Source organism: Leifsonia naganoensis (assembly GCF_013410615.1).
Classification (GTDB): Bacteria; Actinomycetota; Actinomycetes; order Actinomycetales; family Microbacteriaceae; genus Leifsonia; species Leifsonia aquatica.
This window is the reverse complement of record NZ_JACCHJ010000001.1, coordinates 960805-1072373: the sequence shown is the minus strand read 5'-3', so window position 1 is coordinate 1072373 and position 111569 is coordinate 960805. Positions and strand designations below refer to the sequence as shown.

Here is a 111569-nt window from a genome sequence, read left to right as displayed (position 1 = left end):
GGCGTCGAGGCCACCGCCTCCGTCGCCCCCGGCGACAGCATCTCGCACGCCGTCGCCTCCCTCGACTGGCAGCCCGGCGAGGTCGTCGTCGTCGGCTCCAGCCGTCTCGCCCAGCAGAGCCGTCTGTTCCTGGGCACCACCGCGGCCACGATGCTGCGCGAACTCCCCGTCCCGATGATCGTCGTGCCCCGCGCGGGCCACTAGGAGCACCACCGAATGAGCACCCGCAGCGCCGCGGAATCCACCGAGACCAGCTCGACCCGCACCGCCAAGGGTCTGAGTGCCGGGTCGGTCGGCCTGATCGGCGCCGTCGTCATCGGCATCTCCTGCATCGCGCCCGCGTACACGCTGACCGGTGCGCTCGGCCCGACCGTCTCGGAGGTCGGCGTCCACCTGCCCGCGATCTTCCTGGTCGGCTTCCTCCCGATGCTGCTGGTCGCATTCGGTTACCGCGAGCTCAACAACGCGATGCCCGACTCCGGCACCTCGTTCACCTGGGCGACTCGCGCCTTCGGCCCGTATCTCGGCTGGATGGGCGGCTGGGGCCTCATCGCCGCGACGGTGGTGGTGCTCTCGAACCTGGCGGGCATCGCGGTCGACTTCCTCTACCTCCTGCTGTCGCAGGTATTCCACAACCCGGCGATCGCCCACCTCTCCGACAACCCGTTCATCAACGTCGCGACGTGTCTGGCGTTCATGGCCGTCGCCACGCTCATCTCCTATCGCGACATGCAGACGACGCAGAAGGTGCAGTACGTGCTGGTCGGCTTCCAGCTGCTGGTGCTCGTGCTGTTCGGGGTCGTCGCATTCGTCCACGTGGCGAACGGCACCGCCTTCGACGCGACCCCGCCGAGCCTCGACTGGTTCAACCCCTTCGGCGTCCCCTCGTTCTCGGCCTTCGCCGCCGGGCTCTCGCTCTCGATCTTCATCTTCTGGGGCTGGGATGTGACCCTCACGATGTCCGAGGAGACCAAGGGCTCCCGGTCGACGCCCGGCCGCGCCGCGACGCTCACCGTCGTGATCATCGTGGTCGCGTACCTGTTCGTGTCCATGGCGGCGATCTCGTTCGCCGGCACGGGGGAGGGCGGTATCGGCCTCGGCAACCCCGACATCCAGGAGAACGTCTTCTTCGCGCTCGCCGGGCCCGTGCTCGGCCCGCTCGCCATCCTGATGTCGATCGCCGTGCTCTCCAGCTCGGCGGCGTCTCTGCAGTCGACGGCGGTCTCGCCCGCGCGCACTCTGCTCGCCATGGGGCACTACGGCGCACTCCCGGCGCGGTTCGCCCGGGTGAGCCCGCGGTTCATGACCCCCGGCTACTCCACCGTCGTCTCAGCCGTGGTCGCGAGCGTGTTCTACGCCGTCATGCGCTTCATCAGCGAGGACGTGCTGTGGGACACCATCACCACGCTCGGGATGATGATCTGCTTCTACTACGGCATCACCGCGTTCGCGTGCGTGTGGTTCTTCCGTGCGAAGTGGTTCACCTCGGTGCGCAACGCCTTCTTCACGCTCGTGTGCCCGCTCATCGGCGGCGGCATCCTGAGCGTGCTGTTCGTCACCACGCTGGTCGACAGCATGGACCCGTCCTACGGCAGCGGCTCGAACGTCGCCGGCGTCGGGCTGGTGTTCATCCTGGGGATGGTCATCCTGCTGTCCGGCGTCGTGGTGATGCTCGTGATGCGCCGCCGGCTCCCGGCCTTCTTCCGCGGGGAGACCCTCCCGCGCGCGCAGGCCTGAGCCCGGCCGTCACGGACGCGTGACCCGTGGCGGATGCAAGTCGTGCTGCATCCGCCACGTCGCTTCACCGGGTCAGTGCGCACCCATCGGGGCCTGCGCGTGCGCCGTCGTGGTCGCCGCGCGGCTGCGTGGTCCGCGGATGAGCGCGACCGCGATCGCCGCGGCGAGCACCATCCCGACCGCGGCGGCGACGAACACGACCGAGTAGCCGTCCGTGAGGTCGACCGGCTTGCCGCCGCCGGTCGGGAGGGCCGCGGCGTAGAGCGCGGTGAAGACCGAGAGGCCGACCGAGCCGCCGATCTGCATGGCCGAGTTCGCAGTGGCGGAGGCCGCGCCCGCGTCGTGCGGCTCGACCCCGCTGAGTGCGAGGTTCTGCAGGGGCACGAACACGCAGGCCATGCCGACGCCCATGATCACGAGGGCGGGGAGCACCTGCACGAAGTACGAGCCGTCGGCCGTGATTCTGCTCAGGTACAGGAGGCCGACCGCGACGATCAGCGGACCGGCGATCATCAGCGGCCGCGCGCCGACGCGGCCGAGCAGGCGGGTCGCCACCGGAGCGGTCGCCATGATCGCCAGGGTAAGGGGGAGGCTCGCCAGGCCGGCCTCGAGCGGCGGCATCCCGAGCACGAGCTGCAGGTGCAGCGTCAGGTAGAGCGTCGCGCCGATCATGACGCTGCCGGCGACGGCCTGGATGAGGAAGGCGCCGCCGCGCACGCGGTCGAGCACGACCCGCAGCGGGAGGAGCGGCTGGGCGACCCGGCGCTCGATCAGCACGAAGGCGACGAGAAGCAGCACGCCCGCGACGAGGAAGCCGATGGTGTCGACGCGGCCCCAGCCGTTCTCGGCGAGGCTGAAGCCGTACACCAGCGAGCCGAGCCCGAGCGTGACGGTGCCGACGCCCCACCAGTCGTAGCGGTTGCGGCCCTCGGCGCGGCTCTCGCCCAGCACGAACACTCCACCGACCAGGCCGACCGCCACGAAGAAGAGGTTCACGAGCAGGCACCAACGCCAGTCGGCGAACTCGGTGAGCGCTCCACCGAGGAGCAGACCCACCGCCGCGCCGGCTCCGGCGATCGTGCCGAACACGGCGAAGGCGGTGTTGCGCTCCCGCCCGCTCGGGAAGGTCACCGTGAGCAGCGCGAGGGCGGCGGGGGCGAGCAACGCGGCGAAGACGCCCTGGAGGGCGCGGGCCCCGATCAGCTCGATGCCGTTCTGGGCGAGGCCGCCGATGGCCGAGGCGATGCCGAAGCCGATCATGCCGACAAGATAGGTGCGCTTGCGGCCCCAGTAGTCGGCCACGCGGCCGCCGAGCAGGAGGAGGGCGCCGAACGCCAACGCATAGGCGGTGACCACCCACTGCCGCTCGGTGTCGCTGAGACCGAGGGCGAGCTGCGCCTGCGGCAACGCGATGGTGACGATGGTGCCGTCGAGCACGACGACGAGCTGGGTGAGGGAGAGGACGGCGAGGGCGAGCCACTTGTGCGGCTGGCGGACGGCGCGGGACATGGAGGGACCTCCGGAGTCTTGTGAGGGATGCCGGAGGTTTCGAGCCTCGGACCGGCGGGGCGATGCCCGGCGACCGCATCGGCCGCGTGGCCGATCAGGCTTCTAGTCTACCGGGGACCCTCCGACACGACCGCGGTCCCCCGGAACGTCTGCGGTGCGGCGAGCGCCCGCAGACGTCCCGCCGCAGCGCAGTCGCGTCGGTAGCATCGACGGGTGCGTCTCCTCCTGCTCTCGTCCGGCGTCGGTGCGGTCCCCGCGTTCCTGGAGGAGGCGACCGGGAGGCCGGGCGCCCTCCGGATCGGCTACGTTCCGGATGCGGCCCTGCCGTATCCCGATGCGCCGTTCGTCAGCGCCGAGCAGGAGCGGATCGTCGCACTCGGCCACGACGTGGAGATCGTCCGCGTCGGTGGGACGCCGCTGGATGAGACCGAGCGCGCCCTCGACCGCGTTAATGCGCTCTACGTCGCCGGCGGCAACACCTTCGCCCTCCTGCACGCGCTGCGCTCGACCGGCGCCGACCGCGCGATCGTCGACCGCGTGCGCGCCGGGCTGCCCTACATCGGCCTGAGCGCGGGGTCGGTCGTCGCCGGACCCACCATCGAGCCGATCACCCCGATGGACGATCCGGCGGAGGCGCCCGAGCTCGCCGACCATGCCGGTCTCGGCCTGGTCGACGTGGTCGTGGTGCCACACGCCGACGGGCTGTCGTATCCCGCCGCCGTGATCGAGCGCGTCGTCGCGGAGTACGGCGCGACGCATCCACTGCGACTGCTGAACGACGACCAGGCGTTCCTCGTGACCGACGAGCGCGGCGATGCCGGCAGCGGCCGGCGGCTCGTCCCGTCACCCTGACGGTCCGCTCCGAATCCCGGCGCGGACCGCGCCTACGCTGAAGGCATGAACGCCTGCGCCGACCTCGTCAGCACCGCCGCCCGCCTCGCCGCCGGGTCGACCAGCTCCCGCAGGTTCTTCATCGATCTCGGGGCGGAGGTCGGAGGGGTCGGCCGCGGCCCCTTCTGGTTCCTGGATGCCGCACGCGGCGGCCGCAACCGGCTGCGCGGGCGCGGCTTCCAGCCGCATGTCGACGACGGCACCGACGGCCAGGCGCGGCACTTCGCCGGCATCGCGGCCGTGGCGGCGCGCATCGGCGCCCGCCCCACCCGCTGGTTCGCCCTCCACGTGCTGCGGGACCCGGCGGACTCCGCCGACGGTCGGCTCACCGACCACGCGCTCGACCTCGTGCGCCTCACCCGCACCGGCGAGGTGAACCGGGGTTCCGTCGCCGAATGGATACGCACCACGATCTGCGAGCCCCCTCGGTAGTCCCCGGCAGCGCTACGGAGCCGCTCGGGGTTCCCCGGCGAGTCCTCTCGTCCACCTCGGAGAAACCCCTCCACCGGCACTGCACCTCTCGCGCGCCGCCTCGGTGACCGCACGGCGGTCTGGTCGGCTGGAGGCGTGCGATGCGGCGCCGCTCGGGCTGCCGCACCGGGATGAAGGATGAGGTCTCTGATGAAGGTTCCCCTATCTCTTTCTCTGATCGCCGCCTTGGTCGGCGGGGTCCTCGGAGTGGCGGGGGCGGTGGTCGTCTCGCCGGTCTCAGCCGCCGAGACGGGCGGCATCGACCCGGCCTCCATCGAGATCACCCGCGACCCGGCCGGAACTGCTGGGCAGCCGCTGACCGTGGGCGATGCGGTCCGCGTCACCGCGGCGTGGTCGGTGCCGGACGGCACTGTGGCGGGGCACCGGTTCACCCTCCAGCTCCCTGATATCTTCTCGACCGTCACCGTCACGCCCTTCGCGTTGGAGACGGCGTCGGGGGAGTCGATGGGCGACTGCACGGTCACCGGCGCGCCACCGCTGCTCGCGTGCACGCTGAACTCTTCGGTCGAGGGCAAGAGCAACGTGCGCGGCACCCTGTGGGCGGCGGTCCGGGCGACCAAGACGACGGATTCAACGTCGGTCGACGTCGTCATCGACGGTGGGCGGACGCGGTCCATTCCCCTTCCCGGCGGCGGCGGGATCGTGCCGCGCGACACCGGCACGGAGCCGTCGACCCCGCCCGAGCCGACGCCGCCGATCGAGCGGTTCCAGAAGTGGGGAGAGAACTACCTGGCGAAGGGAGAGGGATTCTGGTGGAAGGTCGCTGTGCCCTCCGCTGAGTGGCCGGACGACGGGACGTCCCCGCTGACGATCGTCGATCGCATCGGCGAAGGCTCGCCGCACCGGTTCCTCGACCCTGCCGCCTACCCCGGGCCGCAGTGGGCTCCCTACCTGGAGCAGAGCTGCGACGCGGATGCCGACCGGTATCCGCGCGTCGTGGGCGATCGGTCGCTCGCGCGCTGGACGGTCTCGCCCGACGGCGGGACGATGACGGTGGAGGTGGACCGGGCGCTCGCCCAGAAGGCGGGCGTGGACGGCGCCTGCGCCATCCGCGTCAACTACATCACCCGGCCTAGCGGTGAGGTGCGCGCGGGGGACACCTTCCGCAACAGCGCGAGCGTCGGCGCGCTGGTCACGTCGAGCAGGATCGTCCTGTCCGGCTCGGGTGGAGGCGCGGCCGACGGTGACGCGGTCGGACGCTTCTCGGTCGCCAAGTCGGTGACGGGTGCGGCGGCCGCGCTCGTCGAGCCGGGCACCGAGTTCCACGCGCGCTACTCCGCGAGCGGGTACGACGACGGGACTCTGAACGTGGCGGACGACGGCTCGGAGGTGGTGTCGCCGTGGTTCCGCGCCGGGACCCGCGTGGTCGTCGGCGAGGTCGACCTCCCGTCCATCCCGGGACTGGTCTGGGGCGACGTGCAGATCCTCGTGGACGGCGTCGCGCATGGGCCGGGCGCCGAGTTCGTGATCGCGAGCGGTCAGAGCGTGCGCGTGGTGATGGTGAACACGGCCGATCCGGTGGCGGAGCCCGAGGTACCGGTCGAGCCGGAGGTGCCGGTCGAGCCGGAGCTCGGACCGGAGCCGGAGCCGGAGGTGGACGTCCCGGCCGAGCCGGAGGTCCCGGCCGCGCCGGAACCCGAGCCGGAGGTCCCGACGGAGCCGGAGCTCGAGACCGAGGTGCCGGTCGTTCCGGAGCCCGAGCAGCCGGACGGCGAGACTCCGGAACCTCCGTCTCCGCTCGATCCGCACAGTGAGCCGGACCCGGGCGTGCCGGTGGTCCCGGCCGTTCCGACGGTTCCCGAGCCGACCCCGCCTGCCCCTGGTGCACGCGACGGCGACCTGATCCGTCCGGCGGCCACGAACCGGTTGGCAGCGACGGGCGCGGGGATCGCCATCCCCGCGACCGCCGGGCTCGCACTGCTGGCTCTCGGGTCCCTCCCGCTCGCCGTCGAACTGCGCCGGCGCCGCGCCGCAGCGCGGGCCGACGGGTAGTCGGGCATGAGAACGGCGAATGCGCCGGATCGCGATGATCCGGCGCATTCGCCGTGGCCGGTGGGTGGGTGCGCGGGGCTCAGAGCCCGTTTGCGCGGGCCACGCCGCCGAGCCAGCCGAGGCTGGGCTTCGGGGTGCGCACGAAGGTCTCGCGGTCGACCGCGATCAGGCCGAACGTCGGCCGGAAGCCGCTGGCCCACTCGTAGTTGTCGAGCGCGCTCCAGTGCAGGTAGCCCTCGATCCGCACGCCGTCCTCGATGGCCGCGTGCAGCTCGCGCAGCGCGCCGTCGGTGTACGCGATCCGGCGCTCGTCGTCGGCCGTGGCGATGCCGTTCTCGGTGATCATCACCGGCACGCCGCCGGAGAGCTCCCAGGCGCTCCGCGCACCCTCGGCCGCCGCCGGCGGGTAGAACTCCCAGCCGGTGAGCGTCGTCTCGACGTCCTCCGAGACCGGCAGCGGACCCTCCGGACCGATGAAGGTGCGGGTGTACGCCTGCACGCCGACGAAGTCGTCGCCGGCGGAGTTCTCGAGGTACCAGTCGTCGCGCGGGTACCCGTACTCGCGCAGCTTCTCCTCCGAACCGGGCTCGCCGGTGGCGCGGAACGCCTGCGTGGCGATGGTCCAGCCCGACTTCAGGCCGCCCACCTGCGACAGCACCTCGCGCGAGCGGTGGTGGGAGTCGAGCAGCGCATCCGCGACACCGAGGTCCGGGTTGGGGAGGCCGTAGGCGACCAGGTTCGAGGCGTCTTCGCCGCCCGCGAGCATGGCGGCGATGTTGGGCTCGTTGATCGTGCAGACGTACTCGACGCCGTCGGAGACGATCGGGAGGGCGAGCTCGGTGTACCGGGCGAACAGGTCGGCGGCATCCGCGGCGCGCCAGAAGCCGTCGCGCTCGAACCAGCGCGGCACGGTGAAGTGCATGAGCGTGACGACCGGCTTGAGGCCGAACTCGTGGCAGGCCTCCACCATGCGGCGGTAGTGGTCGATCTCGGCGCGCGAGACGAAGCCGCGCTCGGGCTCGATGCGCGCCCACTCGACGCTGAACCGGTAGCTGTCGAGACCGGCGTCGGCGAGCAGCTTCATGTCCTCGCGGTACCGGTGGTAGCTGTCCATCGCGTCGCCGGAGGGCTCGACGATGCTCGTGCCGGGGGTGTGCTCGTGCACCCACCAGTTGCTGTTGATGTTGTTGCCCTCGATCTGGTGGGCGGCGGTGGAGGCGCCCCAGAGGAAGCCGTCGGGAAAGGTGAGCACAGTTCTCCTTGTCGTGCGGATGGATGGGGAGGTTCGGGAGGTCAGGGTCCGGGCGCGGCGAAGAAGCCGTCGAGGGCGTCGAGGGTCGCCGCTGGCGCCTCGAGCTGCGGCGAGTGCGCCCCGCCCGGGATCACGGCGTAGCGGGCGCGGAGGCGCTCGGCCATGTCGTGCTGGTCGGCGATCGGCCATTTGTCGTCGTGCTCGCCGTGCGCCACGAGCACCGGGACGCCGGTCGCGCGCAGTTCGTCGGTCGTGTCGGACTCGGAGCGCAGGATCTCGGCGCCGGCGAGCAGGTTGTCGCTCGACGTGTGCGCCGCCCGCAGCCGCAGGAACGCCATCTCGGGTTCCAGTGCGTCGTCCGGGAGCCCGCGGGTGTGCGGGTTGTCCCGGTACCAGAGCCCGATCGAGCCGGACTCCTCGACCGTGTCGGACGTCTCCTGGTGGCGTCCGGGCCAGCCGTGCGGGCCGGAGCACAGCATCGTCAGCGAGGCGAACGACGCGGGGGACGCGATGACCGCCGCCCGCGCGACGACCCCGCCGAAGCTGTGGCCGACGAGGTGCACCGTCGAGCCATCGCCGACGAGGCCGGCGGCCTCCACCGCGTCCGCGGCGAACGCGTCGAGCGTGTACGCCTCGACCCCCGCGGGAGCGGCCGAGTCGGCCTGGCCGCGCTGGCTGTACGCCCACACGTCCCAGCTCCGCTCGGCGAGCAACGGGAGGAATGCGCGGAAGTCCTCCTTCGACCCGGTGAAGCCGGGGACGATCAGCACCGTGCCCCGGCTGTCGCCGGCCGGCGCCGCGTGGAACGCCGTCAGCGTCCCGACCCGCGCCGGGAGGCCGACGATGTCGACCCCCGGCGGCACGGGCAGCGCACCGAACGGCGGCAGCGGAGCGAAGGTCACGCGAGCGCCTCCCGGGTCTTCGCCGGGTTGGGAACGGCATCGAGCAGCGCGATCGTGTACGGGTCGGTGGGATGGCGCAGCACGTCGGCGGTCCGCCCGCGCTCGACCACGCGGCCGCTGTTCAGCACCATGATGTCGTCGGTGACGAGCCGGGCCGAGAGCAGGTCGTGCGTGATGTAGAGCAGCGAGACGCCCCAGCGCTCGCGCAGCTCCTCGAGCAGCGCGAGCACGCCGGCGCGCAGCGTCACGTCGAGCATCGAGACCGGTTCGTCCGCGATCAGCACCTGCGGATCGCTGGCGAGCGCGCGGGCGATCACGACGCGCTGCCGCTGCCCGCCCGAGAGCTGGTGCGGCAGCTTCTGCGCGAACTGCTCCACGGGCGTCAGGCCCACCGTCTCCAGCAGCTCGAGCACCCGGCGACGGGCGTCCTTGCCGCGGAGACCGGTGTAGTTGACCACCGGCCGGGTGAGCGCGTACTCCACGGTGTGCAGCGGGTTGAGCGCCGCGTACGGGTCCTGGAAGACCATCTGCACGTTCTTGTGGAGCTGGTGGATGCCGCGGCGCCCGAGCGACGCCACGTCGGTGTCGCCGAAGCGGACGGTGCCCGAGGTCGGCGCCTCCACTCCCGTGAGGAGCTTCGCGATCGTCGACTTGCCCGATCCCGACGCGCCCACGAGGGCGAGCGACTGGCCCGGCTCGAGCGTGAAGGTCACGTCGTCGACGGCCGTCACCGGGCTCTCGCCGCGGCGCGGGGCCGGGTAGACCTTGCTGACGCCCTCGACCGTGATCGCGGAGCTGGCTGCGCGGCCCTCCCGCTGCTGCACGTCCGAGGTACGGGCCGAGCGGTCCGCCGGCAGACCCGGCAGCTCGACGACCTCGCCGCGCGGGTCGGCGTAGTGGCTCAGAAGCATCTGGGTGTACTCGTGCTGCGGGCGCTCCAGGATGTCGCGGCTGGTGGCGTCCTCCACGATGCGCCCGTCGTGCATGACGAGCACGCGCTGCGTGGCCTCCAGCACGACCCCGAGGTCGTGACTGATGAGCACGGCCGTGAAGCCCTCCGACGCCTGCAGCTCGGTGATGGTGTCCATGATCGCGTGCTGCACGAGCACGTCGAGCGCCGTGGTCGGCTCGTCGAACACCATCAGGCGCGGTTCGAGCGACAGCGCGAGCGCGATCGAGACGCGCTGGCGCATGCCGCCGGACAGCTCGCCGGGGAAGCGCGCGAGCACCTGCTCCGGGAGTCCGACCTTGCCGACGAGCTCGCGCATCCGGTCGTCCCAGCGGCTGCGCTCGACGTGCCCGTGGGCGCGGAAGATGTCGGCGAAGTGCTTGCGGATGGTGCGCACCGGGTTCAGCGCGTTCATGCCGGACTGCAGCACCATGGCGAAGCCGCCCTGGCGCTGGCGGCGCAGGGACTCGTCGTCCAGCTCGCGGATGTCGTGCCCGTCGAAGCGGATGCTGCCGCCGTTGGTGCGCGCCGGCGGCTTCTGCAGCCGGGTGAGGGCGAAGCCGAGCGTCGACTTGCCCGACCCGGACTCGCCGACCAGGCCGACGAACTCGCCGGCGCCGATGTCGAACGACACGTGGTCGACCGCCTGCACCGGGACCTGCCCGGCCGACTCGTAGACGACGGAGAGGTCGCGGACCTCCAGCAGTGCGGTCATCGCTCGCTTCCTTCCTCGGTGCGGGCTGAAGGCGCGGTCCGGGTGGCCTTGGCCGACCCCTCCCGCAGGCGCGGGTTGCTGATCGCATCCACGCCGAAGTTGATCAGGGTCAGGCTCATCGCCAGCAGGGCGATGCACAGACCCGGGGCGAACAGGAGGATCCACTGCCCGGTCAGCAGGGCGTTCGAGTTCTGCGCCCAGTAGAGGATGGTGCCCCAGCTGACGATCGACGAGTCGCCGAGCCCGAGGAACTCCAGGCCCGCCTCGGCGAGGATCGCGGCGGTCGCGGCGCCGAAGAACGAGCCCGCGATGAGCGACGTCATGTTCGGCAGGATCTCGTGGAACACCACGCGGAACGAGCTGTCGCCCGAGAACCGTGCGGCGGTCACGAAGTCGCGCGACCGGAGGGACTGCGTCTGGCTGCGCAGCACGCGCGCGCCCCACGCCCATCCCGTGATCACGATGACCGTGATGATCATCGCCAGGCCGCCGTTCTGCAGGTAGGCGGCGATGACGATCATCAGGGGGAGGCCCGGGATCACCAGGAACAGGTTGACGATGAAGTTGACCACCTCGGCGCCGAACCCGCGAATGTAGCCCCAGCTGAGGCCGATCAGCACGGCCACCAGCGTGGACAGCGCTCCGGCGATGAAGCCGACGGTGACGCTGATGCGGGTGCCGTAGATGAGCTGGCTGAGCACGTCCTCGCCGGCGGCGGTGGTGCCGAACCAGTGCGCCCAGCTGGCGTCCGCATTGCGCGGGAAGCCGTCCTGGGTGGCGCCGTACGGCGCGAGCCACGGGGCGAAGATCGCGACGAGCACGAACAGGCCGAGGATGATCAGGCCGAGGCGCGACTTCCAGTTGGCCCAGAGGGTCGCGAACGCCCGGCCGATGAAGGCCAGCCGGTGCGGCGGACGCGCCACCTCTTCGGTGCTGATGGACTTGAAACTCTGCGTTGTGGTCATCGGCGGGTCCTTGGGTCGAGTACGCCGTACAGGATGTCGACGAGGAAGTTGGCGACGAGAACGCTCACCGTGATGAGCAGGAAGAGCGCCTGCATCAGCGGGTAGTCCTGCCCGATCACCGCGTTGAAGAGCAGGAAGCCGATGCCGGGGTAGCCGAACACCTGCTCCACGAGGATGGAGCCGCCGACCACGCCGCCGAGCGCGAGCCCGAATCCGGTGAGGTTCGGCAGGATCGCGTTGCGCGCCGCGTACTTCATCGCGACGGTGCGGCCCTTGAGGCCGTTCGCCTGCGCGAACGTCACGTAGTCGTCACCGAGGGTGTTGATCATCGCGTTGCGCATCCCGAGGATCCAGCCGCCGACCGAGGTGATGAGGATCGTCACCGCCGGGAGCACCGCGTGGTACGCCGCGTCGACGATGAAGTCCCAGCTGAACATCGGCGTGGCCGTCGGACCGTAGGCGCCCGAGGTCGGGAACCAGTGCAGAACGTAGCCCAGGAAGAACAGCAGGAGCAGCGCGGTCCAGAAGTACGGGAACGTGCTGGCGAAGGTGCCGGTCAGGGTGGGCAGGGAGTCGAGCCAGGTGTTGCGGCGCCAGGCGGCCAGCACACCGGTCAGGGTGCCCAGCACGAACGCCACGATGGTGACGATGCCGACCAGCATGATCGTGTACGGGAACGCCTGGCCGATCAGTTCGCCGACGCTCTGCGGATAGAACGTGTACGAGACGCCGAAGTCGAACGTGACCACCTGGTGCAGGTAGCTCACGTACTGGTCCCAGAGGTTGCCGCCCGGAACGCCGAGCTGCGCCTCGATCGCGTCGCGGGTGGCCTGGGTGACCGGGCCGTTCTGCGACAGCTTCGCGATGGCGGCGTCGGTCGGGGAGCCCGGCATCAGGCGGGGCAGGAGGAAGTTCAGCGTGATCGCGGCCCACAGGGTGAGCACGAACAGGCCGAGTTTGCGAAGGGCGTACTTCACGGCCTACTCACCGTCCTTCCGGAGCTTGAGATGCGTGAACACGAGCAGCGGGGTCTGGTCGTACGTCTGCGGCGGCGCGTACGGGTCGTCCGCGTCGGGCCAGCCCGTGAACTTCGCGTCGTTGTAGAGGCCCCACAGACCGCCGTAGTACATGGAGATCACCGGGAGGTCGTCGTAGACGATCCGCTGCAGCTGGTGGCTGAGCTCGAGGCGCTTCGCGGGGTCGACCGTCGTCTTGTACTCGGCGAGGAGCTTGTCCGCCTCCGGGTTGGTGTAGCGGCCGAAGTTGCTCGCGGTCGCCTTGCCGATCGGGGTGGCGAACTCGCTGGAGAGCGTCGCGTTGAACGCCTGGAAGACGACGCCCGCGCCCATGCCGCCCATGGCGACCTGGAAGTCGCCGTTCTGGATGGCCTGCTGGTACCCCGGCGGCTGCGGCTGCTTGATCTGCACGTCGATGCCGAGGGCCGTCAGCTCCTTGCGCACCTCCTGCACCGCGCGCAGCCAGTCGGTGTAGCCGTTGGCGGTCGTGATGGAGAACGAGAACTGCTTACCGTCGCGGCCGACGAGCTTGCCGCCCTGCTGGGTGTAGCCGGCCGCGGCGAAGGCGGCGAGGGCGCCCGCCGTGTCCTGCGTGATCAGGCCGCCGTCGGGGATGCTCGGGTCGAGCTCCTTCTCCTGGTTGGGGAGGATGAGCCCGGTCTGGCCGGCGGGCTTCATGTAGCCCTCGGTGGCCGAGTCGGCGATCTTGTCGCGGTCGAGCGCGAGGGCGATGCCACGGCGCACATTGATGTCGTTGAACGGTGCGACCGTGAAGTTCGGCATGAGGCCGATGATGCCGCCCGGCGGGAACCAGTACTTGTTGTTCGGATTGGCTTCGACCCAGGTGCCCTGCACGTCGCTCATGAAGGCATACGCCCAGTCGAAGCCCTTGGTGGCGATGTCGAGCTCGCTGGTCGCGGCGGGGAGCACGAGGTGCTTCACCTCGACCTTGTCCGCCTGCCAGTAGTCCTCGTACTTGTCCATCGTGTACTGCTGCGAGGTGAAGCTCGCGAGGGTGTACGGGCCGGTGCCGACGGGTTTCGGGTCGCGCCAGGTGTCCGGGCTCTTCTGGTCCTTCCAGATGTGCTCCGGAACGATCAGCGTCTGCGAGATGATGTCCTGCGCGGGGGCGTCGTCCTCCTTGAGGTGGATGACGAGGTGGTCGCCCTTCGTCTCGAGGGAGGCGATGTGCTGCCACGCGCCCTTGAGGTCGAGCGTCGGGAACTTCTTGATGAGGTTCAGCGTGAAGACGACGTCATCGACGGTGAACGGCTTGCCGTCGGACCACGTCACGCCGTCGCGGATCGTGTAGTCGATGGTGCGGGCGTCGGGCTGCGCGACCTTCGAGGCCAGCCACGGCGTCCCGGTGCCGTCGAGCACGTTGATGACGACGAGCGGCTCGTAGATGTACGACGAGGCCGCGCGCTTGTTCACCAGGTACGGGTTGAAGTTGCGCTCCATCATCGGAGTGCCCTTGTCTGCAGCCAGGAGCATCGTGTCCGCCGGGATGGACGGGTCCTGCTTGCTCTGGATCTTGATGCTGCAGCCGGAGAGCGCGAGGGCTGCGGCTGCGATCACGGCGAGCGCTCCGAGTCTCCGTCGGCGTCGCCCACCAGGGGGTCGTGAGTGCGTCATTGCCACCTTCTCTAGGTCGTTGCCCTCTGACTGTATGCGCATACATTTCCTTTTTCAACCCCGCGCACCTGAAGCGCCCGCGCTGTGCGCGGAAGCCGGCTACGCGGGCTCGGAGGACTCGCGGAGGTAGACCCGCACCGGGAGGCGCACGGATGCGGCCGGTCGCTCCGGGTCCGTGAGGCGGCGCACGAGGGTCTGCACGGCTGCACGGCCGACCTCCTCCATCGGCTGCTCGACCGTCGTCAGGCGCGGGGTCGAGAGCCGGCCCGCGTCGATCCCGTCGAAGCCGGTCACGATGAGCTCGCCCGGCACGTCCACCCCGCCGATGCGGGCCGCGTCGATCACGCCGAGGGCCATCTGGTCGTTCGCACACACGACGGCGCGGGGGAGGCGGTCGCGCGAGACCAGCTCGCGGCCCGCGCGCCGACCGCCCTCGCGGGTGAACTCGCCGCGGTGGTCCGGGGCGTCCGGCGCCGGGAGCCCGCGCTCGGTCAGCGCCTCGCGGAACCCCTGCCAGCGCTCGTCGTCGTCGGGGGAGCCGATGCTGCCGGCCACGTAGGCGAGCTCGTGCACGCCGAGGTCGTCGATCAGGTGGCCGACGAGCGCGCGCATCCCCTCGGCGTTGCTCACCGAGACATGGTCGACCTCGTCGCCGTGGCGGCGGCCCGCCATCACGACCACCGGCAGCCTCCGGGCGAGCCGGCCGATCTCGTCCTCCGGAACGCTCCCGGCGAGCACGATGATCCCGTCGACGCGTCCGGCCATGTCGACGAACGTCTCGTGGGCCGTCGCCCCGCGGCCGACGCCCACCATCAAGACGAAGCCGGAGCGCCAGGCCTCCACCTCGCTGCCGCGCAGCACCTCGTCGAAGTACAGGTCTCCGCCGCGGGTGTCGACGGAGCCGCCGACGTCGCGGACGATCGTCGCCGCACCGTCGTCGCCCTCGTCGAGGCGACGGCCGGCGTCGGCATCCATCGCGTCGAGACCGGGGAAGAACAGGCCGATCACGCCGGTGCGCCGGGCGGCCAGACCGCGCGCGGCGCCGCTCGGCACGTAGCCGAGCGCGTCCACCGAAGCGAGCACGCGCTCGCGCGTCGCCTCCTTGACCGTGTCCGGCTGCCGGAACACCCGGGAGACCGTGGCGATCGAGACGCCGGCGTGCGTGGCGACGTCGTAGACGGTCGGGACTCGGGTCATCGGTGGAGGCTCCTGGAGGTCGGGCACACCCATGATAGGCGCGTGCTCGTGCGCATCCGGGCGGTGGGCCGCGCGGCGGCGCGGCCGATCGCCTGGCCCGGGGCCTGATTCAGGCGGAGGCCCCGCCCGACTCCGATGCGAGCTGCCGCTTGACGTCGTGCTCCACCAGCACCGGCACGAAGTCGCGCACCGGCGCGCCGGAGAACTCCTCGTGGCGCTCCTTGACGAGCTCCTCGATGCGGTCCTTCGGGATGTGGGGGAACCGCTCCGACAGGCGGGTGGCGGCGTGCTCGACAGCGACGAGTTCTTCGTCAGGGCTCTGATCGTGACCGGTCATGCACGCATTATGCGCCTCGGGGGTGAACCGTGGCTGGATCATCTGTCAGGCTGGGGTCATGGACGAGTCGATCGAGGTAGTGGTTGTCCGCGTGTTCACCGACGAGCGCGGAGCGAACGGCAACGAACTGGGGATCGTGCGCAGTTCGCCGGAGACGGCGCAGCGCGAGCAGGCGATCGCCACGGCGCTCGGCTTCAGCGAGACGGTCTTCCTCGACGCGGTCGACGAGGGCGCACGCGCGGCCGATCTGAGGATCTTCACCCCGGCCCGCGAGCTCCCGTTCGCCGGTCACCCGAGCGTGGGCACCGCGTGGTGGCTGGCCGACCGCCGCACCCCGGTCGACGTGCTGCGCGAGAAGGCGGGGGATGTCGCGGTCTCGGTCGACGAGGACCAGGACACCGCGTGGATCACCGCACGCGCCGAGTGGACCCCGGACTTCACCTGGCTGCCCCTCCAGTCGCCGGAGGACGTCGACGCGCTCGACCCCTCCGCCTTCACGAGCGGCCACCACTACGCCTACGCGTGGATCGACGAGGCCGAGGGCCGCCTCCGCGCGCGGATGTTCGCGCCCGACATGGGCATCGTCGAAGACGAGGCGACCGGCGCCGCCGCCGTCTCGATCACGGCGAAGCTGGGGCGCGCGCTGCGCATCTCGCAGGGTGAGGGATCCGAGCTGACGACGGAGCCGTTGGCCGACGGGCTCATCCGCGTCGGCGGCCGCACCGTGTACGACCGCACCATCGACGTCACCCTGTGACCGCGCGGGACGACCTCGGCGGCGACGTCGGCATCCTCCCCGTCGGCGAGCCCGGCGAGGGACCGTACGCGGTCGCCGCGACCGAGGACGGCGCCGTCTGGTTCACGCTCGTGCACGGCGGCCGGGTGGGGCGCAGGGACGCGGACGGCTCGCTGACGTACCTCGCGCTCGGCGACGGTGCGCAGCCCTCGGGGATCGCCGCGGCCACCGAGTCCACGGTCTGGATCGCCGACACCACCGGCGACCGGCTGGTGCTCGTCGGCCCCGGCCCTCGCATCCTCTCGGAGATCGCGGTTCCGACCGCGGGTTCGCAGCCCTTCGGCGTCGTCGCCCTCGATGATGGCACCGCCTGGTTCACCGAGCTGGGCGGCAACGCGCTCGGCCGGGTGGGCATCCTGGGCGGCGTGGACGAGTTCCCCGTGACGCCTCCGGACGCCATGGTCTCGATGATCGCCGCATCGGGAGACTCGATCTGGTTCTCGATGAACGCCGCGGACGCGCTGGGCCACGTGCGAGGCGGGGATGCGGCGATCGCCGTCACGGACCTCCCCGCGGGTTCCGGGCCGGTCGGCATCGCTGTGGCCGAGGACGGGGCGGTCTGGTCGGCGCTCATCCGCGCCGATGCCCTCGCGCGGGTCGCGAAGGACGGCGCGGTCCGAGTGATCGACCTCGACACCGGCGCCAAGCCGCACGCCGTCGCAACGGATCACGATGGCGGGGTCTGGGCGAGTCTGTGGGGCGCGAACGCGCTGGCCCATGCGTCTGCGGCGGGCGAGGTCAGCCTCCACCCGCTCCCGGGCGACGCCTCCGAACCGCACGGCCTGGCCGTCGCGCCCGACGGCACGGTCTGGACCGCCCTCGAGTCCGGCGCCCTGGTCTCTCTGCACACTCCCGAGAGGTGAGTCGTCGCGGGTCACGGAGGCCCGCGACCCGCAACGACTCACGCTTCGCGGGGAGTTACTCTCCGACGCCCACGAACTCGGCGGCCTGGTCCGCGTCCTCCGTGGGGGAGGCCAGACGGGCGCGGAGCGCCAGGCCGAGGCCCGCGTCCACGTTCGTCCAGTACTGGATGGCGCGCTCGCGGATGTCGTCGCGCTTCACGCCGCCGACGGCTCCCGCGATCGTGTCGAGGAAGCGCGCGCGGGCGTCGTCGTCGAACACCTCGCGGTAGAGCGTGCCCGGCTGGCCGAAGTCGTCGTCCTCGGCGCGCAGCGTGGCGGCGGCGCGGACGAGCTCGCCGTCCGACTCCCACGAGCCCTCGCCGGCGCGCGCGGCGTCGGCGGTCGGGCCGCCGAACGAGTTCGGCGCGTACACCGGGGCGTCGGCCGGCTTGAACCCGTGGCGGGCGGCGCCGTCCTGCGAGTAGTTGTGCACCGGCGCGAGCGGGCGGTTGACCGGCAGCTCGTTGTAGTTGGTACCGACGCGGTACCGCTGCGCGTCCGGGTACGAGAAGACGCGCGCCATCAGCATCTTGTCCGGGCTGATGTCGATGCCCGGGACGGTGTTGGCGGGGGAGAAGGCGGCCTGCTCGATCTGCGCGAAGAAGTTCTCCGGGTTCTCGTTGAGCGTGTGCACGCCGACCTCGATCAGCGGGTAGTCCGCGTGCGGCCACACCTTGGTGAGGTCGAACGGGTTGAACCGGTAGGTCTTCGCGTCCTCGTACGGCATGACCTGCACGGAGACCTTCCACGCCGGGAACTCGCCGCGCTCGATGGCCTCGTAGAGGTCGCGGCGGTAGTAGTCCGCGTCGGCTCCGGCGATGGCCTCCGCCTCGGCGCCCGCCATCTCCTCGTTGCCCTGCAGGGCCTCGAAGTGGTACTTGACCCAGAAGCGCTCGCCCGCGGCGTTGATCCACTGGTAGGTGTGCGAGCCGAAGCCGGGCATGTGCCGCCACGAGCGGGGGATGCCGCGGTCGCCCATCAGGTACGTGACCTGGTGCGCCGACTCGGGGGAGAGGGTCCAGAAGTCCCACTGCATGTCGGCGTCGCGCAGGCCGGAGCCCGGCAGGCGCTTCTGCGAGTGGATGAAGTCGGGGAACTTGATGCCGTCGCGGATGAAGAACACCGGGGTGTTGTTGCCGACGATGTCGTAGTTGCCCTCGGTCGTGTAGAACTTCACCGAGAAGCCGCGCACGTCGCGCCAGGTGTCGGGGGAGCCCTGCTCGCCGGCGACCGACGAGAACCGCTGAACGGTGCGGGTGCTGGTGCCCGGCTGGAAGACCGCGGCCTTCGTGTACGCCGAGACGTCACCGGTGACGACGAACTCGCCGAAGGCGCCGCCGCCCTTCGCGTGCACGATCCGCTCCGGGATGCGCTCCCGGTTGAACTGCGCGAGCTTCTCGACGAGGTAGCGGTCGTGCAGGGCGGTGACGCCGTCCGCGCCCGAGGTCAGCGAGTGCGAATCGCTGCCGACCGGGGTGCCGGTCTGGGTGGTCGTGTTGTTGTCGGTCATGGTTCTCCTTACCTATCCGGTGTGCGTCGCGGGATCGTCCGCGCGCTCCTGACAGGACGGGCACAGTCCCCAGAACGTCACTTCGGCGGTGTTCACCGTGAATCCCGACGCATCGCCGGGGTGCAGGCAGGGGGCGTGCCCCACGACGCAGTCGACGTCGGCCACGGCGCCGCACGAGGTGCAGACGACATGGTGGTGGTTGTCACCGGTGCGGCGCTCGTACCGCGCGGGGGATCCCGCCGGTTCGATGCGCCGCAGCAGCCCGACGGCCGTGAGGTCGCCGAGCACGTTGTGGACGTTCTGGATCGACGTGCCGGGCAGAGCGGGAAGCACCGCGCGGAACACCGAGTCGGCGTCCGCGTGCGGCAGCCGGGTCAGCGCGCCGAGGACGGCGAGGCGCCCCTGCGTGACGCGCAACCCGCCGGCGCGCAGTGCGCCTTCGAGCTGTGCCGTGTCCATCCTCCGACCGTAGCCGCTTGTTTTGAATAGATCAAAACAATGCGTGCATTCGGGCGCGTCGGCGCACGGATGGGATACGGTGTGCGGGACGACCGGGAGGATCGGATGACGGACCAGCCGCAGGCGCCCCAGGGCCAGAACCAGGGTCAGCCTCAGCCCCCGCAGCAGCCGCAGTACCCGCCGCTGCCGCAGGGATACCGGCAGCCGGCCTACCCGACACAGCCTCCGGCCCCGTACCAGCAGCCCGGCCACTACCCTCAGCCCGACTACTACCAGCAGCCCGCTCCGTACCAGCAGCCCGGCTACGTCCAGGCGTACGGAGTCGCCGTCTACCCGGTCGTACCGCCGCAGCCCAAGGGTCTCTCGGTCACCTCGATGGTCCTCGGCCTCGTCTCGCTCGTCGCGGGGTTCACCTTCGTCGTCCCGCTCATCGGCCTCATCCTCGGGATCCTCGGCGTGCGCCGGGAGCCGGCCGGTCGCGGGATGGCGATCGCCGGCATCATCATCAGCGCGTTGATCCTGCTGGTCTGGGTCGTCATCATCGGCCTCATCGTGTTCGCCGGGATCGTCGCGGCGGGCAGCGCCGCGACGTACCGCTCGGCGTGACGTCGAGCGCGGCCGGCGATCAGGCCGCGGACACGACGTCGAGCACGTGGGCCGCGTCGGCCGACACGGCCGCCCTGGCCGCCGCCAGATAGGCCCGCGGGTCGATCAGCCCGGGAGACGCGGCGAGGGTCTCACGAACGCTCGCGGTGAGCACCGCGTTGAACCGCGTCCCGAAGTTCACCTTGCGGATCCCGGCGGCGCACGCCGCCCGGACGAGGTCGTCGCCGACTCCCGATGATCCGTGCAGCACCAGCGGAACCGCGACGCGTCCGCCGATGGCCCGGATGAGGTCGAGGTCGATGACCGCCGATTGGTCGCGCATCGCGTGCGAGCTGCCGACCGCGACCGCGAGGCCGTCGACCCCGGTGCTCGCGACGAACGCCGCTGCGTCGTCGGGGTCGGTCCTCGCCGTGGCCGAGTGCACGCCGTCCTTGCCGCCGATCTCGCCGAGCTCCGCCTCCACCCAGATCCCCGCGCGATGCAGCTCGGCCGCGAGGGTCGCCGTGGTCTCGACGTTCCGGTCGTAGGCGAGCTTCGAGCCGTCGTACATCACGGAGGTGAAGCCGAGGGCGGCCGCCTCCCGGATCAGTGCGGGGTCGTCGGCGTGGTCGAGCTGAACGGCGATCGGCACCGTCGACCGGCGTGCGGCCTCGAGCACGGCGACTCCGATGGGAGCCAGGGAGCCGTGATAGGCGACGGCGTTCTGCGACAGCTGCAGGATGAGCCCCGTGCGCCGGCTCTCGGCCGCCAGGACGAACGCCTCCAGATGCTCGGTCAGGATGACGTTGACGGCCGCGACGCCCGTGCCGGGGGCGGCGGCGGCGAACAGCTCCGCGGGGCTGACGAGGCTCATGAGAGAGGAGCCGGCCGCGCCGGGCCGGTGCCGGCGCCGGATGCCTCGATGGCGCGGGCGATCGTGTCCAGCTCGTCGGCGGAGAGCTCGAGGGAGGCCGCGTCGATCCAATCCGCGATCTGCCCCGGCGTGCGCGCTCCGACGATGGCGCCGGTGAGCCCGTCGAAGGAGAGCGTCCAGGCCACGGCGATGGCGCTGGTGGTCACTCCGCGCGCAGCCGCGACGGCGCTGAGCGCGTCGACGACCATGAGGTTGCGCCGCAGACCCTCGCCGCTGAAGGCCGGGTCGCTCTTGCGCCAATCCGTCTCGGAGAGCGAGCCGGCGCGCTCCGGGGTGAAGGTCCCGGTGAGCAGCCCCGACTCCATCGGGGCGTATGCCAGGACGGCCGTTCCCTGCGCACGGGACGCGGGGATCACGTCGGCCGCGGCGTCGCGGTTCAGCGCGGAGAACGGAGGCTGCATCGAGTCGACGTGGGTGATCCGCTCCGCCGCGGCGAGCTCCTCGACGGTGTGGTTGGAGAGTCCGATGGCGCGCACCTTGCCCTGGTCCCGGAGCTCGGCGAAGACGGGCCAGTAGTCCTCGACCCGGTAGTCGTCCAGAGGCGGCCAGTGCATCTGGTACAGGTCGATGCGCTCGACGCCGAGGCGGCGCAGCGAGTCGTCCACCTCGCGGCGGATGCGATCGGGGGAACCGGTGCGCGTCGGCTCGCCGCGCGGGTCGTCGTCGTCCCACGCGAGGCCGGCCTTCGTGAAGATCAGCGGCCGGTCGGCGGCGGGGAAGTCGCGGACCACTCGGCCGACGAGCTCCTCTGCGAGGCCCCGCCCGTAGACGGGAGCGGTGTCGATCCAGTTGATCCCCGCCTCGATCGCTGCCCGGGCGCTCGCCACCGAGTCGTCGTCCGTCTGCTCGCCGCGGCCGGACACCCACTGGGCGCCGCCCATCGCCAGCGAGCCGAAGCCGATCCGGCTGATGTCCATCGAGGTGGTGCCGAGAGGCCGGGTGGGAAGAGGGGTCGCCATACGGGTGTCCTTCTGCGTCGGGGGTGGATGAGGGGGCGTGGATCAGGGGAGGAGGTCAGCGGGTCGCGCGAGCGGCCTCGTAGCGCGCGAAGACGGCACGGTAGGCGTCGCTCCGCTGCGGGTCGGGAACGACCGGGATGGTGGGCGGCCGCTCCACGTCCCGGCCCGTCGTGCTCCGCTGGACGATCAAGGCGGCGCCGAGCGCCGGCGCCTCCTCTTCGTCGCTCACGGTGAGCGGTGCCGCGCTGAGCTGGCCCCGCAACTCTTGCCAGAACGGGCTGCGGCAGGGCACGCCCGATGCGACGATCGCCGTGATGGGACGCTGCGAGATCCGCTCGAGATCGCGGTCGGTCTCCAGGGCGGCGCACGCCAGCCCCTCCAGAAGGGCGCGGAGGAGCGTTGCAGCGCCCGCATCCGGGTCGACGGCGAGGAAGGAGCTGCGCGCGTCGGTCCCGGTGCCGGGGACGACCGTCGCGCCGCGCGATCCGATGGGCTGCGCCGCGAGCAGTTCGGCCTCCTCCATCTGTGTCAGCCCGGCGAGGCCGAGCAGACCGCGCCACTGCTGATAGAGATGACCGGACGGCAGTTGCCGGTGCAGGTAGAAGCGCTGCCCGTCGACGTAGCGGCCGAGGCCGACCCCGTCGGGGAGCGGGCCGGTGGGAGCGTCGTCGACGATCAGACAGTGCGCCTCCGACGTGCCGGCGGAGAGGTAGACCTCGCCCTCGCCGCGGACGCCGACGGCGAAGGCTCCGCAGAAGTGGTCGTGGCCCGCGAGGGCGACCGCGCCCGTCGCCGGGACTCCCCAGCGTTGGGAGAAGGTCGCGTCGAGCGTGCCGACGATCGCTCCGGTGGGAACGAGCTCGGGGAGGGCGGAGGCCGGCCAGCCCGTGCCGGTGAAGGCGTCCGGTTCCCACGTCGCGGTGCGGACGTCGAAGAACCCGGTGCGGGAGGCGTGGGAGTGGTCGATGACGAAGCGGCCGGCGGCGGCGAGCCGGTCGGCGATGTAGCCGCTCAGCGTGGTCACGCCGGTGACGTCATCCGATCGCGTGCCGGGGAAGCGGGCGGAGCCGCCATCGGCGAGATCGTCGAACGCCCAGCGCAGCTTCGCCCACGAGAAGGAGGAGTCGATGCCCCGCTCGCGTGCGGCCGCCGTGCCCGCCTCCCGGTTGTACCAGGTGGGCATCGCGCCGATGGACGACCCGTCCTCGTCGAGGAGGACGACCTCCTCGCTGAGGGCGGTTACGCCGATCCCCGCCAGCGCGGCGCGCTCCTCGACGGTCGCCGACTCGAGCAGCTCGTCGAGACAGGCGACGACGGCGTCGAGCACGGCGTCCGCATCGCGGAGGTCGCCGATGGCGGAGCTCGTCACCGGCGTCCGCCGTTCGGTCAGCCGGCGCTCCGGCGACGCGGGGTCGTAGAGGAGGGCCTTGATCCGGGTGGTCCCGATGTCGATCCCGATGAACGTCATCGCGGCGCCACCGACGGTTCTGCGGCGGAGGCCAGCCGGCGGACCCGCGTGCGCCGGAGCAGCGGATCGAGCCGCGGCTCCGGGCCGATGTCGGGGACCAGCACCGCTGCGTTCGCGCTCGCGGCCGCGGCGCCGTGCTGCAGCGCCTGTGGGAGGGAGGAGCCCGCCGCGCACGCGGAGACGAACCCCGCGAGGAAGGTGTCCCCGGATCCCGTCGCGTTCTTGGTCTCGACCGCGGCGGCGACGACCTCGTAGGCGTGGCTCTTCGTGACCGCGACCAGTCCGTCGGCTCCCAGGGTGACGATGACGAGTTGGATGCCCCAGCGCGCGACGGACTGCATGGAGGTGACGAGGCGGCGCCGGTCGTCCTCGGTGACGATGCGCTCGGGTGCGTCCGGGGCGATGGCCAGGAACTCCTCGAGATTGCACTTGACGGCCCAGGGGAGGGCGGCGGCGGCCCGCACGAGGGTCTCGCCCTCCGCGTCCACGATCGAGAGCGCGCCGCGCTGGGAGGCGAGCACGACCAGGTCGGCGTAGAGGGTGTCGTCGGCGCCGCGCGGGAGGCTGCCGGTCAGCACCAGCAGGTCTCCGCTCCGGATGTCGGTGGCGAGGGCGGTGGTGAGTCCCCGAAGCTCGGCGGGTGACACCTGCGGTCCGGGCTCGTTGATCACCGTGGACAGGCGCGTGCGCTCGTCGACCAGGATGGTGTTGATCCGGGTGTCGTCCGCGATCGCGGTGTGGCGGTCGCGGATCCCGAGCCGGGCGCACTCGTCCCGCAGGTAGCTTCCGGTCGCTCCGCCGAGGAAGCCGTAGAGCGTGACGTCGTCGCCCAGGCGACGGAGCGCCCGGGCGACGATGAAGCTCTTGCCGCCCGCCCGCGGGCTGCTCACCGCCGCACGGTTGACCTCGTGCGGCCGGAAGTGCTCGATCTCCTCGGTGCGGTCCATGGCGGGGTTCGGCCCGACGACGGCGATGGTCCGTGTCGCGCCCGGTCCGGACGGCCAGCCGGTGGGCAGCTCGTCCCGCTCAGATTCCGTCATGACCCGACCCTCCACGACTTCACATCGTTCCGTTGCAAACCCAAAGTAAACAAAGCAAAGCACAGAGATATCGAACCAGTCAAGGGAGAAACAAAACCGTACAATGTGGAACGCAGGCGGCGAGCCCGCGACACCGAACCCGCAGAAGAGGGAGAAGCGATGACTGACGACGATGCCGACGAGCGGCTCTCCGGGCCCGAACGCCAGCGGTTCCTGCTCGAAGCCGCCCGCCAGCACGGGCGGGTGCGGGTGACGCAGGCGGCGAAGTCCCTGGCCGTCACGCCCGAGACCGTGCGCAAGGACCTGGCCGCACTGCAGGAGGACGGCCTCATCGTCCGCGTCCACGGCGGCGGACTCCCGGTGGAGACGTTGGCGTACGAGCCGGGCGTGACCGTGCGCACCGAGTGGGCGGCCGAGAAGGAGCGCATCGGGCGCGCGGCTCTCGAGGAGATCCCCACGGGCGGTGTCATCTTCATCGAGGCCGGCTCGACGACGGCACGCTTCGCCGAGCTCATCCCCGCCGATCTGCCGGTCACGGTGGTCACCAACTCGCTGCCGATCGCGCTGCAGCTGACCTCGCGGAGCACCGCCGCGACGGTCGTCATCCTGGGCGGCCGCGTCCGGGCGCTGACCCTGGGGAGCGTGGACGCCCTCGCCATCCGCAACCTGCAGGACCTGTACGTGGACGTCGCCTTCCTCGGCACCAACGGGCTGACCGTGGACCGGGGGCTGACCACTCCCGACATCGCCGAGGCCGAGACCAAGCGCGCCGCGCTGAACTGCTCGAACCGCCGCGTGCTGCTGGCGGACCACAGCAAGGTGGGCAAGGTCTCGTTCTGCCGCTACGGCGAGCTGGGCGACATCGACCTCCTGATCACGGACACGGCCCTGAGCGCTCACCAAGCCGACGAGTTGGGTTCCGTCATCGGCCAGGTCGTCCGCGTCTGAGCCCCGAAACTTCTGGTTTTGTTACGTTCTGATTAACTCGCTTTTCCGCTTGACTGCATTTGCTTTTCTGTGATTGACTGCCGTTACTTCGCGGCCGAGGCCTCCGATCGGAGGTTCCGGTGAGCGAAGGAACCAAGGTCGTTTTCAGTGAGGAGCGAAGTGGACGCGGAAGTTGGCGTAATCGGGCTAGGAGCGGCTGGAAGCGCCGCGCTCTGGCGTCTGGCGGACCGCGGGGCGGACGTCATCGGTTTCGAGCAGTTCGGCGCCGGACACGACCGGGGCTCCTCGCACGGGTACTCGCGGGTCTTCAAGTCGGTCACTCCGCAGGGCCCGCAGGAGTCGGCGCTCGCACAGCGGGCCGCCACACTGTGGCGCGACCTGGAGGAGGAGAGCGGCGAGTCCGTCCTCCACATGACCGGCGGCCTCTCCATCGGCCGCCCCGACGGCCCGCTCATCGCCGGCCTCGAGCAGGTCAGCGCCGACACCGGCCTCCCGCTCGAATACCTCGACAACGCGCAACTGCGACGCCGCTTCCCCCAGCACGTCGTCTCCGACGGCGACATCGGGGTCATCGACCCCGCGAGCGGCTACCTCCAGCCCGAGCTCGCGATCCGCACCGAGTGGCGGCTCGCGCAGGCGCACGGCGCCGGCGTCGTCGAGAGCGCGGTGCTCGAAGTCATCCCGCGGGAGGACTCGGTCCTCATCGTGACGGCCGACCGCACCTTCGAGGTCCGGACGGCCGTCGTCGCGGCGGGCGCCTGGCAGCGCACCCTGCTGCCGTACCTGCCGCTCGAGCTGACTCCCCGGCGCGCGACCCTCTCGTGGTTCCGGCCGCGAGCGGGCTCGGAGTCCCTTTTCACCGCGGAACGGTTCCCGGCGTTCACGCACGAGGGATTCGGCGAGACGGGATGGGGCCTGCCGGAGTTCGACGAGTTCGGCGTGAAGATCGGTCTCGACTTCACCGAGGGCTACGAGGTCGTCGACCCGTCCCTCAACCGCAAGGAGGTCGAGGAGTGGGAGCTCGCCCGGGTGCGCGCCTTCGTCGCGGAGGCGCTGCCCCACCTCGATCCCGTCCCGGTCCACTCGGCCGGCTGCATGATCACGATGACGCCCGACGAGGAGTTCTCCATCGGCATCCCGGCGGAGCACCCCCGGCTCGTCGTCCTCTCGGCCTGCTCGGGCCGAGGTTTCAAGATGTCCGCCGCGGTGGGCGATGCGGGTGCCGACCTGGCACTCGGCGGAACGACGGCGCTGGATCTCAGCACCTTCTCTCCCGATCGATTCACGACAACACCAGCATTGGAGCAGTGAAATGAAGAGATGGACCAAGGCATCCGTCGGAGCCGCAGTTCTCGCCGCGTCGCTCGTCGCCCTCACGGCGTGCTCGAGCGGTGCCGGCTCGGACTCGTCCGCGACGGCCGACAGCAAGACGGCGAAGTACGAGACCATCAAACCGGGCGTGCTCACGATCGTCACGAGCAGCGACCTGACGCCGTTCGCCTACATCAAGGACAAGGAGTGGCAGGGCGTCGACGTGGCCCTCGTCACCGAGGCCGCCAAGAAGCTCGGGCTGACGGTCGAGATCACCGCGCACGACTTCGACACCCTCATCCCCCTGGTCGCGGGCGGCCAGGCCGACCTCACGATGGGCTCCATCGCGGACACCGACGTCCGCCGGAAGACGGTTGACTTCACCCTCCCCGACATCATCGGCAACAACGCCCTGGTCGTGCCCGACGGGTCGGGCATCAAGAACGAGGACGACGTCGCCGGCAAGAAGATCGGCATCCTGCAGTCCAGCCAGGCCCTCGAGTACGCGCAGAAGTACTGGACGAAGTCGGACATCGTGACGTTCCCATCGAACAACGCGGCCCGGCTCGCGCTCTCGGGCGGCGGTCTCGACGGCATCCTCGTCGACCCGCAGTCGGCGAAGCTCTACACCGACCAGTACCCGATGAAGATCGCGCTCTCGGCGGTGAACCCCGAGGACCGCGGTGGGGCCTGGATCCTCAACAAGAAGGCCACGAACCTCCGCGAGGCGCTCAACGAGCAGCTGCGCGACGCCCTCAAGGACGGCACGACGCAGAAGATCCTCGAGAAGTGGAACCCGGCCGACCCCTCGCAGCCCGTCATCGACTGGCTGACGAAGTACTACGCCGCCCACCCATCCAACAAGTACTCGGCGGAGTAGCCCGCACCGGCACCCGGGCCAGGCAAGGAATCGACGATGAACATTATCGACAGCTTCTTCAATTGGGATCAGATCAGCACGATCCTCCCCGACCTCTTCCTCGTGGGGCTCCCGAACACCCTGATCCTCGCGATCGGAGCGATGGTGCTCGGCTCGATCATCGGCATCCTGATCGCGCTGGCGAGCATGTCGAAGCGCGCGATCCTGCGGATTCCGGCCCGGGTGTACGTGGACCTGCTCCGCGGTCTGCCCGTCATCCTGACGATCTTCCTGCTCGGGCAGGGGCTGCCGCTGATGGGCGTGCACATCTTCGGCAACAGCTCGTACCCGTACGGCGTGCTCACCCTCGGACTGATCGCCGGCGCCTACATCGCCGAGATCTTCCGTTCGGGCATCCAGGCTCTGCCGCCCGGCCAGCTGGAGGCGGCCCGGGCGCTCGGGATGTCGCACGGGATGGCGATGCGGCTGATCGTCATCCCGCAGGGGGTGCGCAACGTGCTCCCCGCCCTGACGAACCAGTTCATCGCGACGATCAAGGACTCGAGCCTGGTGTACCTGCTCGGCTTCACGATCTCGGAGCGCGAGCTCTACCGCATCGGTCAGGACGCCGCTCAGCAGACGGGCAACCTGTCGCCGCTGGTCGCCGCGGGGATCATGTACCTGATCATCACCATCCCGCTGACCTACGTCGTCAACTACATGGACAAGCGGTTCAAGACCGGTCGCCGGCCCGAGAACGTCATGACGGGCGAGGCGGACGCGGCGAACCTGACGCCGACGCCGGACGCCGGAGCCGACCTGGCGGGAGCCCGGAAATGACCCAGATCGAGACACGAGGACCGAGCGTGACGGACGAGACGATGACACCTCTGGATGCAGCACCCGCCGGCGTGACGGCGGCCCCGGCGAAAGCCGGACGGGTCGCGGTCGAAGGGATCCACAAGCGGTTCGGCTCGGTGGAGGTGCTCAAGGGCATCGACCTCACCGTCGAGCCGGGCGAGGTGGTGTGCATCATCGGCCCCTCCGGCTCGGGCAAGTCGACCCTCCTCCGTGTGATCAACCGGCTGGAGGAGCCGAGCTCCGGCCGGGTCCTGATCGACGACGACGTGATCACGTCGCCCAAGACGGACATCAACGCGGTGCGCAGCCGGATGGGGATGGTGTTCCAGAACTTCAACCTCTTCCCGCATATGACGGTCCTGTCGAATGTGACGGTGGCTCTGCGCAAGGTGAAGAAGACGCCGAAGGCGCAGGCCGAGCGGATCGCTCTGGACCGCCTGCGCGACGTGGGGCTGGAGCACAAGGCGCAATCGCGTCCCGCTCAGCTCTCCGGCGGCCAGCAGCAGCGCGTGGCGATGGCGCGGGCCCTCGCGATGGACCCCGAGCTGATGCTGTTCGACGAGGTCACCTCTGCCCTCGACCCGGAGCTCGTCAAGGGCGTGCTGGATGTGATGACCGGGCTCGCGAAGGCCGGCATGACGATGGTGGTGGTCACGCACGAGATGGGGTTCGCGCGCCGCGTGGCCGACCGGGTCGTCTTCATGGATCAGGGCGTCGTCGTCGAGCAGGGGGCTCCGGCCGACCTCTTCGACCGCCCGCAGTCCGAGCGTCTGCGGCGCTTCCTGTCGCAGGTGCTCTAGGGCCGCACGCGCGGGCGCCGTCTCCGACCTGTGCAGGAGGCGGCGCCCGCGCTGCGTGCTGTCACGGCACGGCCGCTCAGCGCGAGCGCGACCGCAGCCGCGTCTCCTCGAGGTCGAGCATCGATTGCGCCTCCGAGAGGATGCGAGACGGGTAGAGCCCGCGCGAGCGTTCCAGCAGCAGGCGGTCGCGCTCGGCGTCCACCACAGCGAGCCGGAGCGTGCGGTACAGGTGGTGGGGTCGGCCCTCGGCCGGTGTGTCCGAGAGCAGGATGCGCTCCCACGCCGACTCCGCCTGCAGATACGACGATTGGCGCACCCGCTCCACGATCTCCGGATCGATGGGGGCGGTGCTCCCCGCGACCACCTCCGGCTCGTCGAGCACCTTCAGGCCGGTCTCGCTCAGGTCGTCGAGCAGCTGGGCGAGCAGGCGGCGGTCGTCCTTCACGTCGACGCCCTGGAGCCCGAGCGCCCGGATGAGCCACGGCAGGGTGCCGCCCTGCACGACCAGGCTGACGACCGCGACAGTGAACGCGATCAGGATGAGCTGCGGGCGGTACGGGATGTCGGTCGGCAGCGACTGCGCGGCCGCCAGGGTCACGACACCGCGCATCCCGGACCAGCCGAGAACGACGCCGCCCTTCCAGTCGATCGCCTCCTGCCGGAACTCCTCGAGGTCGCTCCGGTGCCGCTGGTACCGCGTCTCGGCGCGCTGCTTGCGTATCGATTGCCAGCGGTACTTGACCGGATGGTCGCGGAAGTAGCTGATCAGGAGCCACTCCTTCAGCACCGCCTTCTCGGCGTGCTGGGCGCGTCTTCGCAAGGAGTAGATGAGCGGCACGATGAGCACGAAGCGGATGACGACGAGGGACACCATCGCGATGAGACCGAGGAGCACGGAGTCCCACACGCTCAGCACCTCGGGGTGGTCGACGTCGGCGACGAGGGTACGGATCTCGAGCCCGATCAGCAGGAAGACGCCGTTCTCGAGCAGGAACTGGATGGTGCGCCAGTTGATCGTGTCGCTGATGCGCGCCTGAGCGGTGAAGTGCCGCGGCGCCGCGTGCCCCGTGTAGAGCCCCGCGATCACGACGGCGAGCACACCTGAGCCGTGCAGGGCCTCCGTCGGCGCGAAGGCCGCGAACGGGACGATCACCGAGAGGGCCGTGTCGAGCACGGGGTCGTGGAGCTTCGAGCGCACCCACACGGAGACGAAGCCGACGATGAGCCCGATGATCGCGGCGAGGGCGACCGCCGTGAGGAAGTCGGCGACGCCGGCGAGCGGCGTGCTGAGCGAGCCGACCGCGGCCGCGAGGGCGGTGCGGAGCAGCACCAGGGCCGTCGCGTCGTTGACGAGGCCCTCGCCCTCCAGCACCGTCAGGACGCGGGGCGGGAGGCCGAGCTTGCGGCCGATGGAGGTCGCAGCGACCGCGTCGGGCGGGCTGATGATCGCACCGAGGGCGATGGCCGCGGCCAGATTGAGGTCGGGAAGCATCGTGTACAGCACGAAGCCCGAGGCGAATGCCGTGATGATCACGAGTACGACCGAGAGCCCGGCGATCGGCGCCAGGTTGCGGCGGAAGTCGGTGAGGGGGACGCTGATCGCGGCCGCATAGAGGATGGGTGGCAGCAGCCCGTCGAGGATGATCTCGGGCGGCACGTCGATCTCGGGCACGCCCGGCAGGAACGAGAGCATGACGCCGACGATCACCAGGATGATCGGCGCCGCGACGCCGAGCTTGCGCGCGAACGCGGCCACGGCGACGATGACCGCCACCGCGATCACCGCGTATACGCCGAGCTCCATGAATCCGTAGGCAGTGCGGTCCGGGGCCCTAGCGGGCGCGCAATCCGTCGATGGCCATGGCGATCACGCGGTCCCGCTGCTCGTCGTCGTCGAACGCGACGCCGGCGATCCCGGAGACCATGCGGATGACGTCGCCGATCGTCGCGTCCTCGCGCAGCTCGCCGGCCTCCTGGGCGCGTTCGAGCAGCGGCTCGCCGGCGTCGTAGAGGGAGGTGCGACAGCTGAGGAGCACGGGGGAGTCCTTGTTGAGACCCTCCAGCAGCGCCTTCTTGGTGCCGATGTAGGTGACGAACCGGCGCAGCCACGCCTCGACGCCGACCCAGGGGTCTTCGAGGTCCGCGGCATCCTCCGCGGCGTGGACCACGGCCTCCACCTCGTCGACGTAGACCGCCTCGACGAGCGCGTCGCGCGTGGGGAAGTTGCGGTAGAGCGTGCCGATGCCGACCCCGGCGCGCCGGGCGATGTCTTCGAGGGACGCGCTGGTGCCGTCCGACGCGAACGCCTCGCGGGCGGCCGAGAGCAGCGCGTCGAAATTGCGGCGCGCGTCCGCCCGCTGGGGGCGCACGACGCCGACATGGGCGGTCTGTGTGCCGGTCACAGCGGGTCCTTCCGAACGGGTCGTCGAAACAAGTATGCCAGAAAGGGTTGCGAAGCGGAGGCGGCCTCCGGTAATGTCGTTGACGTAACCGGAGGCTCCCTCCGAACGGAGCCTGCCTCCAATTGTAGCCGCTCTCGCGGCATCTCCTCGAGAAACGGAAGAAAAACCGACATGTCTCGATCTCGACCCGGCATCACCTTCGCCATCCTGGCCCTCAGCGTGGCCTCCTTCGCCCTCCTGCAGTCCCTCGTCGTCCCCGTCCTGCCCGTGATCCAGTCCGATCTCGGCACGACGACCTCCGGCGTGACCTGGACCATGACCGCCTGGCTCATCGCCGCCGCGGTCGCCACCCCCGTGCTCGGCCGCGTCGGCGACATCGTCGGCAAGCGCCGGGTGTTCGTTCTCTCCTTGCTCGCGGTGGCGCTCGGCAGCGTCATCGCTGCAGTCGCGCCGTCCATCGGCGTGTTGATCGCCGGCCGCGTCGTCCAGGGCATCGGCGGGGCGATGTTCCCGCTCGCCTTCGGCATCATCCGCGACGAGTTCCCGGCCCGTCGCCTCCCGTCGGCCATCGGCGCCATCGCGTCGGTCATCGCGATCGGCAGCGGTCTCGGGACCGTGCTCGCGGGCCCGCTGGCCGAGGTGCTCAGCTGGCGCGGTCTGTTCCTCGTGCCCGTCGCGCTGACCGTCACCGGCGCCGTCCTGACGCTGATCTTCATCCCGGAGTCCCGCGAGCGCGCTGCCGGCGGGGTCAACCCGTGGTCGGCCGTGCTGCTCTCGGGCTGGCTGATCGCGCTGCTCCTGCCGCTCAGCACGGGCGCGCAGTGGGGCTGGGCCTCTCCGCAGGTGATCGGTCTGTTCGTCGCCGCGGCTGTCCTGCTGGCCGCCTGGGTGGTCGTCGAGCTGCGCTCGCGGCACCCGCTGGTCGACATGCGGCTGATGCGCGAGCCCGGCGTCTGGTCCATGAACGCCGCGGCGATCTTCATCGGCGCCGCCATGTTCGCAGTGTTCGCGTACTTCCCGCGGTTCGTGCAGACGCCGACCGCCAGCGGATACGGCCTCGGCGCCTCGGTGGCGGAGTCCGGGATGCTCATGCTCCCGATGCTCGTGACCATGGCCGTGACCGGCTTCGCCAGCGGACCGCTCGCCCGCTGGGTCGGGTTCCGCGCGCAGATCGTCATCGCAGCCGTGCTCATGTCGGCGGCGAGCCTGTCGCTCGCGTTCCTGCACAGCTCGCTGTTCGACGTGGCCGCCGCCTCCGGCGTCTTCGGGATCGGCCTCGGCCTCATCTACGCCGCCATTACGAGCGTCGTCGTGCAGAGCGTCCCTGCCACCCAGACCGGGGTCGCCAGCGGGATGAACGCCAACCTCCGCACCGTCGGCTCGGCCATCGGCGCGGCCGTCATGACCGCGCTCGTGACCGGCGCGACGGCCGCGAACGGCCTCCCGGCCGAGTCCGGCTACACCGCGGGCTTCACGACCGCCGGCCTGCTGGCGCTCGGCGCCGGCGTCGTCACGGTGCTCGCCGCGGTGGTCATGCGCTCGCGCAGCCGTCGCTCCGCGGCGGACGCCGAGCTGGCCGCGGTCGCCGGGCTCGCCCGGCTGCAGGAGCGCGAGCCCGCCGCGATTTCGCAGCCGCAGCCCGCGTCGTCGCAGCCAGCACTCTCCCTGGCCGAGGTCGAGTCGCTCGCTGTGCCGGTGATGCTCGCCGAGCTCGCGGAGGCCGCAGAGTTCGACCGTCTCGCCGCGAAGGTCGAGGAGAGCGTGGCGGCGGAGACCCCGATCGCCGAGCCGCTCACGCACCCCGCCCGCTCGGCCCGAACGGAGCAGCTCGAGGTCGCCTGACCGCACCCCCACCTCCACCTCCCGCCAGACGTGACGAGTCGCGGGTGTCCAAGACCGGACACCCGCGACTAGTCACGTCTCGCGGAACGCTCAGGAGTGGGCGCGCACCGTCATCAGGGTGGTGGAGACGAGGTTGAAGAACACGTGCGTCCAGATGCCGGGGCCGAGGCGGCCGGTGCGGGCGGCGTAGATTCCGTTGACCAGGCCGAGGCAGAAAGTGACGACGCCGAGGTTGGTCATGGTGACCGGGCTGCCGATGCCCTCGTGCAGGTGCAGCGCGGCGAAGAGCAGCGAGCTGCCCAGCACGGCCACGACGACCGCGGTGCGCTGGGCGCCCCGGGTCGGCTCGCCGGTGGACCGGCGGAGGATGCTGTTGCGGATGCCGCGCAGCACCAGTCCGCGCAGCAGCAGCTCCTCGCAGAACGGCGCGACGACCGCAACCGCGATGAAGCCGTTGACGACGAGCCACACGCCGTCGGAGGAGGCCGCCTGGTCGTTGGACGTGCTCACCTTGCCGTAGAGCGCTTCGATGATCGCGCTGATCGGCGCGGTGACGTACACGAGTCCCACTCCGGTGCCGAGGCCGATGAAGACGTCGTACCAGCGGAACGCCAGACCGTAGTCGACGCGCAGCGAGCCGGAGCCCCGGTTCTTCGCGATGAGGACCGCGGCCACGATGACCGCGGCGTACGTCACGACCCAGACGATCAGGCTCGCCAGGTTCTCGTCGAGGGCGGCCGCCTTGACGATCGCGACGAGCACCATCCAGACGACCGCGACGGCGACGACCGCGAGCAGGGCCGCGGGGAGTCCCCAGCGCACCCGCGGGTCGGGCGCGTACGGCACCCGCTTCTTCGCGGGGGTGGGTGCCGGAGCCGCCGGCTCGGTCTGCGCCGCGGTCATGCGCGGCGGAAGTGGGATCGGGCGGAGGGCAGCCACATCAGCACAGCCGCCACGATGACCGCGATGCCGCTGAGCAGGCCGATCAGGTCCCCGGTGAGGATGGTGGCCACGAGGCCGAGCAGCACGATCACGCCGATGATCGTGAGCACGATGCGCGACCAGTTCGCGCCGCGCAGCAGGAACAGGCCGAGGAAGACGCGGATCAGCGCGCCGATGACCGCGCCGGCGATGCTGCCGATGACGATGCCCGGCCCGGTTGCGGTGTGCACCGCGGGGTTGTCGAGCAGGGCGGGGAGGCCGAGGAAGAACGACAGCAGACCGAGGGCGGCGCTGGCGATCCAGATCCAGAACGAGGCGACGACGATGCGGGGCACGCCCACGGTGGTGAAGGGCTGGGACACGAGAGTTCCTTCGGGTAGAGGAGGGACGGATGGCGTGGACAGGGTCGTCCACTCCCTCCGTTATCGGCACCTCTGCGCGATCCGTCATGGGCGACGTATGAGCCGTACCGCCCCGGGATTCCGCACCGGGAATGCGGTATCAGGACCGCGCCGCCCGCTCGCTGCGCCACCGCGCGAGGAGTGCCCACGGGTCACCCGCGGCGGCTCGCAGACCGGCGACGTGCCGCAGCAGCCGCGCGTCGGTCTCGAACCATTCGGTGCCCGGGATGCGCAGATCGGCGAACTCCGCGTGCCGCCGCTGCTCCCGTGTCCGGTCGCCGCGCTCGAACGCGAGCACCTCGTCGTGGGGGAGGGAGGCGAACCGCTGCGCGGGGTTCGCCGTGGTGCCGATCTTGATCCGGTCGCGGAACCGCAGGTAGTAGACGACGTCGACCCGGGAGGCGGCCGCGCCCTCGGGCGGGAGCTCGCCGGCACGCCACTCGCACACCGCGCAGAGCCAACCGGACGGCCAGCGCACACCGAGCCGCGATCCGCAGAACGCGCACGGCGACGGCAGCAGATCGGTCACCCCGAACTCTCCAGCGGCCCAGTCGTGCGCCTCGAGCAGATGCGCCAGGCACAGGGGGAGCGGCGCGCCGGGATGCCTGGCGCCCGCGCACACGGCGCAGGAGCCCGGCGGAGTCGTGGTCATGCGGGGACGCTACCGCGGCCTCCCGACAGTCTCACTCCGAGTCGGTGCGCGAGTACGACGATCCGGACGCGGTGCGAATGACCAGCCCGCTGTCGACCAGGTGTCGCCGCAGTGCCGCCGTGTCGTCGCCGAAGCGCTGCAGCCGCTCGCCCAACCGGGCTTCGTCGACGACCTCGCCCGGGGCGAGCACCGCCCCGGCGATGTGGCGGAACAGCTCGGCGCGATCGGCCGCCGACGACGGATACCGGTCGATCCGTCCCGCTGCATCGAGGAAGCGGTCGACTCCGGTGCGCGGCGGCCGCGCGGGGGCGTCGCGGAGCGCGCGGGTGAACCGATCGGCGGCGACGGAGGCGGTGCCCTCCTCGATCGTGATGAGCCCGGCCCGCGTCGCGGCATCCAGCGCGCGCTGACGACGGGACGGGCTCAGCCCCGCACCGACCTCGTCGAGCGGCCGCCCCAGCTCCACCTCCGCGAACACCCGACGCGTGTCGGCGTTGGCGAGCGCGGCGACGAGCGGGCGCCAGTCGGCCGATTCCGTGCGACTGGTGGAGTGCATGGTTCGAGCGTATCCGCTGACGCCGAGACCAGGGTGGGAGGGCCGGCTCCTCGAGAACGGCTTCCCCTGACGGGGTCCGCCGCGTCAGCGTCGGGCGCGTCCCGGCGGGGGAGTGTCGATGCGGTCCACCGCATCCCGGAGCCGGTCGATGAAGGCGACCACGGTGTCCGCCTCGGCGTCCGACAGTGAGGCGGCGACCTCCACGAGCTCTTCGCGCACGTCGCCGAGGATGGCCTTCTGGGCGTCGTCGGTCGGGATGGTGGGCTCGATGATCAGGGCCCGCCGGTCGAACGGGCTCGGGATGCGGCGCACGTGGCCCGCCTTCTCGAGTCGGTCGAGCAAGACGGTGATGGAGGAGCTCTGCACGCCCAGATACTCGCCGAGTTCGCGCGGCCCGACGCTCACCCCGCGTTCGCGCGCGCGCAACAGGTAGCGCAGTGCGGAGATGTCGTTCTCACTCAGGCGCATCGCGTGTTCGGAGCGTCGCTGAAGGGCCGTCTCGGCCGCGCTGTAGGCGCGGATGGCCTCGAGCACGGCGACGGCACGCTCCCGATCCGCCTCCGAGTCGTAGCCGTGGTGAGGCGTCGAACTGCGCTCGCCCGTCGTCATGGCAACGATGATAGACCAGCCGACGAGGCCGTCCGGCTAACCGGGCAGCACCACTCCGCTGGCCCGCGTGGTCATGTCCATGAGCTCGTCGAGCCAGGCCTGATCGAGCCGGCCGACGTGTTCGGCGCCCACTTCATACCGCAACGGGATGGCGTTGTCGATCCACACGGAGGTGCGCGTGTCCTTCTCGCCGCGGGTCGGCCAGCTCAGAAGGAAGGGTTCGCGGCGCCGCAGTTTCACCGTGACGACGGCCAGGATGTGCGCGACGGTGCGGTCGTCGAACTCGTATGACTCCCCGTCGTAGACGAGCGCGCCCATCGCTGTCCTCTCTCTCGATAACTAGCCGATCTAGCTTTCCATGGGATGGAAAACATTGTGGCCGACATAAGTAAATACCATTCGGAATCGGGCCGATCAACCCCTCCGGTGAAAGTTGCCTCGGCGCCTGTTTATCTCGATGATCTAGTTACTTGTCCAGTGAGAAGGAGAGCCCGATGAGCAGCGCAGTCGAGGAGACGTCCCGCGTCGCATGGCGCACGCCCGTCGACGGGCTCTGGGTCGCAGAGACTCCCGACGACTACCTCGGCATGGTGGACCGCTCGAACGACGGTTTCGTCGCGACGGGTGCCACCGGCCAGGACCTCGGCGTCTTCCCGACGCTGCAGGGCGCGCAGGTGGCCGTCTACACGCGGTGGTTCCGGGGCGACGACTCGTCCTCGTCCGGTCGCTGGGCTCTCCCGGTGGCCTCGGCGACCGCGGTCGCCGTCGCGATCCCCGCGCTCATCGTCGGAGTCGCCGCGGCGGCCACTCTCATCTGACCGTCCGCGTCAGACCCTCACGCATCAGACCCCCGAAGAAAGAAGGCACACCCATGCTCGCACTCATCATCGTCCTCCTCGTGATCTGGGCCGTCCTCGCCGTCCTCGGCTTCGCGGTCAAGGGTCTTCTCTGGCTCGCGATCCTCGGCCTCGTGTTCTTCGTGATCACCGCGATCGTCGGCTGGCTCCGCCGCGGGAGCAAGGCCTGACACCACCTCGAGCCTGATCCGACGAGGGCGCCGCGGGAGACCGTGGCGCCCTCGTCATGTGTCAGGAGACGCGCACGGGTGCTCCCAGGATGCGGCTGCTCCCCGTCACCGCGCCGGCCGTCACGGTCCACGTGGTGTCCGGCACGAAGTAGCCCTGCGCCGCCTCCGCCGCGGTGACCGTGTGGAGGGGGGTCGAGCACACATAGGACGCTCCCGCCGCGAGAGCGGTGTACCGGCAGTTCCCGGTGCCGCTCGGCACGAAGGGCGCGAAGTTGCCCGCCGTCGGCACGACGCTCGCGGTGGACGTTCCCGTGTTCGTCACCCGGAACGTGTACGCGACCTGGTCGCCGACCGCGTACGGGGAGGTCGCGACGTTCCGCTCACCGTCGGAGTCGGCGCCCGCGATGACCACGGAGGCGAGAGTCGTCGTCCCCGAGGAGACACCGCCGGTCAGTGCCAGCGGCAGCCCGAGTACGCGGGTGGCGCCAACGGAGTCGCCGGTGCTCGTCCAGGTGGTGTCCGGCACGACGTACCCCTGGGATGCCTCGGCAGCCGTCACCGTGTGGCGCGGGGTCGAGCAGGTGTAGGACGCGCCTGCGGCGAGGCCGGTGTAGCGGCAGTTCCCGGCGCCGGCCGGGACGAGCGGGGTGAAGTTCCCGCTGGTCGGGGTGACGGTCGACGCTCCTCCGCCCTGGTTGCGCACGGTGAACGCGTACGGGACGACGTCGCCGGCCGCGTAGGGCGAGGCGCTCAGGTCGCGGGAGGTGTCGGTCCGGCCGCCCGAGATCGTCAGCGACGCCAACCCTGTCACGCCGTCGCAGGCCGCGCCGAGCCAGGCGTCGTCGAAGCGTGCGAGGGTCATCGCGGTGAAGGAGCTGTTCTCGTAGAGCACGCCGAACCATCCCGGGGCCATGCGGGTCGCCGTCGAGTATCCGGAGTACCCGGCGTTGATCTGCCGCGCGTACGGCCAGGTCGCACCGTCGTCGCACGAGACCCGGGCCGTCAGATTCGAGCGGGCCGATTGCGAGGCCGTGTTGGTGAAGAGCAGCACCTTCGCCTCGGGAGAGCCGGCGGGTGCGTCCGGGTAGACGCGGGTGATCGACGCATTGTTCGTGGGGTCGGGTAGCTCGGTGTCCTGGCTGACCGGGCCATAGGTCTGGCCGCCGTCCGACGAGATCGCGACCTTGCGATAGCCGCCTCCGGCGTTGTCGCGCGAGTTCAGGAGCACTCGGCCGTCCGAGAGCTCGACCACCTTGTTCTCGTCCATCCGGGTGCCGACGAACGCGCCCCGCTGCCAGGTGGCGCCGTGGTCGTCGGAGTAGACGCTGTAGGCCTGGATGGCGTTCGTGCCGTCGGCCTGCCGCACATCTCCGGCGAACTGCTGGATGAGCCGGCCGGCGTGGGCGCCGTACCGCAACTGGATGCCCTCACCCGAGGTCGCGAACATGCTGCGCACGTCGCCGGCGACCGGGGCCGTGCTGCTCGCGCCCGGCTTCACGACCGTGGTGATCAGCCGCGGGGCGCCCCACGTCACGCCCGCATCCGATGACTCGGACACCTGCGCGCTGATGACCTGGCGGTTCGCGTCGTCGTTGCCGAACGCGCTGCCGCCGAACCCTTGGTCCTTGGAGTAGACGGAGAAGAGGAAGACCTTCCCGGCGACGGCGTCGTAGACCAGGCTCGGGTCGCTGTACCCGCTCTTCGGGGACGACGTCACCCCGGCGCGCACGGTGGTCAGTGCTCCCCAGGTCTGGCCACCGTCCGTGCTGCGCCGTAGGACGATCGAGTTGGGGTTGGGGGAGTCGGCGGCACTGCCGGGCCGGCCGTCCCAGGCGGCGAGGACGACACCGCCGCCGAGGGAGGCGAGGGCCGGGATGCGGTAGTTGGCGTACGGCGACGCGGGGGCGCCGGAGATGTCCACGGTGCTGAATGAGCCGGGCGGGTCGGCGGGCGCCGCGGTTGCCGGCGCCGCCGGTGCGGCGAGAGCGGCCGCGGTGATGAGTGCGATCAGGCCGGCGGCGACGGTCGCCGCTCGGGATCGTCGACGGAGAGGGGCTCCGGTGGTGGGGCGTGGTGACATGACGTTCCTTCCTTCCAGTGGTGCACGACGGTGTGTCCGGGTGGGGTGCTAGGCGTGTCGGTGCCGCGTGAGCGGATCAGGGGAGCGGCAGCTCCGCGGGGGATGCGGCGAGAAGTGCGGCCGCGCGCCGGTCGGTGCGGAGATCGTGCAGGGCGGCGACACCGGCCGCCGCGAAGTAGAGCGCGACCATCGGCACGGCGAGCACGAACATCGAGAGCACGTCGGCGGCGGGAGTCGCGATGGCCGTGAAGAGGGCGATCGCGATGATCGCCACGCGCCAGGAGCGCAGGATCGTCTTCGCGCGCAGCACGCCGACGAAATTGAGGAGCACCACGGCGACGGGGAGCACGAAGGCGATCCCGACCGCCAGGACGAGCTTGAGCACGAAGTCGAAGTAGGTCTTCGCCTGCACGATCGCCGCATCCTGCTCCGGCGCGAAGCCGGTCAGGACGCCGACCATGTGCGGCAGCACGAACCACCCGGCGGCGCACCCGACGAGGAAGAGCGGCACCGCGGTGAAGAAGAACCCGAACCCGTAGAGGCGCTCGCGGCGGGACAGCGCCGGGACGAGGAAGGCCCAGATCTGGAAGAGCCAGACCGGGCTCGAGACGATCACCCCGACGGTGATCGCAACCTGCATGCGCAGGTCGAACGCTCCGGTGATCGTGTCGTAGTTGAGCTCGGCCATCCGGTGCTGCGTGTCGGCGATCTGCTCGATCGGCACGCGCAGCGCGTCGAGCACGGGCGCGGCCAGGAACCAGCCGGCGACCGCGCCGGCCAGCAGCGCGGCCGCGGAGCGGAAGAGTCGGCGGCGCAGCTCGGCGAGGTGGCCGGCGATCGGCATGCGCCCCTCGGGCGCTCGGCGACGCCGCCGGGTGGGAGCGGATGCCGCGCCGGCCGTCATCACCGCTCCGAGGCGGCCGGTGCCGGCGTCTCGGGAGACTCGTCGCGGCCACCCAGCTCCGGCTTCACCTCGTTCTTGAAGATGCGCATCGACTGGCCGAGGCTCTTCGCCAGGGCGGGGATCTTCGGGGCGCCGAACAGCAGAAGGATGATGGCGACGATGATCAGGGCATGCCACCCGTTGAGGTTCGCGAACATCGGAAGAGGCCTTTCTCTGCGTGGTCCACGGCGACTGCCGTGCGGCACACTCAAGCACATATGACGTCTGATGTCCAATGGATTCTGTGCTACGGTCGCTCCCATGCTCGGTCTCACGTTCGACAAGATCGTCGTCGTGGGCGTCATCGCCGCCTTCGTCGTCGGGCCAACGCGCCTTCCCGGATACGCCGCCTCCCTCGCCGCCTTCGCGCGCCGATTGCGACAGACGGCGGCCGGTCTGAAAGCGCGCGTCGACGACGAGATCGGCGAGGAGATCGACTGGCAGAAGCTCGACCCGCGCCGGTTCGACCCGAGGTCCATCGTGCGCAGCGCCCTGCTGGACGACCCTCCCGCAGCAGGAGAGCAGGCCGGCGGGCAAGCAGGTGGCCGAGCCGAGACCGACTGACGCGACGAACCCCTGGAGCCCCGTGTTCACCGACCTTCCTGAGTCCGCACTGCGCGATTACCGCAGCGCGGTTGCCGACCCGCACGACTTCGACGCGTTCTGGGAGCGCACGCTCGCCGGAAGCCGCGAGCACCCCCTCCTGACGCGCCTCGAGCCCGTCGACACCGGACTGACGACGATCGACGTCTACGACGTGCGGTTCGCCGGCTATGCGGGGGAGCAGGTCGCGGCCTGGCTGCGCGTCCCGCGGGGCGCCGGCGGACCGCTGCCGGCCGTCGTGCAGTTCCATGGCTACGGGCGTGGTCGAGGGGAGGCCGTGGAGAACTTGCTCTGGGCATCCGCCGGATATGCGCACCTGGAGATGGACACCCGCGGGCAGGGCTGGAGCGGCTCGCGCGGCGTCACGCCCGACTCCGGTCCGGGAGCGGGTCAGGTGCCGGGCTTCCTCACGCGCGGCATCGGCGATCCCGAGACCTACTACTACCGCAGGGTGTTCGCCGATGCGGTCCGCGCGGTCGAGGTCGCGCGCTCCCTGGACACTGTCGACCCGCTCCGCGTCTCGGTGTTCGGCGTGAGCCAGGGCGGCGGCATCGCGCTCGCCGTGGCGGGGCTGGTGCCAGGGCTGTCGCGGGTCGTGGCGCGCGTGCCCTTCCTCTGCGACATCCCCCGCGGCATCGTCGCCTCCGACCGCACGCCGTTCCGCGAGATCACCGATCATCTGGCCCACTACCGCGATCGCACGGACGACGTGCTGCGCACGCTCTCGTATTTCGACGGGGTGAACTTCGCCGCGCGCGCGAGCGCACCCGCCACCTTCACGGTCGCGCTGATGGATCCGATCTGCCCGCCGTCCACCGTCTACGCCGCCTACAACGCGTACGCCGGTCCCAAGACGCTGCACACGTGGCGCTACAACGGCCACGAGGGCGGGGGGATCGACGACGACCTGCTGACGCTGCGCGCGCTCAGCGGGACGTGAGCCGGGAGGGGCCGGATGAGCACCGGGGGAATGTGCTCATCCGGCCCGATGCGCGAGCTTCCCGAAGCCGCGCATCCTCGCGGCCCTGGCAGCCGCGATCCGGAACATCCGGAGAGCTGCAAGTCTTGAGCATTCCCGGGTGGGGCCGGGTGGCACCCACCGCCATCTGGGCGGCGATCAGGGCGGAATTGCGACGTCGGAGCCACCCGTTAGGGGGACGAAGGGCCCGGCCTCAGTCCCGTTCGAACACCTCTTTCGCCATCGCCATGGCCGACATCGCCTTCGGCCAGCCGGCATAGAAGGCGAGGTGGGTGATCGCCTCGATCAGCTCCTCCTGCGTCGCACCGTTGTCGCGGGCGAACGCGAGGTGGAAGCGGAGCTGCTCGATGTTGCCGCCGGTCAGCAGGGCCGCCACCGTCACCAGGCTGCGGTCGCGCTTCGAGAGCTCGGGACGCTCCCAGACCTCGTCGAAGAGCACGCGGTCCGTGTAGTGGACGAGGCCGGGGGCGAAATCGCCGAAGGCCTGCTGTCCGCCGGTCCAGCCGGTCGTCTCGTCGCTCATGCGCGGCGCCCCTCGTACTCGGCGTCGGTGATGTGCTCTTTCCACGTGGTGGTCGCGGCGGGGTCGTCCGCGGCCTCCAGGATCGCGAGATGCTGCATGAAGCAGTCCGGGGCCGCAGCGTGCCAGTGGTCCTGGCCGGGCGGTGTGTAGAGCGTCTCGCCGGGATGCACCTCGAAGACGTTGCCGTCGCGGTCACCGAAGCGGGCCACGCCCTCGGTGACCCGCAGGTACTGGCCGCGCGCATGGCTGTGCCAGGCGGTGCGGGCGCCCGGCGCGAAGCGGACGAGCGCGACGGTCGTACGCTGGTCGGCGTCGTGCGGGGCGACGATGCCGTCGACCCAGACGTCGCCGGCGAACTGCTCCGGCGGGTTCTTCGCCGTCGGGGTGCGGGGTTCGATGTTCATGGCGGTTCCTTTCGTGGTGGAGAGGCTCAGAAGGTGAGGAGCACTTTCGTCGCGGTCCGTCGATCCATAGCGTCGTACCCTTCGGCCGCGCGGTCGAGGGGCAGCGTCAGGTCGAAGACGCGGCCCGGGTCGATCTCGCGGTCCCAGATGAGCCGGATGAGCTCGGGCAGGAACCGCCGGACGGGCGCAGGGCCGCCGAGCAGGTGCACCTCGGCGAAGAAGAGCTCGTCGGCCGGCAGAGTCACGCCGTCGTGGGCGACGCCGACGAAGCCGACGTGGCCGCCGGGCCGCGCGGACCGGATCGCCTGCAACAGGGACTCCTGGGTGCCGACGGCCTCGATCACGGAGTGGGCGCCGAGCCCGCCGGTGAGTTCCTTGACCTTCGCGACGCCCGCGTCGCCACGCTCCTCGACGATGTCGGTGGCGCCGAACTCGCGAGCGAGCGCCTGGCGGTCCGCGTGACGCGACATCGCGATGACGCGCTCGGCGCCGAGCTGCTTGGCGGCGAGGACGCCCATGAGGCCGACCGCCCCGTCACCCACCACGACGACGGTCTTGCCCGGGCCGGCCTCGGCGGCGACGGCGGCGAACCAGCCCGTCCCGAGCACGTCCGACGCGGCCAGCAGTGACGGGATGAGGTCGGCATCGGGCTGTCCGGGCGTCGCCACGAGGGTGCCGTCGGCCAGCGGAATGCGCGCCTTCTCGGCCTGGGTGCCGATCCCGCCCATCATCACGTTGTGCACACACCGCGACTGGTATCCGGCGCGGCAGATCTCGCAGGTGTTGTCGGAGGCGACGAACGATCCGACCACGAAGTCGCCGGGCTTCACGGTCGTGACGTCGGCTCCGACCTCCTCGACCACGCCGACGTACTCGTGCCCCATGGGGGCGTGGTCGGCGTGCTCGGTGCCGCGGTACGGCCAGAGGTCCGAGCCGCAGATGCAGGTCGCGGTCAGGCGGATGATCGCGTCGGTCGGCTCGACGATCACCGGGTCGGGCCGCTCCGCGACGACGACATCGCCCGGGGCGTTCATGATGACTCCACGCACGGCTGCGCTCCTTCGATCTCGGGGTGTGCGTCCAGTCCACCCCGTCCCGAGCTCGCGTGGGAGCCCCTGACGAGCCGTGTACTGACAGGGCACCCCTCGTGGGAGGCCACGGCTCAGGAGGCCGGCGTCCCCGATTCGAACCGCTCCACGAAGCCGACGATCCGCCGCGCGGCCTCCCGCGGATCGCGGATCATCGTCTCGTGCCGGTGACCCGGCACCTCGGAGTACTCCGCGACCGGGATGCTGTCCACCACGAACCGGCACCACCGGGGCGGGCACACGTGGTCGTCCGCTCCGCGCAGGACCAGCGTCGGCACCGCGATTCTCGGATACGCGAGTTCGGGCCGGTGGCTCAGCATCGCGTGAGCCTTACCGCGCAGGTTCGGGCCCGCCCGCAGGTACTCGCGCCCGCCGCGGTAGAGCACGAGCGGGTTCTCACCCGCGAGGTCGCGGATGAGCCGCCCCAGCTGCGGCCCCAGGCGGCGGGCCCGCCGGTCGACCGTGGGCGCGACCAGGATCAGCAGTTCGACCAGCGCCGGATGTCGCGCGGCCAGCTCGGAAGCGACCTGCGTCCCCATCGAATGACCGATGACGACGACAGGCCCGAGCCGTGCGTCGCGGAGGAACGCTGCCACGAGGTCGGCGGTGCGCTCCATGGTGAGGATGCGCTCCGGTTCGGGTGCTGAACCGTACCCCGGCAGATCAACGGCGATGACCCGCCCCTGGCCGGCGAGGATCTCGGCCAGGCCGTCGAACACCTTCCTGCCCATCCCGATGCCGTGGAGGAGCAGGAAGACGGTCCGGCCGGCACCTCTCTCTTCTGCCACGAGCGTCGCGCCCGCGTGCGAGAACGACGTGACGACGGGATCGGCGCTGAGATCGGCGCCGGGCATCAGCCCTCGGGACGGTCGGTCGACAGGTGCTCGAGGAGCTCGTCGAGGCTCCCGAACGTGAGCGTCTCGACGCCGTCGTCGTCGCGCTCGTCGATCTCTACGTCGTCGTAAGCGAGGTCCTCGTCGAGCAGCACACGGACCACACTGTCGGGGAACTGCCGGGGCGCGTCGAAGGAGAGCAGCACCGCGTCGACGAACACCACGACCGACTTCAGGGCGAGGTCGTCGCGCAGGTCCGCCTCCTCGGCGACGGGAGCGGGTCCGACGGACTCCTCGATCTCCGATACTGCCGCCTCGAGGATCTCGCGCCATGTGGTCGAGGACAGGCTCAGGAAGCGCTCGACCCGGTCAGCGAGGGGTCCGGCCTCGAGCGAACCGCGCTCCTCGATCTCTGGATCGACGTTGACCATCACGTCACCGTCGATCGCAGCGAACCGGGCCGGCCCATAGACGAAGGAGTCCTCGATCTCGGGAGACGGCATGAGGCCGCGGCGCGCGAGTTCGTCCTTCAGGGAGTCGAGGGATGCGTTCATGCCGCCCACGCTACCGGGATCCGTCGCGCGTCAGGTCAGGACGCGGACCCGAGACCGCGACGCAGCGGGATGTAGTGGGTCACGACGGCCTCCCGGAAGGCGGCGACATCCCCGGCTTCGGCAGCGCGCAGCATGTCCCCGTGCGCCCGGGCGGTCTCGTCGAGGTCGGTCGCGGGCGGGAGCCCGAGACGCGGGTACACGACGGTGTTGACCTCCCAGAACGCGGTGACCAGCTGGCCGACGAGCGCGTTGTCGAGGTGGGCGAGCAGCTCCGAGTGGAAGGCGCGGTCCTCTTCGGCGAAGGGTTCGCCGAGGCCGCTCTTCTCCTCCATGGTCTGGACGAGCTCGTGGAGGCGGGGGTTGCTGGTGCCGACCATGGCGGCGCAGATCTGCTCGGCCATGGCGAGGTCGAGGGCTTCGCGCACCTCCACCACCTCGCGCAGCGCGGCGAAGTCGTCCTCGGGCCGGAGCACGCCGCGGAAGACGAGTCCCTCCACCAGCGGGGCGAGAGACAGCTGGCCCACGTAGGTGCCGTACCCGTGGCGAACCTCGACGATGTCGAGGGCGGCGAGGGTACGCATCGCCTCACGTACGCTGGAACGGCTCACCCCGAGCTCGGCGCAGAGTTCGGCCTCCGTCGGGAGCAGTTCGCCCGGCTTGAGACGGTGGATGAGGATGTAGTCCTTGATCTGGTCCGTCACCGACGTGCGGCGTTGACTGGGCGCAGAGGAGAACATTCCGGAGGGTGTGGGCTCAGGCGCCATCGTCGACTTGACCTTTCCGCGGGACGTGCATTACGTTCACTATACCCAAGTAGGACATCAGACGTCCGACATCACGAGAGGCACTTCAATGTTGAAAGAATCGCTCCACAAGGAGGCGAGCCGGCGGACGTTCCTCGCCGCCACCGGCGCCGCCGGGATCGTTGCAGCTCTCGCCGCGTGCAGCGGCCCTCCCAGCACCACCGGCAAGGCCGCCACCTCGGGTGCGACCGGTGTCGTCGACAAGAACGGCACCATCACGGCGGGGATGTCGTACACCCTCGGCACCGGGTTCGACCCGATGACCACCACCGGCGCTCTCACGATGGCGGCGAACTGGCACACCCTCGAAGGCCTCGTCGAGCTCGACCCTGTCACCCGCAAGGCCTACGCGGCGCTCGGCTCGGCCCTCCCGAAGCAGGTCGACGACACCACCTACACGGTCTCCCTGCGCAAGGGCGCCACCTTCCACGACGGCAGCAGCGTGACGGTGGACGACGTCCTCTTCTCCTTCCAGCGGGTGCTCGACCCGGCCAACGCCTCCCTCTACGCCGGCTTCCTGCCCTTCCTCACCGCCGACAGTGTCACCACGGTCGACGACTCGACCGTCCAGTTCAAGGCGGCCTACCCCTTCTCCCTCTTCGCCGAGCGCATCTCCGTCGTCAAGATCGTGCCGAAGGCCGTCGTGCAGGCCGACCCGAAAGCGTTCGACGCCCTCCCGACCGGCACCGGCCCCTACAAGATCACCGCGGCCACCGCGAACGACAAGCTCACCTTCGAGCGCTACGACGCCTACAACGGCTCGCGCCCGGCGCTCGCCGCCGGCATGACCTGGAACCTGCTCGCCGACCCGTCCGCCCGGGTCAGTGCCATGCAGTCCAAGCGCGTCAACGCCATCGAGGACGTCCCATACCTCAACATCGACGGGCTCTCCCGCGTCGTGAAGACCGAGTCGGTGCAGTCCTTCGGCCTCCTCTTCATGATGTTCAACACGTCGATGAAGCCGTTCGACGACAAGCGGGTGCGCCAGGCCTTCTTCTACGCGATCGACATCGACAAGCTCGTCGCGAACGGCATGCTCGGCAACGCCGAGGCCGCCTCCAGCTACGTGCAGAAGACCCACCCCGACTACGTCAAGGCCAAGACGGTCTACAAGCACGACGCGGCCAAGGCGAAGGCGCTCCTCAAGGAGGCCGGCGTCTCGAACCTGTCGATCACCCTCCTCACCACCGACACCGGCTGGGTGAAGGATGTCGCCCCGCTGATCAAGGAGGACCTCGACGCCGCCGGCATCGCGACCACCCTCGACATCGGCCAGTCGGCCGGGCAGTACAAGAAGGTCGACAACGACCAGTTCGAGGTCATGATCGCCCCCGGCGACCCGTCGGTCTTCGGCAACGACGCGGACCTGCTGCTGCGCTGGTTCTACGGGGACAACCTCTGGTCGCAGAAGCGCTACCGGTGGAACTCCGGCGCCGACTTCGAGAAGCTCCAGTCCCTCCTCGACCAGGGCGCCCAGGAGACGGACCGCAAGAAGCAGCTCGCCACGTGGGGCCAGATCTACGACCTGGTCTCCGACGAGGTGCCGCTCTACCCCCTGCTGCACCGCAAGCTGCCCACGGCGTGGAACCCGGATGCGCTCACGGACTTCAAGCCGATCTCGATGACCGGCCTGTCGTTCCTCGGCGTCGGCCCGACGAAGTAGCGCCCACGGGCGGGGCCGGCCACGAGCCGGCCCCGCCTCCCGACCCGTCCCCTTAGGAGCACCGCATGGCCCAACTCGTGCGTCTCGCCGGCCGCCGCCTCATCGCGCTGCCGTTCATGATCCTCGGCATCACCCTGCTGGTCTTCCTCGTCCTGCAGCTCGCCCCCACCGACCCGGCGACGAACGCCCTCGGCGAGAGCGCGAGCGACGCGGCGAAGGCGGCGTGGCGTCAGGACAACGGCTACAACGACCCCCTGATCGTCCGCTACCTCGGCTTCCTCGGCCACCTGTTCCAGGGCAACCTCGGCAACACGGTCCCGCCCGCACAGCCGGTCGGCAGCCTCATCGCGACCGCCTTCCCCCTCACCCTGCAGCTGACGTTCCTCGGCCTGATCATCGCCGTGGTCGTCGCCGCGATCCTCGGCGTCGTCGCCGCGCTCTACCGCGACCGGTGGCCCGACCAGGTCATTCGCGTCGTCTCGATCGCGGGCATCGCGGTGCCGTCGTTCTGGCTGGCCATCCTGCTCATCCAGCAGTTCGCGCTCACCTGGCCGATCTTCCCGACCGGCGGGTACACGTCCCCGCAGGACTCGTTCACCGGCTGGCTGCAGTCGATGTTCCTCCCCGCCGTCGCGCTCGCCGTCCCGGTCGCGGCCTCCCTCACCCGCGTCGTCCGCACGTCCATGGTCGAGGAGCTCGACCGCGACTACGTGCGCACCGCCATCGGGAGCGGGCTGCCGCGCGCGGTCGTGATCGGCCGCAATGTCTTCCGCAACGCGCTCATCACCCCGATCACCGTGCTCGGGCTGCGCGTCGGCTACCTCCTCGGCGGCGCCATCGTCATCGAGGTCATCTTCGATCTGCCCGGGATGGGACAGCTCATCCTCGGGGGCGTGACCGCGGGCGACACGAACCTCGTCCAGGGCGTCACCATCACGATCGCGCTCACCTTCGTGATCGTGAACACGATCGTCGATCTGCTCTACCTGGTCGTCAACCCCAGAATCAGGACGGTGTAACGATGAGACGCACCCTTGCCGAGCGGCTCTCCGCTCCAGGACTGCGCTTCCGGGCGCTCCCGATCTCCTCCAAGATCGCGCTGGTCTTCTTCGTGATCGTCGTCCTGGCGGCCGTCTTCGCGCCGCTCGTCGCGCCGCACGACCCCCTGAAGTCGGGCATCCCGGCCCAACCGCCGTCGCTCGACAACTGGTTCGGGACGGACCGCAGCGGCCGCGACATCTTCTCGCGTCTCGTCTACGGTGCGCGCTCGTCGCTGGCGATCGGCGTGGGCGCCACCGCGCTCGCCCTCATCGTCGGCGGCACGATCGGCGCCATCGCCGCGACCGCGCACCGCTGGGTCAACGAGGGCATCATGCGCGTGCTCGACGTGATCATGTCGTTCCCCGGCATCGCGCTCGCGATCGTCTTCGTCGCCGTGTTCGGCAAGAGCCTCCCCGTGCTCATCGCGATCATCGCCTTCCTCTACGTGCCCCAGCTGGCGCGCATCGTGCGGGCGAACGTGCTCAGCCAGTTCGGCGAGGACTACGTGGCAGCGGAGCGGGTGCTCGGCGCGAAGACCGCGTACATCCTGCTCAAGCACGTCTTCCGCAACTGCGCCGCCCCGATCCTCGTCTTCGCGACGATCCTGGTCGCCGACGCCATCGTCTTCGAGGCCAGCCTCTCCTTCATCGGGGCGGGCGTGCAGGAGCCGGCGCCGTCCTGGGGCAACGTGATCTCCAGCGGCAAGAACCTGCTGCTCGCGGGCGGCTGGTGGGCGACGCTCTTCCCCGGCCTGCTCATCCTGATCACGGTGCTGGCGCTCAACGTGCTCGCCGAGGGACTGACGGACGCCATGGTACGGCCGAGCGTCCGCAAGCGCGCCGTGGCCCCGGAGGAGCTGCCGAACGATGCCGGCACCGCCTCCCTCGTCGCCGCCGAGCCGCTCGACGCCGCGGGTGCGCAGGAGGAGGAGGAGTTCGAAGCCCTCGCCGATGCAGACCCGGTGGTCGACCGCCGGCCCGACCCCGCCCTGGCGCAGCACCTGCAGCGTCTCGGCGACGTGGAGGCGCGGCGCACCGACCGGCTCGTCTTCGACGGAGACGTGCCGCCCCTCCTGCAGGTGGAGGACCTCTCCATCCGCTTCCCGGAGCGGCACGGAGACGTCGCGGTCGTCGACCGGCTCGGGTTCGCCGTCCGGCCGGGGGAGACCATGGCGCTCGTGGGCGAGTCCGGCTCGGGCAAGAGCCTCTCCAGCCTCGCGATCATGGGCCTGCTGCCCGCCAACGCCGAGGTCACCGGCCGCGTCCTCTTCGAAGGCCGCGACCTCCTCACGATGACGGAGAAGCAGCGCAACACCCTCCGCGGCCACGAGATGTCGATGGTCTACCAGGACGCGCTCAGCTCCCTGAACCCGTCGATGCTCATCCGCGCCCAGCTCAATCAGCTGCTCAAGCGCGGCGGCACACGCTCGGCCGAGGAACTCCTCGAGCTCGTCGGGCTCGACCCGAAGCGCACGCTCACGAGCTACCCGCACGAGCTCTCGGGAGGTCAGCGCCAGCGCGTGCTGATCGCCATGGCCCTGACCCGCAGCCCGAAGCTCGTGGTCGCGGACGAGCCGACGACGGCTCTGGACGTCACCGTGCAGGCGCAGATCATCGACCTGCTCAACGACCTGCGCGCCCAGCTGGGCTTCGCACTCGTGTTCGTCAGCCACGACCTCGCCCTCGTGGCGGAGGTCGCCCACCGGATCACGGTCATGTACGCCGGTCAGGTGGTCGAGAGCGCCCCCACCGTCGAGTTGCTGCGCAACCCGCAGCACGAGTACACCCGCGGGCTCCTCGGCTCGGTGCTGTCGATCGAGTCGGGCGCGTCCCGCCTCCACCAGATCCCCGGCACGGTGCCGACTCCGCGCGAGTTCGCGACGGGCGACCGGTTCGCCTCGCGATCGGTCGAGCGCCCCGGCGTCGGCCGCGACGTGCGGCCCGAGCTGCGACTCGTCGACGGGACGAGCGACCACTATGTCGCCATGGCCGAGCCGTCCGTGCTCGCGGAGACGTTCGCACAGAAGGGAGCGGCCTCATGACCGGAGACGACATCCTCACCCTGGACCACGTCCACGTCGTCCACACCGCCCGCACCGGGAAGCTGTTCCGTCCGGACAAGGTGCACGCCGTCAACGACGTGAGCCTCTCCATCCGGCGCGGCGAGACCATCGGCATCGTCGGCGAGTCGGGATGCGGCAAGTCGACACTGGCGCGGGTGATCGTCGGGCTGCAGCAGCCGACCGAAGGCGACGTGCTCTACCAGGGACGCAGCGTCCTCAGCCGCGATCGCGCCACCCGCCGGCAGCTCGGCCGCGCCGTGTCGATCGTGTTCCAGGACCCGTCGACCGCCCTCAACGCCCGGTTGAGCATCCACGACATCCTGCGCGACCCGCTCGACGTGCACGGAATCGGCACGGGGCCTCAGCGCGAGCGGCGCATCCTCGAGCTGCTCGACCTGGTCGGGCTTCCGCGCTCGGCGGCCGAGGTGCTGCCGAGCCATGTCTCCGGAGGCCAGCGGCAGCGCGTCGCGATCGCCCGGGCACTGGCGCTGGAGCCCGACCTCATCGTCGCCGACGAGCCGACCAGCGCGCTCGACGTCTCGGTGCGCGCGCAGATCCTCAACCTGCTCGGCGACCTCAAGCAGCAGCTGAACCTCGCGATGGTCTTCATCTCCCACGACATCCAGACCGTCCGCTATGTCTCCGATCGCATCGTCGTCATGTACTACGGCCGGATCGTGGAGGAGGGGACGGCTGCCGAGGTCTTCGACCACCCGTCCGACGACTACACGCGCACGCTGCTCGGGGCCGCGCCGACGCTGCTCTGAACCGCCGGCCGGCGCCTGAACCGCCGGCCGGCACCGCACCACCTGCACCGCCATCACGCACCACCATTGGAGAGAATTGTGAGCACTTCCCGTTTCGCCGGCGTCGTCCCGCCGCTCGTCACCCCGTTCGCACCGGACGGCGCGCTCGATGTGGCCTCGTTCGAGCGCCTGATCGAGTCGCAGATCGCGGCGGGCGTCGACGGGCTGTTCGTCCTCGGGTCCTCGGGCGAGGTCGGCTTCCTGACCGACGCCGTCCGCAGCGAGGTGCTGCGCGAGGCCGTGCGCATCGCCGCCGGTCGCGTGCCCGTGCTCGCCGGTGTCAACGACATGTCCACCTCCCGCGTCGTCGAGCAGGTCCGCCTGGCCGAGTTCGCCGGGGTGGACGCCGTGGTCGCGACGGTGCCCTTCTACGTCCGCCCCAGCCTCGAGGAGATCGAGGCGCACTTCCGCACCGTGGCCGCGTCGACGGCCCTTCCGCTGTTCGCCTACGACGTGCCCGTCCGTGTGCACGTCAAGCTCGGCCACGAACTACTCGTGCGCCTCGGCGTCGAGGGCGTGCTCGCCGGCGTCAAGGACTCCAGCGGCGACGACGTCGGCTTCCGCCGGCTGGTCGCGGCGAACCGCGCCGCCGGCAGCCCGCTGGTGCTCTTCACCGGGCACGAGATCGTCGTCGACGGCGCCCTGCTCGCCGGCGCGGACGGCGTCGTGCCGGGCCTCGGCAACGTGGACCCCGCCTCGTACGTGCGGCTCGTGGCCGCCGCGCGCGCCGGGGACTGGGCCGAGGCCAAGCGCATCCAGGACGGTCTGGCCTCCCTGTTCGAGATCGTGTTCCAGGCGCAGGGGGTGAGCGGGGAGGCGGCCGGGCTGGGCGCCTTCAAGACCGCCCTCCAGACGCTCGGTGTGATCGAGAGCAACCGGATGGCCCACCCTGTGCCCGCACTCGAGGGCGAGACCGTCGAGCGCATCCGGGCGATCGTCGAGGAGTCGGGGCTCCTCGTCCGATGAATCTCGGGCCGATCGGGTACGCCGTCGGTGTCGACCTCGGCGGCACCAAGACAGCGGCCGGTCTGATCGCAGCGGACGGTGCGGTGCTGCTCCGAAAGGAGGCGCCCACCCCCGCCGCCGACGGCCCGGGCGCCGTGCTGGCCACGGTCATCGGCCTCGCCGCCGAGGTGATCGCCGCGGCCCCGTCCGCGCTCACCGGCGACGCTCCACTGATCGGGGTCGGCATCGGCGCGGCGGGTGTCGTCGACCCGCGCACGCGCAGCGTCCTCTCCGCGACCGACACCCTCCCCGGATGGGCGGGCACGAGGATCGGCGAGGAGGCGGAGCGGGTGCTCGGCGTTCCCGTCGCGGTCGACAACGACGTGCGCGCCCACGCCATCGGCGAGGCGCGGTTCGGAGCCGGCCGTGGGCGATCGAGTGTGCTGCTCGTCGCGGCCGGAACCGGTGTCGGCGGGGCCCTCATCGTCGGCGGCGCTCCGCTCGTGGGTGCGACGAGCGCCGCCGGCCATTTCGGCCACGTGCCCGCGGTGGAGGCCCAGGGCCTGCCCTGCACGTGCGGCCGGCAGGGCCATGTCGAGACCATCGCGGCCGGCCCCGCGATCCACGCCGCCTATCTGCGCCGCGGCGGGACGGCGCCCGTGCCGGACGCGCGAGCGGTCTTCGCCCTCGCTGAGGCAGGCGACCCCTTGGCGATCTCCGTGGTCGAGATCGCAGGACGCGCGCTCGGCCGCGCGATCGGCGGCCTCCTCAACGCCCTCGACCCCGACGTCGTCGTGGTCGGCGGTGGTCTGTCCCAGACATCCGAGCTCTGGTGGGGCCCGCTCCGCGAGGGAGTCGCGGCCGAGGCGATCGACCTCGTGCGCGACCGCCCTGTCGTGCCCGCCGCCCTCGGCACGGCCGCAGCCCTCGCCGGTGCCGGGGCCCTGGCCTTCGACGCCGCGGTCGCCGCTGCGCCACCCTCATCCGACCCTCTCCACTTCTCTCCGACCGGAGCCCGCGCATGACCTCTCACCCTCTCTCCGTCCCGGCGCCGCTTGCGGCGATCCACGGCGGCCTCGTCGTCTCCTGCCAGGCCTACCCGGGGGAGCCGATGCGCAGCCCGGAGACGATGGCTCAGATCGCCGCGTCGGCGCTCACCGGCCATGCCGTCGGCATCCGCGCCCAGGGGCTCGGCGACATCGCCCTCATCCGCGACCGGGTCGACCTGCCGCTGATCGGCCTCTGGAAGGACGGGCACGACGGCGTCTTCATCACCCCCACGCTGCGACATGCCGTCGCGGTCTCCGCCTCGGGAGCGGACATCGTCGCGCTCGACGGCACCCGACGGCCACGGCCGGACGGGCTCGACCTGGCCGAGACCATCCGCCGGCTGAAGGACCAGACCGGCACGCTCGTCATGGCGGACACCGGATCGCTCGCCGACGCGCTCGCCGCTGTCGAAGCCGGCGCGGACTGCGTGGGGACGACGCTCGCCGGCTACACGTCCGAGCGGCCGAAGCTCGACGGGCCCGACCTGGACCTGGTGGCCGAGATCGCCGCCGCGGTGGAGGTCCCGGTGATCGCCGAAGGCCGCATCCACACGCCGGAGCAGGCGCGCGCCGCGATCGACGCGGGCGCCCACTCCGTCGTCGTCGGCACCGCGATCACCCATCCGGCCACCATCACCCGGTGGTTCGCGGACGCCGTCGCCCGATGAGCGTCCTCGTCGGGGCCTATGCGGCGTCTCCCGCGCACGCGCAATGGGCAGCGGACGCCGAGGAGGAGTACTTCGACGGCCTCGCCGCGCTCACCACGGTGCGGGGGCTGGAGCTGCCCTGGATCGACGGCCTCCACCCGCACGACGACGCATGGCTGCTGCGCCGGTTCCCGCGCCGGTTCGACGCCGTGTTGACCGGGATCCCCGGCACGATGCGCCGGCTCGGGCGCGACCCGCGGTTCGGTCTGGCCTCGCCCGACGCCGACGGTCGTGCTGCCGCCGTCGCCGAGGCGACCCGGATGTTGGAGGCTGCGGAGCGCCTCAACGACGCCTGCGGCCGCCGCGCGGTGATCGCGGTCGAGCTGCACAGCGCGCCCGTCGCCTCCGTCGACCCCGCGGCCGTGCAGGCGGCGATCGCCGCGTTGCGCGAGTCGCTGGAGACCCTCGCAGCGAGCGGCGTCGGTGACGACGCGGCCCTCGTGGTCGAGCACTGCGACGCGTTCGTGCCGGGCAGGGCGCCCGAGAAAGGCTTCCTCGCCGTCGCCGACGAGCTCGCCGCCCTCGACGGACTACCCGATCGGTTCGGGATGAGCGTCAACTGGGGGCGCTCGGCGATCGAGGTGCGCGACGGGGACGCCGTCGCCGCTCAGATCGCGGCGATCGCGTCCTCCGGTCGCCTCCGCGGGCTCATGCTCTCGGGCGCCGCCGATCAGGTCACTCCGTTCGGGCCGGCGTGGGTCGACGCGCACCATCCGATGGTCCCGGCGCCCGGGTTCCCCTTCGGCGAGCCCGCGTCGCTCCTCACCGCGGATCGTCTCGACGCTGCAGTGGCGGCTGCCGGCCCGCTCGAGTGGGCAGGAGTGAAGTTCGGCTGGGCGGATCCCTCTGCCGAGGTCGCTCCGCGCATTGCGATGGTCGACGCCGCCGCGGCCCTGCTCGCGCGCACTCTGGCCTCACATTCGGGCCCAATGTCGCGTTAGGCGACGCGAAACGCGACATTCGGGCCAAATGCTGGCGTTGCCTACCCAACAGCCCGGTCGGCACTACTGAAATCCGGAGGCGGCCTACCTCTCGGCGTTCTCGCGCGCTCTAACATCGGCGCATCCCGCGTGCCCGCGCGCGGACTCCGAGCGTCGAAGGAGATGGCCGTGCACGCCGAGATCTTCACAAGCCAGTTGTCGGGCGAACCGATCCGGGTCGGCTGCCTGTGCGGCGAACGTCACGATCACGAACCTCGCCTCGGCTCATCCTGCCGCAGCACGGACGATGCCGTGACTCCGTGGAGGACGGACCGATGACCCGCGTTCAGCGACTCTTCGTCGGCGCCGTCGGAGTGGCATTCAGCGCGGTGGGGCTCTTCTGCCTCGCGGCTCTGACACTGGTCGTGCTCGAAGCCCTGGTGCTTCCCGAAGCGGGAGAAGCGGGAGGCGGCGTCGTGCTCACCGCGGGAGCGGGCCTGGCGGCGGCCGCGGGCGGGTGCTGCTGCGCGGTTGTCCTGCACCGGCGCCAGGGGCCGCCGCCGCGTCGAGCGTCCTTCATCGATCCGGCGACCGGGAAGGGCCGGCACGCGACGGGCGGCTGACCCGCGGGCTCAGGCGGCCCGACGCTCCGCGTGCGGGCTGCCGACGAGGGTCCGGATCTCCCGCGCGACGCGCACGGAGGCGGTGCCGTCACCGTACGGGCTCGGGAGGCGCTCCAGCTCTGCGTGGAGAGTGTCGAGCTCGCCGATCCAGCGCTCGACGATCTCCGAGATCTGGGGCCCCGGCAGCACGCGGTCGGCGAACGACCCCATCACCTCGGGACGCTCGGTGGACGCGCGGACCACCAGCAGGGGGCGCTTGATCACGCTGCACTCCTCCTGCACACCGCCGGAGTCGGAGACCAGCACGGCCGCGGAGGACGCCAGCGCCAGGAACTCCGGGGGAGTCACGGGATCGATCACCTGCAGGCCCTGGAGCAACGGATCGAGTCCGAATGCGTGGATGCGAGCGCGGGTGCGCGGGTGCAGGGGCAGGACGACCGGAAGGCTCACGGAGCCGAGCTCCGACAGGATCGTCGAGAGAGCCTCCCGATCGTCCGTGTTCTCGGGGCGGTGGATGGTCGCCAGCACGTAGCCGTCGACGGAGAGCCGCAGGCCGGCGAGCACGGCGGCAGCCGCGTGCCGGGGCAGGAGCTGCGCCTGGACCGCCTCGACGACGGTGTTGCCGGTGCGCACGATGCGCTCGGCCGGGATCTGCTCGGCGAGCAGGTTCTCGACGTTCACGGCGGTCGGCGCGCAGAGGAGGTCGGCGATGTGGTCGACCATCACCCGGTTGTGCTCCTCGGGCATGGCGCGGTCGAAACTGCGGAGCCCTGCCTCGACGTGCACCAGCGGGATGCCCAGCGCGTTCGCGGCGAGCGCTCCGGCGAGGGTCGCGTTGGTGTCGCCCTGAACGACGACGGCCTTCGGGGGCCGGGCGCTGAAGATCGTGTCGAGCTGCTTCAGCGTCGATGCGATCTGCGCTGCGCGGCCGCTGCCGCCAACGGAGAGGACCGCTTCGGGCTCCGGGAGGCCGAGGGCCTCCCAGACCGACCCGGAGAGGGCCTGGTCGTAGTGCTGGCCGGTGTGGATCACGCGGCTCTCGGGGCCGAGCTCGTGGATGATCCCGGCGAGTTTGACCATCTCGGGGCGGGTTCCGAGGACGATGGCGATGCCGTGGGGGGTGGCGGGCATGAGGGTTCCTCTCAGTCGGGTGCGCGGGAGGGGCGGGTGTCGGGTCTGCGCATCGGCCGTCGGGTACGGATCGGGCCGGGAGGTACGGGTGGCGGGTGTTGGGTTTGGGGAGTGGAGAGGCCGGCCGCCCAAGGGAGGGACGGCCGACCTCTCAAGCGCATGGACCACCCGTTAGTCCAGATACGCAACGCCGCCGCCAGAGGTAGGCGAACGAGATGCAGATGACGACGGAGGCGGCGACGGCGAAGATGGGGACCATGGTCTACCCCTAACGGGTGGGTATCGGCGTTGCTGTGGAGCCTTCGGCGGGTGGTCCGAAACGGGCGGCTCCTGGGAAGAGTGGGACGGGGAGTGACGGTGGGCGCGCGCAGGGCGCGCCCACCGGAGTGCTGGTGGGCTGGTACTGACTCGGCCGGTTTCAGGCCTGGGCGGCGCGGCGGCCTTTGGCCGGGCGGCGACCGTCGGATGCGGGGCGTTTGAAGGCGACGATGGTCATCAGGACGAGCGCGGCGGCCATCCCGACGAGCATCAGGACCGTGCCGACGGGGCCGTGGACCCAGCGGAACGCTTCGATGCCCCACGTGCTCCAGGCGAAGATCAGGAGGCCGAGGCGGAGCAGGTTGAGGAGCATCATCCCGATGATCCCCGCTGCTGCGGAGAGCAGCACCCGGTGGAGGCGCACGCCCCGTCGAAGGGCGAGCACACCGGCGAGGAAGGCGATGGGGCCGAGGTAGAGCGCGACCGCGCACTGGATCGTGATGACGATGAGGACCCAGCTGCTGTCGGCGGGGAAGGCGACGCCCGGGTTGCCGTCCTTGCGGGCGAGAACGGCGTCGGACCCGAACAGGTCGTTTGCGATCGTCACGAGCATGCGGGCTTCGACGTCGCGCACCACGCCCTCATTGAGCATCAGCAGCACGCCGGTCGTGACCAGTGCGATGGCGGTCAGCCATGCGACGATCCGGCGGAGCGGTACGCCGGGGCGAGCACGACGACGGGTGAGGGGGCGGGGGACGGGGATCGCGGTGGTGAGGTCAGCCGACATGACGGCCTCCTGCCGTGTGACGCACCCCCGCCAGGGACGCACTGCCGGCCTTCTCGCGACGGCGAAGAGTCGCCGCGCGGAGGAGCAGAAGTCCGCCGAGCAGGAGGAAGAGGGTGACGATGGTGACGCCGATGACGGTCATCATCGAACCGCTGCCGGTGGCGGCGAGAACGCCGCCGACGGTCAGCCCACCGCCGATTGGTCCGGCCTGGTACATGGGGAAACCTCGCTTCATCTGGAGTCGGGTGCGTTGGAGATCCCTCGAGCGCCGACGCGACGGAGCGTGCGCCACCCCGGCGCTAGGACGCCGGGTGCAGCTGCAACGGATGCGGTTCGGGTGGGGAGATCCTGATCGGGTGGGATCGGATTCCAGTGTGCGCTGGCATTACATGCATATCGGTAGTGCCTCCGACCGCTCAGTAGTCGGTGCACTGGGATTCCGTAGGCGCACGCCGTCGGATGACGTATGCGGACCCCTGCGTAACGGTGGAATACCTCAACTCCGTTCGTGTTGCCGCATGCATGAGACGTGCCCCATTGATGAGCCGGTTCGTGCAGCACGAGGAGTTCGGCGGCACCGAGGTGCTGCGCGTCGTCGAGAGGTCGGCACCCGAGCCCGCCAGAGCCGAGGTGCGCGTGCGCGTGACGGTGGCCGGACTGAACCCGGTGGACTGGCAGATCCTCGAATCGCCGCGGGTCGCGGCGGAATTCGGTGTGATCCTGCCGACCGGGTACGGCAACGATTTCGCGGGCATCATCGACGCCGTCGGACCCGACTCGACGCGCTGGGCGGTGGGCGACCGCGTGTACGGCGGCGCCCGCGGCCGCGCGCTCGCCGACCACGTCGTGCTCGCCGAGCACGATCGTCGCATCCACCGCACGCCGAACGGGATCGACGACCTGACGGCGGGGGTCCTCGACGTCGCCGGACGGACGGCGAGTGCGGTTGCGGACGCGCTCGCCGCGGGTGTCGGAGACGTGGTGCTCGTCGGCGCGGCCGGAGGCGGGGTGGGCGCGATCCTGACTCAGCTGCTCGTGCGCTCCGGCGCGCGGGTGCTCGGCACCGGATCCGAGGCCTCGGCGGACCACGTCCGCTCGCTCGGGGCAGAGCCCGTGCGCTACGGACCGGGGCTGGAGACGCGGGTCCTGGCGCTCTCGCCGAGGGGAGTGACCGCGGCGGCGGACCTCTTCGCGACAGAGACGGCGGTCGCCGCCCTCGCGCTCGGCGCGCGGCCCGGCCGCGTCGTCACGATCGAGGCGGACGACCCCCCTGCCGGCGCCCGAGCGGTCAACGGGTCGAACGCGCGGCCCGGGGCACTGGAGGAATTGCTGCGGCTGGTGCGCGCCGACGGCCTCCGGATTCCTGTGGAGGCTGTGTATCCCTTCGCCGAATTCCGCGACGCGATCGCCCATCAGCGGTCGCGGCACGCGCGCGGAAAGATCGCTGTCGCGCTCGACTGATCCGGTCGCGTCCGGTCACCACCGCAGCCCGACGGGATGCCGCTCGTCGCCGAACGGCGCGCCCAGCGGTTGCTCGGGGTCGGGCAGGTCGATGGCTGCACCACTGCGCTCCGCGATCGCGACCGCGTCGTCCTGCGGGAAGTAGCCGATCGCCTCGCCCTCCTCCAGCGGGAACCAGGCGGGACGGTTCGCGGAGACGCCCCACACGATCCGGTGGCCCGGCTCCGTGAGCGTCGCCACGGCCTCCACGAGACGCGTCGCGTCGCCCGGCGAGAGCCAGGTCGCCAGCGAACGCGACGCCTCGGGATGCTCGGCGAAGGTGCAGATCCTGGCCGACACCACGGCCATCCCGAACTGGTCGGCGTACAGGCTGCCGAGCGCCTCCATCGCGACCTTGCTCACGCCGTAGTAGGTGTCGGGTCGTGGAGGGAGGATGCCGGAGTCCCGTGCGGAGGAGGCCGGGGCCTGGCCGACCGCGTGGATCGAGCTCGCCAGCATCACCCGGGGCACCCCGGCGACGTACGCGGCCTGGAGGGCGTTCCGGGTGCCGTCGATGTTCTCCTCGACGATCTCGTTCCACGGCCGTTCCGAGGCGACCCCGGCGAGGTGGATCAGGGTGCCGGCGCCTTTCACCGCTTTCGCCAGCGCGTCCCTGTCGGCGATCGACGCCTGGACGTGTTCCCACGTGGCGTCGTCGGGAGCCTCGGTGATGTCGATCGAGCGGACCTGGTGGCCGTGGCCGATCAGGCGCGGGATGATCGAACGGCCGATGCGACCGTTGCCGCCGGTGATCGCGAACTGTGCCATTGCTGCCTCCATCGTCCGCACCATCAGTACACCGATCCGGGCCGATGGTCAGCGGTCGGCGGCCGATGGTCAGCGGTCGGCGCCCAGGGCGGCGACCTCGCGGACGGCGGCAGCGACCGCCGCGTGATCCTTGCGGAGGATCGCGCCGTGGTTGCTCGGGACCTTTGCGCTGATCGCGATGTTGGGGTTGCGGGCGATCACGTCGGCGAGGCCGGCGCGGATGACCTCCTGCTCGTCGCCGCGGCTGCCGAGCGATGTGCCGGAGGCGACGACGTGCCGGGTGGGCACCACGATGCCGTCCAGCACCGGGCCCAGCTCGCCGGTGCTCCCGAGACGGCCGAGCTCGATGTTGCTCTCGGCCTGCTGGGCGGCGCTCATCCGGGGCGTGAGTCCGGTGGGCCGCAGGAGCGGCGTGAACCAGCCCATCCGCCGGAAGAGCGTCCGGATGCGGGCCTCCATCGCGTCGTCCAGCCAGTCGTAGGGCTGCGCGCCGTCGACCAGCACAGCGCCGATCGTGCGTGCGGGGTTGAGGTTGGCCCAGTGCGCCGCGACGTAGGCGCCGTACGACCAGCCCACCACCACGGCGCGGTCGACGCCGCGTGCCGCGAGCACGGCGTCGACATCGCGCACGGCGGCCGCGAACGAGTAGTCGGCCGAGCGGCCCGACTTCCGGCCGCGGGCGCGCTCGTCGTACGTGATGTGCCGCCAGGTGGGGCCGAGGTCGGCGATCACCCGGCGCCAGTAGCCCTGCGTGGCGAACTGGCCGTTCAGATAGACGATGGGGGTGCCCGAACCGCCGGTGTCGGTGGTGGCGAGGGCTGTGTCGTCGACCGGCACCATGCCGGTCCAAGCTGCGCTGGTCGAGGTCGTGCTGCGGTTCGTCATGATGTTCTCCTGAGGGCTGGTGGGCTGCGCGGTCACAGGGTGTGCGCGTCGATGTCGCCGGAGGCGGTGGTGGCGCGGATCCGCACGGTCGCCGATCCATCGGTGTTCCGGAGGGCGTTGCTGATGCGCCCGTGCGGCGTGCCGGCGTCGAGGACGGCGGTGGTGCCCGCCGGGACCCCGACGGAGACGTCGCCGAACTGCGTGCTGACGACCACGTCGCCCCGGCGCGCCTCGGCGATCCGGATGTCGCCGCGCGCGGTGCTGATCTCGGCCGGGCCGGTGAGGCGACCGACGGCGATTCCGCCGTCGAGGGCGCTGAGGCGGACGGTCTCCGCTTCGTCGAGCGCGATCGGGCCGACCGACCCCTCGACGACCACGTCGCCGAGGCTCCCGGCCCCGCGCAATTCCGCGCTTCCGGTCGCCCGCACGCTGGAGCCGGCGGGCAGCTGGACCGTCACCTCGACGGAGCCGCTCGGTCCGAACGCGGCGGACGGCTCGGTCGTGCCGATGGTGAGCGTTCCGGCGGCGAACGCCGCGGTGGTGCGCTCCGCCGCTTTCACGTCGCGCGCCTTCGTGGCGTCGACGGGGCGGATGTCCACGCGGACGTCCGTCCGCTCGGCGGCGATGAACCGGAGACGCCCGGCGGGCACGTCGACGACGGTGGTGACGGGGGACGGGGTGTCGAAGGTCTGCATGGTGCTCAACTCCTTGATCGGTGACGCTGGTGGATGTTTCTGATACAAGAAACGCTACGTTGCGTTCACTTACTGGGCAATACCAGCGTTGCGTTGTAAGTATAAAAATCCAGATCAAAGGATATATATCGTTGCGATAGGTCAGAAAGTAATGCAATCACCACGAGTGATTCTGTTGCGTTAGTGAGCGACTGAACGCTACGCTCGACTCGACGAAGGAGGTGACGGATGGCCGCAGGCAGGCTCACCAGACAGGAGCGCCATCGGATCGCGCTCGGCCTGGCCGACGATCTCGCATACGCGGAGATCGCCCGGCAACTGGAGCGGCCGACGTCGACGATCACGCGCGAGGTGCTGCGCAACGGCGGCCCCGGGGCGTACCGGGCAGACCTCGCCCAGCGGGCCACCGAGCAGCGCGCGCACAAGCGTCGCGGCACCGTCTCGGGAGCCGCCCGCGAACCGCAGGCGGACGGACGCGATTCGCCGGCCGTCCGCGCCTACGAGGAGTCCTTCACCACGCTCTTCATGCAGTCCGGTCTTCCGCGCGTGGCGGCCGGCATCCTCACCAGCCTTTACACCACCGACGCGGGCAGCCTCACGGCGGCCGAGCTGGTGCGGCGTCTCGAGGTGAGCCCCGCCTCCATCTCCAAAGCCATCAGCTTGCTCGAGGGACAGGGCCTCGTCATCCGCGAGCGTGGGGAGGGAAGGCGCGAGCGCTACATCGCCGACGCCGACGTCTGGTATCAGTCGATGATCGCGGCGGCGCGCTCCAATGCCCAGATCGCCGAGACCGCCCGCGAGGGCGTGCGCCTGCTCGGCGACGACACCTCGGCCGGCGTCCGGCTCGAGAACATGGCGCGCTTCATGGACTTCGTCGGCGAGAGCATCGCCCGCGCCGCCGAGCAGGCGCGCGGGCTGCTCGGCACCGGCGAGGAGGGTTCGCCCTCCTCGCCGGCCGACGGCGCCTGATCCGGAGCGAACGTCAGACGGTCTCGATCACGGAGTCTGCCGCTTCGGACGGTGCGTTCTCGGCACGCTGGGCGGCATCCCGGGCCCGGCGGGTGGCCGGGACGAGGAAGGCCAGGACGAGCGGCACCGCGCTCAGCGCCAGCACCCACCAGAACGTCGCGTTGAAGGCGCCGAGCGCCTGGTTCGCCGTGGTCGCTCCCGCGAGGTACTGCTGCAGGACGACGGCGATGACCGTGACGCCGAACGGGGCGCCCACCTGCTTCACCAGGTTGAAGGCGGCGCTTCCGCGGGGCGTCTCCGCGTGGCTGAGGCTGGCGAAGGCGAGCGTCATCACCGGGAGCGAGACGGCGGCCATCCCGAATCCCTGCAGGAACTGCCCGGCCAGGAGCAGCACGTCTCCGCCGGACGCGCCGGCCAGCGCGAACGGCAGCGTTCCGATCATGGCGAGCACCACGCCGCCCGCGATGACGAAGCGGGTGTCGATCCGGTCGCCGAGCCGTCGGTTGACGAGGATGAAGCACATCGTCCCGAGACCCTGGGGGATCAGCAGGAGGCCGGTCGTGAAGACGGAGTCGCCACGGATCTGCTGGTAGAAGAGCGGCAGCAGGAACATGAGCGCGTAGATCGAGAAGCCGCTCAGGAATGTGATGACACTGCCGATCCCGAAGCTGCGCCGCGCGAAGACGCGCACGTCGAGCAGGGCCGGCCGCTTCGAGCGCAACGACCAGGCGGTGAAGCCGGCGAGGAGGGCGACGCCGATCGCGAGGGGGAGCCACGCGTCGAGGGCGGCGAAACCGTCGGGGGTCGCACCGCGGCTGATCCCGAAGGCGAGCGCGACGACACCCGGTGTCAGGAGGACGAAGCCGAACAGATCGAAACGGTGCGCCGAATCCTTCGCGCCGACCGGCAGGAAGAGCGGTGCGAGCACGAGTGCGGTCAGGCAGATCGGCACGTTGACGAAGAACAGCCAGCGCCAGCCGACCGAGTCGATGAGCGAGCCGCCGATCAGTGGGCCGAGGATGGGTCCCAGCTGGGCGACCAGGCCGATCGTCGCGATCGCCCGGCCGATCCGTTCCTTGCCGGCCGCCCTGGTGAGGATCGTGATGGTGATGGGGAGCACCATCCCACCGCCGACGCCCTGCAGCACGCGGAAGCCGATGAGGCTCGGCAGGTTCCAGGCGAGGCCGCAGAGCACCGATCCGAGCAGGAAGGTGGCGACGGCGAACATCCACATGCGCCGCGCGCCGAATCGCTCGGACGCCCAGCCGGAGACCGGGACGACGGCGACGTAGGCGAGGAGGTAGCCGGTCACGACCCACTGCGTCTGGGCGACGGTGGCGTGGAACACGGTGTGGAAGTGGTCGAGCGCGATGTTCACGATCGTCGAGTCGAGGATCGTCGTGATCGCGCCGAGGATCAGCACGAGGCTGATCAGGTTGAGCCGACGCGAGCTCACGGCGGCGGGTGGGGTCATGGTCATGAGAGGTAAACTACACCGTGCAGTGTAGTAAGTAAACCGGTGAGTAAGATCGTGGAGGAATCAGGGAGGTCCGATGCAGACGACGACGCCGGCGAAGGGCGTTCGAGAGGGGTCGGCGCAGAAGCGGGAGGCCATCCTCGCGGCCGCGCGCGAGCTGTTCCTCGCGGATGGGGTCGAACGCACCAGTGTGGACGCGATCGCCGCGAGTGCCGGAGTCTCCAAGCGCACTGTTTACGACTACTACGGCGACAAGCGGAATCTGCTCCTGGCCGTCGTCGAGCAGGCCGTCGACGCGCTCGGCACGGCTGTGACCGCGGCCATCGACGCCAACCTCCGGGGCGAGATCGAGATCGAGGCCGCGCTGACGCGGTTCGCCCAGGACATCACGTCCACCGCGCTCGGGTCCTCCGACTACATCGCGCTGATGCGTCTGCTCTCCACCGAGTCGGTGAACCTGCCCGAGCTCTGGGACAAACACTGGAGTGTCGGCGAGCCCGAGGATGCCGTGGCCGAGCGCTTCGCCGAGTTCGACCGGCGCGGGCTGCTCGTCGCTCCGGACCCGCGTCTCGCGGCCGACCACTTCGTGGCCCTCACCGTCTCGTCGTTCGCCAACACCCTCGGGCGCCCGATCGAACGCGACGAGCAGCAGACGCAGCACCTGATCGTCGAGGGCGTTCGCGCGTTCCTGCGGGCGTACGGGTCCTGACGCACCGCGGCTGCTCCGGGCCGCTGCGGATCGTTTCCACTACGCCCCGCTCTCCTTGCGCGCGCGGAACGCGATCATGTTGACGCGGTTGCCGCAGCGCACGCTGCAGAAGCGCTTGGAGCCGTTGCGGGAGAGGTCGAGCAGCAGTGCGGTGCAGTCGTCGGCGGCGCACACCCGCAGGCGGTCCGTCTCACGCGCGCGGATCACGTCCACGAGGGCCAGTGCGACCTCCACCCGGATGCGCTCGGCGAGCGGCGCGTCCTGCGAGGTCGCGTGCAGGTGCCAGTCGAAGCCGTCGTGGCGCAGCAGATAGGGAAGGGCGTGCGCGTCGGCGAGGATGCCGTTGACGGCCAGGGCCGCATCGTCGCGGTCGAGTGACCAGACGCGCCGCAGCAGATCGCGGGTCGCGTGCACGTCGGCCAGTTCGGCTTCGGTCTCCTCCTTCCGGCCGGAGTACCGGTTGCGGGCGAGCAGCTGTGCCAGTTCAGCCGGGGTGGGGAGCTCGTCGTCTCCGCTGCGGGAGGCGCCGGGCGCCGTGTTGCCCAGCTCGACGGCGAACTCGAGCGCGTCCACCGTGTCAGGGGCAAAATGCAAGTTGACTCCTTACTCGGCACAAGACTAGCGTCAGGCCCATCATCCCTTTCGATCCTGACAGGTGACTCTCATGTCGCACCGCCACCCGACGACGCTCGGCCTCCTCATCGCGCTGCTCGCGGCGGCGACCTTCGGGATGTCGGGAGCGTTCATCAAGCCCCTGCTCGAGAGCGGATGGTCGCCCGTCGCCGCCGTCACGCTGCGGGCGCTGATCGGCGGTCTCGTGCTCCTGCCGTTCGCCCTCGTCTCGCTGCGTGGGCGCTGGGCGGCCGTCTGGCGGGGCCGCTGGCGGCTCCTCGGGATGGCGCTGGTCGGCGTCGCGGGGACGCAGGTCCTGTACTTCTCGGCCATCCAGCGCATCCCCGTGAGCACGGGCATCCTGATCGAGTACCTGGCTCCCGTGCTGCTCGTCGCGGTGGCGTGGGCCCGTACCCGCCGTGCGCCGCACGCGGTCGTGCTCGTCGGATCGGCCGTCGCCGTCGTCGGACTCGTGCTGGTCGTGTCGCCCGGCGGCGCCGGTCGCCTGGATCCGCTCGGGATCGTGCTCGCGACGGTCGCGATGGTCGGATGCGCCGCCTTCTATGTGATCGCCGCCCGCCCGAGCGACGGCCTGCCCCCGGTCGCGCTGGCGTCGGGCGGCCTGCTCGTCGGAGGACTCGCCCTCGCCGCCGTCGGTGCGACCGGTCTGCTGCCCTTCGCGGTGCGGTTCACGGACGTCGAGCTGTTCGGCCGGCCGACGGCCTGGTGGGTGCCGCTCGCGGTGGTCGGCGTGCTCGCGACGGCAGTGGCCTACGCCTCCAGCATCACCGCCACCGAGCTGCTCGGGTCGCGCCTGGCCTCCTTCGTCGGACTGCTGGAGGTCGTGGCGGCGAGCCTCTACGCCTGGCTGCTCCTCGGAGAGCGCTTGAGCGTCCTGCAGCTCCTCGGCGGCGTGCTCATCCTGGGCGGCATCATCCTCGTCCGCGCTGATCGGGGCGCGGATCCGGAGGTCGTGGTGTCGGTGCCCGCGACAGAGGGCGCGACACGCCGACCTGACACCGCGACACGCCGGTGAGACAGGAGTCGCGAGCGGCGGAATGTCGGTGGTCCGCCGTAATCTCGGGGGAGAGCTGTCCGCTCTCATGCCGGACGACATAAATCGCGTTCTTGACACCAGCATTTCATTGGCCATCGCAGCGCCAGGCCGCGTTCAGACACGCACAAAAGATGACACTGCTTCCGTCCCAAGTTCCCCACGGCACCAGGACGCGCACCCAATACCCGTCGCGAGCTTGAAGTGGTTTCGTTCGGCGGCGTCGGCTGGTCGCGCATAGCCTGTAAGCGTGATCGATTTCGACGTCAGCAGGTTGCCGACGCGTGTAGCCGAGTGGTCGGAGCTTCTCGCTGCCATCTTCGAAGCCACACCGAACGACGAGGCGTATTGGGTCGAGTGGAAGTCGACGTACTCGTGGGAAAACAGAGCCCACCTTGGAGCGGTAGCTCGAGCAATCATCGCGATGGCGAATCGTGATCCTGATGAGGCCGCCACGCATCTCGGCGGGAACGCGATCGTTGTGGTCGGGCTTGAGCCAGGAGTGGCGCATGGCGTCAACGCGATCGATTCGACTGTGCTCGAGAACAAGCTTGATGCTTTCACCGGTGGGCGGGAAGGACCTCGGTGGATTCCCCATTGGCTGCGTTTCCGGGAGCTCGTCGTGTTGGTGATCCAGGTGATGCCTCCGCGCCGCGGGCAGCCGCCTTTTGTCTTGACTAGCTCTGTCGACAAGCTGAGGGTCGGCCAGGTTTTCACTCGTGTCGGTTCGAAGTCGGAGCCAGCGACTCCCGCGGATTTGCGACGTCTCGCAGCACGGTTCCTCCCGGCCGATCCGGAACCGATTCTCCCTATAAGGATCAGAGCTGTCGGTGTTGATCGTTATCCGACGTACTGGTGGGACAAAGAAGGTATCGAAGCCTTTATCGAATCTGAGCGACGATCGATGTTGGAGAGTTTGAACGCTGACCGTCTCTCTCGGGTGCTCACGGCTGGTGCAGCCATTCCGCCAGCCTTCCCGTCGCTTCTGCATCGGCCGGAGGACCGGACTGAGGAGCAGTATCTCCGACATGTTGAGAGTCATCTTGCGAGGATTCGTGAGATGCTACCGGACACGCTTCGTAGCGTCGCCGCGTCGGTGTTCCCGGCCGTGGAGATCGTCGCTGACAATCTGGGCAGTACGAATCTAAAGGACATCCATGTCACCCTCAGTGTGAGTGGGGACGCGCACGCCGAGGACTCGAATGAGGACCGCAGGCTTCTCGCCTTCCGTCTTCCTGATCGACCGCGGTCTTTCGGCCCTTACCTGCCTGACCCTACATTCCGGGTTGCGATCCCGCCCGTCGTCGGCTCGTTTGGTCGTCGGGAGATCCGGAACGGCGGCAGCTTCGTTGTCGAACTTGATGCCTTCGACCTTCGCCCTTCCGACCACGGAAAGTTGGTCGATGTTCGGACGGTGGTGCTCATCCCCAAAGCGCGCACTGGCCCGGTAACGATGACGTGGAGGGCGACCGCGTCGAACGTCGACGCGGAAGCTGGGGGCGAGTTTGAGCTCGACTTCTCCGGCCCGTCGATTGATGTGCTTACTCTGAGTCAGAGACAAGCTTCTGAGGACGATGGTGTTTGACCGAGGTTTGCGCCTACGGTCAGGGGACGCTCGGGCTGTTCGTGAGCTTTGGGTGAGCTGTGTCCGTTCTGCCGGTTGCACCAGAGGCGGGCGCGTGTAGACCGAAGCGGAAGTCGGGGTGGTCCGTTTCGTGGCCGACACGTACGTTGAGCCCGAACGCGGCAGCGATTGAGATCGTTGAGCGTCGCTTGCTCGTGCCGTAGCTACTTGAGACCAAGGTGCGGCGACCGAAGTTTGTCGAATGTTCGGGTTGCCGGGTCGCATCCGATAGCGAAGTCAGCTTCGGCTAGCGTCGCTCGTCGTCGGCGCGATAGCCAATCCGGCGCTCCTTTGGGCAGTCTGGGCAGCCTCTCGAGTCGACTCGCCTATGAACGTGGGTCTCTCGCTCATGGCCATACGCACAAAGCCAAACGTACGTCTGCGCTGACCGAATCCTGACCTTATCAACACTGTTCTTCGTCGGGTGGAACTCGCTTGTGATGAGAGGGTACTGCTTCACCAGATAGTTTGATTGGCGCATCAGAGCGGGGTCATTACTTGCGCGACCACGGGCTCCGGCCGTCCATTCGTTGCTTTCGTAGGCGATTCGATCCGGCCTCGGGCAAGCCGAGCATCCGCGCGAGTTGATCCGCGTGTGGAGAGTCGCACTCCGTACATGGCCTGCCGCGCAGATCCAGAGATAGTTGTCCGATGCGTTCATCTGCAATTTGCTTACTTGATTCGCGGTCGGATGGAACTCGCTCGTTATGAGCGGATACTTTTCGAGAAGAATGTTGCAGTCCGGCGTCTTCACGTGGCCTGAGCAGCGTCCACAGCCCAATTTCGCCCTGATGAAGGCTTCCCGCGAAATCTCGTGGCCCCGACTGCAGCGCCACACGTGCTTCAAGGAGATACCGCGTGCCTCTCCGAATCGGACGCCGTCGTTGAGTTCGGGGACCCATTGGGTTGCGAGTTCCGGGTAGCGTTCACTGATGAGCTGCTGGCCCTTGTGCGCGCCAAGAGCATGCCCGCACTTGCGACAGCCGGTTCCGTTGGCGCGAGATCTGATCATCGTTTCGTATGGCTGGTGTCCCTTCGGGCAGATGAACCAGGCTCGCTCGTTCCCTCTCAACGTGACTTCTGACGGCGACTTCGTGTTTAGCGTCGGATGCCACTCGCGTGCGATATCCGGCCGGAGATCCTGAAGTGTGTTGAAACCGGGGCGTGCGATGCTGCCGTTGCACACAAGACACGGCTCTTCACCTATGCACTGGCCCTGAACGCTTCGTTCATACGTGTGTCCTAGAGGGCAGACCCAAGCGACTTTCGTTGGGAGGTTCGAGTGCAGATCGATGGGTAGAAGAGGGGAGTTGGCGGCGAAGTCGAAATAGCTCGCTCGCGCGGGATGAGTTGACGCGATGTCTGTTTCGCCGGGGATTACTCGTCGCCCGCTGCAATAAGCGCAGAGGAACGATGTGCGCTTTCCCACCTCGCGGACCGGTTCGACAGGTACTCGGTGACCGGCAGGACACACGCCGCCTCTGCGTTTCAGGTTCTCACGGAGGTGGTCTACTGGCTGACCGGCGCTGCGGTGGGTGAGAACCTCCCGCCAGTTTGTGGCCGTGATCGTCTGACTGTTTGACGCTTGCAAATAGCGCTCGAAGCGTTCGAGTGGACGTGTCGGTAGCGTGAAACTCTCCAGGACGGCAGGCTCCAGCCAGAGGTCGTGGTCCCATCGTGGGCGAAACGGTGCGTTCGACCCGAGTGCCCTTTGGTCGAGCCATTCGCGCACGCCCAGAGCCGTGAACCGGAGGTAGTGCCAGACGCGTGTCGTCAAGCCTTGGTCGCCGAGCCCGGAGTTCTTGAGCGCGGTATTGAGCATGTTCAGCGACTGCTTGTACGTCGAGGAGGGGTCGAAGAACGCCTTTTGGAATTCCGTGCTCGCCAGTATTGTCCAGAGCCGGATGGCGTGAGGGAATGGGCGAGCCGGAAGGAGGTGGTGTGCAGCTTCATCGGTGAGCGATGGATCGATCGTATGAATGAGCTCCCAGAGCGTGGTCGCGTCCGCCACGCCTCGCTGCCGGAGCGACTGAAATTGACGCTCGGCTTCGATGAAGTCATCGCTTACCTCAAACTGATTGTCGGGGTCAGCTCCGGAACCCACCCAACGCCGATGAGGAACGCACACAAGGGTCTCGAGATGTGGTCGGAGGCGCACTGGCTTGACGCCGGCGCAATCGCGGCACATCCACTGCGCGCCTGTTCCCGCCTTGCAGGCGAGGCAAGTCGTTCCGTCGTGATGACGGAGTTCGGGCGTTGCAGGCTCACCGAGGGAGTCCAATGGTACTTGTGCTTTGGCGGCGAGGATTTCGATCCACAGGTCTTCCTTTGACATTTCCGGCCGAAGGCGGGAGGCTGCCCTGACAAGTCGCGTACGGTGTGCGAAGGTCTCCCCGTTTGACGAGAGCAGTCGCTCGGAGAAGCTGTCGATGGTCTCGAGATGGCGAGGCCATACGCGAATCGGGTAGGTGCGACAGACCATGTCCCACGTCTCCAAACCGCCGACGTAGGTACGAGGTGCCGCGCTATGCTTACGCAACTTTCGCAAGCTCTCTCTGCTGCTTTGCGGCCTGCTTCTTGGCGCGCGCCTTCTCTATTTCAGCTTCTGCGTCGGCGATCAGCTCTGCTTCCTCGGAAGCGATGTCCAGTGACATCGAGATGATGTGATCCGCGGTGAGCGCTTCTCGCGCCGGGTGGTCCGCCCAGATCAGGTCGACAGCTATCCGAGTGAGTAGCTTGTGAAGAGCGCCGATGTTGCCGCTGGTCCTCTTCATAAGGAGAGTTTGAAATTGGAGGATCGAATTCCTCTGCTGGGCGAGTAGTGGGAGCTCGCGTTCGAAGCCGAGCAGTAGCTGCTGCCACTGCCTCTGCTGGGTTGCATCGCCGAGCCTGTATGGCTTGATGCCGTGCTTTGTGAACCTGCTTCGGAGCTGCCTTCCGCGGGGGGTGTCCGTGAGTACCTTGCTTTTGTTGACTTCGATGCCAGAGATCACGAAAGTCGCCTCAACTTCGTTGTGCAAGCTCTTGATGTAATCGACTGTTTGTCCGTTACCGACGTTGTTTGCGGCGATGTTGTGAAACTCATCGATGCATACGAGGTGGGTGCCAGCGTCTCGCATGAGCCCGATCACTCGGTTGATGATGGTTGGAGTATTGTCGCGTGCGTATGGGGTCCCGCCAAAGAACGCCAGGAGCGCTGTCGCGAGTGCTTTGCCGGATGTGTCCGGCTGAGCCTCGACGTAGACGATCGGGACATGGCCGCGATACTCGGCTTGCGGGAAGTCAGCACGATACCGTTGATGCGTCCACTCCATCAGCGCACGCAGGAGGGTGGTCTTGCCCATGTGGGGCTCGGCGTCGATCATCATCCCGCTCCGGTTGGGGGCGTGGACGTTCGCTCGCATGAGGTTCTCGAGCAGCTTGTGGCCCTGGTCGCCGTTTTCAGTTGGGAGGCGGATAGCCCCGGACGTGTACGCGGACCGTGCGATGTTGTAGTCGAGACGATCACTTTCCCTGAGGTTCCGATAGTCGTCGATCGTCATCAGCTGAGGCCGCTCCCACCTCTTTTCAAGAGCCTGAGTGAGGCCCTCCTTCGTGGTCATGCGCAGCGTCTTGTGCGTGCGGAACAGCTCACTCATTTCCAGTTACCTCCGGTGTAGGGTTCAAGGTCGTTGTCGATCTGATCAAGTTCGGCCGGCTCCTGTTCCATGCTCCGGGCCGGTTCGAGTTCGAGGGCGGTCGGTTCGGGCATCGGGACGCCACCGATCTCGGCCATCGTCTTCGCCGCCTTCTGCTGGGCGCGGATCTTCCTGATCGTGGCGTCGCTCTTGTTGGCTTCCGTGAGGATGTCGATCGTCGCGAGGCGTCGTTCGAGCGGGCTGAACTTCGTCGGGTATGCGTCGCGGATTCGCTGCGCTTCGTTCCAGAGCTGTGATTGGTGCGGCTGGTTTACGGCGGATCGGTGGCGCCACGGCACTTCCAACCATTCGTTGCCGGGAGTGCGCACCCAGATCGCACGCGGGTCGTGCGGGTGAACACGGATCTCCCAATCGTTGATCGCGTTCCCGGACTCATCCATCCGCGGTGAGGCAGAGCGAAGAGCTTGGAGCTGGATCGAATCGTAGAAGCGCTTGTTGACCTGCATGCCCTGTGCCTGGATGGTGCGGCGATCTGGCTGGAGCAGCCCGATGTAGTCGATCTTGTCCATCGGTACGGGCTGCATCGGTGCAAGATCCCAGGTGGCCATGTACATCTGATTGGGAGTTAGCGTGACGCCGGGACGGTACGGGTCGAATAATCCGTCGTTCGGAGTGTTCTGGTAGACGCGGGTTCGCCATTCGCCGAAGGCAGCGTCGAGACTGACAAGGTCGAATATCGGCCTGTCTTCGATGTCGCCTCGGTGCCCGGGAGCTCCGCCGGTGAACGTGGCGATGTGTTCGACGAACCCTTTGACCGTGCCGAAGGCGCGTTCAACGTGACCTTTGTCCGTCGGGGTGCCCGGGGCGGCGTACAGCATGTCGATGCCGTATGCCTCACACGTGGCCTCAAATGCCGTGCCGTGATAGTCGGTGCCCCAATCGATGGTGATGGTCTGGGGGCGGATGAATGGCATCGTGTCGTCGAGGGCTGCACGATCTTCGACCGATACGAGGTCAACCCACGGAAAGCGAAGTTGCAGGTCTTGCCACGCACTACCGGCGTTCGGTCGCAGCTGCGGAGGTGTGAGCGCCTCCGCGATGAGGAACGAGTGGTCGACCGCTTTGGCCGCGATGAGGCGGAAGGTCCACGCGATGATGCTGCGAGTGCAAACATCGATGAGCATCGTGAGGATGGGGCGTCCGATGTTGTTGTCCTCGTCGTAAACGAAGCAGTCAAGCATGGTCGAGTCGATCTCGGTGAACTGCCCCGGGAAGTACTTACGGGTGTCGCCGAACGATCGCTTGGGCACCGAGGCAAGCGACTTCCGACTTTGTGACGATTTGCTGATTCGTTTGCCGGTGCTGACGTAGTTGAACCACCGGCGAAGGGTCGCTTCCGATGGAATCTCGATGCTGGGATCGAGGGTTTTAACCTCAGCGATCGCCTCAGCGATGTGGGCCAGCTTGGTGATCGTGGAGTTCTTTGAGGCGATCGCGGCGCGCTTCCGAAGAGCGTCGACGATCCTCTGATCGGCACCGTCGACGGGGGTCTCGGTCCGTAGCTCGCGTCCGTCGATGAGGGCGGTGACGCCGCCGGCTCTGAGCTTCTTGCGTTTGCGGATGATCGTCGATCTGGACGTCGCGCGGCCGAGGCTCTCGAGTTCGCGAAGCTTCGCGCTAATTCGGTCGTTGAGGCTGGTCTTTGGGTCGTACGTTGGATTGAAGTCGGCGCCAGCCCACTTGCAGCCCGTGTCCAGCTCCCGGATGTGCTCTGCCCAGAACGTTACGTTCTCACGTTCGTCGTCCGGCATGATTTCCAACTGCCGGGGGTTCGCAACGAGTCGCGTCAACGGTTCTGCGAGTCGTTTTGGCAGCTCCCACGCGGCCATCATCGAGTACTCATCGGTGGAGGGATTCCACAGCCGGTATTGGCCTCCGAGGACTTCGGTGACGTAGTACTCGCCGTCGTTGAACTTGAGTGGCTTGCTGATGTCGAATGTGCGCTGCATGTCAGTTGCTCCGGAGGATGGTGTAGTCGCCGAACGGGCGGGTGAGGTCGGCGATGAGCTCACCGGTCCATAACAGTTGGTAGATGCGGCAAGTGGTGAGGGTGGATGGGACGCTGGGGTCGACATGCACTGCTTCGCCGAATGGCAGGCCGTCCACAGCTTCGAGGAGTGTCTTGCGCTGGTCGTCATGAATGCTGTTGATCGGGTGCCGGTACATCATCAGTAGTTCGAGGTTCCTGATCACGACGGGATTGACGTGTCGGAGAAGCTCGTACGACCATCCGATCCGGCGGCAGGCAGATTGCGTGCTTTGGAAGCCGAGAAGCGTCTCCTCGTCGGTGATGGTCTCGGAGTGAACATCGATAAGGCCGCGGCTGCCATCTCCGAAGATGACGAAGAAATCGGGGTAGTGGTAGCTACCGTCCGTGAACTCGAGGAGGCACGGCTGCGAGCTGACCGCGATCACGTCCGCCCCGAAGTCGAGCATCATCAGCGCCCACCGTTCAAACATCGACTCGTGCCAGACATGGTTACCGGTCTGGGAGAACCAGTACTTTCCGTGTCGGTTCGGCATGGCCTGGTACGGAACCGGGATACGGGCAGGGTTCGCAAGGTGGAGTGGGTCATGGATGCGCTCAGGGCCGATCCGGTCGCGATGGACCTTGCCTCTCGAGTCCTCCCAGATGAGGAGGTCGCTCCCGGCCCTGCTCGGCTTCAGCGCTTTGTACTTGGTCGACGTACGCCCTGTCATGGCTTCAATCCCTTCGATCTACGTTCACGAAGGTCTATGCACTTGGGTGGGTGGCGGCTGGGCGCTACGTCAGCCCGACGATCTTTTGCAAGGTCGGGACGACGTCGAGTCGGGTCGCTGCGCCGGAGTGGGAGGCGGCGCCTGAAATGCGAGTGGTGCAATAGTGCACCAACGGGGTTCTTTTGTACAGAGCTCACTGCTCGCAACGGTTGGATTCGGTCACGCAGTTGACACTGCGCAAAAGTTGCGTCATGATTGGTGCAACAATGCACCAATAATGAACCGTCGTGCGACCGGTCATCGCTCGTCTACGCTCGACGTATGCCCAGACTGAAGCGTCGACGACCGCGTGAGGTCCTCGCGGCCTGGCCGCGGACGTTCGCAGCACGTGTCGCCGAGCAAACCTGGGACGAAGAACCGTTGGCACCAGAGGACGAACGGCTAGTGAAGCCGGCGCACGCGGCGCTACGGTTCGCCACAAACCTGCGAGCAGCGATCGACGGTCGACCTCTACGCGACATCGCCGAGTTATGCGGCGTCGATCATGCGCAGATCGTCCGAGTTCTCAGCGGCGCATCGTGGCCTGACCTCGTCCTGATCACACAGCTTGAAGACGGGCTCGGAGTGGACCTCTTCCCTCGCCGCTCCGATCGATAAGGGCACAAGGCTCAGGGTCTCCTCCGCTTTCCATTCTGGCCCCGTGCACGCGCCACCGCCTTACCGCGTCGCGTTGTGGTCCGACAGTTTAACTCGTGACTAACCACCTTCCACCTCGAGAGCGACGATTCGGCATCCGAGGCGTTCCGACCCGCATCTTGCTGATGCTGGGCGGTGCCGTCGTTCTTCTCGAGATCCTCATCCTCGTCGTGACCCTCGCCGGGCCTCCGCAAGAAGGCCGGCAGCGGCTCAGCGAGCTCGCCCACACGATTGCTGTCAGCGACGCCTGGTCTTTCCTTGGCGTGTTCGCCGCGTTTGTTGTCGCCATCCAGGTGACAGCCTGGGGAAATCAGCAGGCAGGAGACCGACTCGCGCACGTCCGCTCGTCTCGGTTCACGGTCGCCGCTGTCCTCACCGGGTCGCTCACGACGGCCTGCTGGGTCCTATTCACCAGCGCGTTCAACACCGAAGCGCCAGGCCAATACCTCCTTCTAACGTCGGCAGCCGTCGGAATCGTCTTCTTCGCCGCAGACGGGGCATCCATCGTTCTCCGGCAGGACCGGCGGCGCATCCTTCGTTTTGAGGCCCGTCAGGCCATCCGTGGCACCTGCGCCGTTCTCGGCCGCGAGTTTCTCGGTATGCGGTACCCGCGACCGCTGATGATGATGGCCCTTGTCGCATTCATTGGCTGGTGTGCACTGCTTTCCGGCGGGGTTCTCGGGGTCCTGGCTGTGATGCCGGTCTGGGGCGGTGAGGAGGTGACGTTCGCCATGTGGGCGAACACCTACAGCGTCATCGCGTCGTTGCTGCTCCTCTTGGTCGGCTCCGCTGTCGTCAGTGTTGCCTGCTGTCTCGTGTGGCGAAGTAAACAGCGGTTGGTGAGCGGTCAACCTCGCGACCTTCTGCCCAGCTTCAGCTGGGTGATCGCGGCTGGGGTCTTCGCCCTTCTCGCCGCCGCGGCCTGCATATATCTGCCCGTGGCCGCGATCGTGGACGGAGCCCCGTGGTGGGCGGCATCGATCATCTTCTTGATCGTGGCGCTGCCTGCAGCGATCCCGTTCACTGCGTTGATCGCGCCGCAGCGTCCCTCCCCCCGGACGCACTGGTGGACGCCTCGCGGGAGTGTCCGCGTAGGTTTCGCTGCCGCCGCACGGGGGTACGTGCACACCCACCTCACGGATGTCAGAGAGCTGACCATCCTGTTCGATGACGCTGATCGATAACGCGGACGATCTGGGGTTCGGATCGGGCTCATGTCGTCTGATGTTGATCGGCGGCAGGTGCGCTTAATGGTGCGGTGACCCTAGCGAGTGTGGTTCGGAGCCCCACCACGAGCAATCAATACTCGGTATTGCGGGAGAGGCGTTCCCGGGGCGCCAGCATGCAGGCTGACGCCCCGGAACTAATCAGTACCCGCCGTCGAACGAGCGGTAGAGGGTGCGGTTGATACCGAGGTCCGCGTTCTTCTTCTGGTGGCGGGCGAGGCCGTTCTCGATGGCAGCCTCGAGTGCGGAAAGGGGGTGCTTCAGCTCGTGAAGCACCATCGAGTCGCGCTGGGAGCTGAGGGCCCGGGTTGTGATGTCGTGCCAGTCCTGCGTCGAGGTGACGACGTTGTAGAGGAACAGCTGGTTGAGGTGGAAGTGCCAGTCGTCGGTGTCGCCGTAACGGCAGTCGGCGTACTCGAGCACCTCGATAGCACTCTTGCCGCGCATGTCGGTTCGGAGGATGTCGTCGTCGGCGACAACGGTAACCGGCTCGTCGGGATCGTCCTGCATGCGGATGCCGAACTCCGAGATGTACCCGTCCTCTTCGGGTTCGTCGATGGTGGCGTGGCCGCCGTCGTGGCCGAGGATGACGTCGCCCGGCTCGAGGTCGCGGGGGAGGACCTGGCGGGCGCGGCGGGGGTTCCAGATGAGCTCGAAGTCGGTCTCGGTGGCGGAGGGGGTGGTGTTCACGGCGGTGCCTTTCGGTTAGCACCAGCAAACCGTGTGCTTGCTGGTGTTAACCCTATGATCGGGAGTCGAAACCGGTTGGGTTCTAAGCGTAAGGTGATTGGGAAAATGCTTCTAACCGGCATATTTTCTGAGGTACGGTGATCTTGTCGTCTGGAGGTTGCAGGGTGGAGAGCGGGATCGCCGGAGCGCGAATCTCGGTGGATCGCCTCCATGCAGGGAGAGGTCCTCGCGTCTACTCCGGGAGGGTCGTCCGGGTATTAGGTAGGGAGTCAGCCTGCGGGCACGACCGGTAGAGCGTGCGGCCCACGCCGAGCTGCGCGTTCCTGCGGTGGTGGCGTTCGAGTGCGTGCTCCACCGCCTGGCGCACGAAGTCGAGACTGTGCGGGAGCAGTCCGAGTGCGTCGGCGCCGTCCTCGCTGCGGGTCGCGGCGCCGACGATGCGGTCCCAGTCGTCGACCCGGGACACGGCGCCCCAGAGGAATAGCTGGTTGACTCGGTAGTGCCAGTAGTCGAGGTTGCCGTCGGGGTCGGCGAGCATGAGGATGAGCTCGTCGTCGGTCAGGTCGCGGATGTCGGGGCCGAGGATGTCATCATCGCCGGCGACGAGGACTGGGTCGGCGTTGATCTGCGGGCCGTGCTCCGTGATGTAGCCGTCGCCGTCGACGGCCACCACCGTGGCGTGGCCACCGTAGGGTCCGAGGATGACATCGCCGACCTGGACGTCGGCGGCGGGGACGCGGCGGTTTGGGCGTGGACGCCAGATGAATTCCGGGTTGGAAGCGGTGGCGGTTACTGCGGTCATGTCTAACTCTCTCGATGCGGCTGGGCTGCCGGGTGCAGTCCCATGTGTACGTCTGTGATGCGTGGCTCCAACCGGCTGGGTCCTACGCCGCTCGCAGCGCTCGGCCCCATGCGCTTTTGGGTTGCGGGGACCCTGGGCCTGATGTTTGTGTCGACGGCGGGGTGAGCGACGGTCGGGTGAGTGGAGCTCCGGCGGTACCGGTGGGGTCGACGGATCCTCGTGTCGCTCGAGAGTGTCGAGGGTCGCTGGCGGGGTGTCCGGTCGCGCTGGCAGGCGCGGCATGGTTGTACTTCACTGGGTATTCTCCGATCGCGGGGTGCTTCTGCCAGGTCTGTGTGCGGCGCGGCTGGCGAATGCGAATGTTGGTCACGTGAAGTACATGCGGCGCAGTCGGCGACGATGCCTGGAAACGGCTGTGAGCCGATCGTGGCGACGAGCTGGCGCGGCGCGGAGGGGCGGCATCGACGTGGGTAGATCACCTGGTCGCGCTGGTGATGATCCGCGCCCGGCTCGCATCAGGTCGCGCGCGACCCGCCGTCGGCACGAGCGCTGCGGGCCGATCGCGGGTCGGCGTCGATCGGTGACGAGCCGGACGCCGTGCACGCGACGGTACCGGCAGAGCGGCTTGAGTCGGCGCCGGCCTTCCGCCGGGCGGTTGATCGTGCTCTCCGGCTCGGGTGCTCCCGCCTGCGCCCATCAGCGCGACCCAATGCGGGTGCCGGAGTCTGTCGCGAGGGCTGGACTGCGTCTGACCAGCCGGTGTGACAGCTTCTTGCCAGCGGGCGGCTGGGATCGTAGTTCACGGAGTCTCGCTGTCCGACGCTTTTGCGAGAGTGACCCCCTAAAGAGATCAGGGGGCATATATGTTTCCCCCTGGGCCCCTTTATATAGATCTTTCTTTCTTAAGGAGATCTTAGAAGTAAGTAAGTAAGTACAGTGGGGGGATTTGGGGCTGGGGGGCCCGGATTTCCAGGGATCTCGGCTGTCTCATTTCCGCCCAGACACTGGCCTCGCCGATGGTACTCGAACCTATTTGCGGACCAAAATACTTGATTTGAGCTCTATCGGACTACGTCCGAGTGTGAGTGAAGCTCAACAACTGTTGCTATTGGGCGATTACACGACCCGATCCATACTGTTCGCGTCGAATGGTCCAGGTCTTTGTCGCATGCCTCACAGTGAACCGTTCGACGCGAACAGTACGGTTCGCGGCATCGATTGCTGCCAGAATGAACTCCGGAGACCCTGGGCGATTCAGTTGGAGGATAAATGAGAACCCCTCCCGAACTAATCACGCAAGCACTTGCCGCGTTGATTGCCGGAGGAAAGATCGGTGGCGATCTTCCGTCTGTGTCCACGCTCGCCTCGGCTGCTTCCGCGAGCCCAGACACCATCGGTGTGGCGACGTCCACGCTGCGGGCGCGTGGCTATCTGCGCAAGACGGCGAACCAACAAGGACACGAGATCGCTATTCCCGCGCGACTGCGAAGTGAGGCGCTCACCGACCGCCTCGACGACCTCCTTCGCGTAGCTGAGAGCGAAGGTACAGGCTTCGACGATCTCGTCTCCCTTCTCGCTGGCCGCATGCTCATCGACGATGTTCCGGCTGGCAGCCATGCCTCCACGGCCGTGTTGATCGCGAAGACGGTGGAGCTGCTCCGCGCTCGAAACCCGAGAGCTGCGACGAGGAGCAGCAATCGATCACCATCGAAGGCCGAGATGGCAGCGGCAGCACGGTCAGAGCTCGAGGAGCTTCACGGCGACCTGTGACGCGCCCCGCGCGACGAAACGGATAACGTCAACGTCAAGTCGGCGTTGCTGACAACAGTCTGAGGTGCCTCCACGTCTATCGATGATGTCCAAAGCCGGGGCCGGTTTCGTGACCCCCGTCCGGCAGCCAATTACCAATCGGGCAAGCCCTTGGTGGCGGCGGTAGTGACGATCTCGTGTCAGTTGCTTGAAGCCGCGTTGCATCTTCGACACAGAGAAACGCAGTTGGTGGACTACATCTTTCGTTGTATTGGTGGTCGGTAGCGCCGCGTAACAGTTCTCAACACAGGGTTGGCTCGCGCCTCTTCCAGAGCTGCCGTGGTCCCGGTCACGGTTTGAGTAGTTCCGAGAACCATCGTCTGACCGGCAGATTCCCTGATGTACGTTTCCTGGACGACTGACATAGCGCTTCTGGCGGCCGATCACAAGGGCCTTTGTCCGGACGGTGATCTACGCATAACCGATGATTTGGACTGGCTGATGGCGTCTCGCTAGCGTTGCGTCTGGGGGAGGTCGCGCTGAGTTCGGGGGAACGGTTCACAGTGACTGGCCGTAGGCGCGCTACTTTGTGGCGTGCCGCGGGGGCTTCTTCTCGCTTCGTATCGATTCGCCACGTTCCGTTTGCCGGCGATCTTGACTGAGAGGAAACACAAGATGAAGTTGGCCACCAAGATTGGCGCCGGAGTTGTCCTGACTGCGGCGCTCGTCGGGTTGACCGCAACAGCGGCTCAGGCGACCGAGTCGGACTACTACGCCTCGTCCGCCGCGTGCAAGTCTGCTCAGCAGAGCAAGCTCAACCAGGGCTACGTGATCACCAAGTCGTGCCACGACCATATGGATGAGTTCATCGTCTGGAGCGGCCAGATCGCCAACTACTGGACCTTCAACTACTCGTGGGTCGGAATGGGTGTAGTGGCGGGCGACCAGGCAGAGTAGCTAGCTCAGGGGGCATGGGCAACCAGCTCATGCCCCACGCTGCTGCAATCGAGGTAAGGATTCGACCTGGGTACTTGGAAGAACCAGAGCGCCGCCACCGGCATGGCGGTGGCAACGCTCGCCTCCAGGCTGACCGGTTTCGTGCGCAACGTCGTCCTCGTGCTTCTCATCGGCGGCACAGCCGCCGCGGTGGGTGGCCAGGCTTTCGGCGTCTCGAACGAACTCCCCACCCAGATTTACGGCCTCATCGCAGGCGGGCTCCTAGGGGCCGTGCTGGTCCCCGACATTGTCCGAGCAACCCGAAACGAACGTCATGACGACCTGAATCGTCTGGTGACGATGACGCTCACAGCTGCACTTGCTTTGACCGCATTGCTGACGTGGGCGGCACCGGGCCTTGTTCGGCTCCTTGCCCTGGGATGGCCGGACGAATGGCTCGAGCTCGCCACCAGCATGGCCTACTGGTGCATCCCTCAGGTCTTCTTCTTTGTCGTGTATGCGGTCCTCAGCCAAGTTCTGAACGCCCACCACAACTTCGCACCCGCTGCTTGGGCGCCAGTGCTGTCCAACCTGATTGCGCTGGCCGGGCTCGGCGCCTTCGCTCTGGTCTTTCGGCAGGCCAGTGACTCCGTCGACGGGTGGACGTCACCGATGGTTACCGTGCTTGCCGGAACAGCCACACTCGGCGTTGTGGCGCAGAGCGCGCTTCTGCTCTTCTTCCTTCGGAAGCTGCCCTTCTCGCTGCGCATTCGCTTCGGGGTCCGCGGGCTGGCCAGCACGGGACGCACCGCGGGGATCGCGTTCTTCGGCATCATCGCAGGCCAGCTGGCGTTTCTGGTCGTCAGCAACGTCGCCAACGCCGCGGGGGCGCAACTCCACGCCGCGGGCACGGATGGAGCAAGCCTCAACTCACTCAACAACGCCTACCTCGTCTCGCTCCTCCCACATGGAGTATTCGCCGTCGCGATCACGACTGCCGTATTCACACGCATGAGCCACCACGTTGAAGAGCGCCGACGCGACGACTTCAACTCTGACCTGTCGACCGCCTTGCAACGCATCGCATACATCTCAGGGCTCTTCACGGTCGTTCTCGTCGCCTTCGGTCGCCTCATCGGAAGTGTCCTCTGGAACAGCGAGATCATCGGGGATCTGATCGCGCTGCTCTCGATCGGACTATCCGCGTTCAGCCAGCTCTACGCCCTCAATCGTGCTGCCCTCGCGCTCCGCAGCGGGTCGAGCGTGTTCCTAACTCAGGTGATCGTCGCGGCCATCACTGCGATTGGCGCAATCGGCGCAATGCTCGCGCCCGCCGACTACACGGTGCCGATCATCGCAGGAGCCACGTCCGCAGCGAACATCGTCGGATACCTGCTCGCTCTCCGACTAATCTCACGCACCGATCACAGTGAGCAATCAGGCTTTCGCGCGCGAGCGGTCCTCAGAAGCCACCTACCGATAACGCTCACAGCCGTTCTTCTATCGACAGCGGGCTGGGCGGCCATGCATTTTGCGTTCCCTGTGCCCGGGAGCTGGTGGATCCGAGTCATCGAACTCTGCATCGCCGTCGCCGTAGCTACGGCCGCGTTCGTCGGACTCGCATGGTTGCTCGGAGACAGAACCATTCGTGAGCTCTTCTCACGCCAGAGTTCCCGCCAACGGCCATAGCCTGCGTCCCGCGTCGCGCGGAATGTCAACGGTAAAGAATTCGTCTGGGCTAGCGTGTGTGAATGGCGCGCCGTGCTGACCCCAACCGGGTACTCGATGGGTTCATCGCCGATGTGGAATCGACATACGCGCGACACACTACGGTTTATGCTGCCATGCCAACGGGCACAACTCGGTCGCTCGATCGGGGCCTTGCTAAAAACGTCGCCTTTCGCCTCGGAGCGGAGTGGAAACATTCATCCACGAATGGCACATGGCAGCAATCTCGAGGAACCCCTCTCGCTTCCTTGAGCGTCACGACAGCCACCTTGTAAGGGTTGCAGCGGAGCCTGACCGGTCCATCTCGAAGTCTCGCCCGCACTTCGAGACGCCGACAGGTACATGTGTCCATTAGTCGAGTAATGGACTATGGTGGACGCATGTTCGTAGGAGAAGGTCCGATCTTTCAGCAGCTCGCTGCCAAGATCGCCGACGACATCGTGGGTGGCACATACGCCGAAGAGACCGCCGTGCCCTCAGCTACCGACTTCGCTGTGTTCCACCAGATGAACCCGGCCACCGCGAGCAAAGGCGTGAACATGCTCGTGGAACTCGGTGTGCTCTACAAAAAGCGCGGCATCGGGATGTTCGTCGCGACCGGTGCCAGGGATCTCCTTCTCCGCCAACGGCGGGAGGAATTCCGGGCGCAATACATGCGGCCGCTTCTCCGGGAAGCCTCGGTGCTGGACATCACGACTAGCGAACTGCACTCGATGATCGACGACCAAGAACAGGATCCGGCATGAGTAACGCAATCACCATCCGCTCGATGAGCCGCTCATTCGGGCGCTCAACCGCGCTTGATGACATCACGCTGACAGTGCCAGAAGAATCCATCTGCGGCCTCCTCGGCAGGAACGGGGCGGGCAAAACGACGATCATGTCCATCCTCGCCGGCCAAGACAGACCCAGCTCGGGCACTGCGGAAGTCTTCGGTGAGCGCCCGTTTGAAAACGAAGCGATCCTCTCGAAAATCAGTTTCGTGCGCGACAACCAGAAATACCCCGACAACTATCGGTTGCACCACGTGCTCCGAATCGCACCGGAGTTCGCACCGAACTGGAACGCCGATGTTGCTGCCGAACTCGTCGACGGGTTCCGGATCCCGACCAAGACTCCGATCAAGAAGTTTTCCCGCGGACAGCTCTCAGCAATCGCTATCGTGATGGGCCTCGCGTCACGCGCCCCGTTGACGCTCCTCGACGAGCCCTATCTCGGTCTCGACGTGACAGCGCGCGCCCTGTTTCACGACATGCTCCTCCGCGACTACACCGCACACCCCCGAACCGTTGTGCTCTCAACACATCTCATCGAAGAGTCCGAAGCGCTCTTCGATCACGTGCTCATCATCGATCGCGGTCGGGTACGCGCAGCCTGCGCCAGCGACGAAATCACCGACCTGGCGTTCACCGTCAGCGGCTCCACAGACGCCGTCCAGCTCATGACGGCCGGCCGCGACACCCTTCTTTCCCACACCGTCGGCGGCCTAAAATCAGCGACCATCAGCGGAGCAGTCGATGATGACCTCCTGTCACACGCCCGCACCCTCGGGGTCACGATCGCACCCGCCTCCCTCCAAGAACTCGTCGCCGCATTCGGAGCAGACACACCGCAACTAGAACTCCTCACGAAAGGTGCACGCGCATGAGCGCCATCGTCTCGACCGTCAAACTCCACCTCAACCGGCGCGAGTCCACCTTCATCGTGCCCCTCAGCATCGCCGGGACAGTCGCCGTCATATCCGTACTCATCGCCCTGATCTTCTGGCGATCAGGTAGCCAGCCCGGCACCCAGGGCTGGATCCAAGGCTCACAAAGCAATCCCGGCATCGTATACGCCCTCGCTGGATTCCTCGGCTACCTCGGCGTAGCGACCGTCGCAACAACCTTCCCCTTCGCCCTCACCCTCGGGGCAACCCGACGCGCATTCGTGGCCGGCACCCTCATCTGGGACGCAATCACAGCCGCATACGTTGCCATCATCCTGGCGGTACTCAACACCATCGAAATCGCAACGAACCACTGGTTCGCGGGCTTCTACGTCTTCGACATCTACGTCCTCGGCGGCGGCGACACCCTCCGCCTGCTGCTCATCGTGTTCCTCGGAGTACTCACAACACTCACCATCGGCGGAGTCTTCGCAGCGTCCTGGGTTCGTTTCGGTGCACGCGGCCCACAACTCATCGCCGCCGGCCTCATCATTGCCCTCGCAATAGCCGTGATCATCCTCGTACCGCAAGCCGCGACCATCGCCGCAGCCTTCCAGCTCTGGTGGCTCGCAATCGCTGCCGTCGTCGCGGTCACTCTCTCGGGCGCAGGAACATGGCTGCTCCTGCGCCCGGCAATCGTGCGCTAACCACGACAAGCGCAATAAGACAAAGTGGGCCCCGATCTAGCCGTTACCCCGGGCCTCAATCAAGTTGACATAGCCAATCCGGCGTGGCCCGCGCAGTAAGCGAACGGCGTGGCGCCTTCGCCAAGATGGACCTTCAAATTCGTTGGCGGCGCAGTTCAGACTGTCGAGCTGCCCCGTTCACCCGGCCCGGCTACGGTCTACGAACGTGCAGCAGACCGACGCGCCACTCTCCCGAGAGGCTCCCGAATCGAAACCGTCCCGACCCGTCGTGGTTGCGGACGCCTTCTCCTACGTCGTCGGTGTGGACACTCATGCGGAGACTCATGTCTACGCAGTGCTCGTTGCTCGGACGGGCGAAGTGGGCGAGACCCAAACCTTCCGGGCTGACTCAGAAGGCGTCGCCTCTGCGCTGCGTTGGCTGATGGCGACCTTCACCGGGGATGTCCTCCTCTCCATTGAGGGAGCGAACTCCTACGGATCCCTCCTGGCGCAAAAGGCGATCGACGTCGGTTTCACCGTCTGTAATGCCCGCCCGCCCCGACGTGTTCGAACCAATCCGAAGAGCGATCAGTCGGATGCTGCGATGGCCGCTTGGTCTGTCCTCGGCGCACCGGTGGCGAAGCTCTCCCAGCCACGCGCGAGAGGGGCGCGGCGGACACTGGCGATGCTGATCAGTGGCAGGCGGGAGATGGAGGTCCGGTCCGTGGCAATCCGCAACCGACTGAACGGCTTGGTGCGGACGACAGACTTCGGCCTCGACACGACCATCAAGCTGGATATCGCGTCTATCCGCCTCTTCACGACCCCGGAGTGGGTTGTCGGGGACCGATATGAAGTGATGGCACGACAGGAAGTCGCTCGTCTCGCCGAAGAGTATCTGCGGCTGCGTGACCAGCTCATTGACAACAAGTCCAAACTTGAACAACTAGTCCAAGAGATCGCACCGGGGTTGCTCGACCTCTTCGCAGTGGGCCCCGTGACCGGTGCCATCATCCTCGCCGCCTATTCGCATCCGGGCCGAGTGCGATCCGAGTCTGCGTTCGCTTCGCTGGCGGGCATCGCACCGATCGACGTGTCGTCCGGGAAGACGGTTCGTCACCGGTTGAACGTGGGCGGTGACCGGCAGCTGAATCGCGCGGTCCACACCATCGCTTTGGTGCGCCTGATCAGGGATCCGCGGTCCCGCGCCTACCTCGAGCGTCGCCTTGCCGAAGGCGCCACACGACGGCATGTGCTGCGGTCATTGAAGCGGTACGTCATCCGGGAAGTGTTCCGAAAGCTCGACCGGATCATGCGCGAACAACACGGTCTCGCGGCGAGCGGAGCCGAAGTTGGGGTGCTGGAGGGCAACGCCAGAGTCGGGCACGGCGATTAGAAGGCCAGGTAATGTTCAAGCCACTCCACCACGTTGGAATCGTAGCCCGACGCGACTTGGTGGAAGCGGGCACTGCAAGGACAGACGCTCGTTCAAGTGAGGTCCAAAGGTCAGCCCTGCGAGCTGGGACGGTCAGACCGGCGGCGAAGCGGGCAACGCAGAGTGAAGGCACATGTTGGCCGGCGGCGGCGAGAGCCACGCTCCTGATCCAAAGGCTAGCGCTCGGTCGACTCCGAAGTTGGCTCAGTTTCTCGGGCAAACACGTGGCGACGCCGATCAATCATGTTGAAGACTCAAGCAGTCTCTGTGCCGTGGAGGCGTCTGTCACTAACGAATTCACCATCCCCGTGTTTAGTGCAGCGCGGATAGCACGGGTCTTCGCTCGGCCTCCAGCGACGGCGATGACCTCCGGTATCCGCCGGAGCTGCTCACCGGTGATGGCGATGGACCGGTCGTCGATGGTGTCGATCGTGGTGCCGTCGGCAGTGAACAGCGTCGCGCCGACCTCGCCGACGACCCCCTGATCGAGCAGTTGCTCGGCGATACCGGCCTCGCTCGCTGCGTCGTAGAGCTGCGAGTCTGGGGGCGCCCAACTTCCGACCGCGACCATTCCGATGTCGACACGGGGGAATTTCGCGTACGCCTGGGCGATCCCGCGGTCGACTCGTAAGGCGTTGGCCACCGGGGCGCTGGCGACGAACAACGGCGCGAAGATCGGAAAGGTTGGACCGCCGGTGACTTCGCCGACTCGGCGGATCACCTCGACGCCATGCTCTTTCACCGGTCCGGCGACGCCCCCCAGTGCGACGACCTCGCAGTAGGGAAGGCGAGTGAGGTGAAGGGTCGTTGCGTTCAATGTGCGGCCGGCCGTGAACCCGAGGACGGCTCCTTCAAACGCGATCTCCTCCAGGAGCTGGGCGGCCACAGAACCGAGCTGGTCTTGGACAACCGCGGGATCCTCGTTCGGGGTGGGCACCGCCAGTGCGCGCGACAAGCCGAATGCATTCCGCAATCCGATGGAGAGGTCCAAGTCGATGCTCGGCGGGCTCTGAATCGTGATGGTCACAACCCCATCCTTGACCGCCTTCTCTAACAAACGAGCGACCTTGAAGCGGGAGATGCCCAGCTCGTCGGCTATCGCGACCTGGCTCGCATTCTCCAAATAGAAACGCCTGGCCACGTGGCTTATCTGGACAAGCTCGTCGGGTCCCATCATCACGTTCGTCCCCCTCCACCCGTCAGTGTACAGCCATGACAATACCGCTCAATTGAGCGCTTGGCCCACTCGATAGTGCAATTGTGGCAGGGTCATATCCGCAGCAGCGCAAGGGCGCCCGCTGCAGAAGGTGAGACCATGACCGACCAACCGGCAGCGCTGGAGTGCCGCGACATCGAGATGGCTTTCGGCGGGATCCCCGTTCTCCGGGGCGTTTCCCTCAGCCTCCGTCCCGGCACGATCACGGCCCTCGCGGGCGAGAACGGCGCGGGCAAATCCACGCTGATGAAGATTGCCTCAGGCCAGTACAAGGCTGACGCAGGCCAGGTGTTTGTTCGCGGCGAGCATCTTTCCGCGGGTGACGCCCATGAGGCGGCGCGACTTGGCGTCGCGATCGTTCCTCAGGAACTCGCATCCCTTCCCGAAATGAGCATCTACGAGAACATCTTCATCGGACGGGAACTGCGCGGCCCATTCGGGCTCAAGCGTCAGGAGATGATCCGGGAGGCTCGGCGCAATCTGGCTGAGTTCGACATCGACATCGACCCGACTCGACGGATGGGGACGCTCCCTCTCGGACTCCGCCAGATCGTCGAGATCGTGAAGGCAACCAATACCGGAGCCCGGTCGATCCTGCTCGACGAGCCGTCGAGCGCTATCGCCGCACGCGAGGTCGAGCACCTCGTGTCCGTGATGCGGAAGTTGCGAGACACCGGTGTCGCCCTTCTCTTCACGACGCACAAGATGGAGGAGATCCGCCAGCTGGCCGATCAGGTGGTGGTGCTCCGCGACGGGAACCTCGTTCTGGAACAGCCGATGTCCGCCGTGAGCGACGACGACATCGTGACGGCGATGATCGGCCGCGAGCTCGAGGATCTCTTCCCCGACCGTCCGGGGGATCCAGGAGATATCGCGCTCGACGTGCGTGCGCTCGACGTCGAAGGAGCCGCCGAGCCGGTCGACCTGACCGTCCGTCGCGGCGAGATCGTCGGACTCGCCGGTCTCGTCGGCGCGGGGCGCACCGAACTCATCGAGGGCATCTTCGGGATGCGACGCACGGTCGGCGGCTCGATCTCGGTCGCGGGCCAGCCGATCAAGCGCAACGATCCTGCCGCATCCATCGCTGCGAACGTTGCGCTCGTCCCGGAGGACCGCAAGGGCGCAGGCGGGGTGCTCTCGATGGACATCCTCGACAACGGCAGCCTGCCGCGGCTCGCCTCCTTCTCGGTTGCGGGATGGCTTCGCCAGCGCGCGCGTCGTGCGGCAGTCACAACGGCTACGCAGTCGGTGCGTCTGCGTAGCCGCGGCCTCAAGCAGAGCATGGAGACGCTGTCCGGCGGCAATCAGCAGAAAGTCGTGTTCGCGCGCTGGCTGGTCGGGAATGTCGACGTGCTCCTCCTCGACGAGCCGACCCGAGGGGTCGACGTCGGCGCCCGCAGCGAGATCTACCGCATCATCGTGGAACTCGCCAAGCAGGGTATGGCGGTCGTGATGGCCTCCAGCGACATGCCGGAGATCCTCAGCCTCTCCCATCGAGCCCTCATCATGAACGGCGGCCGGGTGGTCGGCGAACTCGACCGCGCGGCGCTCGACCAGCCGGACGTCCAGGACACCATCTTCCGGCTCGCAAGCGGCCTCTCTAGCCAAGACGCCCTCGGGGAGAGCCCGGTCACCGTACCGCAGACACTGGCGGAGACCTCCGCCTCCACTATTGAAAAGGAGATCAGCCGATGACGAGCGACACCGCTGTCACCCCAGGCAAGCGTCGGTTCGACGCCAAGGTCCTGCAGAACCTCGCCATCCGTTATGCGATGGTCATCGTGCTGCTGCTGGTCATCGCGTTCTTCATGTACAGAAGCGCGCGCTTCGGCACCGTGGACAATGTCGTGACCATCCTGGTCGCCGCCGCACCGTTCGCACTCATCGCGCTGGGCCAGACCCTGGTGATACTCACCGGCGGCATCGACCTGTCGGTCGGAAGCGTGATCGCCCTCAGCTCCATGACCGCCGCGCTGACCGCGAAGTCCGTTCCTGGCAACCTGGTCCTGCCCGTCCTCGTCGCGATCGTCGTCGGACTGGCGGCGGGAAGCATCAACGGTTTCGTGGTTTCGGTCATCAAGGTGCCGCCTTTCATCGCGACACTGGGAATGCTGACACTCGCCTCCGGACTCGCGTTCGTGGTCGGCAACGGGGCGCCGATCAACGGCCTCGCGGCCGATTTCGGTGCCATCGCCAACACCCAGATCTTCGGCCTCACCATCCCGGTGTTGCTGATGATCGTTGGGATCGTGGGCTTCGGCATCGCCATGCGCCGCACGGCCTGGGGCATGCGGGTCTACGCGGTCGGCGGCAACCCGATCGCTGCCCGGATCGCCGGTGTGAAGACCGGGCGCGTCCTGTTCAGCGTGTACGCGATCTCCGGCGCCCTGGCCGGCCTCTCCGGTGTGATGCTCGCCTCCCGGGTCATCACCGGCTCTCCCACTCTCGGACAAGGCTACGAGCTCGATGCCATCGCCGCTGTCGTCATCGGCGGTGCCAGCCTGCTCGGCGGTCGCGGAACCGTCTGGGGGACCGCCCTCGGCCTGCTCCTGATCCAGACCCTCAACAACGGCCTCGACATCTTGACCGTTCCCGCCTACTGGCAGGACGTCATCAAGGGCATCCTGATCGTCGCGGCGGTTGCCGTCGACGTCTGGGCTGCGAAACGCCGGGTCTGACCCGGCACAACACTGCACCGCACTGCACATCACCCATCGGAGGAAATCAATGAAGATCAACCGGATCATGCGTCGTGCCGCCGTCGTCGGCGTCGCGACCGCCACACTCGTCGGGCTCACCGCCTGCGGCGCGGGTGACCCATCGGCTAACACGACAAATTCGTCGGGCCAGAAGCACATCACCGTCGGCATCTCGGTCTACGACATGTCCTCGTTCATCACCGAAGGCAAGGAGGGAATCGACACCTACGCCAAGGAGAACAACATCGAGGTCCTGTGGAACTCGGCGAACAACGATGTGAGTACTCAGGCCAGCCAGGTTGACCAGTACATCAACGCCAAGGTCGACGCGATCATCGTCGTCCCCGTCCAGGCAGACACCCTCCAGCCGCAGGTGAGTCAGGCCAAGGCGGCGAAGATCCCCCTGCTGGACGTCAACGCGACCCTCAACAACAAGGACATCAGCGCAAGCGTGCAGCCCGACGACGTCGCAGCCGGGGCGCAGGAGGCGCAGATGATGATGGACAAGCTCGACGGAAAGGGCAACGTCGTCATCCTGCAGGGGCCGCTCGGCGGCTCCGGAGAGATCAACCGCGGCAAGGGCATCGACCAGGTCCTCGCCAAGTACCCGGACGTCAAGGTGCTCGCGAAGGACACCGCCAACTGGAAGCGCGACGAAGCCGTCAACAAGGTCAAGAACTGGATCTCCGCGTTCGGTGACCAGATCGACGGTGTCATCTCGCAGAACGATGACATGGGACTTGGCGCCCTGCAGGCACTCAAGGAAGCCGGAAAGTCGGTTCCGATCGTCGGGATCGACGGCATCCAGGACGGCCTGAGCGCAGTCAAGGACGGCACCTTCATCGGCACGTCGCTGCAGAACGGCACGGTCGAACTCGCCACGGGACTGGCCGTCGCGGCCCAGGTCGCTCGTGGCGAGGCCAAGGACGCCAACCCCGTCTATGTGATGCCGGCCATCACCAAGGACAACGTCGACGCGGCTATCGAGCACGTCGTCACCGATCGCAAAAAGTTCCTGTCCGGTCTCACCGATCTCATCAACGGAAACCTCAAGACGGGGAACATCTCGTACGAGGGCTTGCCCGGGCAGAAGCAGTAGCAGCACCCTGCATCGACGGCGGGGTCAGCCACTGGCCCCGCCGTCACCATCTCAGAGAAGGAACGTCACGTGACAGCAACGCCTCCCGAGTCGGCCCTCGACGAGCGCATCCTCGCCGCCGCCCGCGGCAGCGTAGAGCGCGAAGCCCAGGCAGTCGCCGGGCTCGCACCGCAGCTTGACGCCACGTTCACCGCGATCGTCCATGCCGTCCTCGCCGCGCCGGGCAAGATCATCACCACAGGCGCCGGCACATCAGGAATCATCGCCGAGCGGCTTTCCCACCTCCTCGCGGTGTCGGGCACGCCATCCTTCTACCTCCCCTGCTTGGATGCCCTCCACGGGGGTCTCGGTTCGATCACGGACGGCGACTATGTCATCGCCATCTCGAAAGGCGGACACTCGAGCGAGCTCGTCGAGCTGACCCGGAAGCTGGTGGAACGCGGGATCCCCGTGGTGGCACTCACCGAGAATCCCGACTCGCCCTTCGCCCGCTCTGCCACGATCGTCGCGCACGTGACGACCAACCCATCGGACGCGGACCCGGGCGGATTGATCGCAATGGGCTCAACGCTCGTCTCCGGCGCTTGGGGCGACGCCCTCGCCTCTACTCTGATGCGGCTGCGTGACCACAGCTGGAAGGATGTCGTAGACATCCACCCCGGCGGGATCGTCGGGCTGCAAACCGAGCTCCCCGACGACCTCACCTTGGAACCGGAGGATCAGCCATGACGGCACGACGCATCGTCGCCGGAGTCGATTCGTCCACGCAGTCGTGCAAGGTCGAGCTCTTCGATGCCGAGAGCGGTGTCCGCCAGGGTGGGGGGAGCGCTCCGCACCCCCCGGTGTTCCCACCGGTGAGCGAGCAGCGTCCAGAGGACTGGTGGACCGCCTTCGTCACCGCTTTCCACCTTGCGGTAGAGGACGCGGATGTCGACCCCGCGGATGTCATCGCGATCTCCGTCGCCGCTCAATGCCACGGTCTCGTCCCTCTGGACTCCGAGAATCGCGTCATCCGACCGGCCAAGCTGTGGAACGACACAACGTCGACGCCAGAGCTCGCTCGCCTGCGGGGCATCGTCGGGGACGACGAACTCGTGCATCGGGTCGGTACCGTGCCGACTGCCGCGTTCACCATCGGCAAGGTCGCCTGGCTCGCAGAGCATGAGCCGACTTCGTTCGAGCGGCTGGACCGCATCCTGCTGCCGCACGACTACCTGACCTTCCGTCTCACCGGCCGCGCCGTCACCGACCGCTCGGAAGCCTCAGGCACCGGTTACTACGACGCGGATGCCCGCGAATATCTGCCCGACCTGTTGCGCCTGATCGACCCCCACCGCGACTGGCTGCGCATGCTGCCGGAGGTGCTTGCGCCATCGGAGAGTGCCGGGGAAGTCATCGGTCAGGCGCGCGAAGAACTCGAACTCCCTCCGGGGGTGCTGGTCGGGGCGGGTGGCGGTGACCAGCACGCGGCAGCGCTCGGTCTGGGCATCGTCGACGGCGACGTCGTCTATTCCTTCGGCACCAGCGGTGTCGTGTCCGCGCTCAGCCCCACCCCGATCCGAGATGTCTCGGGTCATGTCGATGGTGTCGCCGACATGACCGGCGGATACATGCCACTGGTCAGCACCTTGAACGCGGCCCGGACGACGGACACGTTCGCCCGCATCCTGAACGTCGACCACCATGAGCTCTCCCGGCTGGCTCTCGACGCGCAGCCCGGGCCCGTTCTGGCTCCCTACCTCGACGGGGAACGCACTCCAGATCTGCCCGGTGCCGTCGGTATCCTCGGCGGCATCACCACCTCGACCTCGCGCGAACAGGTCGCGCGAGCAGCATACGAGGGCGTCGTCCTTGGTCTGGTGTCGGGACAGAACCATCTCGAGCGGATGGGCGTTCGGACGCACGGACGCGTTCTCGCCGTCGGTGGCGGCGCGAAGTCGCCGGCGTACCAGCAGCTGCTCGCGGACGCTGTCGGACGGACGATTCACACCGCCGATGTCCAGGAGGCAACCGCTCGCGGAGCGGCCGTCCAAGCGGCGGCGATTGCACACACGACTGACGTGGCCACGATCCGCGACCGCTGGGCGCCCCGATTGACTTCTGTTGCACAACCCCGGGGCTTCGACGAAAGCAGGTGGGAGGCATATCGCGCCGTCACCTCGATCCGAGAGCTGGATCGGCCATGAGCCTCACGGTGCAGCGCGCCCCAGCGATCGCAGCGTGGCACGACACGATCGACGCGACGCTTGCGGGCAGCCTATACGCCGTCGAGTCGCAGCTGCGGCTGGATTGCGCCCGCGTCCTGGTCGACGCGGGATGCGCTGTCCACGTCGACGTGATCGTCGCTGCGGACGGCACTCATATCGGTGTACTTCCCACCGAACTGACCCGCGTTCTCGCGACGGTGGACCCGGCGAGTGTCGATGTCCACATCATGCTGTCGCCCGGGACGATCGCCGAACCGGCCGTCCGTGCAGAAGTCGAGCGGATACTCGATGATCTGGCCAGAACCGGGGTGCACCACGTCACGGTCGGTCGCGAACTGCTCGCCGCCGCGCACGACGCACTCACCGCCGTTCGTGCCTCCGGCGCCCACGTCTGGGTCGAGCTGCAACCGGACGACGACGGCCACGGCATCCCGGATGTCGATGGTGTTCTCGTCATGTTCATCCCTTCCGGCACTGCAGGGCACGCCGACCCGGCCTGCCTCGACAAGATCCCTGCTCTCGCAGAGCGGTGGCCGGTCGGTGTCGACGGCGGCATCACCGCGGGTCTCGCGCGCGCCGCCGCCGATGCAGGAGCCACCCACATCGTCTCCGGTCGCGCGCTGTTGCGCCAGGAGAAGTCCCACCCGCAAGGAAAAGAGGTTGCAATGTCCGATGTCCTCCCCGACACGATGCGCACGAGCGTCCTGACGGGCCAGCGCGCACTGGCCATCGAGGATCGCCGTGTCCCCTCGCCCGCGAAGGGTGAGGTTCTCGTGAAAGTCGCCGCTGTCGGTGTATGCGGATCCGATGTTCACTACTTCAGGCACGGTCGCATCGGCGACTTCGTCGTCGATGGTCCGCTCGTGCTCGGCCACGAACTTTCGGGTTCGATCGTCGCTGTCGGCGATGAGGTCGACCCGACCCGTGTCGGCCAGCGGGTCGCGATCGAACCGCAGAAGCCCTGCCACGTGTGCGACCAGTGCCTTGCCGGCCGCTACAACCTGTGCCCGCACATGGAGTTCTACGCGACACCCCCGATCGACGGGGCCTTCACCGGCTATGTGACGATCGAATCGATCTTCGCCCACGCCGTTCCCGACAACGTCTCCGACGAGGCGGCGGCTCTGCTCGAGCCGCTGTCCGTCGCGATCACCACCATGCGGAAGGCGCACATCGTTCCCGGTTCGCGCGTTCTGATCGCCGGCGCCGGCCCGATCGGCATCATCTGCGCCCAAACCGCTCGCGCGTTCGGCGCAGCCGAGGTCATCGTCAGCGACCCCGTGTCCGAACGACGGGAACGGGCGTTGGCGTATGGTGCCACCCGAACCATCGATCCCGCGGCCGAGGACGTCGCGAACATCGGCCTCGATGTCGACGCGTTCATCGATGCCAGCGGAGCCCCCCGCGCCGTCTTCTCAGGCATCCAGGCGGTTCGCCCCGCCGGGTACGCAGTGCTCGTGGGTCTCGGCAACCCCGAGATGAACCTGCCCATCGAGCACATTCAGAACAAGGAGGTGTGGGTCACCGGCATCTTCCGGTACACGGACACGTGGCCCACTGGGATTCACCTCGTGAGCAGCGGCCAGGTCGACCTGGACTCTCTCGTGACCGGACGGTTCGATCTCGACCAGGTCGAGGCGGCACTCGAGAGCGACCTCGACCCCGCCAGCCTCAAGTCCATCGTCTACCCCAACAAGTGAGAAACGAAAGGCAGTTCGCATGACCTCCCCCTTCAGCCTGGACGGCAAGACCGTCCTCGTCACCGGCGGCAACCAGGGCCTCGGCAAAGCATTCGCCTTCGGCCTCGCGGAAGCCGGGGCGCGCGTGGCGATCGCCGGGCGCAGCGCCGAACGCAACGCAGCGACCGTCGAGGAGGCCCGCTCGGCAGGATTCGAGTTCCTCCCGATCACCGCCGACATCACCGACGACGAGCAGGTCGATGCGATGACCGCAGCAGCTATCGACGGCCTTGGACATCTGGACGTGCTGGTGAACAACGCCGGCACCTGCTTCCACAACCCTGCGTTCGACGTCACCGACCAGGAGTGGTCCGCGGTCTGGGACCTCAACGTCCGCGCACTGTGGAAGGCGAGCATCGCTGCGGGCGAGCACATGCGCGAGCTGGGTGGTGGATCGATCGTCAACATCGGAAGCATGTCCGGACTCATCGTCAACCGCCCGCAGTGGCAGCCCGCGTACAACGCGTCCAAGGCAGCAGTCCACCACCTCACGAAATCCCTCGCGGTGGAGTGGGCGCCCTACAACATCCGGGTCAATGCGGTGGCTCCGGGATACGTCAAGACCGAGATGGCCCCAGTGGACCGCGAGGACTTCAAGCGGTACTGGATCGATGACGCTCCGCAGCAGCGTTTCGCGCAGCCGGAGGAGATCGCGCCGAGCGTCGTGTTCCTGGCCAGCGGTGCCGCGTCGTTCGTGACCGGGTCGGTGCTCGTCGTCGACGGCGGCTACACCGCCGTCTGACACGGACAGAAGGAGAAGACCATGCAAAGCATCCGCCGAGTTGTCGTGAACTCGATTGACGACATCCATGTGGAGGCTGTCGAAGCCCCTCAACCCGCAGCGGGTGAAGTCCTCGTTCGAAGCACGATCGTGGGCATCTGCGGCTCGGATATGCACGCGGCCCACGGCCGCCATCCGTTCATGTCGCTTCCGTTCTGGCCCGGTCACGAGGTCATCGGCGTTGTCACAGGCACGGGCCAGGCCGTGGACGGCTCGCTTGTCGGCCGCCGGGTCGTCGTCGAGCCGAACTTGGCTTGCGGGCACTGCGACCAGTGTCTCGCCGGACGATACAACATCTGCGCAACCCTCGACGTGTTCGGTTGTCAGACGCCGGGTGGGATGACCGATGCGTTCGTCATCGCCGCTGACAGGATCGTGCCGCTTCCCGATGACCTCGAGGACGACTGGGCCGCCCTCATCGAGCCGCTTTCGACCCCCGTCCACGCGGTGCGTCGCGCCGGCGACCTGACCGGACGTCGTGTGGTCGTCATCGGAGCCGGCCCGATCGGCCTCTTCACCGCCATCGCCGCACTCGACGCCGGTGCTGAGCGCGTCGTCGTGGCGGACCTGCTCGAAAGCAAGCGTGAGCGAGCCGTCCGTCTCGGCGCTCACGGGGCGTTCGACTCGTCCGCGCCGGATGCCGCCGAGCTCGCGCAGGCGGAACTCGGCGGAAAAGCCCACGTGGTATTCGATTGTGTCTCGCGTGAAAGCACGGTGGCGCTGGCCATCGAAGTACTCGACAAGGGTGGCTCGCTGATGACCGTTGGCGTGCCTGCCGGGAAGACGCTGGTCGATCTCGATCTCGTCCAGGACCGTGAGCTGACGATCATCGGCAACTTGATGTACGTCCGGGACGATGTTCTGCACGCAATCGAGATTCTTCGAAAGCACCCGTTCCCGTTCGACGAGGTTGTCACCGCTACGTTCGGGCTCGACGAAGCCGACAAGGCGTTTCATGCCTCCGACAATCCCGAGCAGGTGAAGGTACTCGTTCGGGTGGCGGAGCCCGCCTGATAGTAAGACCGGCGCGTGCCCGGGGCTAATAGGACGTCAACTCGGCAGCCCAGGGCACGCGCCTCCCCGTAACCGATCCCGTCGAAGGAGATGTATGGATCAGACATTCAGCAACGCAATCATCATCGTCACAGGCGCGGCGAGTGGGATCGGCAACACGGTAGCTCGGCATTTCGCCGAGCGTGGCGCCCTCGTCGCTGGCGTCGACCTTAGCGACAAAGTCAAATCGGCTATGGCTGAGTTGCCCGGCACCGGCCACCTCGCATTCGCCCATGACCTCACCGATCCCGAAGCTGCGACCGGAATCGTCGATGCGATCGTGCGCGCTGTTGGCGCGCCGACCATCCTGGTCAACTCGGCTGGAGTCGCACTGAACCAGCCGGCACTTGAAGTCACTGCCAGCCGTTGGCGTGCCACGCTCGACGTCAACCTCAGCGCAAGCTTCTACATGGCGCAGGCTGCAGCGCGCGTCATGGTGCCCTCCGGTTACGGCAGGATCATCAATATCGCCTCGCAGGCGGCCATTGTCGCACTGCCGGACCACGCCGCATACGCGGCGAGCAAAGCCGGAATTCTCGGCCTCACGCGGGTGCTCGCGCTCGAGTGGGCACGCAGCGGTGTCACGGTGAATGCGATTTCGCCGACCATTGTTGAGACACCGATGGCTGTTATGGCGTGGTCGGGGGAGAAGGGCGAGCGAGCTCGCGCTGACATCCCTGTCGGCCGATTCGCCAAGCCGGAAGAGGTCGCCTCACTCGTGGCCTACCTGGCCTCGGCCGATGCTGGCATGGTGACCGGAGAGAACGTGGTGTTGGACGGCGGATACAGCATCGCGTGACTCGTTTCGACACGCGCCCGGGCACTGCTTCCGGTGAGCCTTTCAATCGTTGACCGAACAGGGACCTGGAAAATTCAAAGCCTTCACCTGCTAGTGGGGTCCGCCCGGCGAACGACTATGCGCTCAACCCAGGATTGGAGGACCCGGAACTGAGGGGAGGAGTGGCCACCAACTCGATTGAAACGTGAAGCGCAGGCGGAGGCAATTTGATCCGTCCGGACGACTGTGTCTTCAGACGCCCTGTGGTCTCGCCCGCGTTGAAGCAGCAACGAACTTCAAGCGTTAGAGCGGACCAGGCGAATCTCCACCACATAGGTCGTACTTCTCCGGGTCCACACCGCATCCGGTCGCAGCGGCTCCACATCGAACACCGCCCGCTTTCCCACCTCCAGCGCAATCACCCTCAGAAGCCGCAGGGTTTCTCCGTCGCGTCGCAACGTCGACGCCGGCGCTACATCAGGATCCTCCTGCTCATCCCGTCCCCGAACTCGAGTGAGCGTCCACTTGATCGTGTCGATGACGTACCGTGATCCCGACTCGGTGACGACTTCCCACACCCCACCGAGCCATTCCTCTGGCGCCACTCGCGTCGGCTGAGTCGCTCGCAGTACGTCAGCGACATGTGCCGACGCGACCGGCACCACAACGAACGGGACGTCCTCGGAGGGAGCAGTCTGGCCCTCGGCACCCTGCCGCAGCGCCTCCTCGGGCACGGATAGCGCTACCGTCCCGTCCGGTTCGCCGGCGCCGGGAACGATAACGTCGCGCATCCACCTTTCGAACTCGTCATCAGGCTTGTCGCTCATGCGTACCCTCGATTCTGATCTCGCCACACCCATGCGGCTCTGCCGGCAGCTTGGATGACTTCGTCGACGCGACCGTCGCGGAGGAGCTCCCACGGCGGCTTGCCGTCAGCCCAGTCCGCGGGTCTTGTCAGCCACTTCCAGTGCAGTGGCGGGAAGTCGATCCCGTCGGCGAGCTCGCCTAGGACGTTGCGTAGCCCGGGGAGGAGGTTCCCGTCGACCACTTGGAACGCCGGGTATTCCGATTCGGTGATGATCCGCAGAACCACCCGGTCTTCCTCGAACCGTCGAAGCGTTTCCGGGCCGATACCGAGACGGTCGAGCAGCTCCTCCTCGGTGAGTAGCGAACCCAAGTCAGGCTCTTCCGTCGGCGGTTCGGCTGAGGGAGCGCCGACCTCGATCGTGTCGATCCGCTCCCTCCGGACCGTCCGATCGGTGAGGTCGTCGTCGAGGATCATCACGGTCCCCGTCTGGAAATCGAACACCAGGGCGACGTCGTCGCCGACCGTAACTTGCCAGGCACCGGTGTCGGTGAGCGTCAGCTGCAGGCGGGGCCGTGGTTCAGATGGTGTCCGCATGGACGACCTCCCAACCCCGTGACTCCACCCACCGGCATCCGGGACAGATCGTCGAATGGTCCGGATCGGCAGGGTCCGTGGTCATCCGACGCGAACACCGCCGGCAATGCACACGACTATTCGCCTCCAACCGGTCGTTCAAAACGAGCAGCTTCGGCGATGGAGGGAACGCCTCGCCATCGAACGCCAACGACACGGTGTCGTCGTGGACGTTGAAGGTGGCCGCGTCGGCGAGCTCCGGCGTTGGCATGTCGCGCAGCGTTGAGCTGACGAGGCGTGCCCACCCGTCGGGGATGACCACGAATCGGCTCGGGAAGTTTTGCGCGCCGAGGTTTCTGACGGCCTCGATCGCTTCGTCGAGGAGCGGAAGTCCTGGGATGAACGGGAGTTCCGTTGGTGTGGGGGCGGTGGCAAGGTATGCGCAGGCGTCGCATCGGACTCCGACCGGTTCGGTGCGACGTCGCCCCGGCCGGCCACAGGCTCCACAGGTGAGGGCGATCGTTCTGTCAGCGGTGAACCATGCGTTCATCTGCGAGTCGACCCCACCGTCAGCAACGACCACGATCCCGTCCTGAGTTTCTAGCTTGATCGACGTGCCGACAGCATTCAGGTGGATCCGCACCCCAGGGCGAACGGCTTTGACGGTCGTCACCAGAGTGAGGCACGCAGACGCCCACCCGATCGGGGTGTCGGTGCGGACGCCGAGCTCGCGGAGCGTCATCGATGCGACCACGCATTCCGGTAGCGGGTTCAGCTGGAGTGGCATTTGCGACCTCTCAACTATTGCGACATCGCGACTATTCTGGTTAAAGCTATACCCAGGCTGTGGTTTTGGCCATCTTCTGAAACGGAGGAGCATTGACAGAGGAGACAGAGACGGATCCGTTCGCGGCTGCCCGGCGGGTGGTCCTCCTCCACGTGCTGACTGCCCACGATGACCGCCAAGGGATGGCAGACAGGACCGGGATAGAACGCTCGAGGGTGGATAAGATCATGCGGCTCGCCGCGGAGCCAAACGGTGATGAGCTCGCGCGGTTCCACGCCTCCTACGGTTGGCTCGTACTCGACCGGGGCACTTGGCGGAGAATCCGCCCGATCGCCCGCACAACCGACGACTTCGTCGGCAGGTACGTCTCACAATTCCGATCGAACCTTCTCAACGCGATCGGCGAGGAGACGCTCGAGAGCGCCGCAGACCGAAGCGGTGTCAGCAGGCGTCGCCTTCGCCGCATCATCGACGGGCGAACCCTCCCGGGCGGCGACGAGATCATCAAGTTTGAGCGGGCCTACCAACACCGGCTGATGCCGTCCTTCCCCGCTTAGCGAATGTCGCAGGCGCCCCGACGGAACTCATCGGTACGCTCAGGACATGCCCCGTCCACACCGGCCCCTCCCGAACGCCGGGGACATCGACGGGTGGCCGACACGGAAACGATCCGACCCGGTCAGCGAAACCGCGCGGATCTTCTCCAACAACCTCCGAGCAGCGATCGACGGGTGGGGCTACCGAGAACTCGGACGAGCCGCGGGCCTCGACCACAACACCATCCGGAAGATTCTTGCCGGCGAATCCTGGCCAGACCTCGCAACCATCGCCCGGCTCGAACGAGTACTCGGGCCGCTCTGGCCCGGCGTCATCGACTGGGAAGGGCCGGAAGCAGCGAAGTAGTCGGAGTCGCGGACGCGTGTTCGCATCGCGACCGAAGCGCCTTCCGCAACGATGCAGACTGATGGATCTGAGCCGCAGCAGCTCAGGCGCAGCGATCACGATCGTTGGATTGACTCACTCGAGCGTCAGCGCGCAATCGACCTAACCAATCCAGTTTCCTCGTCGATAAACCATCGGGTGTTGAACGTCGCAACTGAATCGCTACCCGACATCGAAGTGCCGACTCCGACCAGAGCTTCCGAGCGCGCTGAAGCAAGGTCGCCGGATTCGACGCGAGCTCTAGCGTTCATCGAGCAGCTGCAACGCCGGTGGATCTCCGGCGGAATGCGAAAGCAGCTCGTCGAAGCCCGTGGCGTTGTGAGAACAACGGCGCCAATGAGGGTCGTTCAGGCCGAAATTGAGTCCGCCGGTTGGACCGTGGGCTCTATCACTGAAGCAGAGAGGGGCGTATTCGAGCTGGCGGCGTGGGGGCTGTTCGCGCGGAGTGAATCGAACAGAGTGGCCAGACACGCGCTCAATCAGCTCGAATTCGCCCTGGATGCGTTCGCGATCGACCTACTCGACGTTCGCACCGTCCGCGAGGGTGACACCCCGCCACCACGTTGGTATCTGGCACTGGGCGCCGACGCGACCGCAACTGACGCGCGACGAATCCACCGTGCAGTACAGGGGCGTAACGCATCAGGCTCAAGAGAAGCCGTCGAAAAGAGCGTCAGCAGCATCCTCTCCTCGAAAGGCGTCGCAGATCACGCGTGGACTTTGCTGCCGGCCACGGCCAATGCGGCACTAAGCGTGAGCGACTCAGCGACCAAAAATCCTGCATGGAGAGCCCTCGCTGCCCTCTTGCTTCCGGGTATCGCTAGCTTTGTACTTGCAGTGCTTGTCAGCCCGGCCGTGGCGTCGCTTTCAACGATGCCGGCCGAGCTGAGAGTTGCGCTGTTAGTCCTCGCCATCCTCGCGCCGCTCGCGGGAAGTCTGATCCTCCGAATCCAGACCAGCAGACAGGAGCGTAAAGGGGGTGGACCAAGAGGTGGCATGTGGGTGATATCAGCACCGATCGCTCTCGGCATGCTTGTCCTGGGAGTTGTCGCGGCGATCACAGTAGGACGAAAGGCGGCTTTTCTCGGATCAGCTGTCACCCTCGGTGTGGTTCTTCTCACTGCTTTCGTGCTTCGACCGATCCTGCTTCGCCTCAGTCTCTCAACCACCCGAATGGCGTGGGGCCTGGCGGTGACAATCCCAGCAGCCGTGGTCGTCCTCAATCTTCCGTCGACGCTGTTCATGTGGACCGTCGGATACCCGCAACTCATCGGTTCCGTCCCGATCGGTACAGTCGTCGCCTCGGGGTGGCCGGTTCTCCTCGGAGCACTGGGAGCAATTGCTGTCGCCGCCGCCGCCCTGTCCTCCCTCAGGAATGGGAGCGGGATCCGCAGAAGGCATCCCCTCCTCGCAGCCGCAAGTATTGCAGCGCTCGCGTGTTTCGTCACTCCCATCGCGAACGCAGCATTTACAGCGAACAGCTTGCTGCGATACCGAGTGTCTGTTGGACAGGGTGCATTCGGAGTGGAGCCCGTGTGCCTGAAAGACCCACAGCACGGGGATGTTAATTCCTACTGGCTCATCGGGACCGCGAGTCGGACCAGTTACCTCACGCCACGACTTGGGCCGCCGCATGTTCCAAAGAACCCTGCTCAAGCGGACGCTAGCCAGGCCATGATCCATGTCGACGACAAGGATCCGTGCCCTCAAATCCCATAGATAGAAGCTGCTCACGCTGGCCGTCGAACATGTCCTGCGGTGCGAGGAACGTCTACTCAAAACTGGTTCGGCAGGGGAAAGCGCGAATTCTCTAGCTGATCGGCGGTTTGGCGCATAAAGCGTTTGTTGCTATATGTCAAAACTATCCCGAAAATGGTATAGTTTTGACATGGACACGGAGGTGGCGAAATGACGATGCAAGCAGATTTGTGGGATGTGGCAACCGAACAATACGGTTTCGTGACCACGCGGGGCGCCCGCAACCTCGGGGTACCTCCCGTTGAGCTTGCGAAGCTGGCGAACCGGAACCAGCTCCGGCATGTCACCCACGGTGTGTACCGATTCGACCAACTGCCCGAGACGGACAAAGATGAATACATGCTCGCCGTTCTCTGGACCGGTGCCGACGACGCTGTTCTCAGCCATGAGACTGTGCTCTCCGCATACGAACTCTGCGACGTAAATCCGGATCAGATCCACATCACCATCCCCAAAGCGAAACGGATCAGACGCGACGGCGGTGAAGGATACGTCATTCATCACACTGACTTGGTCGAGGCAGATAAAGGTTGGTGGGAAGGGATACCATCCGTCCGCCCCGGGACTGCAATCGAGCAATGCATCGCGTACGGGACGCCAACGTACCTACTCGCCGACGCGATCAAGAACGCGCGTAGGCGCGGAACGATCTCCGAGTTCGAAGCTGCAAAGCTGCGTCGCAATCTGAAACAGCGCGGATGAGTCGAGCAAACCTGTCGGAGCTGCCGGAGAAGGATCGCACCCCTCAAAGCGTTGCCGTCCTCAACGGCTGGGTGAACCATGCAGCGAAAGAACTCGGAGTCGGTGACCCGGGCAGGTTGTCATGGCAGATCGCTTCCACGATTGTGGTTGCAGCGATGCAACGTGTGATGGACCCCGAGTTGGGTGCACTGTTCCTCCTTAAAGGAGGAGCATTCCTCGAAAGGCGTCTCTCACAGACAGCGCGTTCGACCAAAGACATCGATGCAATGTTCCGAGGTGAGGTGGACGCCTTCGTCCAAAAGCTGGACGAAGCGTTCACTGAGCCGTGGGGGCCTTTCACCCTCACTCGAGGCGAAATTCAAACGATCAACGTCCCGTCACGACGGGTCAAACCCCGACGGTTTGATGTCCGTCTGGAGATTAAAGGAAGGGTTTGGCGGAAGATCCAAGTAGAGATCGCTTTCGCTGACGGCCAGGCACAGCCTGATGCCGAATATGTCGAGGCCGAGGACTTCGGGTTCTTTGGTCTGGAATCCGCCCCTCAGATCGCGACGATCTCCCTCGCGTACCAGGTAGCGCAAAAACTCCACGCTTGCACCGACCCGCACGACCCTCCGCGAACTAAGAACGACCGCGTCCGAGACGTCGTCGACCTGCTCCTCATCCGAGAGCAGCTCTACGTGGACGGCATCCCACTCGTCGACGTTCGCCTGGCCGCTGAAGCAGTCTTTTCGGGACGTGCCACAGAAGCGGAAGAGCTCGGGTTCGCCCGGCGGGAATGGCCGCCGACCGTCATCTCAAACGAAATCTGGGAAGCGGGCTACAAACGGGCTGCAGCTGGAGCTGAGATCTCCCTGACACTCGACGAGGCCATCGACGAAGTCAACAGCTGGATTCAGCAGATCGCAGAAGCCTGATCCGACCCGTTTAATCGAGTTCTGGAACGCTCCACAGCGCTCGCGGATCCCGCGGCGACTTGCCGGACCATTCGACGAGACCCTCAGTGCGTAGAGCATCCAACCGCTGCTTCACTGTGGGCCGGCTCATTCCCGACGCTTCAGCGATTTCGCCGGTGCCCATGCCGCCGTCCGCCGCGCGAAGAACCGCGAGAATTTCCTCTGACCGCTTCGGCAGCCGCTCCAGAGTTTTGCTGTCGAGTCGAGCAACAGCTTGAAGTTTCAGATGAACGCTGCCCTGCCCCTGCCGATAAACTGGGTCCGTCAGTCCTGAATTGCGCATCTCATCGAAGATGCGCTTGATTCCCTCACCAAGCTCCTGGCCAATCGCGAGATCGGCGCACACCCTCGCAATTCGGGGATTCCTCGCGAACCTGCTGATATCCAACGGCCGGCTCGGATTGGCCAGACCAGGGAACCGTCCGGGAGATTCGATCTCTACCCGGTCCGGGAAGATCTCAAACCGGATATGGTCACCTGCGAGGGAGTACGAACGGTGAACGACGGCGTTCACGAGACCCTCCAACCACGCATCCCGGGGCACAATCGGTTCAGCTTCGAACCTCCCCGACTCACGCAACGCTCGCCGCCTAGGGATCAACGGTTCGATCACCGCTGCCGCGTCGGCAATCACCTGCGGGATCGGACCTTCGATGCGGTAGTCGTGTTCATCCTCGATCGTCAGACGAGATCCTGTGCCTCGCTCTACAGACCCGTACCTGATGACTCGGACGTATGCCTCGGGGAAATACGCCTGTGGCTGGTCCGCGAACAGCAGATATGCGGCGTTGGTGACCTCGCCCTGATGGGTGAGGAGCCCACGAGCTTTTAAGAGCTTCTCGATGGTGTTCGTCGTTCCGGTCGCTACGCGGTAGTCGTCAAGGCGCGAGCCGTCCAGGTCGGGGACCGCAATCTGTTTGAGAGGCATTCCATCGTATTGGCTTTGCCCCTTGTCATACTCGAGCTCCTGGCGGAGGTCGTGGCGAAGTTTCCGGGATTCATCTCCCACACGCAGGTAGCAGTCACCGTTTTGGGTCTCATGCACACGTTCGCTCGAGTCGACACGAATGACAATCAAAGCGTCTTCCTCGCCAGCATCATTGACACAGGCCACTCGATCAACAGTCGCGTGAACTGGCGGGACGGTGAAATCGATCGCTGCTTGCTTCAAATCGTTGAAGCGCTTCGGCTGAGAGTTCGTCCCCTCCACCTTGCCGCCGTGTAGACCGACAACAAGAACGCCGCCTTCAGCGTTGGCGAATGCGACCATCGGTTGCGCGAGTTTGACAGGGTCGGTCCGAACCGACTTCCTGTCGAACCATTGGTCTTCATCCAAGTTGAGAAGATAAGTTCCCACGGAATCAGCACCGGAGCCCAGCGCACCATCAACTTGGTTCGTCGTCATAGGCATAAGCCTACGGATTTCGAGTAGAGGCGAATTGTTTTAGAGTCCGCCAACCGATCCGCGTAATCTCGCCGATAATTGCGGCCTTCACGATGATCTGCCGCTTTCGAGTAGCTTTCGAGTAGCTACCCGTGACATCTACGGCGGTGCGCGCGTCGTCGTCAATGAGCGCAGTACGGATCCTAATCGCCGAATTTGCAGCCCGACCGCCTCATACGGCAGTCATGCCGCTAAAGGCCGTGGCGCAAGAGACGGGACGGCGTGATCCGAATGCCCCACCATCTCAGCCTCAGATCACGCCCGCAAGAGCGGCGGAAGGCCGCGGCAGTGCCGCGAGTGTCGGTCGGTGACGCTAGCCTCAGCCGTATGAGCCATTTCGACTCAGCGCGACAACGAATCCACCGTGCCCGGACCCGATCGACAGAGATGTCCGAAGTCTGGAACGAGTTCCTCGAACCGCATCCCTTCGAATTCGCCCTAGACCGAGTATCGCCAACCCAATACATCATTCGAGTCGATCAGACGAACCCGTTCCCGGTAGAGCTCTCCGTGCTATTCGGCGAGTGGCTTTACAACATGCGCAGCGCGCTCGACTACATCATGTGGGCTGCCGCAGTCCACAGCACCGGACAATACCCGCCGCCGGCGGAGGAAGCCCTTCAGTACCCGATCTACGACGACGAGCCCGCATGGAAGCGAAACAAGTGGCGGCTGAAGAACCTCCCGCCACACCAGCTGAACATGCTCCTGACAATGCAGCCGTTCAACTCCAACATCGACGGGAACTTCCTCGGATGGATCAACCGGCTCGCTCGAGTCGACCGCCATCGCCGACTAGCCAGCTGGACCGCGCGAATCGCAGAAGCCAACCCCGTATTCTCGGTGCCGAGCGGCGCTATGCCACACCTTGAATGGGGACAGAAGACCTTCACGGCCGGGCGATGTGAAGTCGCCCGCGCCACTTTCCCCACCGCAGAGGCCGCAGACGGCGTCGAATTCAACCCCCGCATAGGGATCGATCCCGAAATCGCAGAATGGGCGACCTCACCGTTCTGGAGCCGACTTCGCTTCTCCGAACGGCTACATCTGATGCACGTGTTTCTCTACGCAGAAGTGGATCTGTACGATTTCGACTGCACCGGTAATCCAGACGCTGCTTCAGCGGTCGCCGATACGTTTCGGCAAGACTCCGACGCCCGCCGAGCGGCCGGATTGTTCCCGCCCATCGCGTACCCATCACCTGAAGCATTCGCATGGACGCAAGCGGAACCGGGAAAGATCTCAACCCGTGGAAAGCTCCAAGGCGAAGGCTTTCCCCTGCACGGCGCCGGACCCGCAGGCCGCCAGCGTGCGCGACCCCGGTCGACTGATTGATCTGTGCCGGTCGGGCCGCCCACTACGCGTTCTATCCAGAGACCCCGGGTGAAGCGTGAGGCTCGGGGCATGAACGCGACCGGACGACCGCACGACCAGCGAGCGGACGAAGCAGGGGCATGCAGGCATTCCAACAGCTCACAGCAGCTACGACCGAAGCGTCACGCGGAGGCGGGTTCGACGGTGAACGCAATGACCCTGGACCACCTGGGTGCTGTGGACAAATGACTTCTGCGCGCTATGACCCGTGATCGAAGCGGTGCGAGACGGGGCTCGTGTCTCGTGGGTCAGCTGATGGCTTGATTACAGCCCAAAGCAGGAGTCAGACCCTGCACCAGGTCATCCATACGCTCACTTCCGCCGCATGTGACTGAGCATGACTAAGAACGATCGCTCCGCGGCCGCAGACGCCGCGCAGACCCTCCACGCCGTCTTCGGCGAACTGCTCTGGTTGGCCGACTGGGTTGACAAGAACCTCCCGCGCGGTGCCGAGACAATCTACCGAGAGTTCCCGAAGCACCCGTCAGGTGTGGGGTTGCTCTGGACCGCTGACGGCGAGTACATCGACATACCCGACAAGGTCGAGCGGGACCGCTCTCGCCGCTCTTCACACCTGAGGCGCGGTGGTCCGACAGACAGCTGCCCCGGACTACATCGACGAAAGCAGGTTGGGCTACTTGGATCCTCGAAGCCGACGAACTCGCAGACTTTCGTCACGATTTCGAGATGCTGTACGACGCGAACAGTGTCTGAACCACGAAGCCGAGCACTGCACCGGCTTGCTTGGGCCACCTTTCCGGCACTCACCGTTTAGCGAACACCTGTAGCGGACAGGCACGGCGGACCTTCAGTGTGGTGGGACAGCTCACGCCGGTGTGCCTGCACATCCTCAACCGTCGAGGTGTGCGCACTCACCTTGGCGAACATCCGGTTCAGCTCCGCTTGGTCCGCACCCTGCAACCGACCCGCCGTCGCGTCCAACCCGAGGTACCCGTCAGCGCCCCGCAACATCTCACCCAACTCGGAAATCAGGTCGCGGTTCGCTTCGAAGAATCCCGCCGCCCACGCAAACCCATACGCCATCGCACCTGTTGAGGCAGCGCCAGCCTGGTCGCTGAGCAGCGCATCGTCATCGGGGCCGTCAACGACGAGCAACTCACGCCAACCATCAACCGTGGCTTCGAGGGCAGCTTTCTCGCCGTCGCGATCCACTAGGTAAGCGAAGTCTGCCACCGGGCCGGCCATCTTGATGCACGCCATCACGTCGTTGCGGCTCTATGCGCTCCGCGGCTCACCAGCTGGGTGCTGTCGGGTTAGACCCCATAAAAGACTATGACCGTGGGAGTTCGAGCGTTAGCTCGGACCCCCGGGGGCACCGGACGATCCCGATTCGTTTGGAAGACCCACGCGCGGTGCACCTTGAATGCATTGGTTCGGCGGCAGTGATCCGTGGAACTCGAATCACCCAGAGCCAGATCCAGATGGACGCCCTCCCGCGCTACCCAATCCTGGCGATAAAACGAGATAGTGTCTGGAGGTGGCGGGGGTTAGTGGGGTCGACGTCGCGATCGACGATCTCGGCAACCCTGGCCTGCGTAAGCTGGAAGCTCACGAATGGCCCGCGCGGGAGGTCAGCGTCAGCTTCGAGCTCCTCGTCGTCGAACTCAACCCGATACACCCACCCGGCGCCGGTTCCACGTCCAAGAACCTCCCAGCAAGCAGCGCACGCGGTCGCGAGTTCGTGCTCCGTTGTCACATATACCAGGGAGGACGACGTGGTGATGCGAGTGAAGCCGGCATCCCGGGACGTCGTCGCCATGCCGGTGATTCCGGTGACCGCGGGCGGAAGCAGCAGATCTCCCAAAGCAAGGCCCGGTACCCCGCCGTGGAAGAGCGGTACGAGTCCCGATCGAAAGCCGGCGTTAAGTGTGACGAGCGTTTCAGGACGCATCAAGTTCTGTCTTCCGCGAGCGGGCGTACCAGGATGGCTGCCCGCGGGTCGTATCCGACTGCAGACGCCAACGTGGGAAGGTCAGACCCCGGCAAACCGGCGAGTTCCAGGCTGACCTGAGCGGCGAGATGTGCCGAGCTGATCGACTGACCGTTCGCGACGGATGCGTAGAACTGCGCTGCGAAGGCGATCGCGTCCACGTCCTCGATCTCGTCAGCCATTCCGATCGCGAATGGCACAGTGCCGGCGACAATCGCCCCGATCTGATGGGCCGAACGGCAGGCGTTCAATACCACCAAGATCGGAGGGTCGTCCGTCGCCCGCAGTGCCTTCGCGAACGTGGCCGCAGACACGATCGCTCCGGTGTTGTGGTCATCTACGTCCTCTTCGAGGACGATGAGATCGTCATTTGAGTGGCCAGAGAAATGGACCACATGCGGGCGGAACTTCACGATCCCATCCAACAAGTCGGCTGCCGTCGCAGCAGTCCGGACGTCGAACTCAATGAGATCTCGATGCAGAGCCGATTCGACAGCGCCCCGGATCCTTTTGATTTCCCGGCCGACCCGCAAATCACCCTCAGGTGAAGAAGCAAGTAGTAGAACGCGCAACTTCTCCACCTTCGGAGCCCGAACATGTTGCGCAGCTGCGTCAGCAGTAGCAACCGCGTAAACGACCTGTGACTCCATCGACCGGCGGGCGAGTTCAGCGGCCCGCTGATCGGCCTGCCGTCGCCGTTCGGCGGCCTGCTCCTCGGCACGACGCTTCCGGTCAGCGGCGGCGGCTTCTGAAGCTTCCGCCTTCGCTACTTTCTCGATGAGCGTTGACTCTTCCTTCATGTCGCCGGCGGCCTTCGCCTGCCAGCGGTTCGCGTCCGCCCCGGCAGACGCAGCCTCGTTTTCACGACGCTCCGCTTCGCGCATCTTGCTCGAGATCGTAGAGGAGCTGGTCGACTTAGCTGCCGACTGTCGAGCCTTCGCGGCGTCGGTGCGCTTGTTCGACTCCTTAATTCGGTACTCGCCAGCCTTCCTCTCTGCTTCCACCCGCTGCGCTCGCTTGCGGTCCAACTGGCTGCGGTACATGCTCGCGCTCATCTGACCTCGCCTTCACCGCTCAGCCTATGGGTGACTACGGACACCGGCGCGGGACAACGCTGGAACGAAACGGTCACAGGCTGCACGAATCTGAGTGTGAGTGCGAGTGCCAGTGCGACACGCCGACGACACGCGGCTAGAGGGCGTAGCGTCTGCATTTCGAGAGTCGGACTGGGGTCGCACCTGCATGGGGTGCTCTGGTGTCAACAAAATGATTGGCAAGAAAAATCGACGATGACCTGCGAGAAATGTCATCAATGGTGATTGGGGTGTCAGGGGTCGTGCGAGCCGACAAGAGCCAAAAAAAGTCGAAAACACTACATCTAGTGGAATGACAATCGTGTCATTCGGGTTATATAGTGGGTGAACACCGCGCGAAGCGGTGAAAAACGAGACTTCAGGGGAGGCCATCATGGACTACGAAAACGACAGCGTCGGCGGCTACGCGGTTCCCGTCGACCCGATGGACATGCTGCAGTGCGACAGCTGCCAGTAGGCACCGACCACACGTAAAGAGAACCCCGGCCAGGTGGCCGGGGTTCTCTTTTTTCGTCTCCCCGTAGAATCGACGGGTGCCAGTGAATCCAGCTCTTCAGGGCCGCGCGTTCCCGCCGACCGCCCCGTACCTCGTGGGCCGGGAGAAGGTGCGCGAGTTCGCCCGCGCCGTGTTCGCGACCGACCCCGCCTCCTTCGACCTCGATGCCGCGCGCGCCGCCGGTCACGCCGACCTCGTCGCGCCCCCCACGTTCTCCATCGTCGTGCAGCAGCTCTCGCTCGACCAGCTGCTCGCAGACCCGGAGGCCGACATCGACTTCAGCCGCGTCGTCCACGGCGACCAGCGGTTCACCTTCACGCGCCCGGTCATCGCCGGCGACGAACTCACCGGCACGCTCACCGTCACCGCGGTGAAATCCTTGGGCGCCCACTCGATGGTGACCGCCGAGACCGTGATCGTCGACGCGGCTGGAGAGCACGTCGTGACCTCCACCTCCACCCTGGTCGTTCGAGGGGACGAGTGATGACCCAGCAGACCTCCGCACAGCCCGACTTCGACACGCTGACCGTCGGCGACGTGATCGCCGAGCGCAGCTACGAGCTGACTCGCG

The 111569-nt window shown here is 67.6% G+C and carries 113 protein-coding genes and 1 pseudogene (2 of these 114 only partly in view); 60 read left to right on the top strand and 54 right to left on the bottom strand.

Going from position 1 to position 111569, the window contains the following annotated elements:
• Nucleotides 1-204, top strand: the end of a protein-coding gene (locus HNR14_RS05130; RefSeq protein ID WP_179700170.1) for a universal stress protein. The gene continues 666 nt to the left of window position 1, outside the view; 204 of the gene's 870 nt are visible here — the last part of the coding sequence; the start codon falls outside the window, past its left edge; the stop codon is at nucleotides 202-204.
• A 12-nt stretch (nucleotides 205-216) separates the two neighbouring features.
• Entirely contained in the window at nucleotides 217-1737 is a 1521-nt protein-coding gene (locus HNR14_RS05125) for an APC family permease (RefSeq protein WP_179700169.1), read from the top strand.
• A 72-nt stretch (nucleotides 1738-1809) separates the two neighbouring features.
• Here the strand turns inward: HNR14_RS05125 and HNR14_RS05120 are convergent, their stop codons facing one another.
• Nucleotides 1810-3246 carry an MFS transporter gene (locus tag HNR14_RS05120; RefSeq protein WP_179700168.1) on the bottom strand — a complete coding sequence of 479 codons (1437 nt, stop codon included), beginning with the start codon at nucleotides 3244-3246 and terminating at the stop codon, nucleotides 1810-1812.
• 213 nt (nucleotides 3247-3459) lie between these two features.
• On the opposite strand from HNR14_RS05120, the gene HNR14_RS05115 reads away from it, so the two are divergent.
• The 3 genes from HNR14_RS05115 (at nucleotide 3460) to HNR14_RS05105 (ending at nucleotide 6621) form a co-directional block, all read left to right on the top strand.
• Nucleotides 3460-4098, top strand: a complete 639-nt coding sequence (locus HNR14_RS05115; RefSeq protein WP_179700167.1) for a Type 1 glutamine amidotransferase-like domain-containing protein — start codon at nucleotides 3460-3462, stop codon at nucleotides 4096-4098.
• A gap of 45 nt (nucleotides 4099-4143) precedes the next feature.
• On the top strand, nucleotides 4144-4569 hold the full coding sequence (locus HNR14_RS05110) for a hypothetical protein (RefSeq protein ID WP_179700166.1): 426 nt from the start codon (nucleotides 4144-4146) through the stop codon (nucleotides 4567-4569).
• Between the two features lie 189 nt (nucleotides 4570-4758).
• Nucleotides 4759-6621, top strand: a complete 1863-nt coding sequence (locus HNR14_RS05105) for a DUF5979 domain-containing protein (protein ID WP_179700165.1) — start codon at nucleotides 4759-4761, stop codon at nucleotides 6619-6621.
• Nucleotides 6622-6700: 79 nt separating this feature from the next.
• Here the strand turns inward: HNR14_RS05105 and HNR14_RS05100 are convergent, their stop codons facing one another.
• From HNR14_RS05100 to HNR14_RS05065, 8 genes are all read right to left on the bottom strand, one after another.
• A complete protein-coding gene (locus HNR14_RS05100) occupies nucleotides 6701-7873 on the bottom strand; it encodes a family 1 glycosylhydrolase (protein WP_179700164.1) in 1173 nt (390 codons plus the stop codon).
• A gap of 41 nt (nucleotides 7874-7914) precedes the next feature.
• Nucleotides 7915-8775: an alpha/beta fold hydrolase gene (locus HNR14_RS05095; RefSeq protein ID WP_179700163.1), complete on the bottom strand. Its 861-nt coding sequence runs from the start codon at nucleotides 8773-8775 to the stop codon at nucleotides 7915-7917.
• Complete coding sequence (locus HNR14_RS05090; protein ID WP_179700162.1) at nucleotides 8772-10439, bottom strand: ABC transporter ATP-binding protein; 1668 nt, start codon at nucleotides 10437-10439, stop codon at nucleotides 8772-8774. Before HNR14_RS05090 ends, HNR14_RS05095 begins: the two co-directional genes overlap by 4 nt.
• The gene (locus HNR14_RS05085) at nucleotides 10436-11404 is read right to left on the bottom strand and encodes an ABC transporter permease (protein WP_179700161.1); all 969 of its coding nucleotides are present in this window, start codon (nucleotides 11402-11404) and stop codon (nucleotides 10436-10438) included. The genes HNR14_RS05090 and HNR14_RS05085 overlap by 4 nt, the downstream gene beginning before the upstream one ends.
• On the bottom strand, nucleotides 11401-12381 hold the full coding sequence (locus HNR14_RS05080) for an ABC transporter permease (RefSeq protein WP_021758242.1): 981 nt from the start codon (nucleotides 12379-12381) through the stop codon (nucleotides 11401-11403). The genes HNR14_RS05085 and HNR14_RS05080 overlap by 4 nt, the downstream gene beginning before the upstream one ends.
• Before the next feature lie 3 nt (nucleotides 12382-12384).
• Complete coding sequence (locus HNR14_RS05075) at nucleotides 12385-13998, bottom strand: ABC transporter substrate-binding protein (RefSeq protein WP_343064416.1); 1614 nt, start codon at nucleotides 13996-13998, stop codon at nucleotides 12385-12387.
• A gap of 156 nt (nucleotides 13999-14154) precedes the next feature.
• The gene (locus tag HNR14_RS05070) at nucleotides 14155-15252 is read right to left on the bottom strand and encodes a LacI family DNA-binding transcriptional regulator (RefSeq protein WP_179700159.1); all 1098 of its coding nucleotides are present in this window, start codon (nucleotides 15250-15252) and stop codon (nucleotides 14155-14157) included.
• Between the two features lie 109 nt (nucleotides 15253-15361).
• Entirely contained in the window at nucleotides 15362-15589 is a 228-nt protein-coding gene (locus HNR14_RS05065) for a three-helix bundle dimerization domain-containing protein (protein ID WP_039923557.1), read from the bottom strand.
• 58 nt (nucleotides 15590-15647) lie between these two features.
• Here HNR14_RS05065 and HNR14_RS05060 point away from each other — a divergent pair, with 58 nt between their 5' ends.
• Complete coding sequence (locus HNR14_RS05060; RefSeq protein WP_179700158.1) at nucleotides 15648-16346, top strand: PhzF family phenazine biosynthesis protein; 699 nt, start codon at nucleotides 15648-15650, stop codon at nucleotides 16344-16346.
• Complete coding sequence (locus tag HNR14_RS05055) at nucleotides 16343-17248, top strand: Vgb family protein (protein WP_179700157.1); 906 nt, start codon at nucleotides 16343-16345, stop codon at nucleotides 17246-17248. Before HNR14_RS05060 ends, HNR14_RS05055 begins: the two co-directional genes overlap by 4 nt.
• A gap of 55 nt (nucleotides 17249-17303) precedes the next feature.
• Here HNR14_RS05055 and HNR14_RS05050 read toward each other — a convergent pair whose 3' ends face one another.
• Nucleotides 17304-18797 (bottom strand): catalase, encoded by a 1494-nt coding sequence (locus tag HNR14_RS05050; protein WP_179700156.1) that lies wholly within the window; start codon nucleotides 18795-18797, stop codon nucleotides 17304-17306.
• Nucleotides 18798-18809: 12 nt separating this feature from the next.
• Complete coding sequence (locus HNR14_RS05045; RefSeq protein WP_179700155.1) at nucleotides 18810-19256, bottom strand: Fur family transcriptional regulator; 447 nt, start codon at nucleotides 19254-19256, stop codon at nucleotides 18810-18812.
• 105 nt (nucleotides 19257-19361) lie between these two features.
• Here HNR14_RS05045 and HNR14_RS05040 point away from each other — a divergent pair, with 105 nt between their 5' ends.
• On the top strand, nucleotides 19362-19862 hold the full coding sequence (locus HNR14_RS05040; RefSeq protein ID WP_179700154.1) for a DUF4190 domain-containing protein: 501 nt from the start codon (nucleotides 19362-19364) through the stop codon (nucleotides 19860-19862).
• Between the two features lie 19 nt (nucleotides 19863-19881).
• Here HNR14_RS05040 and HNR14_RS05035 read toward each other — a convergent pair whose 3' ends face one another.
• Genes HNR14_RS05035 through HNR14_RS05020 form a run of 4 tightly spaced genes read right to left on the bottom strand, consistent with a single transcriptional unit; the run spans nucleotide 19882 to nucleotide 24242 of the window.
• Nucleotides 19882-20715 carry a class II fructose-bisphosphate aldolase gene (locus HNR14_RS05035; RefSeq protein ID WP_179700153.1) on the bottom strand — a complete coding sequence of 278 codons (834 nt, stop codon included), beginning with the start codon at nucleotides 20713-20715 and terminating at the stop codon, nucleotides 19882-19884.
• Nucleotides 20712-21734: an aldo/keto reductase gene (locus HNR14_RS05030; RefSeq protein WP_179700152.1), complete on the bottom strand. Its 1023-nt coding sequence runs from the start codon at nucleotides 21732-21734 to the stop codon at nucleotides 20712-20714. Before HNR14_RS05030 ends, HNR14_RS05035 begins: the two co-directional genes overlap by 4 nt.
• Nucleotides 21735-21789: 55 nt before the next feature.
• Nucleotides 21790-23202, bottom strand: coding sequence for an FGGY-family carbohydrate kinase (locus tag HNR14_RS05025; RefSeq protein WP_179700151.1), 1413 nt, complete (start codon nucleotides 23200-23202; stop codon nucleotides 21790-21792).
• Complete coding sequence (locus HNR14_RS05020) at nucleotides 23199-24242, bottom strand: 1-phosphofructokinase family hexose kinase (protein WP_179700150.1); 1044 nt, start codon at nucleotides 24240-24242, stop codon at nucleotides 23199-23201. Before HNR14_RS05020 ends, HNR14_RS05025 begins: the two co-directional genes overlap by 4 nt.
• A 159-nt stretch (nucleotides 24243-24401) precedes the next feature.
• Here HNR14_RS05020 and HNR14_RS05015 point away from each other — a divergent pair, with 159 nt between their 5' ends.
• The 5 genes from HNR14_RS05015 (at nucleotide 24402) to HNR14_RS04995 (ending at nucleotide 29021) form a co-directional block, all read left to right on the top strand.
• Nucleotides 24402-25190 (top strand): DeoR/GlpR family DNA-binding transcription regulator, encoded by a 789-nt coding sequence (locus HNR14_RS05015; protein ID WP_179700149.1) that lies wholly within the window; start codon nucleotides 24402-24404, stop codon nucleotides 25188-25190.
• A gap of 159 nt (nucleotides 25191-25349) precedes the next feature.
• On the top strand, nucleotides 25350-26501 hold the full coding sequence (gene solA, locus HNR14_RS05010; protein ID WP_179700148.1) for an N-methyl-L-tryptophan oxidase: 1152 nt from the start codon (nucleotides 25350-25352) through the stop codon (nucleotides 26499-26501).
• Nucleotide 26502: 1 nt separating this feature from the next.
• Nucleotides 26503-27381 (top strand): ABC transporter substrate-binding protein, encoded by an 879-nt coding sequence (locus tag HNR14_RS05005; RefSeq protein WP_179700147.1) that lies wholly within the window; start codon nucleotides 26503-26505, stop codon nucleotides 27379-27381.
• Between the two features lie 36 nt (nucleotides 27382-27417).
• Entirely contained in the window at nucleotides 27418-28200 is a 783-nt protein-coding gene (locus HNR14_RS05000; protein WP_179700146.1) for an amino acid ABC transporter permease, read from the top strand.
• 41 nt (nucleotides 28201-28241) lie between these two features.
• Nucleotides 28242-29021, top strand: a complete 780-nt coding sequence (locus tag HNR14_RS04995; protein WP_179702537.1) for an amino acid ABC transporter ATP-binding protein — start codon at nucleotides 28242-28244, stop codon at nucleotides 29019-29021.
• A gap of 76 nt (nucleotides 29022-29097) precedes the next feature.
• On the opposite strand, the gene HNR14_RS04990 is transcribed toward HNR14_RS04995, so the two are convergent.
• Both HNR14_RS04990 and HNR14_RS04985 read right to left on the bottom strand, forming a co-directional pair.
• Nucleotides 29098-30825 carry a cation:proton antiporter gene (locus tag HNR14_RS04990; RefSeq protein ID WP_179700145.1) on the bottom strand — a complete coding sequence of 576 codons (1728 nt, stop codon included), beginning with the start codon at nucleotides 30823-30825 and terminating at the stop codon, nucleotides 29098-29100.
• A gap of 28 nt (nucleotides 30826-30853) precedes the next feature.
• On the bottom strand, nucleotides 30854-31423 hold the full coding sequence (locus HNR14_RS04985) for an SbtR family transcriptional regulator (protein WP_179700144.1): 570 nt from the start codon (nucleotides 31421-31423) through the stop codon (nucleotides 30854-30856).
• A gap of 171 nt (nucleotides 31424-31594) precedes the next feature.
• Here HNR14_RS04985 and HNR14_RS04980 point away from each other — a divergent pair, with 171 nt between their 5' ends.
• Nucleotides 31595-33265: an MFS transporter gene (locus HNR14_RS04980; RefSeq protein WP_179700143.1), complete on the top strand. Its 1671-nt coding sequence runs from the start codon at nucleotides 31595-31597 to the stop codon at nucleotides 33263-33265.
• A gap of 90 nt (nucleotides 33266-33355) precedes the next feature.
• On the opposite strand, the gene HNR14_RS04975 is transcribed toward HNR14_RS04980, so the two are convergent.
• From HNR14_RS04975 to HNR14_RS04950, 6 genes are all read right to left on the bottom strand, one after another.
• Nucleotides 33356-34168, bottom strand: a complete 813-nt coding sequence (locus HNR14_RS04975; protein WP_179700142.1) for a CPBP family intramembrane glutamic endopeptidase — start codon at nucleotides 34166-34168, stop codon at nucleotides 33356-33358.
• On the bottom strand, nucleotides 34165-34569 hold the full coding sequence (locus tag HNR14_RS04970; RefSeq protein ID WP_179700141.1) for a hypothetical protein: 405 nt from the start codon (nucleotides 34567-34569) through the stop codon (nucleotides 34165-34167). The genes HNR14_RS04975 and HNR14_RS04970 overlap by 4 nt, the downstream gene beginning before the upstream one ends.
• A 139-nt stretch (nucleotides 34570-34708) precedes the next feature.
• Complete coding sequence (locus HNR14_RS04965) at nucleotides 34709-35260, bottom strand: GIY-YIG nuclease family protein (protein WP_179700140.1); 552 nt, start codon at nucleotides 35258-35260, stop codon at nucleotides 34709-34711.
• Nucleotides 35261-35291: 31 nt separating this feature from the next.
• Nucleotides 35292-35816: a DUF2087 domain-containing protein gene (locus tag HNR14_RS04960; protein WP_179700139.1), complete on the bottom strand. Its 525-nt coding sequence runs from the start codon at nucleotides 35814-35816 to the stop codon at nucleotides 35292-35294.
• A gap of 84 nt (nucleotides 35817-35900) precedes the next feature.
• The gene (locus HNR14_RS04955; RefSeq protein ID WP_179700138.1) at nucleotides 35901-36425 is read right to left on the bottom strand and encodes a MarR family winged helix-turn-helix transcriptional regulator; all 525 of its coding nucleotides are present in this window, start codon (nucleotides 36423-36425) and stop codon (nucleotides 35901-35903) included.
• A 36-nt stretch (nucleotides 36426-36461) separates the two neighbouring features.
• Nucleotides 36462-36743, bottom strand: a complete 282-nt coding sequence (locus HNR14_RS04950; protein ID WP_021757759.1) for a DUF7882 family protein — start codon at nucleotides 36741-36743, stop codon at nucleotides 36462-36464.
• Between the two features lie 176 nt (nucleotides 36744-36919).
• On the opposite strand from HNR14_RS04950, the gene HNR14_RS04945 reads away from it, so the two are divergent.
• Nucleotides 36920-37243, top strand: a complete 324-nt coding sequence (locus HNR14_RS04945) for a hypothetical protein (protein ID WP_179700137.1) — start codon at nucleotides 36920-36922, stop codon at nucleotides 37241-37243.
• Nucleotides 37244-37296: 53 nt separating this feature from the next.
• Nucleotides 37297-37452: a hypothetical protein gene (locus HNR14_RS04940; protein WP_021757762.1), complete on the top strand. Its 156-nt coding sequence runs from the start codon at nucleotides 37297-37299 to the stop codon at nucleotides 37450-37452.
• A gap of 61 nt (nucleotides 37453-37513) precedes the next feature.
• Here the strand turns inward: HNR14_RS04940 and HNR14_RS04935 are convergent, their stop codons facing one another.
• The 3 genes from HNR14_RS04935 to tatA all read right to left on the bottom strand — a co-directional run bounded on the left by HNR14_RS04935 (nucleotide 37514) and on the right by tatA (nucleotide 40633).
• Nucleotides 37514-39532: a sialidase family protein gene (locus tag HNR14_RS04935; protein ID WP_179700136.1), complete on the bottom strand. Its 2019-nt coding sequence runs from the start codon at nucleotides 39530-39532 to the stop codon at nucleotides 37514-37516.
• A gap of 76 nt (nucleotides 39533-39608) precedes the next feature.
• On the bottom strand, nucleotides 39609-40376 hold the full coding sequence (gene tatC, locus HNR14_RS04930) for a twin-arginine translocase subunit TatC (RefSeq protein WP_179700135.1): 768 nt from the start codon (nucleotides 40374-40376) through the stop codon (nucleotides 39609-39611).
• 59 nt (nucleotides 40377-40435) lie between these two features.
• Entirely contained in the window at nucleotides 40436-40633 is a 198-nt protein-coding gene (gene tatA / locus HNR14_RS04925) for a twin-arginine translocase TatA/TatE family subunit (RefSeq protein WP_179700134.1), read from the bottom strand.
• Nucleotides 40634-40736: 103 nt separating this feature from the next.
• Between tatA and HNR14_RS04920 the strand changes: the two genes are divergently transcribed.
• Together HNR14_RS04920 and HNR14_RS04915 are read left to right on the top strand one after the other, a co-directional pair.
• Nucleotides 40737-41039: a Sec-independent protein translocase subunit TatA/TatB gene (locus HNR14_RS04920; RefSeq protein WP_179700133.1), complete on the top strand. Its 303-nt coding sequence runs from the start codon at nucleotides 40737-40739 to the stop codon at nucleotides 41037-41039.
• A gap of 22 nt (nucleotides 41040-41061) precedes the next feature.
• The gene (locus tag HNR14_RS04915; protein WP_179700132.1) at nucleotides 41062-42018 is read left to right on the top strand and encodes an acetylxylan esterase; all 957 of its coding nucleotides are present in this window, start codon (nucleotides 41062-41064) and stop codon (nucleotides 42016-42018) included.
• Between the two features lie 232 nt (nucleotides 42019-42250).
• Here the strand turns inward: HNR14_RS04915 and HNR14_RS04910 are convergent, their stop codons facing one another.
• From HNR14_RS04910 to HNR14_RS04885, 6 genes are all read right to left on the bottom strand, one after another.
• The gene (locus HNR14_RS04910) at nucleotides 42251-42580 is read right to left on the bottom strand and encodes a carboxymuconolactone decarboxylase family protein (RefSeq protein ID WP_179700131.1); all 330 of its coding nucleotides are present in this window, start codon (nucleotides 42578-42580) and stop codon (nucleotides 42251-42253) included.
• The gene (locus HNR14_RS04905) at nucleotides 42577-42984 is read right to left on the bottom strand and encodes a (R)-mandelonitrile lyase (protein WP_179700130.1); all 408 of its coding nucleotides are present in this window, start codon (nucleotides 42982-42984) and stop codon (nucleotides 42577-42579) included. The genes HNR14_RS04910 and HNR14_RS04905 overlap by 4 nt, the downstream gene beginning before the upstream one ends.
• Nucleotides 42985-43010: 26 nt before the next feature.
• Nucleotides 43011-44033: a zinc-binding dehydrogenase gene (locus HNR14_RS04900; protein WP_179700129.1), complete on the bottom strand. Its 1023-nt coding sequence runs from the start codon at nucleotides 44031-44033 to the stop codon at nucleotides 43011-43013.
• A 113-nt stretch (nucleotides 44034-44146) separates the two neighbouring features.
• The gene (locus tag HNR14_RS04895; protein WP_179700128.1) at nucleotides 44147-44926 is read right to left on the bottom strand and encodes an alpha/beta fold hydrolase; all 780 of its coding nucleotides are present in this window, start codon (nucleotides 44924-44926) and stop codon (nucleotides 44147-44149) included.
• On the bottom strand, nucleotides 44926-45459 hold the full coding sequence (locus HNR14_RS04890; protein ID WP_179700127.1) for a cytochrome C5: 534 nt from the start codon (nucleotides 45457-45459) through the stop codon (nucleotides 44926-44928). Before HNR14_RS04890 ends, HNR14_RS04895 begins: the two co-directional genes overlap by 1 nt.
• A gap of 35 nt (nucleotides 45460-45494) precedes the next feature.
• Nucleotides 45495-46160: a FadR/GntR family transcriptional regulator gene (locus HNR14_RS04885; RefSeq protein ID WP_343064415.1), complete on the bottom strand. Its 666-nt coding sequence runs from the start codon at nucleotides 46158-46160 to the stop codon at nucleotides 45495-45497.
• A 151-nt stretch (nucleotides 46161-46311) separates the two neighbouring features.
• Here HNR14_RS04885 and HNR14_RS04880 point away from each other — a divergent pair, with 151 nt between their 5' ends.
• The 9 genes from HNR14_RS04880 (at nucleotide 46312) to HNR14_RS04840 (ending at nucleotide 56078) form a co-directional block, all read left to right on the top strand.
• Complete coding sequence (locus HNR14_RS04880) at nucleotides 46312-47925, top strand: ABC transporter substrate-binding protein (RefSeq protein ID WP_179700125.1); 1614 nt, start codon at nucleotides 46312-46314, stop codon at nucleotides 47923-47925.
• A gap of 65 nt (nucleotides 47926-47990) precedes the next feature.
• On the top strand, nucleotides 47991-48944 hold the full coding sequence (locus tag HNR14_RS04875; protein ID WP_179700124.1) for an ABC transporter permease: 954 nt from the start codon (nucleotides 47991-47993) through the stop codon (nucleotides 48942-48944).
• A 2-nt stretch (nucleotides 48945-48946) separates the two neighbouring features.
• Nucleotides 48947-51007, top strand: a complete 2061-nt coding sequence (locus HNR14_RS04870) for a dipeptide/oligopeptide/nickel ABC transporter permease/ATP-binding protein (protein ID WP_179700123.1) — start codon at nucleotides 48947-48949, stop codon at nucleotides 51005-51007.
• Entirely contained in the window at nucleotides 51004-51795 is a 792-nt protein-coding gene (locus HNR14_RS04865; protein WP_179700122.1) for an ATP-binding cassette domain-containing protein, read from the top strand. Before HNR14_RS04870 ends, HNR14_RS04865 begins: the two co-directional genes overlap by 4 nt.
• A 78-nt stretch (nucleotides 51796-51873) precedes the next feature.
• Nucleotides 51874-52800 (top strand): dihydrodipicolinate synthase family protein, encoded by a 927-nt coding sequence (locus tag HNR14_RS04860; RefSeq protein ID WP_211235428.1) that lies wholly within the window; start codon nucleotides 51874-51876, stop codon nucleotides 52798-52800.
• Nucleotides 52797-53804, top strand: coding sequence for an ROK family protein (locus HNR14_RS04855; protein WP_179700121.1), 1008 nt, complete (start codon nucleotides 52797-52799; stop codon nucleotides 53802-53804). The genes HNR14_RS04860 and HNR14_RS04855 overlap by 4 nt, the downstream gene beginning before the upstream one ends.
• Nucleotides 53801-54496, top strand: a complete 696-nt coding sequence (locus HNR14_RS04850; protein WP_179700120.1) for an N-acetylmannosamine-6-phosphate 2-epimerase — start codon at nucleotides 53801-53803, stop codon at nucleotides 54494-54496. The genes HNR14_RS04855 and HNR14_RS04850 overlap by 4 nt, the downstream gene beginning before the upstream one ends.
• Complete coding sequence (locus tag HNR14_RS04845) at nucleotides 54469-55476, top strand: DUF4862 family protein (RefSeq protein WP_179700119.1); 1008 nt, start codon at nucleotides 54469-54471, stop codon at nucleotides 55474-55476. Before HNR14_RS04850 ends, HNR14_RS04845 begins: the two co-directional genes overlap by 28 nt.
• A gap of 314 nt (nucleotides 55477-55790) precedes the next feature.
• Nucleotides 55791-56078 (top strand): hypothetical protein, encoded by a 288-nt coding sequence (locus HNR14_RS04840; protein ID WP_179700118.1) that lies wholly within the window; start codon nucleotides 55791-55793, stop codon nucleotides 56076-56078.
• Between the two features lie 9 nt (nucleotides 56079-56087).
• Here HNR14_RS04840 and wecB read toward each other — a convergent pair whose 3' ends face one another.
• From wecB to HNR14_RS04825, 3 genes are all read right to left on the bottom strand, one after another.
• Nucleotides 56088-57209, bottom strand: coding sequence for a non-hydrolyzing UDP-N-acetylglucosamine 2-epimerase (gene wecB / locus HNR14_RS04835; RefSeq protein ID WP_179700117.1), 1122 nt, complete (start codon nucleotides 57207-57209; stop codon nucleotides 56088-56090).
• A gap of 418 nt (nucleotides 57210-57627) precedes the next feature.
• Nucleotides 57628-58254 (bottom strand): exosortase R, encoded by a 627-nt coding sequence (gene xrtR, locus HNR14_RS04830; protein WP_179700116.1) that lies wholly within the window; start codon nucleotides 58252-58254, stop codon nucleotides 57628-57630.
• Nucleotides 58244-58471, bottom strand: coding sequence for a hypothetical protein (locus tag HNR14_RS04825; protein WP_021763260.1), 228 nt, complete (start codon nucleotides 58469-58471; stop codon nucleotides 58244-58246). Before HNR14_RS04825 ends, xrtR begins: the two co-directional genes overlap by 11 nt.
• Nucleotides 58472-58794: 323 nt before the next feature.
• Between HNR14_RS04825 and HNR14_RS04820 the strand changes: the two genes are divergently transcribed.
• Nucleotides 58795-59715, top strand: a complete 921-nt coding sequence (locus HNR14_RS04820) for an NADP-dependent oxidoreductase (RefSeq protein ID WP_179700115.1) — start codon at nucleotides 58795-58797, stop codon at nucleotides 59713-59715.
• 15 nt (nucleotides 59716-59730) lie between these two features.
• Here HNR14_RS04820 and HNR14_RS04815 read toward each other — a convergent pair whose 3' ends face one another.
• The 3 genes from HNR14_RS04815 to HNR14_RS04805 form a co-directional block, all read right to left on the bottom strand.
• Nucleotides 59731-60522 carry an NAD-dependent epimerase/dehydratase family protein gene (locus tag HNR14_RS04815; protein ID WP_179700114.1) on the bottom strand — a complete coding sequence of 264 codons (792 nt, stop codon included), beginning with the start codon at nucleotides 60520-60522 and terminating at the stop codon, nucleotides 59731-59733.
• A 69-nt stretch (nucleotides 60523-60591) separates the two neighbouring features.
• Complete coding sequence (locus HNR14_RS04810; RefSeq protein ID WP_179700113.1) at nucleotides 60592-61407, bottom strand: alpha/beta fold hydrolase; 816 nt, start codon at nucleotides 61405-61407, stop codon at nucleotides 60592-60594.
• Nucleotides 61408-61439: 32 nt separating this feature from the next.
• Nucleotides 61440-62102 (bottom strand): DUF4097 family beta strand repeat-containing protein, encoded by a 663-nt coding sequence (locus HNR14_RS04805; RefSeq protein WP_179700112.1) that lies wholly within the window; start codon nucleotides 62100-62102, stop codon nucleotides 61440-61442.
• A 228-nt stretch (nucleotides 62103-62330) separates the two neighbouring features.
• Between HNR14_RS04805 and HNR14_RS04800 the strand changes: the two genes are divergently transcribed.
• Nucleotides 62331-63071 carry a MarR family transcriptional regulator gene (locus tag HNR14_RS04800; protein ID WP_179700111.1) on the top strand — a complete coding sequence of 247 codons (741 nt, stop codon included), beginning with the start codon at nucleotides 62331-62333 and terminating at the stop codon, nucleotides 63069-63071.
• Between the two features lie 13 nt (nucleotides 63072-63084).
• Here HNR14_RS04800 and HNR14_RS04795 read toward each other — a convergent pair whose 3' ends face one another.
• Nucleotides 63085-64551, bottom strand: coding sequence for an MDR family MFS transporter (locus tag HNR14_RS04795; RefSeq protein WP_179700110.1), 1467 nt, complete (start codon nucleotides 64549-64551; stop codon nucleotides 63085-63087).
• Between the two features lie 73 nt (nucleotides 64552-64624).
• Here HNR14_RS04795 and HNR14_RS04790 point away from each other — a divergent pair, with 73 nt between their 5' ends.
• Nucleotides 64625-65257 carry a TetR/AcrR family transcriptional regulator gene (locus HNR14_RS04790; RefSeq protein WP_179700109.1) on the top strand — a complete coding sequence of 211 codons (633 nt, stop codon included), beginning with the start codon at nucleotides 64625-64627 and terminating at the stop codon, nucleotides 65255-65257.
• Nucleotides 65258-65296: 39 nt separating this feature from the next.
• Here HNR14_RS04790 and HNR14_RS04785 read toward each other — a convergent pair whose 3' ends face one another.
• Nucleotides 65297-65851 carry a CGNR zinc finger domain-containing protein gene (locus HNR14_RS04785; RefSeq protein ID WP_179700108.1) on the bottom strand — a complete coding sequence of 185 codons (555 nt, stop codon included), beginning with the start codon at nucleotides 65849-65851 and terminating at the stop codon, nucleotides 65297-65299.
• A gap of 70 nt (nucleotides 65852-65921) precedes the next feature.
• Between HNR14_RS04785 and HNR14_RS04780 the strand changes: the two genes are divergently transcribed.
• Together HNR14_RS04780 and HNR14_RS04775 are read left to right on the top strand one after the other, a co-directional pair.
• Nucleotides 65922-66905, top strand: a complete 984-nt coding sequence (locus HNR14_RS04780; RefSeq protein ID WP_179700107.1) for a DMT family transporter — start codon at nucleotides 65922-65924, stop codon at nucleotides 66903-66905.
• 268 nt (nucleotides 66906-67173) lie between these two features.
• Entirely contained in the window at nucleotides 67174-68508 is a 1335-nt protein-coding gene (locus tag HNR14_RS04775) for an AlbA family DNA-binding domain-containing protein (RefSeq protein WP_179700106.1), read from the top strand.
• 286 nt (nucleotides 68509-68794) lie between these two features.
• On the opposite strand, the gene HNR14_RS21475 is transcribed toward HNR14_RS04775, so the two are convergent.
• The gene (locus HNR14_RS21475; RefSeq protein ID WP_425485048.1) at nucleotides 68795-70369 is read right to left on the bottom strand and encodes a zinc-ribbon domain-containing protein; all 1575 of its coding nucleotides are present in this window, start codon (nucleotides 70367-70369) and stop codon (nucleotides 68795-68797) included.
• Here HNR14_RS21475 and HNR14_RS20755 point away from each other — a divergent pair.
• Nucleotides 70328-70879, top strand: a complete 552-nt coding sequence (locus HNR14_RS20755) for a hypothetical protein (RefSeq protein ID WP_246311518.1) — start codon at nucleotides 70328-70330, stop codon at nucleotides 70877-70879. The two genes, HNR14_RS21475 and HNR14_RS20755, sit on opposite strands and share 42 nt — an antisense overlap.
• A gap of 199 nt (nucleotides 70880-71078) precedes the next feature.
• Here the strand turns inward: HNR14_RS20755 and HNR14_RS04765 are convergent, their stop codons facing one another.
• Genes HNR14_RS04765 through HNR14_RS04755 form a run of 3 tightly spaced genes read right to left on the bottom strand, consistent with a single transcriptional unit; the run spans nucleotide 71079 to nucleotide 74945 of the window.
• Complete coding sequence (locus HNR14_RS04765; protein ID WP_179700104.1) at nucleotides 71079-72149, bottom strand: TniB family NTP-binding protein; 1071 nt, start codon at nucleotides 72147-72149, stop codon at nucleotides 71079-71081.
• Nucleotides 72150-72181: 32 nt separating this feature from the next.
• On the bottom strand, nucleotides 72182-74194 hold the full coding sequence (locus HNR14_RS04760) for a DDE-type integrase/transposase/recombinase (protein WP_179700103.1): 2013 nt from the start codon (nucleotides 74192-74194) through the stop codon (nucleotides 72182-72184).
• Nucleotide 74195: 1 nt separating this feature from the next.
• A complete protein-coding gene (locus tag HNR14_RS04755) occupies nucleotides 74196-74945 on the bottom strand; it encodes a TnsA-like heteromeric transposase endonuclease subunit (RefSeq protein ID WP_179700102.1) in 750 nt (249 codons plus the stop codon).
• Nucleotides 74946-75266: 321 nt separating this feature from the next.
• Between HNR14_RS04755 and HNR14_RS04750 the strand changes: the two genes are divergently transcribed.
• Nucleotides 75267-75602 carry a helix-turn-helix domain-containing protein gene (locus HNR14_RS04750; RefSeq protein ID WP_179700101.1) on the top strand — a complete coding sequence of 112 codons (336 nt, stop codon included), beginning with the start codon at nucleotides 75267-75269 and terminating at the stop codon, nucleotides 75600-75602.
• Nucleotides 75603-75760: 158 nt separating this feature from the next.
• Nucleotides 75761-76825: a hypothetical protein gene (locus HNR14_RS04745; protein WP_179700100.1), complete on the top strand. Its 1065-nt coding sequence runs from the start codon at nucleotides 75761-75763 to the stop codon at nucleotides 76823-76825.
• A 183-nt stretch (nucleotides 76826-77008) separates the two neighbouring features.
• On the opposite strand, the gene HNR14_RS04740 is transcribed toward HNR14_RS04745, so the two are convergent.
• Together HNR14_RS04740 and HNR14_RS04735 are read right to left on the bottom strand one after the other, a co-directional pair.
• Nucleotides 77009-77557, bottom strand: coding sequence for a hypothetical protein (locus HNR14_RS04740; RefSeq protein ID WP_179700099.1), 549 nt, complete (start codon nucleotides 77555-77557; stop codon nucleotides 77009-77011).
• 232 nt (nucleotides 77558-77789) lie between these two features.
• Nucleotides 77790-78359: a hypothetical protein gene (locus HNR14_RS04735; RefSeq protein WP_179700098.1), complete on the bottom strand. Its 570-nt coding sequence runs from the start codon at nucleotides 78357-78359 to the stop codon at nucleotides 77790-77792.
• 1269 nt (nucleotides 78360-79628) lie between these two features.
• On the opposite strand from HNR14_RS04735, the gene HNR14_RS04730 reads away from it, so the two are divergent.
• The 7 genes from HNR14_RS04730 to HNR14_RS04700 all read left to right on the top strand — a co-directional run bounded on the left by HNR14_RS04730 (nucleotide 79629) and on the right by HNR14_RS04700 (nucleotide 86502).
• The gene (locus HNR14_RS04730) at nucleotides 79629-80129 is read left to right on the top strand and encodes a hypothetical protein (protein ID WP_179700097.1); all 501 of its coding nucleotides are present in this window, start codon (nucleotides 79629-79631) and stop codon (nucleotides 80127-80129) included.
• A 654-nt stretch (nucleotides 80130-80783) separates the two neighbouring features.
• A complete protein-coding gene (locus HNR14_RS04725) occupies nucleotides 80784-81065 on the top strand; it encodes a hypothetical protein (protein ID WP_179700096.1) in 282 nt (93 codons plus the stop codon).
• 108 nt (nucleotides 81066-81173) lie between these two features.
• Nucleotides 81174-82733 carry a lipid II flippase MurJ gene (gene murJ / locus HNR14_RS04720; RefSeq protein ID WP_179700095.1) on the top strand — a complete coding sequence of 520 codons (1560 nt, stop codon included), beginning with the start codon at nucleotides 81174-81176 and terminating at the stop codon, nucleotides 82731-82733.
• A 419-nt stretch (nucleotides 82734-83152) separates the two neighbouring features.
• Entirely contained in the window at nucleotides 83153-83518 is a 366-nt protein-coding gene (locus HNR14_RS04715; RefSeq protein ID WP_179700094.1) for a GntR family transcriptional regulator, read from the top strand.
• On the top strand, nucleotides 83515-84420 hold the full coding sequence (locus tag HNR14_RS04710; protein WP_179700093.1) for an ABC transporter ATP-binding protein: 906 nt from the start codon (nucleotides 83515-83517) through the stop codon (nucleotides 84418-84420). The genes HNR14_RS04715 and HNR14_RS04710 overlap by 4 nt, the downstream gene beginning before the upstream one ends.
• The gene (locus HNR14_RS04705) at nucleotides 84417-85127 is read left to right on the top strand and encodes a hypothetical protein (RefSeq protein WP_179700092.1); all 711 of its coding nucleotides are present in this window, start codon (nucleotides 84417-84419) and stop codon (nucleotides 85125-85127) included. Before HNR14_RS04710 ends, HNR14_RS04705 begins: the two co-directional genes overlap by 4 nt.
• A 205-nt stretch (nucleotides 85128-85332) precedes the next feature.
• Nucleotides 85333-86502 carry a transposase gene (locus HNR14_RS04700; RefSeq protein ID WP_179700091.1) on the top strand — a complete coding sequence of 390 codons (1170 nt, stop codon included), beginning with the start codon at nucleotides 85333-85335 and terminating at the stop codon, nucleotides 86500-86502.
• Nucleotides 86503-86782: 280 nt separating this feature from the next.
• Here the strand turns inward: HNR14_RS04700 and HNR14_RS04695 are convergent, their stop codons facing one another.
• Nucleotides 86783-87718 (bottom strand): sugar-binding transcriptional regulator, encoded by a 936-nt coding sequence (locus HNR14_RS04695; protein WP_246311694.1) that lies wholly within the window; start codon nucleotides 87716-87718, stop codon nucleotides 86783-86785.
• A 138-nt stretch (nucleotides 87719-87856) separates the two neighbouring features.
• Between HNR14_RS04695 and HNR14_RS04690 the strand changes: the two genes are divergently transcribed.
• From HNR14_RS04690 to HNR14_RS04650, 10 genes and pseudogenes are all read left to right on the top strand, one after another.
• Nucleotides 87857-89452, top strand: coding sequence for a sugar ABC transporter ATP-binding protein (locus tag HNR14_RS04690; RefSeq protein WP_179700089.1), 1596 nt, complete (start codon nucleotides 87857-87859; stop codon nucleotides 89450-89452).
• Nucleotides 89449-90435, top strand: a complete 987-nt coding sequence (locus tag HNR14_RS04685) for an ABC transporter permease (protein WP_179700088.1) — start codon at nucleotides 89449-89451, stop codon at nucleotides 90433-90435. Before HNR14_RS04690 ends, HNR14_RS04685 begins: the two co-directional genes overlap by 4 nt.
• 67 nt (nucleotides 90436-90502) lie before the next feature.
• Nucleotides 90503-91555 (top strand): substrate-binding domain-containing protein, encoded by a 1053-nt coding sequence (locus tag HNR14_RS04680; protein WP_179702536.1) that lies wholly within the window; start codon nucleotides 90503-90505, stop codon nucleotides 91553-91555.
• 69 nt (nucleotides 91556-91624) lie between these two features.
• Nucleotides 91625-92284, top strand: a complete 660-nt coding sequence (locus HNR14_RS04675) for an SIS domain-containing protein (protein ID WP_343064414.1) — start codon at nucleotides 91625-91627, stop codon at nucleotides 92282-92284.
• On the top strand, nucleotides 92281-93741 hold the full coding sequence (gene xylB / locus HNR14_RS04670) for a xylulokinase (RefSeq protein WP_179700087.1): 1461 nt from the start codon (nucleotides 92281-92283) through the stop codon (nucleotides 93739-93741). Before HNR14_RS04675 ends, xylB begins: the two co-directional genes overlap by 4 nt.
• Nucleotides 93738-94373 (top strand): annotated as a pseudogene (locus HNR14_RS20750) (beta/alpha barrel domain-containing protein); the annotation flags it as partial. The gene xylB and the pseudogene HNR14_RS20750, both read left to right, overlap by 4 nt.
• A 54-nt stretch (nucleotides 94374-94427) precedes the next feature.
• Complete coding sequence (locus HNR14_RS20745) at nucleotides 94428-95462, top strand: NAD(P)-dependent alcohol dehydrogenase (RefSeq protein ID WP_246311693.1); 1035 nt, start codon at nucleotides 94428-94430, stop codon at nucleotides 95460-95462.
• A gap of 19 nt (nucleotides 95463-95481) precedes the next feature.
• Nucleotides 95482-96243, top strand: a complete 762-nt coding sequence (locus tag HNR14_RS04660) for an SDR family NAD(P)-dependent oxidoreductase (protein WP_021765431.1) — start codon at nucleotides 95482-95484, stop codon at nucleotides 96241-96243.
• 21 nt (nucleotides 96244-96264) lie between these two features.
• Nucleotides 96265-97296 (top strand): zinc-dependent alcohol dehydrogenase, encoded by a 1032-nt coding sequence (locus HNR14_RS04655; RefSeq protein WP_179700085.1) that lies wholly within the window; start codon nucleotides 96265-96267, stop codon nucleotides 97294-97296.
• Nucleotides 97297-97390: 94 nt separating this feature from the next.
• Nucleotides 97391-98134, top strand: a complete 744-nt coding sequence (locus HNR14_RS04650; RefSeq protein WP_179700084.1) for a GolD/DthD family dehydrogenase — start codon at nucleotides 97391-97393, stop codon at nucleotides 98132-98134.
• A 275-nt stretch (nucleotides 98135-98409) separates the two neighbouring features.
• Here HNR14_RS04650 and HNR14_RS04645 read toward each other — a convergent pair whose 3' ends face one another.
• The 3 genes from HNR14_RS04645 to HNR14_RS04635 are packed head-to-tail and all read right to left on the bottom strand — an operon-like array spanning nucleotide 98410 to nucleotide 100281.
• The gene (locus HNR14_RS04645) at nucleotides 98410-98940 is read right to left on the bottom strand and encodes a hypothetical protein (RefSeq protein ID WP_179700083.1); all 531 of its coding nucleotides are present in this window, start codon (nucleotides 98938-98940) and stop codon (nucleotides 98410-98412) included.
• A complete protein-coding gene (locus HNR14_RS04640; protein WP_179700082.1) occupies nucleotides 98937-99515 on the bottom strand; it encodes a CBS domain-containing protein in 579 nt (192 codons plus the stop codon). The genes HNR14_RS04645 and HNR14_RS04640 overlap by 4 nt, the downstream gene beginning before the upstream one ends.
• Nucleotides 99499-100281: a hypothetical protein gene (locus HNR14_RS04635; protein WP_179700081.1), complete on the bottom strand. Its 783-nt coding sequence runs from the start codon at nucleotides 100279-100281 to the stop codon at nucleotides 99499-99501. Before HNR14_RS04635 ends, HNR14_RS04640 begins: the two co-directional genes overlap by 17 nt.
• Before the next feature lie 92 nt (nucleotides 100282-100373).
• Here HNR14_RS04635 and HNR14_RS04630 point away from each other — a divergent pair, with 92 nt between their 5' ends.
• The 5 genes from HNR14_RS04630 (at nucleotide 100374) to HNR14_RS04610 (ending at nucleotide 104600) form a co-directional block, all read left to right on the top strand.
• Nucleotides 100374-100838: a helix-turn-helix domain-containing protein gene (locus HNR14_RS04630; protein ID WP_179700080.1), complete on the top strand. Its 465-nt coding sequence runs from the start codon at nucleotides 100374-100376 to the stop codon at nucleotides 100836-100838.
• Between the two features lie 46 nt (nucleotides 100839-100884).
• Nucleotides 100885-101184, top strand: coding sequence for a helix-turn-helix domain-containing protein (locus HNR14_RS04625; RefSeq protein ID WP_179700079.1), 300 nt, complete (start codon nucleotides 100885-100887; stop codon nucleotides 101182-101184).
• A gap of 177 nt (nucleotides 101185-101361) precedes the next feature.
• The gene (locus HNR14_RS04620; protein WP_218874972.1) at nucleotides 101362-102942 is read left to right on the top strand and encodes a hypothetical protein; all 1581 of its coding nucleotides are present in this window, start codon (nucleotides 101362-101364) and stop codon (nucleotides 102940-102942) included.
• Nucleotides 102943-103131: 189 nt separating this feature from the next.
• Nucleotides 103132-103683, top strand: coding sequence for a type IV toxin-antitoxin system AbiEi family antitoxin domain-containing protein (locus tag HNR14_RS04615; protein ID WP_179700077.1), 552 nt, complete (start codon nucleotides 103132-103134; stop codon nucleotides 103681-103683).
• On the top strand, nucleotides 103680-104600 hold the full coding sequence (locus HNR14_RS04610; protein WP_179700076.1) for a nucleotidyl transferase AbiEii/AbiGii toxin family protein: 921 nt from the start codon (nucleotides 103680-103682) through the stop codon (nucleotides 104598-104600). The genes HNR14_RS04615 and HNR14_RS04610 overlap by 4 nt, the downstream gene beginning before the upstream one ends.
• A gap of 10 nt (nucleotides 104601-104610) precedes the next feature.
• Here the strand turns inward: HNR14_RS04610 and HNR14_RS04605 are convergent, their stop codons facing one another.
• Nucleotides 104611-106044, bottom strand: a complete 1434-nt coding sequence (locus tag HNR14_RS04605; protein ID WP_179700075.1) for an ATP-binding protein — start codon at nucleotides 106042-106044, stop codon at nucleotides 104611-104613.
• Between the two features lie 366 nt (nucleotides 106045-106410).
• Here HNR14_RS04605 and HNR14_RS04600 point away from each other — a divergent pair, with 366 nt between their 5' ends.
• Nucleotides 106411-107418 (top strand): hypothetical protein, encoded by a 1008-nt coding sequence (locus HNR14_RS04600; RefSeq protein ID WP_179700074.1) that lies wholly within the window; start codon nucleotides 106411-106413, stop codon nucleotides 107416-107418.
• An 810-nt stretch (nucleotides 107419-108228) separates the two neighbouring features.
• Here the strand turns inward: HNR14_RS04600 and HNR14_RS04595 are convergent.
• From HNR14_RS04595 to HNR14_RS04585, 3 genes are all read right to left on the bottom strand, one after another.
• The gene (locus HNR14_RS04595) at nucleotides 108229-108651 is read right to left on the bottom strand and encodes a hypothetical protein (RefSeq protein WP_218874971.1); all 423 of its coding nucleotides are present in this window, start codon (nucleotides 108649-108651) and stop codon (nucleotides 108229-108231) included.
• A gap of 265 nt (nucleotides 108652-108916) precedes the next feature.
• A complete protein-coding gene (locus HNR14_RS04590; protein ID WP_179700072.1) occupies nucleotides 108917-109369 on the bottom strand; it encodes a hypothetical protein in 453 nt (150 codons plus the stop codon).
• A complete protein-coding gene (locus HNR14_RS04585) occupies nucleotides 109369-110463 on the bottom strand; it encodes a CHAT domain-containing protein (RefSeq protein ID WP_179700071.1) in 1095 nt (364 codons plus the stop codon). The genes HNR14_RS04590 and HNR14_RS04585 overlap by 1 nt, the downstream gene beginning before the upstream one ends.
• Before the next feature lie 572 nt (nucleotides 110464-111035).
• Here HNR14_RS04585 and HNR14_RS04580 point away from each other — a divergent pair.
• Both HNR14_RS04580 and HNR14_RS04575 read left to right on the top strand, forming a co-directional pair.
• Entirely contained in the window at nucleotides 111036-111482 is a 447-nt protein-coding gene (locus HNR14_RS04580; protein ID WP_081703984.1) for a MaoC family dehydratase N-terminal domain-containing protein, read from the top strand.
• Nucleotides 111482-111569: the beginning of a MaoC family dehydratase gene (locus tag HNR14_RS04575; RefSeq protein WP_179700070.1), read on the top strand. It continues 353 nt past the right edge of the window; only the first 88 of its 441 coding nucleotides appear in the window; its start codon is at nucleotides 111482-111484; the stop codon falls past the right edge of the window. Before HNR14_RS04580 ends, HNR14_RS04575 begins: the two co-directional genes overlap by 1 nt.

Bases quoted from the DNA above. Each gene is read 5' to 3' on its own strand.
- HNR14_RS04600 (WP_179700074.1), top strand. From the start codon at position 106,411: ATGAGCCATTTCGACTCAGCGCGACAACGAATCCACCGTGCCCGGACC.
- HNR14_RS04640 (WP_179700082.1), bottom strand. From the start codon at position 99,515: ATGCGGACACCATCTGAACCACGGCCCCGCCTGCAGCTGACGCTCACC.
- HNR14_RS05040 (WP_179700154.1), top strand. From the start codon at position 19,362: ATGACGGACCAGCCGCAGGCGCCCCAGGGCCAGAACCAGGGTCAGCCT.
- HNR14_RS04625 (WP_179700079.1), top strand. From the start codon at position 100,885: ATGCCCCGTCCACACCGGCCCCTCCCGAACGCCGGGGACATCGACGGG.
- HNR14_RS04725 (WP_179700096.1), top strand. From the start codon at position 80,784: ATGAAGTTGGCCACCAAGATTGGCGCCGGAGTTGTCCTGACTGCGGCG.
- HNR14_RS04590 (WP_179700072.1), bottom strand. From the start codon at position 109,369: ATGCGTCCTGAAACGCTCGTCACACTTAACGCCGGCTTTCGATCGGGA.
- HNR14_RS04685 (WP_179700088.1), top strand. From the start codon at position 89,449: ATGACGAGCGACACCGCTGTCACCCCAGGCAAGCGTCGGTTCGACGCC.
- HNR14_RS04955 (WP_179700138.1), bottom strand. From the start codon at position 36,425: ATGACGACGGGCGAGCGCAGTTCGACGCCTCACCACGGCTACGACTCG.
- HNR14_RS04905 (WP_179700130.1), bottom strand. From the start codon at position 42,984: ATGAACATCGAACCCCGCACCCCGACGGCGAAGAACCCGCCGGAGCAG.
- HNR14_RS04730 (WP_179700097.1), top strand. From the start codon at position 79,629: ATGAGAACCCCTCCCGAACTAATCACGCAAGCACTTGCCGCGTTGATT.
- HNR14_RS05090 (WP_179700162.1), bottom strand. From the start codon at position 10,439: ATGACCGCACTGCTGGAGGTCCGCGACCTCTCCGTCGTCTACGAGTCG.
- HNR14_RS05085 (WP_179700161.1), bottom strand. From the start codon at position 11,404: ATGACCACAACGCAGAGTTTCAAGTCCATCAGCACCGAAGAGGTGGCG.
- HNR14_RS05120 (WP_179700168.1), bottom strand. From the start codon at position 3,246: ATGTCCCGCGCCGTCCGCCAGCCGCACAAGTGGCTCGCCCTCGCCGTC.
- HNR14_RS04850 (WP_179700120.1), top strand. From the start codon at position 53,801: ATGACCTCTCACCCTCTCTCCGTCCCGGCGCCGCTTGCGGCGATCCAC.
- HNR14_RS05060 (WP_179700158.1), top strand. From the start codon at position 15,648: ATGGACGAGTCGATCGAGGTAGTGGTTGTCCGCGTGTTCACCGACGAG.
- HNR14_RS04815 (WP_179700114.1), bottom strand. From the start codon at position 60,522: ATGGCACAGTTCGCGATCACCGGCGGCAACGGTCGCATCGGCCGTTCG.
- HNR14_RS04655 (WP_179700085.1), top strand. From the start codon at position 96,265: ATGCAAAGCATCCGCCGAGTTGTCGTGAACTCGATTGACGACATCCAT.
- HNR14_RS04855 (WP_179700121.1), top strand. From the start codon at position 52,797: ATGAATCTCGGGCCGATCGGGTACGCCGTCGGTGTCGACCTCGGCGGC.
- wecB (WP_179700117.1), bottom strand. From the start codon at position 57,209: ATGCCCGCCACCCCCCACGGCATCGCCATCGTCCTCGGAACCCGCCCC.
- HNR14_RS04935 (WP_179700136.1), bottom strand. From the start codon at position 39,532: ATGTCACCACGCCCCACCACCGGAGCCCCTCTCCGTCGACGATCCCGA.
- HNR14_RS05030 (WP_179700152.1), bottom strand. From the start codon at position 21,734: ATGGCGACCCCTCTTCCCACCCGGCCTCTCGGCACCACCTCGATGGAC.
- HNR14_RS05035 (WP_179700153.1), bottom strand. From the start codon at position 20,715: ATGAGCCTCGTCAGCCCCGCGGAGCTGTTCGCCGCCGCCGCCCCCGGC.
- HNR14_RS04790 (WP_179700109.1), top strand. From the start codon at position 64,625: ATGCAGACGACGACGCCGGCGAAGGGCGTTCGAGAGGGGTCGGCGCAG.
- HNR14_RS04880 (WP_179700125.1), top strand. From the start codon at position 46,312: ATGTTGAAAGAATCGCTCCACAAGGAGGCGAGCCGGCGGACGTTCCTC.
- HNR14_RS04645 (WP_179700083.1), bottom strand. From the start codon at position 98,940: ATGAGCGACAAGCCTGATGACGAGTTCGAAAGGTGGATGCGCGACGTT.
- HNR14_RS04735 (WP_179700098.1), bottom strand. From the start codon at position 78,359: ATGACCGCAGTAACCGCCACCGCTTCCAACCCGGAATTCATCTGGCGT.
- HNR14_RS05050 (WP_179700156.1), bottom strand. From the start codon at position 18,797: ATGACCGACAACAACACGACCACCCAGACCGGCACCCCGGTCGGCAGC.
- HNR14_RS04820 (WP_179700115.1), top strand. From the start codon at position 58,795: ATGAGCCGGTTCGTGCAGCACGAGGAGTTCGGCGGCACCGAGGTGCTG.
- HNR14_RS05045 (WP_179700155.1), bottom strand. From the start codon at position 19,256: ATGGACACGGCACAGCTCGAAGGCGCACTGCGCGCCGGCGGGTTGCGC.
- HNR14_RS21475 (WP_425485048.1), bottom strand. From the start codon at position 70,369: ATGCTCAATACCGCGCTCAAGAACTCCGGGCTCGGCGACCAAGGCTTG.
- HNR14_RS04810 (WP_179700113.1), bottom strand. From the start codon at position 61,407: ATGACGAACCGCAGCACGACCTCGACCAGCGCAGCTTGGACCGGCATG.
- tatC (WP_179700135.1), bottom strand. From the start codon at position 40,376: ATGCCGATCGCCGGCCACCTCGCCGAGCTGCGCCGCCGACTCTTCCGC.
- HNR14_RS05000 (WP_179700146.1), top strand. From the start codon at position 27,418: ATGAACATTATCGACAGCTTCTTCAATTGGGATCAGATCAGCACGATC.
- HNR14_RS04875 (WP_179700124.1), top strand. From the start codon at position 47,991: ATGGCCCAACTCGTGCGTCTCGCCGGCCGCCGCCTCATCGCGCTGCCG.
- HNR14_RS04660 (WP_021765431.1), top strand. From the start codon at position 95,482: ATGACCTCCCCCTTCAGCCTGGACGGCAAGACCGTCCTCGTCACCGGC.
- HNR14_RS04605 (WP_179700075.1), bottom strand. From the start codon at position 106,044: ATGACGACGAACCAAGTTGATGGTGCGCTGGGCTCCGGTGCTGATTCC.
- HNR14_RS04710 (WP_179700093.1), top strand. From the start codon at position 83,515: ATGAGTAACGCAATCACCATCCGCTCGATGAGCCGCTCATTCGGGCGC.
- HNR14_RS04805 (WP_179700112.1), bottom strand. From the start codon at position 62,102: ATGCAGACCTTCGACACCCCGTCCCCCGTCACCACCGTCGTCGACGTG.
- HNR14_RS04690 (WP_179700089.1), top strand. From the start codon at position 87,857: ATGACCGACCAACCGGCAGCGCTGGAGTGCCGCGACATCGAGATGGCT.
- HNR14_RS04975 (WP_179700142.1), bottom strand. From the start codon at position 34,168: ATGACCGCGGCGCAGACCGAGCCGGCGGCTCCGGCACCCACCCCCGCG.
- HNR14_RS20745 (WP_246311693.1), top strand. From the start codon at position 94,428: ATGTCCGATGTCCTCCCCGACACGATGCGCACGAGCGTCCTGACGGGC.
- HNR14_RS04825 (WP_021763260.1), bottom strand. From the start codon at position 58,471: ATGTACCAGGCCGGACCAATCGGCGGTGGGCTGACCGTCGGCGGCGTT.
- xylB (WP_179700087.1), top strand. From the start codon at position 92,281: ATGACGGCACGACGCATCGTCGCCGGAGTCGATTCGTCCACGCAGTCG.
- HNR14_RS04635 (WP_179700081.1), bottom strand. From the start codon at position 100,281: ATGCCACTCCAGCTGAACCCGCTACCGGAATGCGTGGTCGCATCGATG.
- HNR14_RS05070 (WP_179700159.1), bottom strand. From the start codon at position 15,252: ATGACCCGAGTCCCGACCGTCTACGACGTCGCCACGCACGCCGGCGTC.
- HNR14_RS04750 (WP_179700101.1), top strand. From the start codon at position 75,267: ATGCCCAGACTGAAGCGTCGACGACCGCGTGAGGTCCTCGCGGCCTGG.
- HNR14_RS04705 (WP_179700092.1), top strand. From the start codon at position 84,417: ATGAGCGCCATCGTCTCGACCGTCAAACTCCACCTCAACCGGCGCGAG.
- HNR14_RS05015 (WP_179700149.1), top strand. From the start codon at position 24,402: ATGACTGACGACGATGCCGACGAGCGGCTCTCCGGGCCCGAACGCCAG.
- HNR14_RS04945 (WP_179700137.1), top strand. From the start codon at position 36,920: ATGAGCAGCGCAGTCGAGGAGACGTCCCGCGTCGCATGGCGCACGCCC.
- HNR14_RS05025 (WP_179700151.1), bottom strand. From the start codon at position 23,202: ATGACGTTCATCGGGATCGACATCGGGACCACCCGGATCAAGGCCCTC.
- HNR14_RS04760 (WP_179700103.1), bottom strand. From the start codon at position 74,194: ATGCAGCGCACATTCGACATCAGCAAGCCACTCAAGTTCAACGACGGC.
- HNR14_RS04610 (WP_179700076.1), top strand. From the start codon at position 103,680: ATGAGTCGAGCAAACCTGTCGGAGCTGCCGGAGAAGGATCGCACCCCT.
- HNR14_RS04990 (WP_179700145.1), bottom strand. From the start codon at position 30,825: ATGGAGCTCGGCGTATACGCGGTGATCGCGGTGGCGGTCATCGTCGCC.
- HNR14_RS04715 (WP_179700094.1), top strand. From the start codon at position 83,153: ATGTTCGTAGGAGAAGGTCCGATCTTTCAGCAGCTCGCTGCCAAGATC.
- HNR14_RS05110 (WP_179700166.1), top strand. From the start codon at position 4,144: ATGAACGCCTGCGCCGACCTCGTCAGCACCGCCGCCCGCCTCGCCGCC.
- HNR14_RS04780 (WP_179700107.1), top strand. From the start codon at position 65,922: ATGTCGCACCGCCACCCGACGACGCTCGGCCTCCTCATCGCGCTGCTC.
- HNR14_RS04965 (WP_179700140.1), bottom strand. From the start codon at position 35,260: ATGACCACGACTCCGCCGGGCTCCTGCGCCGTGTGCGCGGGCGCCAGG.
- HNR14_RS04940 (WP_021757762.1), top strand. From the start codon at position 37,297: ATGCTCGCACTCATCATCGTCCTCCTCGTGATCTGGGCCGTCCTCGCC.
- HNR14_RS04800 (WP_179700111.1), top strand. From the start codon at position 62,331: ATGGCCGCAGGCAGGCTCACCAGACAGGAGCGCCATCGGATCGCGCTC.
- HNR14_RS04980 (WP_179700143.1), top strand. From the start codon at position 31,595: ATGTCTCGATCTCGACCCGGCATCACCTTCGCCATCCTGGCCCTCAGC.
- HNR14_RS04840 (WP_179700118.1), top strand. From the start codon at position 55,791: ATGACCCGCGTTCAGCGACTCTTCGTCGGCGCCGTCGGAGTGGCATTC.
- HNR14_RS05065 (WP_039923557.1), bottom strand. From the start codon at position 15,589: ATGACCGGTCACGATCAGAGCCCTGACGAAGAACTCGTCGCTGTCGAG.
- HNR14_RS04650 (WP_179700084.1), top strand. From the start codon at position 97,391: ATGGATCAGACATTCAGCAACGCAATCATCATCGTCACAGGCGCGGCG.
- HNR14_RS04585 (WP_179700071.1), bottom strand. From the start codon at position 110,463: ATGAGCGCGAGCATGTACCGCAGCCAGTTGGACCGCAAGCGAGCGCAG.
- HNR14_RS04960 (WP_179700139.1), bottom strand. From the start codon at position 35,816: ATGCACTCCACCAGTCGCACGGAATCGGCCGACTGGCGCCCGCTCGTC.
- HNR14_RS04680 (WP_179702536.1), top strand. From the start codon at position 90,503: ATGCGTCGTGCCGCCGTCGTCGGCGTCGCGACCGCCACACTCGTCGGG.
- HNR14_RS04890 (WP_179700127.1), bottom strand. From the start codon at position 45,459: ATGAACGCATCCCTCGACTCCCTGAAGGACGAACTCGCGCGCCGCGGC.
- HNR14_RS04950 (WP_021757759.1), bottom strand. From the start codon at position 36,743: ATGGGCGCGCTCGTCTACGACGGGGAGTCATACGAGTTCGACGACCGC.
- HNR14_RS04995 (WP_179702537.1), top strand. From the start codon at position 28,242: ATGACACCTCTGGATGCAGCACCCGCCGGCGTGACGGCGGCCCCGGCG.
- HNR14_RS04755 (WP_179700102.1), bottom strand. From the start codon at position 74,945: ATGACAGGGCGTACGTCGACCAAGTACAAAGCGCTGAAGCCGAGCAGG.
- tatA (WP_179700134.1), bottom strand. From the start codon at position 40,633: ATGTTCGCGAACCTCAACGGGTGGCATGCCCTGATCATCGTCGCCATC.
- HNR14_RS05125 (WP_179700169.1), top strand. From the start codon at position 217: ATGAGCACCCGCAGCGCCGCGGAATCCACCGAGACCAGCTCGACCCGC.
- HNR14_RS04795 (WP_179700110.1), bottom strand. From the start codon at position 64,551: ATGACCATGACCCCACCCGCCGCCGTGAGCTCGCGTCGGCTCAACCTG.
- HNR14_RS04895 (WP_179700128.1), bottom strand. From the start codon at position 44,926: ATGCCCGGCGCCGATCTCAGCGCCGATCCCGTCGTCACGTCGTTCTCG.
- HNR14_RS05005 (WP_179700147.1), top strand. From the start codon at position 26,503: ATGAAGAGATGGACCAAGGCATCCGTCGGAGCCGCAGTTCTCGCCGCG.
- HNR14_RS04695 (WP_246311694.1), bottom strand. From the start codon at position 87,718: ATGATGGGACCCGACGAGCTTGTCCAGATAAGCCACGTGGCCAGGCGT.
- HNR14_RS04765 (WP_179700104.1), bottom strand. From the start codon at position 72,149: ATGACCACGAAGGAGGGCCTCACTCAGGCTCTTGAAAAGAGGTGGGAG.
- HNR14_RS04870 (WP_179700123.1), top strand. From the start codon at position 48,947: ATGAGACGCACCCTTGCCGAGCGGCTCTCCGCTCCAGGACTGCGCTTC.
- HNR14_RS04920 (WP_179700133.1), top strand. From the start codon at position 40,737: ATGCTCGGTCTCACGTTCGACAAGATCGTCGTCGTGGGCGTCATCGCC.
- HNR14_RS05020 (WP_179700150.1), bottom strand. From the start codon at position 24,242: ATGACGGAATCTGAGCGGGACGAGCTGCCCACCGGCTGGCCGTCCGGA.
- HNR14_RS05105 (WP_179700165.1), top strand. From the start codon at position 4,759: ATGAAGGTTCCCCTATCTCTTTCTCTGATCGCCGCCTTGGTCGGCGGG.
- HNR14_RS04615 (WP_179700077.1), top strand. From the start codon at position 103,132: ATGACGATGCAAGCAGATTTGTGGGATGTGGCAACCGAACAATACGGT.
- HNR14_RS04910 (WP_179700131.1), bottom strand. From the start codon at position 42,580: ATGAGCGACGAGACGACCGGCTGGACCGGCGGACAGCAGGCCTTCGGC.
- HNR14_RS04865 (WP_179700122.1), top strand. From the start codon at position 51,004: ATGACCGGAGACGACATCCTCACCCTGGACCACGTCCACGTCGTCCAC.
- xrtR (WP_179700116.1), bottom strand. From the start codon at position 58,254: ATGTCGGCTGACCTCACCACCGCGATCCCCGTCCCCCGCCCCCTCACC.